We start from the raw sequence: 83,223 nt of genomic DNA, 5'->3' as shown, positions 1-83,223 counted from the left end.
CCCTGGCCTTCGGCCACCCCTGGCCCGGGCCTGCCTCCGGTCCAGCCTGCCACCCCTGTCAAGCGCCTCCCCCACACACCACGGGACCCACCAGGCACCCCCAAGGAGTGGGGACCGGGGTCGGGCGGGCGTGGATCGTTGGGCTCCGGGGCGTTGAGCAAGGTGCCCACGCGCCCGGGGATCCGAGGTGTCAGGGCGGGGTCACCGGGAGGCCCGCGGCGCGCCAGGCCTGGAAGCCGCCGACCAGGTCGGTGGCGCGGGGGAGGCCGATGCGCTGCAGTTCGGCAGCCGCGAGGCTGGAGGCGTAGCCCTCGTTGCAGATCACGACCACCGTCAGGTCGTGGCCCGTGGCCTCGGGCAGTCGGTGGCTGCCCAGCGGGTCCAGCCGCCACTCGAGTTCGTTGCGCTCGACCACCAGCGCCCCTGGGATCAGCCCGTCGCGCTCGCGCAGCGCCTGGTAGCGGATGTCGACCAGCAGCGCGCCGGTGGCGGCGGCCGCCCGGGCTTCGTGCGGGTCCAGCCGGTCGAGGCCCGCGCGGACCCGGTCGAGGTACGCGTCGATGCCCGGCGGGCGGTCGCCGCTCACTGCCAGTCCGCCGGGCGCTCGACCTGCTCAAGCCGCAGCCGGTGCCCGCTCCGCGAGTAGCGGCGGATCAGTGGCAGGGGCGGGTAGTACGCGTGCACGGAGACGGCGTGCTCGGTGGTGGAGTCGTTGGACACCTCGTGCAGGTGGTCCCGGCCGAAGGCCCGGCCGCTGCCCTCGGGCAGCGAGCGGCTGCGGTCCACGCCTTCGGCCAGCTCCAGGCTGGTCCACCCGCCGGAGGGGAGTCGGACGGCCAGGGAGCGCTCGGTGAGCCGGCCGGTGGCGGTGGCGAAGGCCCCTCGGGACTCGGCGTGGTCGTGCCAGCCGGTGCCGGTGCCGGGCGGCCAGCCGATCAGCCAGGCCTCGCTGCCGCCCGGCCCGTCGAGGCGCACCCACGTGCGGCCCTCCGGGTCGAGGGGGAGGGTGGCGACCACCTCGGGGTCGGCGGCGGTGGTCAGCGCGAAGTCGAGGAGTTCGGCGGCCGTGGGGCCGGCGGGGGTTCGGTGGTCGGTTGCGGTTCGGGTGCCGGCGGGCGAGGGCGCGCCGGTGGAAGGCGTGCGGAGGGAGGGAGACATGACCGTCCTGGGGTTCGTTCGCGTGCGGGCGCGCCGGTGCCGAGGGCGCGCGGGAGCGGGATCCGAATCAGCGGGACGGACGACACACGCAGCCCGCGTAGCGCAGCAGGTCCATGTGGACCCGCCGCCACAGGCGGACGTGAGCGGTGTCGGTCATACCGGGAGTACAGCACGGCCGCACGAAACCGGTCAATCGATCAACGCCCGGACGAGCCGGGCGTTCACACGACCGTCATGAGCCGCCCGTCACGGGCCGGCCCTCACTCCGCCGCGCCGGCCTCCGAGGCCACCGCGGCCCGGACCCCTTCGGGCGCGCCGCCGCGGACCGCGTCGGCGGCCTCGTACAGCTCGGCGGGCCGGACTCCGGCGAACGCGGCGGCCAGATGGCCGTCCGGGCGCACCAGCAGGACCGTGTGCGCGGCGGCCCCCGGGTACGCGTCGGCCACCAGCAGCTCCGCGCGCGCCGGCAGGGCGCTCACGGCGGCCGCCAGCCGGGGCATCAGCCCGGCCTGCAGCCAGTGGCGGCGGTCCCACACCCCGGTGCCGGGGGCCACCAGCACCACCAGCAGGCGGCCCGCCCCCAGCCGGTCCCGCAGCGGCACGGTGGTGCCGTCCGGTGCGGTCACCGGTACGTCCGCGGCCAGGGCGCCCGGCTCGGTAGCGGTCGGCGCCGCGCCCTCCGACGGGGCCGGGGCGAGGACGGAGCGGCCGTACGCGGGGGCCGCGCCCAGGGGACCGCGACCCAGGTGGGCGTCGGTGAGCAGGGCGGCGTGTGCCTTCCGCGATCCCGGCACGAGCACGCGCAGGCCGCCCGAGGAGCGCAGCGCCGGCATGGCCTGGTCGGCGGCGCGCAGCCGGGCCGCGACGTCGGTGCGGCGTTCGCCCTGATAGCTGTCGAGCAGGGTGCGCGAGGCCCCCTGGTGCCAGGCCTGGGCGAGCTTCCAGGCCAGGTTCTCCGCGTCCCGCAGCCCCTCCTCGACGCCCTGTGTGCCCAGGGCCCCCAGCAGGTGCGCCGCGTCCCCGGCGAGGAAGGCCCGGTCCACGCGCCAGCGGCGGGCGAGGCGGTGGTGGAGGGTGTGCACGCCGGTGTCGATGAGCTCGTACGCCGGCGTGGACCCGCCGCACCACCGCGCGAGGGTGTCGCGTACGCGGGAGACCAGCACGTCCGGGGTCACCAGGTCGCCGCGCGGGGGCAGCAGCCAGTCGAGGCGCCACACCCCGTCGGGCAGCGGGCGGGCGGTGACCTCCTCGGGCGGGTCACGGTGCAGCAGCGCCTCGTCGGGCCAGGGGAGTTCGGTGCGCAGCGCGGCCACGGCGTACCGCTCCACGGCGGTGCGGCCGGGGAACCGGATCCCGAGGAGCTTGCGGACGGTGGAGCGGGCGCCGTCGCAGCCCACCAGGTAGCTGCCGCGCCACCAGGTGGTCTCGGCGCCGCGGGTGTGGGCGGTCACGCCGTGGTCGTCCTGCTCCAGGGCGTCGAGCCGGCTCTCGGGCACCAGGTGGACGAGCGGGTGGGCGTGGGCCGCGTCGCGCAGGCCGCGGGCCAGGGCGTGCTGGGGGACGTGCAGCGGGGCGGGTCCGCCCTCGGCCCCGGCCGCCGTGGAGCCCCACGGGTCGAAGGCGATGCGCACCGGCTCCTGGCGGCGGCGCGCGGTGCGCCAGGCCGTCCAGCGGGAGCCCTCGTCGCGCAGGGTGGCGCAGCCGAGCCGGGCGGCCATCGCGGCGGTGTCGGCGTGCAGGACGACGGTACGGGCCGGCCGCGGCTCGTCCTTGCCGGGCCCGTCGTCGAGGACGACGGTGGGCACGGCCTGGCCCGCCAGGGCCAGCGCGAGGGCCAGCCCGACCGGCCCCGCGCCGACGACGATCACCGGGTCCATGATGCGGCCCCGATGGTCCGAAATGTGATCACAGAACGTATGCAACCCACTGCGCGTGCTTGCGTCAAGTGACCCCCGGACGCGGGACGCCGCACGGTGCGGCGGAGGAGGGGTTCCACCACACCGTGCGGCGCGTAGGGGGGTGCTGATCGGACGTCAGGACGACGCTCCGTCAGACGCGGGTGCGGCTCAGGCCTTCTCCGCCGGGTTGGGGCCCGCCCCCAGGTCTTCGACGTCCTCGGCGTGCACCACGGCGCCCGTGCCGCGCTTCGAGCGGCGCAGCCGCTGCTCCAGCCAGGAGGCGAAGGAGGTCAGCAGGAAGTTCACCACGATGTAGATCAGGGCGATGACGACCAGCGTCGCGATCGTGTTCGCGTAGTTGGCCGACACCGTGCGGAACGCGGCCATCAGGTCCTCGACGCCCAGGAGGGCGCCGCCCAGCGCGGTGTCCTTGAGGATCACCACGAGCTGGCTGACCAGGGCCGGCAGCATGGCGGTGACGGCCTGCGGCAGCAGGACGTACGACATGATCTGGCCCTTGCGCATGCCGAGCGCCTTGGCCGCGTCCGTCTGCCCGTACGGCAGGGAGTGCACGCCGGCCCGCACGATCTCGGCGATGACCGAGGAGTTGTACAGCACGAGGCCGGTCACCACGGCGTACAGCGGCCGGATGTCGGAGTCGACGTCGGCGTAGGACGCGTACAGCTGGTTGGCGAACAGCATCAGCATCAGGACCGGGATGGCCCGGAAGAACTCGACCACGGCGCCGACCGGAACCCGCACCCAGGCGTGGTCGGACATGCGGCCGATGCCGAGCAGGGCGCCCAGCGGGAGCGCGATGACGATCGAGAGGGCCGCCGCCTTGAGGGTCTCGCCGAGGCCGGGCAGGAGGTACGTGGTCCAGACGTTGCTGTCCGTGACGAACGGCGACCACTTGTCGGCGGCCAGCTGGCCCTTGTCGGCCATGACGGTCAGGGCCCAGGCCAGAACGCCGCAGAAGACGGCCGCGAAGCCGATCGTGTAGTAGACGTTGCGCCGCTTGGCCTTGGGGCCGGGGGTGTCGTACAGGACGGAGCTCATCGCTTCACCGCCATTCGCTTGGCCACCCAGCCCAGCAGCAGGCCCGTCGGCAGGGTGAGCACGATGAACCCGAAGGCGAACACCGCGAAGACGGCGAGGATCGCGTCGGACTCGTTCTCGAGCATGGTCTTCATCAGGGTCGCGGCCTCGGCCACGCCGATCGCGGACGCCACCGTGGTGTTCTTGGTGAGCGCGATCAGGACGTTGGCGAGCGGCGCGATCACGGCGCGGAACGCCTGCGGCAGCACGATCAGCCGGATGACCTGCGTGAAGCTCAGGCCCAGCGCGCGAGCGGCCTCGGCCTGGCCCGGCGGCACGGTGTTGATGCCGGAGCGCAGCGCCTCGCACACGAACGTGCCGGTGTACGCGATGAAGCCCAGGACCGCGAGGCGGAAGCCCTTCTGCTCGAAGGTGTCACCGCCCAGGGTGACGCCGAGCGTCGAGCCGAGGGCCAGCGAGCAGCCCACGATGATCAGCGTCAGCGGGGTGTTGCGCACCAGGTTGACGTACGCGGTGCCGAAGGACCGCATCAACGGGACGGGGCTGACCCGCATGGCGGCCAGCAGCGTGCCCCAGATCAGGGAGCCGGCAGCCGACCAGAGGGTGAGCTGCACGGTCACCCAGAAGGCGCCGAGCACGTTGTACTGCGGATTGTCTAGAAAATCGAACACGTCGTAGCCCTGCGCTCTCCCCAGGATGGCGGGCGGGGCGCGCCGCCGGTGACAGGCCGGCGGCGAGCCCCACCGCGTAACTCAGCTGCCCTCGGTGACCTGCGGGGCCGGCTCGTTCTTGTAGTTCGCCGGGCCGAAGTTCGCCTTCACGAACTTGTCCCAGGAACCGTCCTTGACCATGTCCTGGAGCGCGGCGTTGATCTTGGTCTGGAGCTCCTTGTCGCCCTTCTTCAGACCGATGCCGTAGTGCTCGTCGCTCAGCTTCAGGCCGACCAGCTTGAACTTGCCCTTGAACTGCGGCTGGGCGGCGTAGCCGGCCAGAATCGAGTCGTCCGTGGTCAGGGCGTCGACGGACTTGTTCTCCAGGCCGGTGACGCACTCGGAGTAGCCGCCGACCTGCTGGAGGTCGGCCTTCGGGGCCAGCTTCTCCTTGACGTTCTGCGCGGAGGTCGAGCCGGTGACCGAGCAGAGCTTCTTGTTGTTGAGGTCCTCGGCCTTGGTGATCGAGTTGTCGTCGGCGCGGACCAGCAGGTCCTGGTGGGCCAGCAGGTACGGGCCGGCGAAGTCGACCTTGGCCTTGCGCTTGTCGTTGATCGAGTAGCTCGCGACGATGAACTTGACGTCGCCGTTCTGGATCATCGTCTCGCGCTGGGCGCTCGGCGCCTGCTTGAACTCGACCTCGTCGTAACCGAGCTTCTTCGCGACGTAGTTGGCGACGTCCACGTCGAAGCCGGTGAACTTGCCGTCCGGGGTCTTCAGGCCGATGCCCGGCTGGTCGAACTTGATGCCGACGACGACCTTCTTGTCGCCGCCGCTGCTGCCGCTGTCCTTGTCGCTGTCGCCGCCGCACGCGGTGGCGGTCAGGGCGAGTGCGACGACGGTCGCGGCGGCCGCGCCGGCCTTGAGAACCTTCATGGTGAACTTCCCTCGGATGAGACGTTGTTGGCGTTGCGCTTGCACGCTAACGGCTGAGCGCCTGAAGCTCCCGCGGATCACCGCAGGACCGCCGCGTCGATGTCGGCGTTCGTGACGCGTCGCGTCGCGTCGGCGTCGGCGGTGGTGGCGGGCGGGTCGCGTCAGTGGTGGAGGATCTTCGAAAGGAAGTCCTTGGCGCGGTCGCTGCGCGGGTTGCTGAAGAACTGGTCGGGCGTCGCCTCCTCGACGATCCGCCCGTCGGCCATGAAGACCACCCGGTTGGCCGCGGAGCGGGCGAAGCCCATCTCGTGCGTGACGACGACCATCGTCATGCCCTCCGCGGCGAGCTGCTGCATGACCTCCAGCACCTCGTTGATCATCTCCGGGTCGAGCGCGGACGTCGGCTCGTCGAACAGCATGACCTTGGGGTCCATCGCGAGCGCGCGGGCGATCGCCACGCGCTGCTGCTGACCGCCGGACAGCTGCGCCGGGTACTTGTCCGCCTGCGTCCCGACACCCACCCGGTCCAGCAGGGTGCGGGCCTTGCGCTCGGCCGTCGCCTTGTCCGTCTTGCGGACCTTGATCTGGCCGATCATCACGTTCTCGAGCACGGTCTTGTGCGCGAAGAGGTTGAACGACTGGAAGACCATGCCCACGTCGGAGCGCAGCCTTGCGAGCTCGCGGCCCTCCGACGGCAGCTCCTTCCCGTCGATCGTGATCTTCCCGGAGTCGATCGACTCCAGTCGGTTGATCGTCCGGCACAGCGTCGACTTGCCCGAACCGGACGGGCCGATCACGACCACGACCTCGCCCGCCGCGATGCTCAGGTCGATGTCCTGGAGCACGTGCAGCGCGCCGAAGTGCTTGTTGACGCCGCTCAGTACGACCAGGCCGTCGGCGGCGGCAGCCGCGTCCTCCGTGCCCTTGGTCACCGATACTCCGCTCATCGGGCTCCTGCTCCGTCCTTCTCGGTTGCATGGACATTAATGAGCCGGTGAGCACAGCGTCATCACATCTGAGCGGAAATTGAGGATAACGATACGGCTTCACCCGGATACCCTCGGTGAGCTGTGCGGCGGCGTCCGTACCGGGTGCATAACGGAAGGCCCGTCGGGCCCGGAGGCCCTTGACGTGGGGGGATCGATCGGCGTGGATGCTTGGTGGTCATGTGCGCGCCCCTGCCCGTTTACTCAGGTACGCACACACGTCACCCGGGTAGGCACGCACGGCGACGGTCCGAGCGCCGGCGACAGCGTGTGGCCCGACCGCCGCGCGGGACGCGTCCGGTACGTTCCACGAGTTCACGACCGACCATCGTGACGAGCGTGCGGACGGACTGACTGACCGGCAGACCGACCGAATGACCGACCGACCGGCCGGCCGAGCGGCCGACCGACTGACCGAGGCCGGCCGACGTGCCGACCGAGAACGGGCCGAAAGGCCGAGAGACGACACCGGATCCGGAAGGGGGACCCTTGAGACTGCTGCTCGTGGAGGACGACGACCACGTCGCCGCCGCCCTGTCCGCGATCCTGGCGCGCCACGGCTTCCAGGTGACCCACGCCCGCAACGGCGAGGAAGCCCTGCAGGCCCTGCTGCCCGCCGGGGCCGCGCCCTTCGGCGTGGTCCTGCTCGACCTCGGTCTGCCCGACCAGGACGGCTACGAGGTCTGCGGCAAGATCCGCAAGCGCACCGACGTACCCGTGATCATGGTGACCGCGCGCTCCGACGTGCGTTCCCGCATCCACGGCCTCAACCTCGGCGCCGACGACTACGTCGTCAAGCCCTACGACACCGGCGAGCTGCTGGCCCGCATCCACGCCGTCGCCCGGCGCCGCGCCGGCGCGTCCGCCGACGACACCGCGGGCACCGGCACCCCGGGCGACGCCGACACCGTCCGCCTCGGGCCCGTCGCCGTCGAGCTGGCCACCCGCCGCGTCACCGTCGACGGTGCCGAGGTGCCGCTGACCCGCAAGGAGTTCGACCTGCTCGCGCTGCTCGCGCAGCGTCCCGGCGTCGTCTTCCGCCGCGAGCAGATCATCAGTGAGGTCTGGCGCACCAGCTGGGAGGGCACCGGCCGCACCCTCGAGGTGCACGTGGCTTCCCTGCGCTCCAAGCTGCGCATGCCCGCGCTGATCGAGACCGTCCGGGGAGTCGGCTACCGGCTGGTCGTCCCGCCCGCCGCCGCCTAGCCGGCCCGGTCCACCCGTGCGTACCCGTCTCCTCCCCCTCCTCGTCGTCCTGATGGCGGGCATCCTGGTCGCCCTCGGGCTCCCGCTCGCCGTCAGCTTCGCCGCCGCCGAGCAGCAGCGGGTCGTCGTCGACCGCATCGACGACACCGTGCGCTTCGCCTCGCTCGCCCAGTTCGTCAGCGACGCCGCGGCCTCCGGCTCCGAGGGCGCCGACGAGCGCCGCGAGACGCTCCAGACCGAGCTCGCCCGCTACCACGAGCTGTACGGCATCCGGGTGGGCATCTTCCTGCGCGACGACAACGCGATGGCCCGCGCGCCCGGCTGGTGGAACCTCCCCGACACCGGCGAGGGCCGCCGCGCCTTCGAGGAGGCGCTGGCCGGCCGGCGCAGCCACGACCCGCCCCAGGTGTGGCCCTGGCAGCCCGACGGCCGGCTCGTCGTCGCCTCGCCCGTGGTCCTCGACGGCGACGTCGTCGCGGTCGTCGTCACCGACTCGCCCACCGGTGCGATGCGCGCCCGCATCCTGCGCGGCTGGCTCGTCATCGTGGGCGGGCTCGCCGCCGCCATGCTGGTCGCGTTCGGCGCCGCCCTGCGCCTGACCAGCTGGGTGCTGCGCCCCGTACGCATCCTCGACGCGGCCACCCACGACATCGCCACCGGTCGGCTGAACTCGCGCGTCGCCGCCTCCGGCGGGCCTCCGGAGCTCAAGCGGCTGGCCCACTCGTTCAACGAGATGGCCGACCACGTCGAGGAGGTCCTCGAACAGCAGCGCGCCTTCGTGGCCGATGCCTCGCACCAGCTGCGCAACCCGCTCGCCGCGCTGCTGCTGCGCATCGAGCTGCTGGCCCTGGAACTGCCCGAGGGCAACGCCGAGATCGCCTCCGTACGGGCCGAGGGCAAGCGGCTCACCCAGGTCCTCGACGACCTGCTGAACCTCGCCCTGGCCGAGCACACCAGCGCCGAGCTGACCCTGGTCGACGTCGGCGCTCTGGCGGCCGAGCGGGTGGCCGCCTGGCGGCCGCTGGCCGAGGAGAAGGGCGTACGGCTGAGCGAGGGCGGCCGGGCCGCGGTCACCGGTTGGGCCGACCCGATCGCCTTCTCCAGCGCGCTCGACGCCGTCATCGACAACGCGCTGAAGTTCACGCCCGAGGGGGAGCGGGTCACCGTGACCGCGGAGGCCCGCGACCGGTACGCCGCCGTGGTCGTCGCCGACCGCGGGCCCGGACTCACGGAGGACGAGCTGACCCGCGTCGGCGACCGCTTCTGGCGCAGCGGACGGCACCAGAACATCAAGGGGTCGGGACTGGGCCTCGCGATCTCCCGCTCGCTGCTCACGGCCGGCGGGGGCTTCCTCGCGTACGAGAACAACCCCCCGCACGGCCTGCGCGTCACCGTCGCCGTGCCGAGGACCGCCCCGGAGCTGTGAGGCGGCGGGCGCCGTCCTCGTGTGCCGGCGGAGCGGCATCACCAGGGGAAGGCCGCGCGGGCCGGTGCCGAGCACCGGTACAGCTCGTCGACCGCGCGCACTTCCAGGCGGGCGGCCCGCTCGCCGGGGTGCCGCTCCAGCGCCGGCACGTAGAACGCCGCGCCGCAGGTGCCGCCCAGGAAGCGCCGGCCGCCGTCCGGGAACCGCCGGTGCAGCTCGTAGTGGCGCACCGGGTAGGGGGAGGGGCGCCACGAGAGCCGGAGGGCGGCCGCGCCCGCTACGCCCGCCGCCGGTCCCGCCGGGCCGGTCCCGGGCGGGTACGCGCCGTCCGCCCCCGCGTCGGAGCGCGCCGCGGCGTCCACCGTGAGGCCGGTCGGGGCGGCCGGCCGGCCGGCGTCCCCGCGGTCGCGCACCGCCAGCGCGCCCAGGCGCCACCGGACGGTGCCGGCCGGGCCCGGTCCGGGCGCCGGAGCCGTCAGGCGGACGGCCAGGCCGTGCACGGTGTGCCCCGCGAGCGCGCCCAGCCGCACCGTGTCCGTGCGCCAGCCGGCACCGGTCCGCACCGCTCGGGTCGGGCTCCCCGCCGGGAGCCAGGTGTGGGGGACCGGCGCGCCGGGCCCGGCGGGCTCGGACAGGGCCACTCCGACCTCGACCCGGAGGACGGCCGACACCTTGTGCGTCAGGTCCAGGACCGTCCCGCGCCGCACCGGCAGCCGCACCGCGTGCAGCCCGACGGCCGTCGGCGCCGTCAGCCCGCCCTCGACCAGCAGACTGCTGCCGCCCCGCCAGGCGTCGTCGAAGTCCAGGCCCACCGCCGGCCGGGCGCCCGCCGTGACCACGACCCAGCGGCGGCCGGGCAGCCGGTCCTGCAGACCGAGGTGGTTCCAGGGCGCGCTGGAGCGCACCACGCCGTCCTCGTACCAGGCCAGCCCGTGCCCGGTGTTGAAGGACGTCGCGAACGGCACCTCGGTGACGGTGGAGCGGTCGGCCACGGCGGTGGCGGGCGCCCGCCACGGATCCTCCGGGTCCGGGCGGGCGGGGTCGAGCGAACGCCCGGTCCAGAAGCGGTCGTCGGCCGCGTGGAAGGTGCGGGGCGAACGGTCGGTGAGGTGGTTCCTGGTCCACTCGGGACGGTAGAGGCCGAGGGAGAGGACGTGATCCCCCGTGCGGGGGAGGAGGGCGTCCCAGTCAGGCCGGGCCTCCCAGCCGCGGGCCTCCACGTCCACCCCGGCCCACAACTCGTACCGGCTGCGCCCCAGCCGGTCGGCCAGCACACCGGACGCCGCGAGCTTCTCGCGGGTCCAGCCGAAGTCGACGTACATCGTGTCGGACACGGGACCGCGGCGGTCCTCGAAGAACTCCTGGTTGCGGTCGTTGAGGGCGCCCTGCCAGGCCACCCGTCCGGCGGCGTCCATCGCGTCGTACCAGGTCACGCGCAGTCCCCGCGCCTCGCCGAGGGTGCGCAGCGCCCGCAGGAACCCGCGCATGCGGGTGGCGAGCTCCACGTCCCCGCCGTCCGTCTCCGCGTTGACGAACCATCCGTCGAACCCGTGCGCCTCGGCCACGCGCGCCAGTTGCGCGGCGGCCGGGAAGCCGCCGTCCGCGTCCGTGCGGACCAGGTCCCGGGTCCAGCGGAGGTCGCCGCCGTACGCCACCGGAGGGAGGAAGACGGTCCCGAGGACGGGGACGCCGTTGCGGTGCGCCGCGTCCGTCACCGGCGCGTTGGGCGCCAGGACGAGGCCCTCGCCCGCCGAGCCGCCCCAGAAGACCAGCTCGTCGAGGTACGCCCAGTGGGTGGGGGCGTAGTAGTCGGCGGTGGGCGAGCCCTGGGAGGGGTTGCCGGCGGTGCCGGCGAACGAGACGAGCGCGCTGACGCGGGCCTGGCCGGCGCGGGCCCACGGGTGTGCGGGGACCGGGGTGAAGCGGTCGGCGAGGGGGACGGTCGACGCGTTGTACGGGAGGTCCGGATCGGACTCGGGGGACCAGGAACTGAGGGAGCGCCAGACCACGCCGGGAGCCGGGTCGCCCGGGGGGAGGGAGTGGGGGAACCAGTAGGAGGCGTACGGCTGCAGCGTGCCTGGGGCGGAGCCCGGGCCGGGGGAAGCCTCAGGTGCGGGTGCGGGTGCGGGTGCGGGTGCGGGTGCGGCGCGAGGCCGGGGGCCCGGAGCCAGCGCGGCGGTGGCGACCGTGAGGACGCGCCGGCGGCTCGGGTGCGTGGCGGGGGTCGGCGCGGGGGAGTGGCCGGGCGTGGGAGTGTCCATGCGGAAGCTCCTTCGGGCGACGCCGTTGCGGGTCGCCAGTTCAGCGCGCGTCGGCGACCGTGACCACCTCGCGTATGCCCCGCGTGGCCAGATGCGTACGGTCCCCCGCCAGCTCGGCCCGGACCACCGCGGGTCGCACCCCGCGCCCGGCCAGCGCCGCCCAGGCCTCGAAGAACACGCCGCCCGGCGCGCACGCCGACCGCGACGGCGGGCGGGCCGCGTCGTCCGCGTCCAGCACCAGGGCGGTGGTGCGGGGGGCCGGCCGGCCCGGCCGCTGCCGGGCGGTGCGGGCAAGCGCCCGGCCCGCGGGCTTCACCCGGCGGTCGTTGGTCAGCAGGCCGAGCGAGTACTCCAGTTCGGGGAAGTCGGCCAGGTCGCGCGAGACGTCGTGCGAACACCACCACGTGACGCCCCACAGGTCCTCGCAGTCGAGGGCGGCCGTGAGCGTCGCCTCCGTGAACGCGGCCGCGTGCTCCGGCGGGACCAACGGGGCGGGTGCGCCCACCTCCTGGAGCCACACGGGCCGGTGCGGGTCGTCCGCCCAGGCCTTGGACAGCTCGACGAGGTACGCCGCGTGGTGGCGGGTGGCGGTCCCGGACCGGCCGTGGCGCTGCGCGGTGCCGTTGAAGACCCAGGAGTGCACCGCGGTGGCGGCCCCGAGCCGGGCCGCGTGCGCGAGGGTGAAGGGGTGCCCGTCCCGGTACCAGGCGGCGTCGTACTCGGCGTGCACGTGGAACCGCCCCGGCGCGCCCGCCTCGCAGGCCGCCAGCATCCGCTCCAGCCAGGCCCCGGCCTCGGCGGGGGTGATGCGGTCGGGGTTGGGGTGGGGGTCGTCCGAGAACTGGTCGATCTCGTTGCCGACGGTCATGCCGAGGAAGTTCGGCCGGTCCGCGAGGGCCGCGGCGAGCGTGCGCAGGTACTCCTCCTGGCCCGAGAGGACCTCGGGGTCCGTGAAGAGGTTGCGGCGGTGCCAGGTCCGGGTCCAGGCGGGGAGGAAGTCGAAGCTGGAGAGGTGGCCCTGCAGGCCGTCGACGCCGACGTCGAGGCCGCGTGCGGCGGCCGCGTCGGCGAGTCGGACGAGGTCGTACACGGCCCGCGGGCGGATGAGGGTGCGGTTCGGCTGGAAGACGGGCCAGAGCGGGAACACGCGGACGTGGTCGAGGCCGAGCGCGGCGACCGAGTCGAGGTCGGCCGCCACCTCGTCCGGATCGAAGTCGAGCCAGTGGTGGAACCAGCCGCGGCTGGGCGTGTAGTTGACGCCGAACCGCGGGGTGCGGGGTGCGGGGGCGGCGGTCGGGGTGGACATCCTTCTCCCGGGCGCGAGGTGACGGGGTGGTGGTTCGCGGGGGCAGGGGGCGTGGGTGTCGTCGGCGGTCGGCGGTCGGCCGCCGTGTGCGGGTCGGCGACCACGTTCGCGGTCGTCCTGGCGGACGGTCAACAGGGCCCCGTACGCACGGTGGACGGGACCCGGGCGCCAAGCGCGGCGTCCGGGGTGTGTGGCGGGGGCGACCGGTGGGGAGGGCGTACCGCGCATACTGGGAACCGCCGTCCTACAGGAGACCACCGTGACCAGCCCCGCCCCTGCCGTTCCGCCGTCCCGCAACGTCGGCGGGGACGCCGGTGTCACCGCCGCCATCGACATCGGCGGGACCAAGATCGCCGGGGGGCTGGTGCGCTCCGACGGGAGCCTGGCGGCCGCCGCCCGGCGGGCCACGCCGCGCGGGGTCGACGGTGACGGGGTCATGGCGGCCGTCGAGGAGGTCGTGGCCGAGCTGGCCCGGGACGAGGCATGGGCCCGGGTACGGCGCTGCGGGATCGGGAGCGCGGGGCCGGTGGACGCCTCGCGGGGCACCGTCAGCCCGGTCAACATCGGGGCCTGGCGCGACTACCCCGTGCTCGCCCGCACCGGGGCGGCACTGGCCGCCCACGGGGCGCGGGTGCCCACCGTCCTGGTGGGCGACGGGCCCGCGATGACGGCCGCCGAGCACTGGCTGGGCGCGGCCCGCGGCCACGACAACGCGCTGTGCATGGTCGTGTCCACCGGCGTCGGCGGCGGGCTGGTGCTGAACGGCCGGCTGCACCCGGGGCCGACCGGCAACGCCGGACACATCGGGCACATCTCCGTCGACGTCGACGGGGAGCCCTGCGTGTGCGGGGCGCGCGGCTGCGTCGAGGCGATCGCCTCCGGCACGTCGATCGCCCGGTGGGCGCTGGCGCAGGGCTGGCAGCCGGACGCGGGCGCGACCGCCGGGGCCGACCGCAGCGCGGCCGGGGTCGCGGTGGCCGCCCGGGGCGGGGACCCGATCGCCCTCGCGGCCTTCGACCGGGCCGGGCGCGCGCTGGCGGCAGCCGTCGCCGCCACCGCGACGCTGGTCGAGGTCGACCTCGCGGTCATCGGGGGCGGGGTCGCGGCGGCGGGCGAGACGCTGTTCGGGCCGCTGCGGGCGCACCTGTCCTCGTACGCCACGCTCTCGTTCGTCCAGGGCCTGGAGGTCGTGCCGGCGGCCCTGGGGACCGACGCCGGGGTCATCGGCGCCGCCGCCGCGGCCCTGGAGCTGCTCTAGGAGGTCACCGGTCCCCCGCCGCGGCCGCGGCGGGGGACCACGGGGCCCCGGGGCGGGCCGGACCGTCGGGTCTTCACGCTCGGGGCTCCCCGTCAGGGCTTCGCCCGGTGTCCCGCGGTCAGGGCTTGACGGACCGGTAGTAGCGGGCCGCGCCCTCGTGCAGCTGCAGCGGGTCGGTGAAGATCGCCGTGCGCAGGTCGACCAGCTGCGCGGCGTGCACCTCGCCGCCGATCCGGTCGCGGTTGGCGATCACCGTGCGGGTCATGCCCTCGGTGATCGCCGCGCCGGTGCTGTCGGTCGTGACCAGCAGGTTCGGGACCGCCAGGGTGGCGACCGCCGAGGTGTTCCGCGCCAGCCGGTACGCGTCCTGCTGGATCACCGCCGCCCGGTAGTAGGCGGCCGTCGGGCCCGTGCGCTGGAGTTCCCGGACCAGGTCCCCCAGCGGCACCAGCCGGATCTGGTAGCGCTCCGACAGCTCCTTGACCGCCGTGGTGGGCAGGCCGCCCGACCAGAAGAACGCGTCGATGCGGTGCGCCTCCAGCTCGGTCGGCATGCGGTCGATGCCTATCGAGACCGGGGTGACGTCCTGCGCCGGGTCCAGTCGCGCGGCCGAGAGCAGCCGCTCCGAGAGCAGGCGCACGCCCGAGCCCGGCTGCCCGATCGCCACCCGCTTGCCGCGCAGGTCGGCCGCCGACTGCACCGGGGAGTCCGCGGGCACGACCAGCTGCACGTAGTCGTCGTAGAGGCGGGCGCAGCCGCGCAGGTGGTCCGCCCCGGGCTTGCGGTCCATCTCGTACTTGGCCACCGCGTCCGCCGTCGCGATGGTGAAATCCGCCTCACCCGAGGCCACCCGCGCCAGGTTCTGCTGCGACCCCTCGCTGTTGACCAGCGTCACGTCGACCTTCGGCAGGTCCCGCGCCATGGCCTGCCGCAGCAGCTCGCCGTAGCGCTGGTAGACGCCCGTGCGCACGCCCGTGCTGAACGTCAGCCGACCCGACGGCTCCTGCGCCCCCAGCGGCAGCAGCCACCACAGCAGCAGGCCGAGCGCGACCAGGGCGGCCGTGCCGGCCACGAGGACGCGCCGGCTGGGGTGGGGGAGTGCGGGGGGCATGGGCGCGATCCTGCCAGCCGCCGCGGCACATGTCACGGCCGGGCCCCTTTACCCTGGACAGGTGACGAAGACGTACGAGGTGCGCACCTACGGGTGCCAGATGAATGTGCACGACTCCGAGCGGCTCTCCGGCCTGCTGGAGGACGCCGGCTACGTCCGCGCGCCCGAGGGCACCGCGGAGGGCGACGCCGACGTCGTCGTCTTCAACACGTGCGCGGTCCGCGAGAACGCCGACAACAAGCTGTACGGCAACCTCGGCCGGCTCGCGCCCATGAAGGCCAAGCGCCCCGGCATGCAGATCGCCGTCGGCGGCTGCCTGGCCCAGAAGGACCGCGAGACCATCGTCACGCGCGCGCCCTGGGTCGACGTCGTGTTCGGCACGCACAACATCGGCAAGCTGCCGGTGCTGCTGGAGCGGGCCCGCATCCAGGAGGAGGCGCAGGTCGAGATCGCGGAGTCGCTGGAGGCCTTCCCCTCGACGCTGCCGACCCGCCGCGAGTCCGCGTACGCCGCCTGGGTGTCGATCTCCGTCGGCTGCAACAACACGTGCACCTTCTGCATCGTGCCCGCTCTGCGCGGCAAGGAGGAGGACCGCCGCCCCGGCGACATCCTCGCCGAGATCGAGGCACTGGTCGCCGAGGGCGTCTCCGAGATCACGCTGCTCGGCCAGAACGTCAACGCCTACGGCTCGGACCTGGGCGACCGCGAGGCGTTCAGCAAGCTGCTGCGGGCCTGCGGCGAGATCGAGGGGCTGGAGCGCGTGCGCTTCACCTCCCCCCACCCGCGCGACTTCACCGACGACGTGATCGCGGCCATGGCCGAGACCCCGAACGTGATGCCGCAGCTGCACATGCCCCTGCAGTCCGGCTCGGACCCCGTCCTGAAGGCGATGCGCCGCTCGTACCGGCAGGAGCGCTTCCTCGGGATCATCGAGAAGGTGCGCGCCGCCATCCCGCACGCCGCCATCTCCACCGACATCATCGTGGGCTTCCCCGGCGAGACCGAGGAGGACTTCGAGCAGACCATGCACGTGGTGCGCGAGGCCCGCTTCGCGAGCGCGTTCACCTTCCAGTACTCCAAGCGGCCCGGCACCCCGGCCGCGGACATGGAGGGCCAGATCCCCAAGGAGGTCGTCCAGGAGCGCTACATGCGCCTGGTCGCCCTCCAGGAGGAGATCTCCTGGGAGGAGAACAAGAAGCAGGTCGGCCGCACCCTGGAGGTCATGGTCGCCGAGGGCGAGGGCCGCAAGGACGGCGAGACCCACCGGCTCTCCGGCCGCGCCGCCGACAACCGCCTCGTGCACTTCACGAAGCCGGAGCAGGAGGTGCGTCCGGGCGACCTGGTGACCGTCGAGATCACCTACGCCGCCCCGCACCACCTCCTCGCCGAGGGCCCGACCACGCAGGTGCGGCGCACCCGCTCCGGCGACGCCTGGGCCAAGCGGCAGGCCGCTGCCGCGGAGGCCAAGCCCGCCGGCGTGATGCTCGGGCTGCCGGCGATCGGCGTCCCGGCGCCGCTGCCGGCCGCCACCTCGGGGTGCGGCTCGTCCACCTGCTGACGGCGCGTGGGCGCGGGCGGCGGGGTGGGGCCCGCCGACCGGCTGCCGCCGCGTACGTGACGGCTACCCCCCCCACACCACGGGACCCACCGGCGGGGTCGGGGCGGTGCGCGCCGTCGCGCGCATGCGGGCCCGCCCCTCACGGTGGCAGCGATAGGCTGCCGATCATGCTGGTAGCCGCCGCCGTATGCCCTTGTCCGCCGCTGCTCGTGCCGCAGGTCGCGGCCGGGGCCGCCGCCGAACTCGCCGACGCCCGCACCGCGTGCTCCGACGCGCTCGCGGTGCTCGCCGCCGCCCGCCCCGACCGGCTGGTCGTGGTCGGCCCGGCCGGTCCCGAGGGGGGCGGCCGTCATGCCCAGGGGGCCCGCGGGTCCTTCCGGGGGGTCGGCGTCGACCTCGACGTGCGCCTCGGACCGGGGCCGGAGGCGGCGGGGGAGCTGCCCGCCTCGCTCGCCGTGGCCGCCTGGCTGCTCGAGCACACCGACTGGTCCGGCGCGCCCGTGGAAGGACTCGCGGTCGCCTCCGGGCTCGACCCGCAGGACTGCCTGGCCACGGGCCGCGAGCTGGCCGGCAGCGCCGGGCGCGTCGCGCTGCTCGTGATGGGCGACGGCAGCGCCTGCCGCACCCTGAAGGCCCCCGGTTACCTCGACGAGCGCGCCGCAGGCTTCGACGCCGCCGCCGGGCGCGCACTGGGCGCGGCCGACACCGCGGCCCTGGCCGCGCTCGACCCCGGCCTCGCGCGAGAGCTGCTGGTGGCCGGCCGGGCGCCCTGGCAGGTGCTCGCGGGGGCCGCCGAGGGCGCGGGCCTGGAGGGGCGCCTGCTGTACGAGGACGCGCCGTACGGGGTCGGGTACTTCGTGGCCGCCTGGTCCTGACCGCGCCGGCCCGGCCCCGGGCACCGGAACGGGGCCCGGGCACGGGGCACGAGCACGGGGCGCGGAGGTTCCGCGCCCCGGTGCTCGAGAACCGGCTCAGGTGGCCGCGGGCGGGGTGCCGGGCGGGCCGGCGGTCGGGCCGGCCGCCGGGCCGCCGGGCGCGGTGGACGGGCCGCCGTCGTCCTTGTGGGCCATCTTGCCCACGGCGCCCTTGGCCTTGTCCGTGCCGGTCGCGATCCGGTCGTGGTACTTGCCCTTGGTCTTGGAGTCGACGGCCCTGGCCATCTTGTCCAGGCTGTCGCCGATCTTGCCCTCGTGCTTCTGCGCGAGGCCGACCGCCTTCTCCTTGTTCCTGTGGGCGAGGTCGGCGGCCTTGTCCTTGTTCTTGTGCGCGAGGTCGACGGCCTTGTCCTTGGCAGGCCCGAGCTTGGCCTTGAGATTGTCCATCAGGCCCATGGGTCACCTTCTCTAGGCGGGGATCACGTACGGGCGCCCTCGCCGGTCCCGCTGTCCGTCGCCGCGCCGGCCGACTGCTGCCGCGGGATGTCGGCGCGACCGGGGCTCTCGCCGCCGGTCGCGCCGGACACCTCCGCGGTCGCCCCGGCCTCGGCCGCCGCCTCCGTCGTCCCGGCTCCGGCCCGCTCGGCTTCCGCCCCGGCCGGCGCCTCCGCGGCCGCCTCGACGGCCCCCGCCCGGCTCTCCGGGACAGGGGCCGAAGCCTTCCGGCGAAACCAGCTGAAAACGCCCATGTCTACTCCAATAAACGTTACTCGTGGGGACGGGGTTCCGCCGTGTCGCAGGGGGCCGAACGGGCGGACCCGCGGTCCCGGAACCCCGCCAGGGCAACGAACCCCCACACGGCCCGTCACGTAACCCGTTCGGGGAGCACTCCCGGTGTTTGCGAGACTGGTGCGGTGAGAAGTGCAGCTCCCGCACCGCGGGTCATCGCCGTCGTCGGCCCCACCGCGGCCGGTAAGTCCGATCTGGGCGTCCACCTCGCCCGGCAGTTCGGCGGCGAGGTCGTCAACGCCGACTCCATGCAGCTCTACCGCGGGATGGACATCGGCACCGCGAAGCTGACCCTCGACGAGCGCGGCGGCGTCCCGCACCACCTCCTCGACATCTGGGACGTCACCGAGACCGCCAGCGTCGCCGAGTACCAGCGGCTCGCCCGCGCCGAGATCGACCGGCTGCTCGCCGAGGGCCGCACCCCCGTCCTCGTCGGCGGCTCGGGACTCTACGTACGCGGGGCCATCGACTCCCTGGAGTTCCCCGGCACCGACCCCGAGGTCCGGGCCCGCCTGGAGCAGGAACTGACGCTGCGCGGCCCCGGCGCCCTGCACGCCCGCCTCGCCCAGTCCGACCCGGCCGCCGCCCGGGCCATCCTGCCCAGCAACGGCCGCCGGATCGTCCGCGCCCTGGAGGTCATCGAGATCACCGGGCGTCCCTTCACCGCCAACCTCCCCGGGCCCGACTCCGTCTACGACACCGTGCAGATCGGCGTCGACGTCGCCCGCCCCGAGCTCGACGAGCGGATCGCCCGCCGCGTCGACGTCATGTGGGAGGCCGGACTCGTCGACGAGGTCAAGGCCCTGGAGGCCCAGGGCCTGCGCGAGGGCGTCACCGCCTCCCGCGCGCTCGGCTACCAGCAGGTGCTCGCTGCCCTCTCGGGCGAGTGCACCGAGGACGAGGCCCGCGCCGAGACCGTCCGGGCCACCAAGCGCTTCGCCCGCCGGCAGGACTCCTGGTTCCGCCGGGACCCCCGTGTCCACTGGCTCAGCGGGGCCTCGGCGGACCGCGCGGAACTCCCCGGACTTGCGCAGTCGTTGGTCGAACGAGCGATTACAGCCTGATCACGTGATGGCATCGGGACGCCCCGCGCGCGCATCGCGGGCTCCTGGCCGTGCCATCATCAAATTCCGCAGGTTGTGTAGACCGGCGGGTGACGTCAAGCGAGCGAAGTCCAGTGGGGAGGGCGCGTGGCGATGGAGGCCGGCCCTCGTGACGCCGGGCGGGACGGTACCGGGACCGATCCGGAGGCGGTGGTGCTTCCCGACGGCCTGGGCCTTCCGGCGGACCCCGACCGGCTGAGCCCGGACGGCCCCGACCAGGACACCCCCGTACCCGAGGTCGAGGTCGAGCTGCGCCCGCAGCGCAAGCTGCGCATCTGGCAGCTCGCGCCGATCGTGATGCTGGCCGCCGCCGGCTCCCTGATGTTCGCCTTCCCCCTCGCCTTCGAGTTCGGCGACGGCGGCGCGGTCGTCGCCATGCTCGGCCTGCTCATCAGCTGCTGTGCCGGCGGCTGGGGGATGATGGCCGCCCGCCGCGTGGGCTACACCTGGCCCGGGCTGCCCGCCCGCGGCTCCGGCGAGCGCCCGGACTGGCGGATCGTGGGCCTGTACGCCGTCGTGGTCGTCACCCTGGCCTTCCTCGCCGTCTGGCGCGTGGCCCGACTGCGCTAGCGACCGGCGCCGTCCGGCCCGGCCGTGCCCCGTGCCGGCCGTCCCACTCCCTGAGCTGCCGGTACCCCCGTCACCGGTGCTTTGTACGATGGCCCGGTGACCATCGCGCAGCTCAGCTTCCTCAAGGGCCACGGGACCGAGAACGACTTCGTGATCATCCCGGACCCGGACAACGCCGTCGACCTGCCACCGGCCGCCGTCGCCGCCCTGTGCGACCGCCGCGCCGGCATCGGCGCCGACGGAGTGCTGCACGTGGTCCGCTCCGCCGAGCACCCCGAGGCCCGCGCGATGGCCGACGTCGCCGAGTGGTTCATGGACTACCGCAACGCCGACGGCTCGATCGCCGAGATGTGCGGCAACGGGGTCCGCGTCTTCGCCCGCTACCTCCAGCACGCCGGCCTCGCCGGCGCCGGCGACCTGGCCGTCGCCACCCGCGGCGGCGTCAAGCGGGTCCGCCTCGCCGAGAACGGCGACGTCACCGTCTCCATGGGCCGCGCCGTGCTCCCCGAGGGGGAGGTCACCGTCTCCGTCGGCGACCGCAGCTGGCCCGCCCGCAACGTGAACATGGGCAACCCGCACGCCGTCGCCTTCGTCGACGACCTCGCCGACGCGGGGAACCTGTACGGCCCGCCGCCGTTCAGCCCCGCCGCCGCCTACCCGGACGGCGTCAACGTCGAGTTCGTGGTCGACCGCGGCCCCCGCCACGTGGCCATGCGCGTCCACGAGCGCGGCTCGGGCGAGACCCGCTCCTGCGGCACCGGCGCCTGCGCCGTGGCCGTCGCCACCGCCCGCCGCGACGGCGCCGACCCGGCCGTCACCGGCCAGGAGGCCACGTACACCGTCGACCTGCCCGGCGGCACGCTCGTGATCACCGAGCACCCCGACGGCCTCGTCGAGATGACCGGACCCGCCGTCATCGTCGCCGAAGGCGAGATCGATCCGGCCTGGCTGAGCGAAACGGCTTTCGGGTAGAGCTTCCCTCGAATGGGTGATCCGTTTCACGCTGAGCGAGAGGCGGACTGCGCCACGTGGTGGGGTCGGTAGCATCAGACACCGGCCCTTCGGGCTCACACCATGCCCGCCCCGCCGGTCGATGCCGCCGGAGGTGCCCATGAGTGCAGAGGCCACGAACCCCGACGCCGGCGCGGAGTTCCGCTCCGGCGCAGCTCAGAGCCGCCGCCGCGGCCGCACCCGGCTCGATCTGCGCCGGCTCGGACGGGCCGCGCTGCTCGGCACCGCCCCGCGCGACCGGCTGCCCGACGCCATCGGCCACGTGGCGGAGGCGCACCGGGCCCACCACCCCGACGCCGATCTCGCCGTACTGCGCCGGGCGTACGTCCTTGCCGAATCGTCCCACCGCGGCCAGACGCGCAAGAGCGGCGAGCCGTACATCACCCATCCGCTCGCCGTCACCCTGATCCTCGCCGAACTCGGCGCCGAGACCACGACCCTGACGGCCTCCCTGCTCCACGACACCGTCGAGGACACCGACGTGACGCTCGACCAGGTGCGCGCCGAGTTCGGCGACGAGGTCCGCTTCATCGTCGACGGCGTCACCAAGCTCGAGAAGGTGGACTACGGCGCCGCCGCCGAGCCCGAGACCTTCCGCAAGATGCTCGTCGCCACCGGCAACGACGTGCGCGTCATGTCCATCAAGCTCGCCGACCGGCTGCACAACATGCGCACCCTCGGTGTGATGCGCCCCGAGAAGCAGGCCCGCATCGCCAAGGTCACCCGCGACGTACTGATCCCGCTCGCCGAACGGCTGGGCGTCCAGGCCATCAAGACCGAGCTGGAGGACCTCGTCTTCGCGATCCTCCACCCCGAGGAGTACGAGCGCACCCGCGCCCTCATCGCCGCCCACGCCGCCGAGCACGACCCGCTGCCCGGCATCGCCGAGGCCTTCCGCGCCGTGCTGCGCGAGGCCGGCATCCCCGCCGAAGTCCACATCAGACCCCGGCACTTCGTCTCCGTCCACCGCATCACACTCAAACGCGGGGAGCTGCGCGGCTCCGACTTCGGCCGGCTGCTCGTCCTGGTGGGCGAGGACGCCGACTGCTACGGCGTGCTGGGCGAACTGCACACCTGCTTCACGCCGGTGGTCTCGGAGTTCAAGGACTTCGTCGCCGCCCCCAAGTTCAACCTCTACCAGTCCCTGCACACGGCGGTCGCCACCGACGGGCACGTCGCCGAAGTCCTCATCCGCACCCGCCAGATGCACAGCGTCGCCGAGGCCGGCGTCATCGCCCTCGGCAACCCCTACGCCCCCGCTGAGGCCGGCGAGGAGCGCACCGACCGCGCCGAGGAGCGCATCGACCCCACCCGCCCCGGCTGGCTGTCGCGGCTGCTGGACTGGCAGCAGGCCGCGCCCGACCCGGACACCTTCTGGAGCTCCCTGCGCGAGGAGCTCGCCCAGGACCGGGAGATCACCGTCTTCACCGCCGACGGCGGCCGGCTCGGCCTGCCCGCCGGCGCCAGCTGCGTCGACGCCGCCTACGCCCTGCACGGCACGGCCGCCCACGGCTGCATCGGCGCCCGGGTCAACGGACGCCTCGCGGCCCTGGGGACGCGGCTGGTCGACGGCGACACCGTCCAGCCGCTGCTCGGCGGGGACAGCGCCGCCGAGCCCGCCGCGAACTGGCTGGAGCACGCCCGCACCCCGGCGGCCCGCATCGCCATCAGGGAGTGGCTGAACGCCCACCCCGACCACGCCCGGCAGCAGACCGCCGTGCCCCGCGCCCCCGGTCCGATGGTCGGCGCCCGGGCCGACGGCGGGAACGCGGTGGCCGACCTTCCCGACGCCACCGTGCGGCTGGCCGGCTGCTGCACCCCCGTGCCGCCCGACACGGTCGCCGGGTTCGTCGTGCGCGGCGGGGCCGTGACCGTCCACCGGGTGCAGTGCCCGGCCGTGGACCGGATGCGGTCGCTGGGCCGCACCCCGGTCGCCGTGCACTGGCGGGCCACCGCCGACTGCCGCGTGACCCTGGTAGCCGAATCGTTCGGCCGCCCGCACCTGCTGGCCGACCTCACCGAGGCGATCTCCCGCGAGGGCGCCGACATCGTCTCCGCCACCGTCGAACCGCCCACCGAGCAGCGGGTCCGGCACACCTACACCGTCCAGCTGCCCGACGCCGCGGTGCTGCCCCGGCTCATGCGCGCGATGCGGGACGTACCGGGCGTCTACGACGTCGGCCGCGTCTGACCCGCCGCCCGCCCCTGACCCACCGGACCCCGGGCGGGAAGCCCGCCCCCGCCCCACCGGACCCCGGGCGGGAAGCCCGCCGCGGACGGCGCTCGCAGGCGCGTCCGAGCACCGCCCCTTTCGAGTGGCGGGCGTCGCGCGCCGCCCCCGCGCGGGCGGCGGCCGCTGGTATTGCCGTGGTGCATGCAGCTCACCCCCCGCCCCGCCGCCGACCGCGTCCTGCGCCGCCTGCGCGGCCCCGCCCTGGCCGCCGCCTCCCTCGGCCTCGTCGCCGCCGTCCTGCCGCCGCCGCCCGCCCTCGGCATCGGCGACCGGCTCTTCCCGGAGCTCGGCAACCCCGGCTACGACGTCCTCGCGTACGACCTGTCCTTCCGCTACACCAGCGCCACCCAGCCCCTCGACGCGACCACCGTGATCGAGGCCCGGGCCACCGAGGACCTGGAGCGGATCAACCTCGACTTCACCCGCGGCACCGTCTCCTCCGCCGAGGTCGACGGGCTGCCCGCCGCCTTCGAGAGCGCCGGCGAGGACCTCGTCCTCACGCCCGCCCGCCCCGTCCCCGCCCACGGCCTCGTCCGCATCACCGTCCACCACACCAGCGACCCCCGCGGCGCGAAGGACGGCGGCTGGGTGACCACCGAGGACGGGCTGGCCATGGCCAACCAGGCCGACGCCGCCCACCGGGTGTTCCCCTGCAACGACCACCCGTCCGACAAGGCGATGTTCACCTTCCGGATCAACACCCCCGAGGGCCTGACGGCCGTCGCGAACGGCATCCGCACCGGTACCGCCCGCCGGGCCGCCGCCGGCCGGACCACGTGGACGTACCGCAGCCTGCACCCGATGGCCACCGAGCTGGCGCAGGTCTCCATCGGCCGCTCCGCGGTCCTCACCCGCGAGGGTCCGCACGGGCTGCCCGTCCGCGACGTGGTCCCCGAGGCCGACCGGGCCGTCCTGGAGCCCTGGCTGGCGAAGACCCCCGCCCAGCTGGAGTGGATGGAGGAGCGCGTCGGCCGCTACCCCTTCGAGAACTACGGGCTGCTGATCGCCCGCGCCAAGACCGGCTTCGAGCTGGAGACGCAGACCCTGTCCCTCTTCGAGCGCGGACTGTTCACCACCCCCGGCTACCCGTCCTGGTACGTCGAGTCCGTCATGGTCCACGAGCTCGCCCACCAGTGGTTCGGGAACACCGTCACCCCCCGGACCTGGTCCGACCTGTGGCTCAACGAGGGGCACGCCACCTGGTACGAGGCCCTCTACGCGGACGGCCTCGGCAAGTACTCCCTGGAGCGGCGCATGCGCGAGGCGTACGAGCGCTCCGACCAGTGGCGGGCCGCCGGCGGGCCGCCGGCCCGGCCCAAGGAGGCCGCCCCCGGCCAGCCGCTGAGCCTGTTCCGGCCCGTGGTGTACGACGGCTCCGCGCTGGCCCTCTTCGCGCTCCGCGAGGAGATCGGCCGGGCCGCCTTCGAGCGGGTCGAGCGGCGCTGGGTCGCCGAGCACCGGGACGCCACCGCGGGCACGGCCGACTTCGTCGCGCTCGCCTCGGACGAGGCCGGACGCGACCTGACCGGGTTCTTCCAGGACTGGCTGTACGGCGCCAGGACTCCCGCGATGCCCGGCCGGCCCGACTGGAAGGCCGCGAAAAGCGTGTGACGCCCCAGGACGGGCATGTCAGTATCGACAGGTCGGCGCGGTCCCGGGAATCTTTCGCTCCGGTCACGCGTTGCAGCCGACGCACGTTTTTCGAATCCGTAACGACGTAAGGATCCAATGACCTCCTCTTCGTACCCTTCCCAGGACGCGCGGGACGCGCGGAGCTTCAGCGAGAGCCTTCGGGCCGATGCCCTGATGGAAGAGGACGTCGCCTGGAGCCACGAGATCGACGGTGAGCGCGACGGCGAGCAGTTCGACCGTTCCGAGCGCGCGGCCCTGCGCCGCGTCGTGGGCCTCTCCACCGAGCTCGAAGACGTCACCGAGGTCGAGTACCGGCAGCTGCGACTGGAACGGGTCGTGCTGGTCGGCGTCTGGACCACCGGGACCCTGCAGGACGCGGAGAACTCCCTCGCGGAGCTCGCCGCGCTGGCCGAGACGGCCGGCGCCCTCGTCCTCGACGGTGTCTACCAGCGCCGCGACAAGCCCGACCCGGCCACCTTCATCGGTTCCGGCAAGGCCCTGGAGCTGCGCGACATCGTCCTGGAGACCGGCGCCGACACGGTCATCTGCGACGGTGAGCTCAGCCCCGGCCAGCTCATCGCCCTCGAGGACGTCGTCAAGGTCAAGGTGGTCGACCGGACCGCCCTGATCCTCGACATCTTCGCGCAGCACGCCAAGTCCCGAGAGGGCAAGGCACAGGTCGCGCTCGCGCAGATGCAGTACATGCTGCCGCGGCTGCGCGGCTGGGGTCAGTCGCTGTCCCGGCAGATGGGCGGCGGCAAGGGCGGCGGTCTCGCCACCCGTGGCCCCGGTGAGACCAAGATCGAGACGGACCGGCGCCGGATCCGCGAGAAGATGGCGAAGATGCGCCGGGAGATCGCGGAGATGAAGACCGGCCGCGACATCAAGCGGCAGGAGCGCCGGCGCAACAAGGTGCCCTCCGTCGCGATCGCCGGCTACACCAACGCCGGCAAGTCCTCCCTGCTCAACCGTCTCACCGGTGCCGGCGTGCTGGTGGAGAACGCACTGTTCGCCACCCTCGACCCGACCGTGCGCCGGGCCGAGACGCCCACCGGCCGGGTGTACACGCTCGCCGACACCGTCGGCTTCGTGCGCCACCTGCCGCACCACCTCGTCGAGGCGTTCCGCTCCACGATGGAGGAGGTCGCCGACTCCGACCTCATCGTCCACGTGGTCGACGGCTCGCACCCGGCCCCGGAGGAGCAGCTGGCGGCCGTCCGCGAGGTCATGCGCGACGTCGGCGCGGTGAACGTGCCCGAGATCGTGGTGATCAACAAGGCGGACGCGGCCGACCCGCTGGTCCTGCAGCGCCTGCTGCGCATCGAGAAGCGCTCCATGGCGGTCTCGGCGCGCACCGGCGAGGGCATCGCGGAACTGCTCGCCCTCATCGACGCCGAGCTGCCGCGCCCGGCGGTCGAGGTCGAGGTGCTCGTGCCGTACACCCGGGGCGCGCTGGTGGCCCGGGCGCACGCCGAGGGCGAGGTGATCTCCGAGGAGCACACCCCGGAGGGCACCCTGCTCAAGGCGCGGGTGCACGAGGAGCTGGCGGCGGACCTGGCACCGTACGTGCCGGCCCACGGCTGACCGGCCGCCCCGCCGCGAAGCACCGGACACGGCGAAGGCCCGCCCCCGTCAGGGGGCGGGCCTTCGCCGTTTCATGCCGGCCGCGGTGCGACCGCACCCGCTAGCGGGCGAACTTGCCGCTCACCGCGTCGAAGACGCCCTTCGCCTCGCTGCCCAGCCGCGGACCGGCCAGCCAACCCGCCGTCACCGGGCCGATGGAGGTGTTGGACACCAGCGCCCGGTTGCCGTCGCGGTCGGTGGCCACCCAGCCGCCGCCGGAGGAGCCGCCCGTCATCGTGCAGCCGATCCGGTACATCACCGGGGCGCCGTCGCGCAGCGACAGGCGGCCCGGCCGGTCCGTGCACTGGAACGCCTTCTGGCCGTCGAACGGCGCGGCCGCCGGGTAGCCCGTGGCCGTCATCCGCGCGATCTTCGGCACGGCGGGGGCGTTGAACTCCACCGGCAGCGCCGAGCCGACCGTCTCCTCCAGCGACTTGCCGGTGGCCTTCTCCGGCGTCACGTGGATCACCGCGAAGTCGTACGGCGCGCCGGCGCCGCCCGTCGGGCCGCCGCCCGCGATCCACTGGTCGGAGGTCTGCGCCCAGTCGCCCCACCACACGCCGTACGGGGCGACCTCGTCGCGGGTCGCGCCCTTGAGGCGGGCGGCGGACCGGCCCGCGTCGTTGTACGACGGCACGAACGCGATGTTGCGGTACCAGCCGCCGTCCTTGCCCGCGTGGACGCAGTGACCGGCCGTCCACACCAGGTTGGACCTGCCGGGGTGGGCCGGGTCCGTGACGACGGTGGCCGAGCAGACCATGGAGCCCTCGGGGCCGTCGAAGAAGACCTTGCCGGCCTCCGGGACGCTCTGGTGGTACGGCGCGTCGACCGCGCTCGCCGGCACGCGCGCCGGGGTCGGGTCCGTCACGCCCTGGTCCTTGCCGAGGTCGGGGTCGGCCACCGGCCGGTCGGGCTGCTTGGCCCGGCCCATCCGGTCCGGGTCCCACAGGTCCTCGATGATCGGGTTGACGAAGTCCTGGGCCTCCCGCAGCCACTTGTCGCGGTCCCAGTTCTTCCAGGCGCCGCCCCGCCACTTGTCGAGGTCGAGGCCGTGCTCCTTGAGCTTCTTCTTGATGTCGTCCGGGATCTTGATGCCTTCGGCACCACCCGCCGGAACGCTCGCGGCGGCCGTGGGCTGGCCGTCGGCCTCGTCGGACCCGGGGCCGCAGGCACCCGCGGTCAGCGCGAGGGCGGCGCACAGCCCGGTGGCCGCGAGGATCCGGGATCCGCGACGGGAGCTTCGCCCGTTCTGGGTGGCGGAGGCCGGTCGGATCGGTCGCATGTGTTCAGTCCCCCTGGTGCTTCGAGGCGTGGAGTGCAGCCCCCCACTATGCCGCTGCGTTCGGGGACGGCGTAGGCCGGGTCCGCGGTTCCCGACGGCACCGACCGTGGGGAGCAAGGAAGTTCGCCGCGACCCGTGATCCCGGGCGGTCCGCGTCGTTGGTACGTACGGGGGAACGCACGCACGGACGACCGGCGCTGCCGGACCGTGTGCCCCCGCCGTGCCAACTGCCATCCAGGCGAGAGCCGTTCACCCGGGAGGACCGACAGCCGTGGCCGTGACCGAGCAGGCCCTCCCCGAACGGACAGCCGAGCCCACCGGCCCCACCGGTCCGGCCGGCGCCGAACCCGCCGCCGGCCCCACCGGCGCCGAACCCGCCGCCGGTGCCGAGGCCCCGGGCCCCGCCGGCGCCGGAGTCCCCCGTCCCGACGGCCCCGAGGGCGTCCTGCGCCGCCAGTCCCTGCGCGAGTCCGCCGCCCGCACGTACGCCCGCTCGCTGCCCATCGTGCCGGTACGCGCCCGGGGCGTGACCATCGAGGGCGCCGACGGCCGCCGCTACCTCGACTGCCTCTCCGGAGCCGGCACCCTCGCCCTCGGCCACAACCACCCCGTGGTCCTCGAAGCCGTCCGCAAGGTGCTCGACTCCGGCGCGCCCCTGCAGGTCCTGGACATGGCCACCCCGGTCAAGGACGCCTTCACCACCGAGCTGTTCGCCAACCTGCCCCGCGAACTGGCCGACGACGCCCGGGTGCAGTTCTGCGGACCGGCCGGCACCGACGCCGTCGAGGCCGCCCTCACCCTCGTGCGCACCGCCACCGGCAACAGCGGACTGCTCGCCTTCTCCGGTGCCTACCACGGCATGACCACCGGATCCCTCGACGCCTCCGGCGGCGCCCCCCGCGGCCGGGTCACCCGGCTGCCCTACCCGCAGGACTACCGGTGCCCCTTCGGTGAGGGCGGCGAGCGCGGGGCCGACCTGTGCGCCCGCTGGGCCGAGAGCCTCCTGGCCGACCCCAAGGGCGGGGTCCCCGCCCCCGCCGGCATGCTCGTCGAACCCGTCCAGGGGAGGGCGGCGTCATCCCCGCCCCCGACGGCTGGCTGCGCCGCATGCGCCGGCTGACCGCCGCGCACGGCATCCCGCTGATCGCCGACGAGGTGCAGACCGGCGTCGGCCGCACCGGCGCCTTCTGGGGCGTCGACCACTCCGGGGTCGTCCCGGACGTCATGGTCCTGTCCAAGGCCATCGGCGGCAGCCTGCCGCTGGCCGTCGTCGTCTACCGGTCCGCGCTCGACCAGTGGCGGCCGGGCGCGCACGCCGGCACCTTCCGCGGCAACCAGCTCGCCATGGCCGCCGGCACCGCCACCCTCGCGTACGTACGGGAGAACCGCCTCGCCGACCGCGCGGCCGCTCTCGGCGCGCGCATGCTGGCCGCCCTGCGCGACCTCGCCGGCCACCACCCCCGCATCGGCGACGTCCGCGGCCGCGGCCTCATGCTCGGGATCGAGCTGGTCGACCCCGAGGCCGGGGCGGCCGCCGGCGGGCCCCCGCCCGCCGACCCGGCCCTCGGCCTCGCGGTCCAGCGGGAATGCCTGAGCCGCGGCCTGATCGTCGAACTCGGCGGCCGCCACCGCAGCGTCGTACGGCTCCTGCCCCCGCTCACCCTCACCGACGAGCAGGCCACGGCGGTCCTCGACCGGCTCGCCGACGCCGTCGCCGTCGCCTGCGCCGCCGCCGACGGCGCCCGCAACCGGTCCGGAAGCCATCCGGACCCCTCTGCCAAGGAACTCCAGTGAACTCCAGTCCCACACCCGAACCCCCCGAAGGACAGCCGTCCCAGCCGTCCCTCCCGCACCAGCAGCACGGCCAGGCCCACCCGTCCCTGGGTGGCCAGGCCCTCCCCACCGTCCAGGACGGGTCGCCCCTCCCCGGGCAACCCGCCCAGGCCGCCCCACCGGCCACCGTTCCCCGCCAGCTCGACGGGATCGCCCTGCACCGGGTCGCCGGCGCCCCGGCCGCCACCCCCGCCGGACCGGCCCCCCGGGCCGGTACCCCCGGCGACCTGCCCGACCCGCTCGACCACAAGGACCCCGCGCTCGCCGCCGAGGCCGCCGCCGTCGAGAGCCTGCTGCGCTGCTGGGTCCGCGAGACCGGCCGCACCCGACCCGACGCCGCCGTCCTGCGCATCCCGCTGCCCGCCTCCGGCACCGCCCTGCTGGTCCCCGTACGCCACTGGTCGGAGACCGGCTGGCACCGCTTCGCCCCCGCCCGGCTGGCCAGCGCCCCCGCCGACGCCCCCGCCCTCGACGCCGTCACCCTCGCCGGGCTGCTCGTCCGCGAGGGCGGCGGCCGGGGCGGGGCGGACCTCGTCGGCCGGGTCGCCGACTCGGTGCGCCGGACCGCCGACTTCATCGCCGACCGGCGCGAGCACCCCACCCCGCCCGGCCGGTACGACCCCTTCCTCGCGGCCGAGCAGTCCCTGCTGCTCGGCCACCCCCTGCACCCCACCCCCAAGAGCCGCGAGGGACTCTCCGAGGCGGAGGTCCGCACCTACTCGCCCGAGCTCTACGGCGCCTTCCCCCTCCACTGGATGGCCGTCGACCGCGCGGCCCTGGCCACCGAGTCGGCCTGGACCGAACGCGGCCGCACCGTCTCCGCCGCCACCCTCCTCGCGCGGCTCGCCCCCGGACTGCCGTGCCCGCCGGGCACCACCCCGCTGCCCCTGCACCCCTGGCAGGCCCGCGAGCTGCGGAACCGGCCCGCCGTCCGCGCGCTCCTGGACGCCGGACTGCTCCACGACCTCGGCCCGTACGGCGACCCCTGGTACCCCACCTCCTCCGTGCGCACCGTCCACCGGCCCGGCGCCCCCGCCATGCTCAAGCTCTCCCTCGGCCTCCCCATCACCAACTCCCGCCGCGAGAACCTCCGCAAGGAACTGCACCGCGGCGTCGAGGTGCACCGCCTGCTGCGCTCCGGGCTGGCCCGCGAATGGACCGCCCGGCACCCCGGCTTCGACATCGTGCGCGACCCCGCCTGGGTGGCCGTCGACACCGCCGACGGGCAGCCCGTACCCGGCCTCGACGTCCTGCTGCGCCACAACCCCTTCGGGCCCGGCGACGACGCCGTCTGCGTCGCCTCCCTCACCGCCCCGCGGCCGTGGCCCGGGCGCGACACCATGACCTCCCGGCTCGCCGAGACCGTCACCCGGCTCGCCGCACGCACGGGGCGGTCGCTCTCGGCCGTGTCCGCCGAGTGGTTCCTGCGCTACCTCGACCACGTCGTCCGGCCCGTCCTCGCCTTCGACGCGCTGGCCGGCATCGCACTGGAGTCCCACCAGCAGAACACCGTCGTCGTGCTCTCCCCGGAGGGCTGGCCCGCCGGCGGCCGCTACCGCGACAACCAGGGCTACTACTTCCGCGCGTCCCACCGCGAGGCGCTGGAGGCGCGGCTGCCCGGGATCGGCGCGCGCAGCGACACCTTCGTCTCCGACGAGGTCACCGACGAGCGGTTCGCCTACTACCTCGGCATCAACAACGTGCTCGGGCTGATCGGGGCGTTCGGCTCCCAGCGGCTGGCCGACGAGCGCGTGCTGCTCGCCGCCTTCCGCCGCTTCCTCACCCACCACGCACACCTGGGGCCGCTGCCCGCCCTGCTGCTCGACGCCCCCACCCTGCGCTGCAAGGCCAACCTGCTCACCCGCCTCAAAGGCCTCGACGAACTGGTCGGCCCGGTCGACACCCAGTCCGTCTACGTGACCGTAGCCAACCCCGTCCACGACCCCAGCTGAAGCGGAGGAGCCCAGCCCATGACGCCCACCGACGCCGGTGCCCCGGCCCTCTCCGCACCCACCGAACGGAGCGGGGAGGACACCCTCGAACTGCGGGTCCCCACCGAACTGCTCGCCCTGCTCGCCGAGGCCGACCTGCTCGACTCCCCGGCCACCTGGGGATCCGCCACCACGCCCGCCGGCCGCTTCGAACTGGCCCCCGTGCGCCTCGACCGCGACCTCGCGCTGCCCACCCGCTGGATGAACGACCCCGCCGTGGCCGCCTTCTGGCACCTGACCGGATCCCACCAGGTCACCGCCGCGCACGTGCGCGCCCAACTCGAAGGGGACGGCCGCAGCATCCCCTGCCTCGGCCTGCTCGACGGCACCCCCATGAGCTACTGGGAGGTCTACCGGGCCGACCTCGACCCGCTGGCCCGGCACTACCCCGCCCGCCCCCACGACACCGGCCTGCACCTGCTCATCGGCGAGGCCGCCGACCGCGGCCGGGGCCTGGGCGCCGTACTGCTGCGGGCCGCGGCCGACCTGGTGCTCGACAACCGGCCGCGCTGCACCCGCGTCGTCGCCGAACCCGACGTGCGCAACACCGCCTCCGTGTCCGCCTTCCTCAGCTCGGGCTTCCGGCTCTCCGCCGAGCTCGACCTGCCTGACAAGCGCGCCGCCCTGATGGTGCGGGAGCGGGCGCTGCGCACCCTGCTCTGAGCGCTCTGCGTCACCCGTCCCGCCCCCGACCGAGGAGCCCCGTGCCGACCTTCCCCACGCCCCACGAAGCGGACCGGCCCGCGACGCCCACGACCCCCCAGTGCCCGCCCGAACTCAACAGCGCCACCTGGGAGGCCGCGGGCCGCCGGATGCTGGCCAAGATGCTCGGGGAGTTCGCCTACGAGGGCCTGCTCGACCCCGTCCCGGCGCAGGGCCGGGACGCCTGGACCCTGCCGCTCGACGCGGGCTGCGGCACCCTCGGCTTCCGCGCGCGTCGGGGCGCGTACGACAGCTGGCGGGTCGACCCCCGCTCGCTGACCCACACCCCGGCGGGCGCGGGGGCGGCCCCGGTGGAGTTCTTCGACCCGCTGCGGTTCGTGGTGCTCGCCCGGGAGCTGATCGGCCTGGACGGCGCCACCCTCGGGCACCTGCTGCGCGAGCTCGGCACCACCCTGGCCGCCGACGCCCGGCTCGACCACACCGCACTGACCGCCGACGTCCTCGCCGACCTCGACTACGCCGCCCTCGAAGGTCACCAGACCGGGCACCCCTGGCTCGTACCCAACAAGGGCCGGCTCGGGTTCTCCGCCGCCGACACCGCCGCCTGGGCCCCCGAGGCCCGGCAGCGGCGCCGGCTGCCCTGGCTCGCGGCCCACACCTCGATCGCCGCCTACCGGGGCACCGGCGGCCTCGCGGAGCCCGAGCGGCTCTACGCGCGCGAGCTCGACCCCGCCACCAGGGCCGGCTTCGACCGCGAGCTGCGGGCCCGGGGGCTGGACCCGGCCGGCTACCTCTACCTGCCCGTCCACCCCTGGCAGTGGGACGAGGTGGTGCTGCCGCTGTTCGCCCCCTGGCTGGCCTCCGGGCAGCTCGTCCCGCTGCCGGCGGACCCCGACCTGCGGCTGCCCCAGCAGTCCGTCCGCACCTTCCTCAACGTCGCCCGGCCCGAGCGCCACACCGTCAAGCTGCCGCTGTCGGTGCTGAACACCCTGGTCTGGCGCGGCCTGCCCACCGAGCGGACCCTCGCCGCGCCCGCCGTGACCGCCTGGGTGCACGGGCTGCGCGACGCCGACCCCTTCCTGCGCGACGACACCCGGGTCGTGCTGCTCGGCGAGGTGGCGTCGGTCACCGTCCGGCACCCCTTCTACGACGACCTGCCCGAGGTCCCGTACCAGTACCGGGAGCTCCTCGGCGCGATCTGGCGCGAGCCCCTGACCGGCCGGCTCGACCCGGGCGAGCGGGCCCGGACGCTGGCCTCCCTGCTGCACGTCGACCCGCGCGGGCGGGCCTTCACGGAGGAGCTGGTCGCCCGCTCGGGACTGGCGCCCGCCGTCTGGCTGCGCCGGCTGTTCGGCGCGCTGCTGCCGCCCCTGCTGCACTTCCTCTACACGTACGGCACCGTCTTCTCGCCCCACGGCGAGAACGCGATCGTGGTCTTCGACGAGCACGACGTGCCGGTGCGGCTCGCGGTCAAGGACTTCGTCGACGACGTGAACGTCAGCGCCGAGCCGCTGCCGGAGCGGGCCGGGATGCCGGCGCAGGTGGCCGAGGTGCTGCTCACCGAGCCCGCGTCCTTCCTGCCGCAGTTCATCCACTCCGGACTGTTCGTCGGCGTCTTCCGCTACCTCTCGGCGCTGTGCGCGGAGCGCCTGGAGGTACCGGAGGGCGAGTTCTGGTCGCTCGTGCGGGCCGAGATCATCCGCTACCAGGAGCGGTTCCCGGAGCTCAAGGAGCGGTTCGCGCTGTTCGACCTGCTCGGGCCGCGGATCGACCGGCTGTGCCTGAACCGCAACCGGCTGCACGCCGACGGCTACCGTGACCGGCCCCGGCGGCCGCACGCGGTGGTCCACGGGACCGTGCCGAACCCGCTGCACCGGCCGTGACCAGGGCGTCCGCCCCGGCCGGAGGACGGCCGAAGACCGCCGGTGGGGAGCCGGCCGGGCCCGCGACCGTCACGGGCTGTCGGCGGCGCCGCGTAGGGTTGTCGGTGCTATGACGAAGCCCTCACTCCCCGACCTGCTGCACGCCGCCGTCACCGCCGTCGGCGGCACCGAGCGGCCCGGCCAGGTGGCCATGGCCGAAGCCGTCGGCGAAGCGATCGACGAGCAGTCGCACCGCCTCATCCAGGCGGGCACCGGCACCGGAAAGTCCCTCGGCTACCTCGTGCCGGCACTCGCCCACGGGGAGCGCGTGGTGGTGGCGACCGCGACGCTGGCGCTCCAGCGGCAGCTGGTCGAGCGCGACCTGCCGCGCACGGTGGACGCGCTGCACCCGCTGCTGCGCAGGCGCCCGGAGTTCGCGATGCTCAAGGGCCGCTCCAACTACCTGTGCCTGCACCGGCTGCACGAGGGCGCCCCCCAGGACGAGGAGGACGGCCTCTTCGACCAGTTCGAGGCCGCCGCCCCCACCAGCAAGCTCGGCAAGGACCTGCTCCGGCTGCGCGACTGGGCCGACGAGACCGAGACCGGCGACCGGGACGACATGACCCCCGGCGTCTCCGACAAGGCCTGGTCGCAGGTGTCGGTCTCCTCGCGCGAGTGCCTGGGCGCGAGCAAGTGCGCCTACGGCGCCGAGTGCTTCGCCGAGGCGGCCCGCGAGCGCGCCAAGCTGGCCGACGTGGTGGTCACCAACCACGCGCTGCTGGCCATCGACGCCATCGAGGGCGCGCCCGTCCTGCCGCAGCACGAGGTGCTGATCGTCGACGAGGCGCACGAGCTGGTGGGCCGGGTCACCGGCGTCGCCACCGGCGAGCTCACCCCGGGCCAGGTGAACCGGGCGGTCAAGCGCGCGGCGAAGCTGGTCGACGAGAAGGTCGCCGACTCCCTGCAGACCGCCTCCGAGGGCTTCGAGCGGGTCATGGAGCTGGCCCTGCCGGGCCGCCTGGAGGAGATCCCCGAGGACCTCGGGTACGCGCTGGCCGCCCTGCGGGACGCGGCGCGCACGGTGGTCTCGGCGCTGGGCACCACCCGGGACAAGTCCGTCCAGGACGAGGACGCGGTGCGCAAGCAGGCCCTCGCGTCGGTGGAGAACGTGCACGACGTCGCCGAGCGGATCCTGGTCGGCTCCGAGTGGGACGTGGTCTGGTACGAGCGGCACGACCGCTTCGGAGCGACCCTGCGCGTCGCCCCGATGTCGGTGTCGGGCCTGCTGCGCGAGAAGCTGTTCTCCGAGCGCTCGGTCGTCCTGACCTCGGCCACGCTCAAGCTGGGCGGCGACTTCAACGGGGTCGGCGCCTCACTGGGCCTGGGCCCCGAGGGGGTGGAGGGCGAGGACCTGCCCGAGTGGAAGGGACTCGACGTCGGTTCCCCGTTCGAGTACCGCAAGCAGGGCATCCTGTACGTCGCCAAGCACCTGGCCACGCCCGGCCGGGAGGGCACCCGCGGCGACATGATGGACGAGCTGGCCGAGCTGATCGGCGCGGCGGGCGGGCGCACGCTGGGGCTGTTCTCCTCGATGCGGGCCGCCCAGGCCGCGGCGGACGAGCTGCGCACGCGGCTGGACAACCCGATCCTGCTGCAGGGCGAGGAGACCCTCGGCGAGTTGATCAAGACCTTTGCCGGGGACCCCAGGACGTGCCTGTTCGGGACGCTGTCGTTGTGGCAGGGCGTGGACGTGCCGGGACCGAGCTGCCAGCTGGTGGTGATGGACCGCATCCCGTTCCCGCGGCCCGACGACCCGCTGATGAGCGCCCGGCAGAAGTCGGTGGAGGAGGCCGGGGGCAACGGCTTCATGGCCGTGGCGGCCACGCACGCGGCGCTCCTGATGGCGCAGGGCGCGGGACGGCTCGTACGGGCCTCCGGCGACCGGGGTGTGGTGGCGGTGCTGGACCCGCGGCTGGCCACGGCGCGGTACGGCGGCTTCCTGCGCTCCTCGCTGCCGGACTTCTGGTACACCACGGACCACAACCAGGTGCGGAAGTCGCTGGCGGCGATCGACGCGGCGGCGCAGGCCGACGGGAAGTAGCGGGCGGCGGACGACGGGAGCCGCCCGGCGGGAAGCGGCCGGCGGGCGGGGAAGCGGCGTGCGGGGAGCGACCCTGCGCGTCCGGGCATGACAGGACCCCGGGACCGGCGCAGTGGGTCCCGGGGTCCGGCTCAGGGAGAGCGGGTGGCGGACCCGCTCGTGAGGGGCGGGGTCAGACCCGCCGCAGGACGGCGACGACCTTGCCGAGGATGGTGGCCTCGTCGCCGGGGATGGGCTGGTAGGCCGCGTTGTGGGGGAGCAGCCACACGTGACCGTCCTCGCGCTTGAAGCGCTTCACGGTGGCCTCGCCGTCGAGCATGGCGGCGACGATGTCGCCGTTCTCCGCGACGGGCTGGCGGCGGACGGTGACCCAGTCGCCGTCGCAGATCGCGGCCTCGATCATCGAGTCGCCGACGACCTTGAGGACGAACAGCTCGCCGTCGCCGACCAGCTGGCGCGGGAGCGGGAAGACGTCCTCGACGGACTCCTCGGCCAGGATCGGGCCGCCGGCGGCGATCCGGCCGACCAGGGGCACGTACGACGCGGCGGGCTTGCCGGCGGTGTCGGTGGGCTGCGTGCTGGGCTGGTCCGAGCCGCGGACCTCGTACGCCCGCGGGCGGTGCGGGTCCCGGCGCAGGAAGCCCTTGCGCTCCAGTGCCATCAGCTGGTGGGCCACGGAGGACGTGCTGGACAGGCCGACGGCCTGGCCGATCTCGCGCATCGACGGTGGGTACCCGCGCCGCTGCACCGAGTCCCGGATGACCTCGATGACCCGCCGCTGCCGGTCCGTGAGCCCCGAACTGTCCGCGCGGATGCCGGGAGGTCGGCCGGGCAGCGAGCGTGCGGGCCGCATCGTGTCCGGGTCCGGAGTCATGGCTGCGTCATTCATGGCGTGCACCGGCTCGAGTCGGCTCTGGGAGCGGTTCTGGGCAGTGATGGTGGCACTGTCTGCGGTGGTGGTCACGTCGGCCCCTCTCGAAATGCGCTTGCTCTCCCTGGCTGGACAACGGTAGTAGCTTTCGAAAGGTTGCGCCAAACACACGTTCGAGTGAAAATTCGCAGTTCACCGGACGTGATCACATGACGAGGTGTATGGGCGATCAACACACCGAACGCCGGTTCGGTGGTGAATCCGCTCATTACGGTACCCCTCCCGGTCGGACCGCGGCCGTCGGGGGCTGGGCCCAGTGTGGCACCGGCAGTCCCGGAATCCGTGGACCGGCCCGCCTCCTTGTAGGCTCGGGAGTCGCCCCCCACCCCTCCGCGGCACTGTCCGCAGCTGTCCGGATCCGTACGGTCGCGGGCGACACGCCGTAGCGGCGATTTTCGGCCGCAACCCAAGATCTAGTGGTTGGATTGGCGCGGCCACCCAGTGGTTGTGTTCGGCCGGGCCGACAGAGTCCTCCGGATCGCATATGCTGGTGGCTGCTTCGAGAGCCCCGGCAGGGATCTGCCCGGTGGTGCTCCGAGGTGATTCAGTCGTGCCATGAGGGAGGGATCGGAGCCGTGCACTGCCCCTTCTGCCGGCACCCCGACAGCCGCGTCGTCGACAGCCGCACCACCGACGACGGCACGTCGATCCGCAGACGCCGTCAGTGCCCGGACTGCTCCCGCCGCTTCACCACGGTGGAGACCGCGTCACTCATGGTGATCAAGCGATCGGGCGTGACCGAGCCCTTCTCGCGCACCAAGGTCATCTCCGGCGTGCGCAAGGCCTGTCAGGGACGTCCGGTGACCGAGGACGCCCTGGCCCAGCTCGGCCAGCGGGTCGAGGAGGCGGTGCGGGCCACCGGGAGCGCCGAGCTGACCACGCACGACGTGGGTCTGGCCATACTCGGCCCGCTGCAGGAGCTCGACCTGGTCGCCTACCTGCGCTTCGCGTCGGTCTACCGCGCTTTCGACACCCTGGAAGACTTCGAGGCCGCCATCGCCGAACTGCGCGACCGGCGTCCTCCCCATGAAGAGGCCGCGGCCGCGGAGACCGTCCAGGTCCCCGAGCCCGCCTCCGCCGCCGACTGACCCGGCCGGCCGCAGAGCGGCCGGTTCGGTCGGGCGAAGGACACAGACCTGTCCGCGGGGCACCGTGCCGCGGGCGAACAGCTACAGCAGACACACACCGTGCCAACGGATTCGGAATTTCGCGGGCACTTTAGGGCGTTTTTGCCCGTATATGGGAGGCAGCGGCATGACAGAGACGGCGAGCGGTCCGGCACGTGGTTCCCGCGCCAAGGGAGCCAAGGCGGCGAGCAAGGGCCTGCGTATCGAGCGCATCCACACCACCCCCGGCGTGCACCCGTACGACGAGGTGGTCTGGGAGCGTCGTGACGTCGTCATGACCAACTGGCGCGACGGCTCGGTGAACTTCGAGCAGCGCGGCGTCGAGTTCCCCGACTTCTGGTCGGTGAACGCGGTCAACATCGTCACCAGCAAGTACTTCCGCGGCGCGGTCGGCACCCCGCAGCGCGAGACCGGTCTGAAGCAGCTGATCGACCGGATCGTGAAGACGTACACGAAGGCCGGCGAGGAGTACGGCTACTTCGCGACGCCCGCGGACACCGAGATCTTCGAGCACGAGCTGACCTACGCCCTCCTGCACCAGATCTTCAGCTTCAACTCGCCGGTGTGGTTCAACGTCGGCACGCCGCAGCCCCAGCAGGTCTCCGCCTGCTTCATCCTGTCCGTCGACGACTCCATGGAGTCGATCCTCGACTGGTACAAGGAAGAGGGCATGATCTTCAAGGGCGGCTCCGGCGCCGGCCTGAACCTCTCCCGCATCCGCTCCTCCAAGGAGCTCCTCTCCTCCGGCGGCAACGCCTCCGGCCCCGTCTCCTTCATGCGCGGCGCCGACGCGTCCGCAGGAACGATCAAGTCGGGCGGCGCCACCCGCCGCGCGGCCAAGATGGTCGTGCTCGACGTGGACCACCCGGACGTCGAGGACTTCATCGCCACCAAGGTGAAGGAGGAGGAGAAGATCCGCGCGCTGCGCGACGCGGGCTTCGACATGGACCTGGGCGGCGACGACATCACGTCCGTCCAGTACCAGAACGCGAACAACAGCGTCCGCGTGAACGACGAGTTCATGACGGCCGTCGAGAACGGCACCGACTTCGGCCTGCGCGCCCGCATGACCGGCGAGGTCATCGAGAAGGTCGACGCCAAGGCGCTCTTCCGCAAGCTGGCCGAGGCCGCGTGGGCCTGCGCCGACCCGGGCATCCAGTACGACGGTGTGATCAACCACTGGCACACCTGCCCCGAGTCCGGCCGCATCACCGCGTCCAACCCGTGCAGCGAGTACATGCACCTGGACAACACGTCCTGCAACCTCGCCTCGCTGAACCTGATGAAGTTCCTCAAGGACGACGGCAAGGGCAACCAGTCCTTCGAGGTCGAGCGCTTCGCCAAGGTCGTCGAGCTCGTCATCACCGCGATGGACATCTCCATCTGCTTCGCCGACTTCCCCACCCAGAAGATCGGCGAGAACACCCGCGCCTTCCGCCAGCTGGGCATCGGCTACGCCAACCTCGGCGCCCTGCTGATGGCCACCGGCCACGCGTACGACTCCGACGGCGGCCGCGCGCTCGCCGCGTCCATCACCTCCCTGATGACCGGCACCGCGTACAAGCGCTCCGCCGAGCTGGCCGGCGTCGTCGGCCCGTACGACGGCTACGCCCGCAACGCCGAGCCGCACCAGCGCGTCATGAAGCAGCACGCCGACGCCAACGCCGCCGCCCCGCGCCTGGACGACCTCGACACCCCCGTGTGGGCCGCGGCCACCGAGGCCTGGCAGGACGTCATCCGCCTCGGCGAGAAGAACGGCTTCCGCAACTCCCAGGCCTCCGTCCTCGCCCCGACCGGCACCATCGGCCTGGCGATGTCCTGCGACACCACCGGTGTCGAGCCGGACCTGGCCCTGGTCAAGTTCAAGAAGCTCGTCGGCGGCGGCTCGATGCAGATCGTCAACGGCACCGTCCCGCAGGCCCTGCGCCGCCTGGGCTACCAGGAGGAGCAGATCGAGGCGGTCGTCGCCCACATCGCCGAGCACGGCAACGTGATCGACGCCCCCGGCCTGAAGACCGAGCACTACGAGGTCTTCGACTGCGCCATGGGCGAGCGTTCCATCTCCCCGATGGGCCACGTCCGCATGATGGCCGCGATCCAGCCGTGGATCTCCGGCGCCATCTCCAAGACGGTCAACATGCCGGAGACGGCGACCGTCGAGGAGGTCGAGGAGATCTACTTCGAGGCGTGGAAGCTCGGCGTCAAGGCGCTCGCGATCTACCGCGACAACTGCAAGGTCGGCCAGCCGCTCTCCGCCAAGAAGAAGGAGGACGAGAAGGCCGAGGTGACCGCCAAGACCGAGGAGACCATCCGCGCGGCGGTCGAGAAGGTCGTCGAGTACCGCCCCGTCCGCAAGCGCCTCCCGAAGGGCCGCCCGGGGATCACCACTTCCTTCACGGTCGGCGGTGCCGAGGGCTACATGACGGCCAACTCCTACCCGGACGACGGCCTGGGTGAGGTCTTCCTCAAGATGTCGAAGCAGGGCTCGACCCTCGCGGGCATGATGGACGCCTTCTCCATCGCCGTCTCCGTGGGCCTGCAGTACGGCGTGCCGCTGGAGACCTACGTCTCGAAGTTCACCAACATGCGCTTCGAGCCGGCCGGCATGACGGACGACCCGGACGTGCGGATGGCGCAGTCGATCGTCGACTACATCTTCCGCCGCCTGGCGCTGGACTTCCTGCCCTTCGAGACCCGCTCCGCGCTCGGCATCCACTCCGCCGAGGAGCGTCAGCGCCACCTGGAGACCGGCTCGTACGAGCCGATCGAGGAGGACATCGACGTCGAGGGCCTGGCCCAGTCGGCGCCGCTGGCCGCCGTCCCGGCCGCCCCGCAGCCCGTCGCCGAGGTCCCGGCGCCGAAGCAGGCGCACACCAACGCCGAGCTCGTCGAGATGCAGCTCGGAGTGAGCGCCGACGCCCCGCTGTGCTTCTCCTGCGGTACGAAGATGCAGCGCGCCGGCTCCTGCTACATCTGCGAGGGCTGCGGCTCCACCAGCGGCTGCAGCTGATACCGGACGTCCTGACGCCGCGGGCGCCTGACCGGCGCCGGTAGCGGAGCAGGGCTCCCCAAGGGGGCCGGCCCAAAGGGCCGGTCCCCTTCGGCATGCCAGGAGCCGTGCTTATGCGGTACCAGCTGGTAACCGGCACGGGTTAGGCTCCCCCGCGCGCATCGGGCGCGCACAGCAGGGGGGAAGCACGTGGCCGAGAGCCGGGCCGGAAGAACGAAGCAGAGGGTGAATGCGGGGGCGCAGGCCGTCGCGGCCGTGGTGCTGGTCGGGGGGCTGGCGGGCGGAATCTGGCACGTCCAGGGACAGAAGCGGGAGCGGGCGGAACCGGCCCCGCCCGCCGACTGCTCCCGCTCCCAGCGCGGCACCCTCCCCAAGGGGTACGTCACCGGCGCGCAACTGTGCGAGGCGCTGAACCGCCAGGACCTGCCGGTGCTGCTCGGTACCCCGGGCGAGCGGGCGGAGAACGCGTACGGCAGCGAGGGCTGGGTGGAGATGGCGGGCGACCAGAAGCTCGCCGCCCCGGAGGCGACGGTGCAACTGGGCACGTACGCCCTCAAGATCACGGCCTCGTACGACGACATGCCGGTCGCGGAGGCGGCACAACTGCTCGGGAACGGCGCCCAGGTGCAGACCGTGCTGGGGCACCAGGCGGTCGTCTCCACCGTCCAGGCCACCGCCGTCTCGTTCGACCTCGGGGCCGGCAAGCCCGAGACCGGCCCCGGCGGCCCGGCCCGCAGCCTGCTGGTCGCCGGCAGCGCCAAGGACCGGGGCGACTCGTTCGAGCTCGTCATCTGGCGCCGCGACGGCAAGTCCCCTGACGACCCGGCCCTGTTCCGCGTCGCCGAGAAGGTGCTGCCGACGGTCCCGGGCTGGACCGCGGGCTGAGACGTTCCTGCCCCGCCCCGCCCGCCGGGTGATGATGGGGGCCACGACGACCAACGGGGGGTTGACGATGTGGAGCAGTGAAGAGCTGGACCTGGACGCGTACCTGGCGCGGATCGGGTACGCCGGCGGGCTGGCGCCCACGGAGGAGACGCTGCGCGGAGTGCACCGGGCGCACGTACTGGCCATCGCCTTCGAGAACCTCGACGTGGCGCTGGGCCGGACGCCCGCGCTCGACGTGAAGGGCCTGCAGGACAAGCTGGTCCGGCGCCGCCGGGGCGGCTACTGCTACGAGCAGAACTCGCTGCTCGCGGCCGCGCTGGAGCGGCTCGGCTTCGACGTCGCCGCGCGCGGGGCCCGCAACCGCACCCGCGGCGACGTGTTGACCCCCGTCACCCACGCCGTCCTGGTCGTCGGCGCCGGGGGCCGGTCCTGGCTGGCCGACGCCGGGTTCGGGCACCAGGGGCCGCTGGAGCCGGTGCCGTTGGACGCGACCGGCGAGGTGCGGCAGGGCCCGTGGACGTACGCCCTGGGGCGGGAGGACGGGGGCCTGCACGTGCTGCGCGTCCTGCGCGGTGACGAGGGGTGGCGGGACCTGTACGCCTTCGGGCCGCAGGCCACGTACCCGGTGGACTTCATGCTCATGAACCACTACAGCGCCACCCACCCCCGCTCCCACTTCACGGGGCAGATCGTGGTCCAGCGGGTCGCCGAGGGCGAGCGGGTGGCGCTCGTCCGGGACGAGCTGACCCGGGTGCGGCCGCCGTGGACGGCCGACCGGCGAACCGCCGCGCCCGGCGGGCTGATCGCTCTGCTGGGAAGCGAGTTCGGCATCGAGCTGTCCGAGGCCGACGGGGCGGAACTCGTGCGGACCTACTGCGCGGGAGTCTGACCGGTGGCGCGCTGATCCCCGTACGATGGCGCGGTGCTGGTCAAGTGGATTCGCTGCACGGTGGTGGACCGCCGGGGGTTCGAGCGCGGGCAGCGGAAATGGGCGGGGCTGCCGGGGGAGCCGGGCTTCCGGGGACAGGGCGGCGGTTGGAGCCGCAGCCGCCCCGGGGTGGCGCACGTCTTCGCGTTCTGGGAGAGCCGGTCCTTCTACGACTCCTTCATGGCGCGCTCCCACGACCGGCTCGCCGCCGCGCAGAACGGCACGTACAAGGACGGGCGGGTCACGCTGTTCGACCACCGCTTCGACGTGAAGACCGGTTTCGAGCCGCGCTTCACGGACGCCGACGTGCTGCGGGTGGCCCACTGCAAGGTGCGCGAGGGACGGCTCGACCACTTCGCGCTGATGCAGGAGAAGGTGTGGAACCCGGCCATGGCGGGGTCGCCCGGGATGCTGCGCGGGCTGTTCGGCGAGGCGCCGGGCCGCGAGTTCATGGTGCTGTCGATGTGGCGGTCGGCCGCCGAGCACGGCAAGTACCGCGAGGAGCGGGTGGAGCGGCTGTCGCTGCGGGCCCAGATCGAGGCCGATCTGGAGGGGATCACCGGGGACGTGGTCGACCTGGAGCCGGCCTGGACCGTCTGACGGCCACCGTCGACCGGGCGGCGGCGGGCGCGGTGCGGGGGCCGGGGAGCGTCGTTTCGACGGTGCCGCCCTGCGCCGCTTAGGGTCGGGGGATGCCACGACCGCGCAGAATCGTTCTGCTCCGGCACGGGGAGTCCGTCGGCAACATCGACGACACCGTGTACGAGCGCGAGCCCGACCACGCCCTGGCGCTGACCGCGCTCGGCCGGGCCCAGGCCGTCGAGGCCGGCGCGCGGTTGCGCGAGACCTTCGGCGACGAGGGCGTGAGCGCGTACGTGTCCCCGTACCGCCGCACGCTGGAGACCTTCCGGGGCCTGCGGCTGGACCCCGGCCGGGTGCGGGTGCGGGAGGAGCCGCGGCTGCGCGAGCAGGACTGGGGGAACTGGCAGGAACGCGAGGACGTGCGGCTGCAGAAGGCCTACCGGGACGCCTACGGGCACTTCTTCTACCGCTTCGCCCAGGGGGAGTCCGGCGCCGACGTGTACGACCGCGTCGGGGCCTTCCTGGAGAGCCTCTACCGGAGCTTCGAGGCCCCCGACCACCCGCCGAACGTGCTGCTGGTGACCCACGGGCTGACCATGCGGCTGTTCTGCATGCGCTGGTTCCACTGGTCCGTGGCCGAATTCGAGTGCTTGTCCAATCCTGACAACGGCTCGTTCCGGACCCTGGTCCTGGGTCCGGACGGGCGGTATCGGCTGGATCGGCCCTTCGAGCGGTGGACCACACCCCAGCCATATGACCTGTGGGGCTAGAGTTACGCGGGATGACCCCTGACACCTCCCCCGACCGGCGCTACGCACGCGCCCTGGCCAGCCTTCGCGGGCTGGCGGTGGGTGACGCGCTGGGCTCCCAGTACTTCGTCCCCCAGAACTACCCGCTGCTCAAGCGCCACGAGCTGCCCGACGGCGACTGGCAGTGGACCGACGACACCGAGATGGCCTGCTCGGTGGTCGCCGTCCTGGCCGCGCACGGCCGCGTCGACCAGGACGCGCTCGCGGCCTCCTTCGCCGCGCACCACGACTTCGACCGCGGCTACGGCCCGGCCGTGAACCGCATGCTGCGCCAGGTCCGCGAGGGCGCGGACTGGCGGGAGCTGGCCGCCGCGTTGTTCAACGGCCAGGGCTCGTGGGGCAACGGCGCCGCCATGCGGATCGCCCCGCTCGGCGCCTGGTACGCCGACGACCCCGAGCAGGCCACCCACCAGGCGGAGATCTCCGCGTACACCACCCACCAGCACCGCGAGGCCGTGGTGGGCGCCATGGCGGTGGCCGCGGCGGCCGCGCTGGCCGCCGCCCCGGCCGGGCCCCCGACGCCTCAGGACCTGCTCGACGGCGTGATCGCGCTGGTGCCGCGCAGTGCGGTGGGCGCCGGCCTGCGGCGGGCCCGCGACATGCTGGACTACGGCGACGCGAGCACGGTCGCGGCGGTCCTGGGCTGCGGGCGGCGGACCAGTGCGCACGACACGGTGCCCTTCGCGCTGTGGTCGGCGGCCCGCTCGCTGGGCGACTTCGAGACGGCGTTCTGGACCACCGCGAACGTGGGCGGGGACGTGGACACGACGTGCGCCATCGTGGGCGGCGTGCTCGCCGGCCGGGGCACGGACGTCCTGCCCGACGTCTGGCTGGCCCGCACCGAGGCCCTGCCGGACTGGCTGCCCGCGACCCCTGCCTGAGGTCGGCAGACCGTTCCGGCCCCGCCCGCACGGTCGGCGGCACACCCGTGCGTGCAGGTCGCGGGGGGTGGGGTGTCGCGGGCGGTATCGGGCGGCGTAACCTATCTGGCGCCATGCCGTACGAAGCACCCACCCACACCGTCGAGCGCTCCCTCCGCGCAACCACCGGAGCCAAGGTCATCGCCGGGGTCGACGAGGTCGGACGAGGGGCCTGGGCCGGTCCGGTGACCGTGTGCGCGGCGATCACGGGACTGCGCCGCCCGCCCGAGGGACTGACCGACTCCAAGCTCCTCACCCCCAGGCGACGCGACGAACTCGCGCTCGTGCTCGAGGGCTGGGTGACGGCGTACGCCCTCGGCGACGCCTCCCCCGAGGAGATCGACGCCCTGGGCATGACGGCGGCCCTCCGGCTGGCCGCCGTGCGCGCGCTCGACGCGCTGCCGGTGCGCCCGGACGCGGTGATCCTGGACGGCAAGCACGACTACCTGGGCGCGCCCTGGCAGGTCCGTACGGTCATCAAGGGCGACCGGTCGTGCGTCGCGGTGGCGGCCGCCTCGGTCATCGCCAAGGTCCGCAGGGACCGGATGATGGCCGAACTCGGCCCCGACACAGAAGACTTCGCCTTCGCGGACAACGCCGGCTATCCCTCGCCGGTGCACCGTGCGGCTCTGGAGGTGCGGGGTCCGACCCCGTACCACCGGCTGTCGTGGTCGTACCTCGACGCGCTGCCGCAGTGGCGGCACCTCAAGAAGGTACGCAAGTCCGACGAGGCGCTGGAACTGGAAAGCGGAGGCCAACTCGGCTTCGATTTCTGATCGCACGTACGTACCACCATCCGGTATGACTCGTACCGGAGTTTGACAGACATCCACTCATGCCTCCTGAGGAGCCTCAGATTCACGAGAGTGCCCAGGGTCCCGCGGCGAACCCGGCCCCGAGCCGTTCCGCGCAGACCCCTCGTCCCGTACCTGGTCCGCGTCCCGCCGCCGCTCGGCCCGGGCGCCCCGGTCCCTCCCCGGCGGCGGCGAGCCGTGCGGGTGAAGCCCCCCGGCCCGCCCCGCCGGCGCCGCGCGTCCCGCAGCAGGCGGCCAAGCCCGCACCCCGCCCGGCGGCCCCCGTTCCGGCTGCTCCCGCCGTTCCCGCTGCGGCCGGCACCGCGCCGTCCGTCTCGACGGCCGTGCCGCAGGTCCAGCTGATCCCCGCTCCGGCGCAGGGTGCCCTCGACGCCGCCGAGGAGGCCGTGGACCTGCTGCTCGACAACGGTCGTGCGCCGGGCGACATCCTGGTGCTGACCACGGGTGAGGCGCACCCGTGGGCCGCGCACGAACTCACCTTCGGCGAGGCCTCGTACTGGGCGCAGCACGACGCCCGGGACGACGTCTTCTACGCGGACGCGGCGCAGGCCGAACGGGCGGCCGTCCGCCCGGTCGTGGTCGTCGCCGCCAACGGCGGGTCCGAGGAACTGGTCGCGCGGGCGCTGCCCGTGGCGCTGGGTCGGGCCGCGACGCTGCTGATCGTGTGCGGCGATCCGCAGCAGTTCAACTCCGTGCTGGGCGCGGGCGTCTGACGCCCTGTGGTCCCGCCGCCTCCGCCGGCGGGACCGCCCGGTGGGGCACTCCTCGGCGGGGCGCCCCACGGAAGGTCGGCGTACGGCGCCGCGGCGGCGGCCCGGGCGGCGGCCGCCTCGGCGGCGGCGCCGACCGCCTAGGCGGCCCCTCGCGATGACCGTCCGAGAGGCCGCTCGGCACGGGCGCTCAGCGCGCCGCGGTGCGGCGCAGGGGCTCGATCGCCCCGGGGCCCATGCGCGGGGTCAGGCGACCCGCGTCGGGGACCGACTCGGCCAGTCGCAGCGGGCGCGAACCGGCGCTGGGCTGACGGCCGCCGCGGCCCTCACCGAGCACCTGCCAGCCGCCGCGGGTCAGCGTCACGTACGCGCCGCAGCGCAGGCCGTGCAGGGTGCAGGCGTCGCGCAGGCCCCACATCCAGGCGCCGTCCTCCTCGGTCCAACGCTCGTCGCCGTCGCGGCAGAAGAGCAGGACCGCCGTGCGCACCGGCGTTCTTCGGCGCAGGTCGTGCGGGAGCACCCGACGCAGCCGGGACAGCAGCGCGTTCCGGTAGTCCCAGCCGTCGGCGGACGCGACCGCCTGGCTGAACGAGGCGCTCGCCACGAGCCGGTCCTCCGGCCCGAGCACGGCCACCACGGCGGTGCGCGGCACGGGGCTGTGGCGGGCGTACAGACCGGCGACGACCTCGCGCGGGTTGCGCAGCAGGGGGATGCCCGCCTCGGCCCACTCGGAGGGTTCCAGCAGACGGCCGTGGCCGTGGCGGCTGGTGTTCCCCGTGGCGTCGGATATCTGCGCGGCTGCGGACGGAGCGAATCCGAAGGTCACGGTCCTCCCTTCGGCTGGCGCCCGCGGACGGGCACGGACGAGTGCTGGCACGCCGCGGCGCAGCCCGAAGAAGGGCCGACGAGCCGGTGCGGGGGCACCCCAATTCTGGCGTGGCCCGTCAGTGTGCGGCAACGAGCATTTGACGTCACCGACCGGATTCGGTCGGTATGCCGTTCATATCCTTCCCCGATACGCCCTGTACACGCCGCTGTTGACGCAACGCCTTACTGCTGAACCGCAAGGACCAGCGGAAACACCCCTTCTGCGCCTGCCTTCCTGAGCAGTCGGGCGGCTACGGCGAGTGTCCAACCGCTCTCCGCGCGGTCGTCCACGAGCAGGACCGGACCACCCGAACCGGCCACGGCGTCCGCGAGTTCTCTAGGGACCGTCAAGAGCTGGTGCAGGGCCCTGACCCGCTGGGCGCTGTTGGAGGACGGCAGCCCGAACTCCGGGGTGTCGCCCGCGTACTCCACCGTGCCGAGGAGCGGCATCCGGCCGACCTCCGCGATGCGGGCGGCCAGCGAGCCGATCAGCTGCGGTCGGGTGCGGGAGGCCATCGCCACCACGCCCACCGGCCGGGGCGGGGCGTCCGGGGCGCCCGAGGCCCAGCCGCCCGGGCCGCGCGCCCAGTCGGCCAGCACGCTGACGACCGCCTGCGCGACATCGTCCGGCACGCGCACGTCCGGTGCCTGCGGGGCGAACATCGGACGCAGGCGGTTGCCCCAGCCGATGTCGGAGAGCCGGCCCAGGGCCCGCCCGGTGCCGGCCTGCTCGCCGGCCGGGATCCGCCCCTTGAGGTCCACGCCCACCGCCGGCAGGCCCGTCGGCCACATCCGGCGAGGCTCCAGCTCCACCCCGGGGCGGCTCAGCTCGCCGCGCGCGCTGTCCAGCGCCGCCTGCGAGACGTCCGCCGTGTACCGGGCGCCGGCGCAGTTGTCGCAGCGGCCGCACGGGGCGGCCTCCTCGTCGTCCAACTGGCGGCGCAGGAACTCCATGCGGCACCGGGTCGTGGCCGCGTACTCCCGCATGGCCTGCTGCTCCGCGGCCCGCTGGCGGGCCACCCACGCGTACCGCTCCGCGTCGTACGCCCACGGCTGCCCGGTGGCGGTCCAGCCGCCCTTCACCCGGTGCACCGCGCCGTCCACGTCGAGGACCTTGAGCATCGTCTCCAGGCGGGTGCGGCGCAGGTCCACCAGCGGCTCCAGCGCGGGCAGCGACATCGGGCGGTCGGACCGCGCCAGGACGTCGAGGGTCCGGCGCACCTGCTCCTCGGGCGGGAAGGCCACCGAGGCGAAGTACTGCCAGATCGCCTCGTCGTCGCGGCCCGGCAGCAGCAGCACCTCCGCGTGCTCCACGCCGCGGCCGGCGCGGCCCACCTGCTGGTAGTAGGCGATGGGGGAGGACGGCGAGCCCAGGTGCACCACGAAGCCGAGGTCGGGCTTGTCGAAGCCCATGCCCAGGGCGGAGGTGGCCACCAGCGCCTTCACCCGGTTGGCCAGCAGGTCCTCCTCTGCCTGCATGCGGTCCGCGTTCTCCGTGCGGCCGGTGTACGAGGCCACGGCGTGCCCGCGCTGGCGGAGGTACGCCGTCACCTCCTCGGCGGCGGCCACGGTGAGGGTGTAGACGATGCCCGAGCCGGGCAACTCGTCGAGGTGGTCGGCCAGCCAGGCCAGCCGGTGCGGGTTGTCGGGCAGCTGCAGGACCGCCAGGCTCAGGCTCTCGCGGTCCAGCGGGCCGCGCAGGACCAGCGCGTCGGTGCCCGCCCCCGTGCCCAGTTGCTCGGCCACGTCGGCCGTGACCCGGGCGTTGGCCGTCGCCGTCGTCGCCAGGACCGGGACCCCGGGCGGCAGGTCGGCGAGCATCGTGCGCAGCCGGCGGTAGTCGGGGCGGAAGTCGTGTCCCCAGTCGGAGATGCAGTGCGCCTCGTCGACCACCAGCAGGCCGGTGGCCGCGGCGAGCTTGGGCAGCACCTGGTCGCGGAACTCGGGGTTGTTGAGCCGCTCCGGGCTCACCAGCAGCACGTCGACCTCGCCCGCGGCGACCTCGGCCTGGATGGTCTCCCACTCCTCCGGGTTGGCCGAGTTGATCGTGCGCGCATGGATGCCCGCGCGCGCGGCCGCGTCCACCTGGTTGCGCATCAGCGCCAGCAGCGGCGAGACGATGACCGTCGGACCGCTGCCCCGGGCCCGCAGCAGGGACGTGGCGACGAAGTACACCGCCGACTTGCCCCAGCCCGTCCGCTGCACGACCAGCGCCCGGCGCCGGTCCGCGACCAGCGCCTCGATCGCGCGCCACTGGTCCTCGCGCAGCCGGGCGGTGCCCGACCGGTCACCGACGAGGCGGGCGAGTACGGAATCGGCCTGGGCCCTGAGGTCTGCGTTCATACCTCCATGCAACCCGATGCCGCTGACATCGCGCGAATGCCGCTCGGGCCTGTGGATAACGTTATCCACAGGCCTGGCGGGGCGGGGGCGGTCCGCGGGACCGTCGGGGCATGGCGAACCACTTCGACTCCACCGGTCCCGACTCCTTCGACCCGCGCCCCTTCGACCCGCGCCCCCTCGACCCGCGCCCCCTCGACCCGCGCCCCTTCGACTCGCGCCCGTTCGACCCGCGTTCCCACGACTCCCGGCCGCCCGGCCCCCGGGCCCACGACCCCCGTCCGCACGATGCCCTCGCACACGACCCGCTCGCGGACGGGTCCGGTCCTCCCGGTTCCCGCGAGCGGGACGCCCTGGCCCGCGGCGCGTTCCCGGACGAGCAGCAGATCACCCTGCGCAGTCCGGCCGAACTGGCCGACGCCCTGCCGTACATGCTGGGCTACCACCCGGACGACTCGATCGTGATGGTCGCCGTGCACGGCAGCGGCGGACGCTTCGGAGGCCGGCTGCGGGTCGGCATCCCATCCGCACCAGAGGAATGGGAGGACCTCGCCGCCCAGGCCGCCGAAACCCTGGTCGAGGGCAGCGAGCGGCGCGGCGGCCGCCCCGACGGCATCGTCGTCTTCCTCTGCCAGGACCCGGACGAGGGCGAGACACCCGCCCAGGTCATGGCGAGGCTGCGGCCCCTGGCCCAACGACTGCGGGTGGCGAGCGGGTCGCTCGACGTCCCGGTGCTGGAGGCACTGTGCCTCTCCGGCGGCCGGTACTGGAGCTACTGCTGCCCCGACGCACGCTGCTGCCCGGACGAGGGCAGCCCGGTGGCCCTGCCGGGAACCTCGGTCATGGCCGCGGCGGCCACCTACGCCGGACTGCAGGTCCGGGGCTCCCTGAAGGAGCTGGAGGCGCGGCTCGCCCCCCTCACCGGGGCGACCGCCGACGAGCAGGTACGGGCGCTGGACCGGGCCGCCGCCGCGCTGGTCCCGAGGATCCTGGAAGGCGGCTCGCGGGACGAGGTGGCCGCCGAGACCCTCGGCCTCGCGCGCACCGTGATGCGCTGCCTGGCCCGGGCCACGCCGGAGGACGGCGGACCCAGCTCGGACGCGTGGGACGACGCCCTGGTCACCGATGACGACGCGGCCCGGCTCATCCTCGGCCTCCAGGACCGCCGGACCCGCGACGTGGCCGCCGAGTGGATGGAGGGAGAGGAGGCCGGCCCCGCGCTGCGGCTGTGGCGCGCTCTGGCCCGCCGCTGCACGGGGGAGTACGCGGAGCACGCGGCGGCCCCGCTCACCCTCGCGGGCTGGGTCGCCTGGTCCCTGGGCGACGAGCCCAGCGCCCGAGTGGCCCTCTCCCGCGCGCTGGGCGCAGACCCCGGCTACCGCTTCGCGCTGCTGCTCCACCACGCGTGCAACGCGGCGCTGGACCCCGAGACCCTGCGGCAGTGCCTGCGCGAGGAACGCGGGCGCCGCGCCTCGGAACCGCCGGACTGGGCCCGGGAGCCGCTCGCCACGACGGCGGAGGGGACCGTGGCGCCCGTCCCGGACGGCGGGCGGTCGCCGGGGGAGTGGCCGGGCCGGGACGCGTCGGCAGTGCCGCTGACCCCGGCACCCGCACCGCAAGCGCCGTCGCAGCCCGGTCTCCGGGACCGCGGGGGCCCGGACGAGCCGCGCACCGGTCGCGCGGGCGCCCGTCCCGCCGGGCCGGGACCCGCGAGGGCCGGGAGGACCGGGCCGCGGCGCACGGCGCCGACCGGGCGGGAGACGAAGGGCGCGCGGCGCGGCCGCAAGGGCGTGGCGGGAGGCTCGCCATGAGCGGGTACCACGTGTGCCGACGGCCCGTGACCCGGCCGCCCGCTGCAGCGTTCAGCTCAGTGGTGGAGGAAGCCCTGCCGCGCCGCCGCCCAGCGAAACCGTCCGGAACGCAGACAAGGCGTCGCATGGCCCACCCCGTTCCCCCCGCCCGCCGGCCGCCGTCGTCGGTGCCGCCCCCCGCCGTCCCGCCCGGCCGCGCCCCGCGCGCCCCGGCCCGGAGGCCAGCCGAGCTCCCACCCGTCCACGCCGCGCTGATCTGCGTGGCTGCGCCCTGCCTCGCCATCTCGCCCGAGCACGGCCAGCTCACCGGCCGGGGTCTGGACGGCATCTACCGCGCCGGCCGCCGGCTCCTGTCGCGCTGCCTGTTGCGGGTCGCCGGCCGCGACCCGGTGTCCGTCCAGGGCCGCAGCCTGGGCGCGGACCGGGCCGGGTTCACCGCCACCGTGCGCACCGGCGCCGACCCCGGACCGGACCCGGACATCAGCGTCGACCGGGTCCGGCACGCGGACGGCACCGAGCGCATCACCCTGCGCAGCTTCGCCGCGCGCCCGCTGCGGCTGCCCGTGGAGATCTCCCTCGGCACCGACCTGGCGGAGCTGGGGGCGGTCGCCGCCGGCCGGGCGGGGCCCGACGTGCCCGCCGGGGTGCACGCGGGGGGCCTGCGGTGGAGCACCGCCGACGCGCAGGCCGTCACCACCGCCGAACCACCGCCGGACGACGCCCTGGCATCGATGGGTCTGCTGCGCTGGGAACTCGACCTGGCTCCCGGCGAGGCCCGCACCATCGAACTGCGCACCAGCCAGGACCGCGTCCCCCGACCGCCCGTGGCCCAGCTCGCCGGCCCCCTGGCCGAGGCTCGCGCGGAGGGCGACGACGACCCCCGGATCGAGCGGTTGTTCCGGAGCAGCGTGGACGATCTGCGGGCCCTCCTCCTGAGGGACCCCGCCGAGCCGGCCGATGCCTTTGTGGCGGCCGGGGTGCCGTGGCGGTGCGGGCTCGCACCGGCCGAGTCCCTGTGGGCGGCCCGGATGGCCCTCCCGCTGGGCCCGGGGCTCGCAGCCGGCACCCTGCGCGCCCTGGCGCGCACCCAGGTGGAGGGCAGGGGCCCGGACGCCGGCTGGATCCCCGGACCGCTGCGCGCGGCCGGCCACCGGCTGCCCCCCGGGTGCACCGGCACCGAAGCCACCCTCGCCTTTCCCGCGGTCCTGGCCGAGGCCCGCCGGTGGGGGCTGCCCGACCCGGAGATCGCCGCCCTCCTGCCCGCCGCCGAACGCTGCCTGGCCTGGCTGCGCAGTGCCGTCGGGGACGACGGCTTCGTGGCGGACCCGGCCGCCGGGCCGAGCCGCTGCGAGACCCAGGCGCACGCCCACCGGGCCGCACTCCTCGGTGCCGAGCTGCTGGAGGCCCACGGCCGGTCCGGGGCCGAGGAGTGGCGGGAGTGGGCCGCCGCCCTGCGCGAGCGGTTCCGCGAGGCCTTCTGGACCGAGACGCCCGCCGGGGGCGCACCGGCGGCCGCGCTCCGCCCCGACGGCAGACCCGTGGCCCACCTCGGCGGCGCCGCGGCCCACCTGCTCGACACCGGACTGCTCGGCGGCGGTCGTCTCGCCCCCGGCCTCCTCGACCGGGTCCGGACCGAGCAGCTCGCCCGCCTGCTCGGCGCCCCCGCCATGGACTCCGGTTGGGGGCTGCGCAGCCTCGGTGCCAAGGAGCCCGGCCACAACCCCTTCGGGCACCGCTCCGGGGCGGTGCGGGCGCACGAGACCGCTGTGGCCGTCACCGGGCTGGCGGCGGCAGGGTTCGACAAGGAGGCCACCGGGCTGCTGCGGGGCCTGTTGGACGCCGCGGAGTGCTTCGGTTTCCGACTGCCCGAGATGTACGCGGCCCCGCAGCGCACCGCGGGCAGCGCCCCGCTTCCCCATCCGGCGGCCTGCCGCCCGGCGGCGGTCGCGGCTGCCGCGGGGATCCACGTCCTGACCGCGCTCGCCGGCATCCGCCCCGACGCACCGGCGGGCGCGGTGGCGCTGGATCCCGTCAGCAGCGCCCCGCTCGGGGCGCTGAGGCTCTCCGGGCTGCGCGTGGCGGGGGAGCCCTTCGCGGTCCGGATCAGCCGCCTCGGGCTGGGCATGGTCGAGGAGGCCGCCGATGCGCTGCAACTGGGTGTCTGAAGCGGCTGCACTCCTGGTGCGGATGGTGAAGGAGATCGAGAAAGGACTGTTTATCGTCAGGCAGACGACTATGATCGCGGCATGTCGCCCTACGACCCGTCGGCCTTCCCGCCCTTCGCAGTCACCGTCGACCTGGTCGTGCTCACCGTACGGCGCCACGCGCTCTGCGCGCTGGTCGTCCGCCGGGGTGAGCAGCCGTTCCAGGGGCGCTGGGCGCTGCCCGGCGGCTTCGTCCGGGGAGACGAGGACCTGTCGGCCGCCGCGGCCCGCGAGCTCTCCGAGGAGACGGGCCTGTGCGTCCACGACCCGGCCGAGCCCGGAGCCGGCGACGGGGCGCACGCGCACCTGGAGCAGCTCGCCACGTACGGGGATCCCAAGCGGGACCCCCGCATGCGGGTCGTCAGCGTCGCCCACCTCGTCCTCGCACCCGACCTGCCCGCCCCCCGGGCCGGCGGCGACGCCAACAGCGCCCGCTGGGCGCCGGTCGACGAACTCCTCGACGTCGAGGGCGGCTTCGTACGGGAGGGTGAGGTCGGGCAGCTCGCGTTCGACCATGCGAGGATCCTCGCCGACGGCGTGGAGCGCGCCCGCTCCAAGATCGAGTACTCCTCGCTCGCCACCGCCTTCTGTCCGCCGGAGTTCACCGTCGGCGAGCTCCGCCGGGTGTACGAGGCGGTGTGGGGCGTCGCACTCGACCCGCGCAACTTCCACCGCAAGGTCACCGGCACGCCGGGCTTCCTGGTGCCGGCCGGTGGGACCACGACCCGCCAGGGCGGCCGGCCGGCCCAGCTGTTCCGCGCCGGCGGCGCCACCCTCCTGAACCCGCCGATGCTCCGGCCGGAGATCTGACGGGGCGTCCGTCCGTCCGTACGTCCGGCTCGGCCGCGTCGGCGGACCGGCGGGCTCCGTCGACTCGGTCGCGCCCACGGTCCGCCGTGAGCCCCGCCGAGGGGTCGCGCGGTTCCGGGGGATGGCGCACGGGTCCCGCGTGACCACGCCCCGCGCTCCCGCGCGCCCGCCGCGCGTGTGCGCGACCGTCCGTGGGCGAGGGGGCGGAGTGCGAGACCGTCGGGGCCGGGTGGTCCTGTCGTGCGTGGTCGGGCGGCGTGTGCGGGTGCGGCCGGAGGCCTGACGGGGTGGGGCGGCGCGGGCCAAGTTACAGCAAAAATCGGACATATCGCGTTATCTTCCCGTGGTACCCCCCACCGTGCCGCAGAGCGGTCTCACCTCCCGCGAGAGAAGCGCGATGCTCCAGGCCATCGGAATCACCAGTGCCCCCCGCAAGAACCTCCCGCCCGCCGTGGACGACCTCACGTTCGAAGCCCATCCCGGCAGGGTGACCGCCCTGCTCGGGGAGCCGGGCGCGGGCAAGACCACGGCGCTCCGGCTGATGCTCCAGCTGGAACCGGGCCGTGGCGTCACGTACTTCCGCGGGCGCCCGCTGCACCGGATCCCGCATCCGGCCCGCGAGGTCGGCGTACTGCTCGGCGACGTACCGGGTCACCCGGCCCGCACGGTGCGCGGCCAGCTGCGCATGCTCTGCGCCGCCGTGGGGGTGCCGGCCGACCGCGCCGACACCCTCCTCGACGTGGTCGGCATCGCCGGGCTGCGCGACGAACGCCTCGGCTCGCTGTCCCTCGGCATGGACCGCCGGGTCGGAATCGCGGCCGCGCTGCTCGCCGATCCCTGCACGCTGCTGCTCGACGAGCCCTCCGACGGCCTCTCGCCGCGCGACCGGACCTGGCTGCACGGCCTGCTGCGCGGGCACGCCACGCTCGGTGGCGCCGTCCTGTTCACCACCTCCGACCCGAAGGAGGCCGCGCGCAGCGCCGACCGGGTCGTGTGCATCGAGGGCGGCCGGCTGGTCGCCGACCAGGAGGCGACCGAGTTCGCGCGCACCCGGCTGCGCCCCCGTGTCGCCGTGCGCACGCCGTACGCCGCTCGGCTCGCCACCCTGCTCGGCCGCGAGGCCCGGGCCGCGCGGCGCTCCGTCGAGGTGGTCGAGGAGAGCGGCAGCCGGCTGTCGGTCTACGGCAGCAGCTGCGCCGAGATCGGTGAGGCCGCCTACCGCCACGGCGTGCTGCTCCACCAACTCGCGGACGAGACCGTGGACTCCGCCCTGCACTCCGCCGTTCCCCACCCCGCCCCCGGCGCGCCGGAACCCCCCACCGCCGGACCTTCACCGTCCCCGGCCCCGGTCGCCCCCTCGGATCCGGCTTCCGCGGCATGGACGGACCCGGACCCGGCGGCCCCGGCGTCGTCGGACGCGACCTCGGCGGCATGGACGGACCCGGACCCGGCGGCCCCGGCGTCGTCGGACGCGACCTCGGCGGCCTGGACGGTCTCGGGTCCGGCGGCCCCGGCGCCCTGGGACCCGGCTGCTCGGACGGCGATGGTCGCCGGGCGGGCTCCCGCGGCCTCGGCGCCGTCCGGGACGGCTTCCCCGGCTGCGAGCGAGCCGTCGCCGGGCGCCCCCTCCGCCTACGGCATGGCCGACGCGGTACCGGGGGGCGCGGGCTGGGCGGTTCTGGAGTCGGTGGCGGACGGCGCGGAGGGCTCCCGCGGTACGGGGGGCGAGGCGACCAGGCCGCGCTCCCCGATCGGCACCAAGGGGGCCGTGCTGCCCCCGTGGACCGGGCCCGGGCTGCTGGTGCCGGGACCCGCCTCCGGCGGCACGCCGGCGGCCTACGGCCCCGGCTCGTCCGGAGGGAGGCCGGGAGCCTCCGGAACCGGCGCGGCGGCCGGGGCGGTCGGCTCCGACGCGGCGCCCGCCGACGGTGCGGGCGCGGCCGACCACGACCGGTCGGGGAACCGGAGCGCGCTGGGCGCGGTCCGGGCGCGCAGGGAGGCCGGTGAGTGGGGCGGTGCCGGCCACGGTGAGCGGAGCGGCCTGCTGCACGGCGACGGTCCGGCGGACTCCGGACCCCACGACGGCCGGGGCCCCGATCCCTCGGCGCCCGCCGGGACGTCCGGCACGGCCGACGGACCGGCCCGCCCGGTGGCGCACGGCGCGGGCTCGACGCCCGGCACCGCCGCGCCCCGGCCCTACCCACCGTCCGACGACCGCGCGCCGGTGTCGTCGGCGACGGGACACCCCGCCGCGCCGCGGCCCGCCGCGGCGTCCGGCGACGGCGTGGTCGTGCGGCCCCCCGCGGAGGGCGGCGGCGAGGCCGGGGTGTGGTCGATCGCGGAGTACGGCGATGACCCCGGCACGGCGTCCGCCGGGCCGGCGGTCGGCCGCGTGGAAACGGGGCCGACGGCCGGGTACGGCGACCGGGCCGAGGCCTGGCGGGCCGCGGGGGTGTCGGACGGCCCCCGCAGGGCGGCCGGCGGGCCGCTCCCCGACACCGTCGCGTTGCGAACGTCCGGGTGCGACGAAACCACCGGCGTGCGGCCCCGTGGGGCCGGTGACGGGTCGTCCGGGGGAGCGTCCGACGGCCCGGGGCCGGTGCGGGGCGGCGAGGGGCGGCGGGGCCGGCACGCGCGGGCGTTGCCGCCGATCGCGCCGCCCCTGACGGTGCGGCGCATCGGCGGACCGCTGCGGCCGCTGCGCTACGAGCTGCGGCGCGCCTTCGGGACGCGGACCGCGACCGTCGTCGTCCTGGCCGCGACCGTCCTGTCGACGCTCTTCGCGGTGCTGCTCGCCCGCGGCGGCCAGGTCCCGCAGCCGCGGCTGCTCGCGGCCTGGCCGGGGTACCTCCCGCTGCCCCCCGCCGCGCTGGCCGCGGGCCTGCTCGGCGCGCTCTCCTTCGGCGAGGAGTACCGGTACCCCGCCCTGGCCGCGGACCGCGGCACCGTGCCGCGGCGCCTGGGGCTGCTGCTCGCGAAACTCGGCGTCTCCGCCGCCCTCGCCCTCCTGATCGGCGCCCTCGCCGTGGCCGCCGACGCCGGCGCCCTGCGCCTCGTCTACGACGCCGACCTCGTCGACGTCCCGGCGAACCGGATCGGCCCGGCCGCCAGTTGGGCGGGGCTGCTGGTGGGCTGCGCCTGGGCCGGCGTACTCGCCTCCGGCGTCTTCCGCGCCACCACCGCCGGAGTGGCCGCGGTCCTCGCCGTCCCCGTGGCCGTCGTGCCCCTCGTGCGCAAGGTCCTCGACGGGCCCGCCGCCCACACCACCGCGGGGATCGCGGCCCGGCTGCGGCACCTGGCGTGGGCGCAGGTCCCGCCGGAGGCCGACCGGGTCGTCATGGGGGCCTTGCGGGTGATGGCCCAACCCGTCGGCAGCGCACTCGTGTTGTCTTTGGTGGTCCTCATGTGTGCGTACGGGTTCACAGGACTGCGAAGCCGGGTGCACTGGTGATCGTTTGAGATCGTGAAGAGCCGGATTCAGTTCGTGGGGACCGCAACTCCCCCGAAATGGCCCGGTTCTTTACGATAACGCGTCAATTGCGCAGGTGGCACCGATCACCCTTTCGTGTGCTTTTCACCAAAGACCTCAAGGGCCGTGGAACCGGAGCCGACAAAGGAGTCGTGAGTACCCTTGCGCATTCCATGATGTCCGCCGCCCGCCATGCCGACTCCGGCCTCGCCGGCCCGGGCGAACTCGGCCGCTACCCCTACGCGGACGCCCCCGGCGCCGACCGCGTCGGAGCGCCCCACTGGGACGGCCCCGACGTCGAGTTGAGCCGGGTCGGCCGGCGGGCGGCGGGCAGCCGCGGCCGCGGGCTCCACGGCCAACTCGTACAGCAGCTCGGACAGATGATCGTCTCCGGCGACCTGGGCGCGGACCGTCCGCTGGTCCCGGAGGAGATCGGGCAGCGCTTCGAGGTCTCCCGCACCGTCGTCCGCGAGTCCCTGCGCGTCCTGGAGGCCAAGGGCCTCGTCAGCGCCCGCCCCAACGTCGGCACCCGGGTCCGTCCCGTCAGCGACTGGAACCTGCTCGACCCCGACATCATCGAGTGGCGGGCCTTCGGCCCCCAGCGAGAGGACCAGCGCCGCGAGCTCAACGAGCTCCGCTGGACCATCGAACCGCTGGCCGCCCGCCTCGCCGCCGGGCACGGCCGCCAGGACGTCCAGCAGCGCCTCTCCGACATGGTCGAGATCATGGGCCACGCCCTCGGCCAGGGCGACGCGATCACCTTCGCGCGCGCCGACAACGAGTTCCACGCCCTGCTCATCCAGGTCGCCGGCAACCGCATGCTGGAGCACCTCTCCGGCATCGTCGCCGCCGCCCTCCAGGTCTCCGGCAGCCCCGCCACCGCCTGTGACCGCCCCAGCGAGACCTCGGTCGCGCACCACGCCCGGATGGTCGAGGCCCTCGCGGCCGGCGACTCCCAGGCCGCCGAGTCCGCCATGCGCCAGCTGCTGACGGTGCACCCGGAGGTGGAGCGCGTCGTCCCCGCCCCGCGCGAGCACTGAGCCGCCCCCGTCGCCGGACCTCGAGGGGTCCGGCGACACCGCTGTGAGCGGGGCCGGCGACCGCTCGTACGACGCCCCGGACCTGCTCCTGACGGGTCCGGGCGGGCTGCTGGTACGAGCGTATGAACGGGTTTCGCCGCAATAGGGGTGTGACTCGGGCCACGAAGATTGGGCGTAACGCTCCGCGAGGTTGCGCGATGACCTAAGAGGTGATGGCCGACGGAGGGAAACAGCTGCCTCTCAGGGCGCTGTGCAGCTCCCCGGTCCCAGCCCGCGCCGCCGGCCCATTCCCCGCCGGTGGTCGTCGGCTCCGGTCCAGCACCAGGACGGGGGCCGGATGCCGTTCCCATCGTTCCGAGAGGTTGTTCGTGTCGGCCAGCACATCCCGTACGCTCCCCCCGGAGATCTCCGAGTCCGAGTCTGTCATGGCGCTCATCGAGCGGGGAAAGGCTGAGGGTCAGATCGCCGGCGATGACGTGCGTCGGGCCTTCGAGGCTGACCAGATTCCGCCAACCCAGTGGAAGAATGTTCTGCGCAGCCTCAATCAGATCCTCGAGGAAGAGGGTGTGACGCTGATGGTCAGTGCCGCGGAGTCGCCCAAGCGCACCCCCCGCAAGAGCGTCGCAGCGAAAACCCCCGTCAAGCGCACGGCCACGAAGACGGTGGCGGCCAAGCAGACCGCCGCCAAGGCCACGGCCCCCGCCGAGCCGGCGGCCGGAACGGTGGACCCGGACGCCCCTGCCGACGACGCCGAGGCGGAGACCGCGCCCGCGAAGAAGGCCGCGCCGGCCAAGAAGGCCGCGGCGAAGAAGGCCGCCCCGGCCAAGAAGGCGGCGGCCAAGAAGACCGCCGCGAAGAAGACCGCCGGGAAGAAGGACTCCGACGAGGGCTCCGAGGAGGAGCCGCTCGAGGAGGGCCCCGGCAAGGGCGGACCGGAGGAAGAGGAAGAGACCGGCGGCGAGGCCAAGGGCTTCGTCCTGTCCGACGACGACGAGGACGACGCGCCCGCCCAGCAGGTCGCGGTGGCCGGCGCCACCGCCGACCCCGTCAAGGACTACCTCAAGCAGATCGGCAAGGTCCCCCTGCTCAACGCGGAGCAGGAGGTCGAGCTCGCCAAGCGAACCACCTGCTGGAGGCCAACCTCCGCCTCGTGGTCTCGCTCGCCAAGCGCTACACCGGCCGCGGCATGCTCTTCCTGGACCTGATCCAGGAGGGCAACCTGGGTCTGATCCGCGCGGTCGAGAAGTTCGACTACACCAAGGGCTACAAGTTCTCCACGTACGCGACCTGGTGGATCCGGCAGGCGATCACCCGCGCCATGGCCGACCAGGCCCGCACCATCCGCATCCCCGTGCACATGGTCGAGGTCATCAACAAGCTCGCCCGCGTGCAGCGCCAGATGCTCCAGGACCTGGGCCGCGAGCCCACCCCGGAGGAGCTCGCCAAGGAGCTCGACATGACCCCCGAGAAGGTCATCGAGGTCCAGAAGTACGGCCGCGAGCCGATCTCCCTGCACACCCCGCTCGGCGAGGACGGCGACAGCGAGTTCGGTGACCTCATCGAGGACTCCGAGGCGGTCGTGCCGGCCGACGCCGTCTCCTTCACGCTGCTGCAGGAACAGCTCCACTCGGTGCTCGACACCCTCAGCGAGCGCGAGGCCGGCGTGGTCTCGATGCGGTTCGGCCTCACCGACGGCCAGCCCAAGACCCTCGACGAGATCGGCAAGGTCTACGGCGTCACGCGCGAGCGGATCCGGCAGATCGAGTCCAAGACCATGTCCAAGCTGCGCCACCCGTCCCGCTCCCAGGTGCTGCGCGACTACCTGGACTAGGGGCTGCCCGAAGCAGGCCCGCAGGACACCCCTTAGCCCGACCGGCGGTACGTACGCAGGCCCGGACCCCGCGTGGGGCCGGGCCTTCGCCGTGCGCGCCCCGACCGGCCGTCCCACTCTGGGTGGAGTCACGTACACCCAGAGTCAGGAGGCCCCATGCGTCGTCCCATTGCCCGCGCCCTGGCCGGAGCACTGACCCTGCTGGCGGGGGCGGCCGCGGGACCGCTGGCCGCGGCCCCTCCCGTCGCGGCCGACAGCGGGGTGATCGGCGGACGGCAGGTGCGTGCGGCGGAGAACCCCTGGGTGGTGGCGCTGGCCAGTCGTGACCGGTTCGGGCGTACGCGGGCGGGCCAGTTCTGCGGGGGAGTGGTGATCGCGCCCCGGGCGGTGCTCACCGCGGCGCACTGCCTGGCCCGCCAGGTGCTCGGCGGGTCCGTGGCGGCGACCCGGGACCTGCGGGTGATCGCGGGGCGCAGCGACCTGCTCGGGGTCGGCGGCCGGGAGATCGCGGTGCACGGGGCCTGGACGAACCCGGAGTACGACGCCTACACGAACGCCGGGGACTTCGCGGTGCTGACCCTGGCCGAGGAGGTGCCGGCCCGGTACGTCCTGCCGCTGGCCGGTCCGGGCGACTCCCGGTACGGGGCGGGGTCCGGGGCGACGGTGTACGGCTGGGGGGACACGACGGGCCTCGGTGACTACGCGTACGCGCTGCGGGCGGCACCGGTGACGGTGTTGGCGGACGAGGTGTGCGAGGAGGCCTACCCCGGGGACGTCACGGGTCGGTTCCAGCGGGCGTCCATGGTGTGCGCGGGGCACCGCGAGGGGGGCCGGGACGCCTGCCAGGGCGACAGCGGAGGTCCCCTGGTGGCCCAGGGCAGGCTCATCGGGCTGGTGTCCTGGGGGCGCGGCTGCGGCCGCGCGGACAGCCCCGGGGTGTACACGAGGATCGCGCCGGTGGCCGAGGTGATCGCGCGCCGGGCCGGGGCGGACGCGACGCCGGGCAGCGGCGAGGGCGCGGCCGGGCCGGCGGGCCGGAAGGCCGACGCCTCACGGGCGCCCGCGCAGGGGCTCCGGGGGTGAGCGGCGGGCCCGGACACGAGGACGGGCGGCTCCCCTGGGTCGCAGGGGAGCCGCCCGGCGGCCGGTCCTGGACCGGCACTGGCTCGTCGGGATGCGAGGTCAGCGTTCCTCGGTGTCGGCCGTGGCCGGAGCGGCGGTCAGCCGCTCGGTCTCATCCTGTATTTCCGCGGCGATCTTCTTGAGTTCCGGCTCGAACTTGCGACCGTGGTGGGCGCAGAAGAGCAGTTCTCCGCCGCTCATCAGGACGACGCGCAGATATGCCTGGGCGCCGCAACGGTCGCATCGGTCGGCGGCCGTCAGCGGGGTCGCGGGGGTCAGAACAGTAGTCACGTCGCCTCTTCTCTAGCTCGACGAGCTGTCGTACCAGGGTCAACATCCAACCAGGCCGTAAACGTTCCCGCTCGCGGCTCTTCCTCGAAACATTCCTTCCCGAAGCTGGTCGGCTGCTGCCGGTTGGCGGCGAATGAGCCGTATTGCGTGGCGTGCGTTGCTTTACGGTTTCGCGTTGTCGGTAGGTGCTTGTCGCGGTTGTCGTCCTCCCCGGCGTGTGTGCCGGTTGTTCATGAGGACGTGCCCGAACCCTAAATGGTTCATGCCTGGAAGGGAACGTGATGTTTGCTTCACTCCATCGAGCGATCGAACATCCATGCGACTCTGCACTAGGCTGAAGAAGCGCGAGGGTGGCGTTGCATCGGCTCTACCAGGCCTCGGTACCCTCAGACCGGCTAACGAGCCAGCCTGCGCACGATCGGGCAAGACCAGAAATTCAGCGAGGAGCGAACTGCGTGACCGCCGACACGTCCGTGCCTTCCAGCGCGCTGCTGACCGGAGCAGACCGGGACGGCTCCAACTACACCGCGCGGCACCTGCTCGTCCTTGAGGGGCTCGAGGCCGTCCGCAAGCGTCCCGGCATGTACATCGGGTCCACCGACAGCCGTGGCCTGATGCACTGCCTCTGGGAGATCATCGACAACTCCGTCGACGAGGCCCTGGGCGGCTACTGCGACCACATCGAGGTCGTCCTGTACGAGGACGGCTCCGTCGAGGTCAAGGACAACGGCCGCGGCATCCCCGTCGACGTCGAGCCCAAGACCGGCCTGTCCGGCGTCGAGGTCGTCATGACCAAGCTGCACGCGGGCGGCAAGTTCGGCGGCGGCTCGTACGCGGCCTCCGGCGGCCTGCACGGCGTGGGCGCCTCCGTGGTGAACGCGCTCTCCGCCCGCCTCGACGTCGAGGTGGACCGGAACGGGTCCACCCACGCCATCAGCTTCCGGCGCGGCGTGCCGGGCCTCTTCACCGAGCAGGGCCCCGACGCCCCCTTCGACCCGGCGAACGGCCTGGTCAAGGCCAAGCGCGTGCCCAAGACCCGCACCGGCACCCGCATCCGGTACTGGGCCGACCGCCAGATCTTCCTCAAGGACGCCCGGCTCGCGCTGGAGAACCTCTACCAGCGCGCCCGCCAGACCGCCTTCCTCGTGCCGGGGCTGACCATCGTGGTCCGCGACGAGCGGGCCATCGACGGCGCCGGCAAGACCGAGGAGGTCTTCCGCTTCGACGGCGGCATCAGTGAGTTCTGCGAGTTCCTCACCCAGGACAAGCCCGTCTCCGACGTGCTGCGACTGACCGGCCAGGGCACCTTCAAGGAGACCGTCCCGGTCCTCGACGAGCGCGGCCACATGACCCCCACGGAGGTCACCCGCGAGCTCGGCGTGGACATCGCCCTGCGCTGGGGCACCGGGTACGACGCCACGGTCCGGTCCTTCGTCAACATCATCGCCACGCCCAAGGGCGGCACCCACGTCTCCGGCTTCGAGCGCGCCATCACCAAGACGGTCAACGAGGTCCTGCGCGCCACCAAGCTGCTGCGCGTCGCCGAGGACGACGTCGTCAAGGACGACGCCATGGAGGGCCTGACCGCGGTCGTGACCGTCCGGCTGGCCGAGCCGCAGTTCGAGGGCCAGACCAAGGAGGTGCTCGGCACCTCCGCCGCCGCCCGGATCGTGGCCGCCGTGGTCGCCAAGGAGCTCAAGGCCTTCCTGACCTCGACCAAGCGCGACGACAAGCAGCAGGCCCGCGCGGTGCTGGAGAAGGTCGTCGCGGCCGCCCGCACCCGCATCGCCGCCCGCCAGCACAAGGAGGCCCAGCGCCGCAAGACGGCGCTGGAGTCCTCCTCGCTGCCCGCCAAGCTGGCCGACTGCCGCAGCGACGACGTCGACCGGAGCGAGCTGTTCATCGTGGAGGGCGACTCCGCGCTCGGCACCGCGAAGCTGGCCCGCAACTCCGAGTTCCAGGCGCTCCTGCCCATCCGCGGCAAGATCCTCAACGTTCAGAAGTCGTCCGTCTCGGACATGCTGAAGAACGCCGAGTGCGGCGCGATCATCCAGGTCATAGGGGCCGGCTCGGGCCGCACCTTCGACATCGACGCGGCACGCTACGGCAAGGTCATCATGATGACCGACGCCGACGTCGACGGCTCGCACATCCGCACCCTGCTGCTGACCCTCTTCCAGCGCTACATGCGCCCGATGGTCGAGGCGGGCCGGGTCTTCGCCGCCGTACCGCCGCTGCACCGGATCGAGCTGGTCCAGCCCAAGAAGGGCCAGGACAAGTACGTGTACACGTATTCGGACAACGAGCTGCGCCAGACCCTGCTCGAGTACCAGCGCAAGGGCATCCGCTACAAGGACTCGATCCAGCGGTACAAGGGCCTCGGCGAGATGGACGCCGACCAGCTCGCGGAGACCACCATGGACCCGCGGCACCGCACCCTGCGCCGGATCAACATCGGCGACCTGGACGCCGCCGAGCAGGTCTTCGACCTGCTGATGGGCAACGAGGTCGCCCCGCGCAAGGAGTTCATCACCAGCTCCGCGGCCACGCTGGACCGCTCGCGCATCGACGCCTGACGCCGACCCGACCGGTGTCCCGGCCCTGCTCACCCGTCACCTGATGGGGTGAACAGGTCCGGGACACCAGTCCGGAAAGCACCCCCTCCGCACATCCTTGTGGGCACGCGGCCAAGGCCGCCGCGGACAAGGAGAGTTCGGTGGACAAGCACGACCGCCGCGATGCCGGAACGATCCGGCTCGACGACCCCTGGTACGACGCGCTGGCCGCCGGCTGGGGGGAGGCCGAGGACCCGGGCGCGGGCGTCGACCCCGTACCCGGCGCCGACGGTCCCGCCGGGACCCCGGCCCGGCCCGCCTCGGCGGCCGAGATCTACCGCGAGGTCCAGGCCAGCGCGGCCTTCCAGGAGGTGCGCGGCCGCTACCGCCGCTTCGTCGTCCCCGGCGCCGCCGGGTTCCTCACCTGGTACGTGGCCTACGTCGTGGCCGCGACCGCGGCACCGGACCTCATGGCCCGGCCGGTGGTCGGGGCGGTGAACGTGGCGCTGCTGGCCGGCCTCGGCCAGTTCCTCTCCACCTTCCTGCTGACCTGGGCGTACGCCCGGCACGCCCGGCTGCGCCGGGACAGTGCGGCGCTCGACCTGCGATGGACGGTGTTCGAGCAGGCCCGCACCGGCGAGCACGCGGCCCGCACCGGCGGTCCGTCGGCGCGCGCCGCGGAGCACGGCGGTCACCCTCCGCACCACGGGCACGGCGAGGCCCGCGGCGGAGCCGAGGGGGCCGGCCGGTGAGCGACCAGACCCTCGCCCTCGTCCTCTTCAGTCTCTTCGTCGCGGCCACCCTCGCGATCACCACCTGGGTCAGCCGCAACCGGCACGGCTCCGCCGAGGAGTTCTACGCCGGCGGCCGGCTCTTCTCACCGCTGGAGAACGGTTTCGCCATCGCGGGCGACTACATGTCGGCCGCGTCCTTCCTCGGTATCTCCGGCCTGATCGCCCTCTTCGGCTACGACGGCCTGCTCTACTCGGTCGGCTTCCTCGTGGCCTGGCTCGTGGTGCTGTTCCTCGTCGCCGAACTGGTCCGCAACTGCGGCCGGTTCACCCTCGCCGACGTGGTCGCCGCCCGGATGCGCGAACGCCCCGTCCGCATCGCCGCCGGCACCTCGTCCGTCGCCGTGTCCGTGCTCTACCTGGTGGCCCAGATGGTCGGCGCGGGCAGCCTCGTCGCCCTGCTGCTCGGCGGCACCAGCGGCGCCGCCCGCGCCTGGACCGTGATCGGCGTCGGGGCCCTGATGGTGGTCTACGTGTCCTTCGGCGGCATGCGCGCCACCACGTGGATCCAGATCGTCAAGGCCGTCCTCCTGATGGGCGGGGCGGTCGCGCTCACCGTGCTCGTCCTCGTCCGCTTCCACGGCAACGTCAACGAGCTCCTGCTCACCGCGGCCGACCGCAGCGGGCACGGCCGCGCCTTCCTCGGCCCCGGCCTGAAGTACGGCAGCGGCTGGACCGCCCGCCTCGACTTCATCAGCCTCGGCCTCGCACTCGTCCTCGGCACCGGAGGCCTGCCGCACATCCTGTGCCGCTTCTACACCGTGCCCACCGCCCGGGCCGCCCGCCGCTCCGTCGTCTGGGCCATCGCCCTGATCGGCGGTTTCTACCTGATGACCATCGTGCTGGGCTTCGGCGCGGCCGCACTCGTCGGACCCGAGAGCGTCAAGGCCTCCAACGCCTCCGGCAACACGGCCGTACCGCTGCTCGCCAAGTTCCTCGGGGGCGAGGGCATGGGCGGGACGCTGCTGTTCTCCTTCGTCGCCGCCGTCGCCTTCGCCACCATCCTCGCCGTGGTCGCCGGCATCACCCTGGCCTCCTCGGCGTCCGTGGCGCACGACCTGTACGCCTCGCTCAAGCGGCGCCGGGCCAAGCAGCGCAGCGAGGTGACGGTGGCCCGGACCGCGGCCGTCGGCATCGGCGTGGTCGCCATCGGCCTCGGGTTGATCGCCCAGGACCTCAACGTGGCGTTCCTGGTCGGCCTGGCCTTCGCCGTCGCCGCCTCCGCCAACCTCCCGGTGCTGCTGTACTCGCTGTTCTGGCGCGGGTTCACCACGCGGGGCGCGGTCTGGTCGGTGTACGGCGGACTGGTTCCGGCCGTCGTCCTGGTGGTCCTCTCGCCGGTGGTGTCGGGCAGCCCCGACTCGCTCTTCCCCTGGCTGGACCTGCAGTACTTCCCGCTCCAGAACCCCGGCATCGTCTCGATCCCGCTCGGCTTCCTGGCCGGCTGGCTGGGCACGGTCACCTCGCCGGACAGCGCGGACGACGACGCGTACGCCGAGACCGAGGTCCGCTCGCTGACGGGGGCGGGGGCCGTGTGACGCCGTGCGGGGGCGGGGGTGGGGCTGGTTGAGCGTGCGCCGTGGCGGTGTGGCTCAGCCGCTCCCGGTCGCGGCGGGCACCCACGCGTAGCGGTGTTCCGGCCGGCCGGTCTCGCCGTACCGCAGGCTCAGCCGGACCCGCCCGCCGCGCTCCAGCAGCTTCAGGTAGCGCTGGGCGGTCTGGCGGCTCAGTCCGGCGCGCTCAGCGACCTCCTGCGCCGACAGGGCCCCGCCGTCCGCCATCAGGACCCGGCGGACCAGCTCGACGGTCGCGGGGGAGTGCCCCTTGGGCAGGTCGACCGGGGCCGCCGCGGCGGCCAGGGCGCCGAAGATCCGGTCCACCTCGGCCTGTTCGGCCTCGCCGCCCGCCGCGAGCGTACGGCGCAGCCCGGCGTACGCCTCCAGCTTCGAGCGCAGCCCCGCGAAGGTGAACGGCTTCACCAGGTACTGCAGGGCCCCCAGCCGCATCGCCGACTGCACCGTGGCCAGGTCCCGGGCCGCCGTGACCATGATCACGTCGGTGTGGTGGCCCCGCTCGCGCAGCCGCCGCACCAGGTCGAGGCCGTTCTCGTCGGGCAGGTAGTGGTCGAGCAGGACCAGGTCCACGGCGTGGGCCCGGACGAACTCCAGCGCGGCCGCCGCCGTCGGTGCCTGCCCGACGACCCGGAAGCCGGGGACCTTGGCCACGTACGCGGCGTTGACGCGGGCCACCCGCGGGTCGTCGTCGACGACCAGGACGTCCACCGGGGTGGGGTCGGGGGCGGGGGAGGGGGAGGAAGGGGACGGTGTGGGGGAGCAGGGCACCGGTGCGGGCCCGCGGTCGGGGTCGGGGACAGGGCCGGTCATCGCAGCGCCTCCGGGAGCAGGACCGAGAACTCCGCGCCGCCGTCCGGGGCCCCGGCCACCCGGGCCGTGCCGCCCTGCCGCTGCGCGAGCCGCCGTACGAGCGCCAGCCCGAGCCCGCGCGGAGCCCCGTGCGGTGCGGCCTCCTTGGTCGACCAGCCCTCCGTGAAGACCTCCTCGCGCCGGTCGGCGGGAACGCCGGGGCCGGTGTCGCGGACGGCCACCTCCACCGCGCGCCCCCGGACCCGCAGGTCCACCTCGACCCGGGCCGCGGACCGGCCGGCGACCGCGTCGAGGGCGTTGTCCACCAGGTTCCCCACGATGGTCACGAGTCCGCCCGGGTCCACCAAGCGGTCCGGGAGGGAGGCGGCGGGGGAGAGGGTCAGGGCCGCGCCGCGCTCGGCCGCGACCGCCGCCTTGCCCACCAGCAGGGCGGCGAGGAGCGGGTCGTGGACCTTCTCGGTGATCTGCTCGGCGGTGGTCCGGTGCACACCGGCGGCCTCGGTGATGAACGCCGACGCCTCGTCGTGCAGACCGAGCTCCAGCAGGCCGAGGAGCGTGTGCAGGTGGTTGGCGTGCTCGTGGTCCTGCGCGCGCAGGGCGTCGATCAGGCCGCGGGTGGAGTCGAGTTCGCGGCCCAGCCGGTCCAGCTCCGTGCGGTCCCGCAGGGTGGCGACGGCCCCGCCGTCCTCCGTGGGCATGCGGTTGGCGACCAGGACCCGAGACCCCTGGACGGTGAGCAGGTCGGTGCCGGTGACGCGGCCGGCCAGTACGTCGGTGGTGCGGCCCGCGCCCAGCACCTCGTCGAGCGGGCGCTCGGTGTCCGCGTCGGTGAGGCCGAGGAGGCGCTGCGCCTCGTCGTTGACCAGCCGGATCCGGCCCTCCGCGTCCAGTGCCACCACCCCCTCGCGGATGGAGTGCAGCATCGCCTCGCGCTCGGCCAGCAGCGCGGCGATGTCGGAGAAGCCGAGGTCCCGGGTGCGGCGCTGGATCCGGCGGGAGATCAGGTACGCGGCGAGCGCGCCGGCCGCCAGCGCCCCGCCGGCGTACGCGAGCAGGCCCGGGATCGCGCCGAGCAGCCGGTCGCGGACGCTGTCGTACGCGATGCCGACGGAGACCGCGCCGACGATGGCGCCGCGCGCGTCGCGCAGCGGGACCTTGCCCCGGGCGGAGCGGCCGAGGGTGCCGTCGTCGATCTCCATCACCTCGTGGCCGGCGAGGGCCTCGGCGGGGTCGGTGGAGACGTGTCGGCCGATCCGGGCACGGCTGGGGTGCGAGCGGCGGATCCCGTTGCGGTCGAGGACGACGACGTACTCGGCGCCGGTGGCCCTGCGGATCCGCTCGGCGGTCTCCTGGACGGGGCCGTCGGGGGTGGCGGGGGTGGTCAGCAGGTCGGCGGCCAGGCGGGGGTCGGCGGCGGCGCCCTGGGCGATCGCCAGGGCGCGGCGCATGGCCTGGTCGTCGAGCTGGTGGCCGAGCGGGGCGAGGAACAGGCCGGTGGCGAGGACGGTGACGCCGGTGGCGACGGCGAGCTGGATCAGGAGCACCTGGGAGAAGACGCGTCGCGGCAGCCGGGGCCGGGGCCTCCGGCGGCGGGGGGCGGTGCTGCCCGCCGGGCCGGTTCGCTGTGTGGTGCTCATGACGTGCCACGGTAGGTCGGCTCAGGGGGATCCGGTACGCCTGGTCGGTCACGGTTCGGGGTGGGCGCGGGTGACGTCAGGGCAGCGGCTGGGGTGGGCGGGGGCCCACGTACTGGCCGCTGGGGCGCATGCGGAGGGGGCGTTCGCCGTACTCCTCCAGGACGTGGGCGATCCACCCGGCGGTGCGGGCCACCGCGAAGACGGTCTCGCCGGCCTCCACCGGCATGCCGTGGGACACCGTGAGCACCGACAGCGCCAGGTCCACGTTGGCGTGCAGTCCGCGTCCCTGCCGGGCGGTCACCGCCACCACGTCGCGGGCCGCGGCCAGCGCCGGCCCCGCCTGCGGGAGGTCCGCCAGGCGCGCGAAGAGGGCGGTCGCGCGCGGGTCCTCGCCCGCGTAGAGCCGGTGCCCCAGTCCCGGCATGCGGCGCCCCGAGCGCAGGTGGTCGGCCACCACGGGGGCGGCTCCGCCGCGTTCCATGACCTCCGTCAGCATGCGGTGGGCCAACGGGCCGGCCGCGCCGTGCAGGGGCCCGTCGAGGGCGCCGAGGCCCGCGGACACGCAGGCGTACGGGTGGGCGTGGGCCGAGGCGGCGACGCGGACGGCCAGCGTCGAGGCGGCCAGGTCGTGGTCGGTCAGCAGGGCGAGCGCGAGGTCGAGGGCGCCGACCGCGTCGGTGGTCGGCGGTAGCGCGGTCAGCCGCGTCCACAGGCGCCAGGCCAGCCGGCCCTCGCCCCGGTGCTCCTGCCCGGCTGTGGGCAGGGCCTCGACCAGCGTCGGGATGAGCGAGCGGGCCGTGCCCAGCACCGCCTCCGGAGACAGGTCGAAACGCAGGGGGTCGGCCGCCGCGGCGGCGGCCGTGGCCACCCGCAGCCGGTCCACGGGCCCGCTGTGCTCGGGGAGCGCGGCCACCGCCCGGCGGGCGGCCGCCAGGAGTTCCGGCGGGGCGGTGAACCGCGCCCCGCGCGGGAGCCGGCCGGTCCACAGCCACTCGGCCACCTCCTCGTACCGGTGTCGCGAGGCCAGGGCGACCGCGTCCACGCCGCGGAACCAGTACCGGTCCGCCTCGATGAGCGTCAGGCCCGTCCGTACGGTCAGCTCGCCGGGCGGGGTCGCCGCCTCGCGCCGGGTGCGCCGGGCCAGCGCGGAGACCTCGGCGGCGTCGAACGTGCTGCCCCGGCCGGTGGGTTCGCGGCGGGAGGCCAGCAGGCCGCGGCTGACGTACGCGTACACGGTCGCGGGCTTCACGCCGAGCAGTTCGGCGGCCTGGCGGGTGGTGAGCCGGCCCTCCGGGGCCGCCGCGGGATCGGTCATGCAGCCACCCTACCGACCTCTGTATATATTGATTCAATCAACATTGACATGCATGCAGTCAAGCATGGATGGTCGAGTCATGGACAACACCGCAACCACCACCACGAGCGTCGAGGTGCCCCGCGGACTCGCCGGCGTCGTCGTGACCGACACCGCCCTGGGTGACGTCCGGGGCCGCGAGGGCTTCTACCACTACCGCCAGTACTCCGCCGTCGAGCTCGCCGAACGGCGCTCGTTCGAGGACGTCTGGTACCTGATGTTCCGCGGCGCACTCCCGGACCGGGAGCGCAGCGCCGCGTTCGCCGCAGAGATCGCCCCGCTCCGGCACCTGCCCGCAGAGGTCCGCGACGCCCTGCCCGCCCTGGCCCGGGCCACCGCGCTCTCCGGCCCGCTCGCCGGGCTGCGCACCGCCCTGTCGCTGCTGGGCGCGGCGGCCGGCTTCCGGCCCGTGTACGACCTCGGGCCCGAGCGCCGGGCGGCCGACGCGCTGGCCGCGTGTGCCGCCGTACCCACCCTGCTCACGGCGCTGCACCGGCTCGGGCAGGGCCTCGAACCGGTCGAGCCGCGCGACGACCTGCCCTACGCGGCGAACTACCTGTACATGTTGACCGGGCAGGAGGCCGGGCCGGCCGAGGTGCGGGCGGTCGAGCGGTACCTGATCTCGACCATCGACCACGGCTTCAACGCCTCCACCTTCACCGGCCGGGTCATCGCCTCCACCGGCGCGGACGTCGTCGCCTGCCTGACCGGGGCGATCGGCGCGCTCTCCGGGCCGCTGCACGGCGGTGCGCCCAGCCGTGCGCTGGACACGCTCGACGCCATCGGGAGCACCGACCGCATCGACGGCTGGATCCGGGAGCGCGTGCTCGCGGGGGACCGGATCATGGGCTTCGGCCATCCCGTCTACCGCACGGAGGACCCGCGCTCGCGGATGCTGCGGGGGATCGCCCGGGAGTTCGGGGGACCGCTCGTCGACTTCGCCGTGGAGGTGGAGGCGCGGGTGGAGGCGATCCTGGCGGAACTCAAGCCGGGGCGGGAGCTGCACACGAACGTGGAGTTCTACGCGGGCGTGGTCATGGAGCTGTGCGGGCTGCCGCGGGAGATGTTCACGCCGACGTTCTGCGTGGCTCGGGTGGTCGGGTGGAGCGCGAACGTGCTGGAGCAGGCCGCGGACTCGAAGATCATCCGGCCGGCGGCGCGGTACTCGGGGCCCACTCCGCCGCAGGTGGTGCCGGTGATGGGGTGAGGGGGGTGGGTGTTGGCTTGGTGGGGCCCACACCCCACGGGACGGCCGGCGGGGCTTCGAGACCTTCGCCAGTCGTGCCCGGGCCGGGCACCGGGACGGGACGGTGGGGTGCGGGCTGACTACCATCGGTCGGCGTGAGCAGCAGCCAGCCCATTCCCGTCGTCCTCCTCACCGGCTTCCTCGGGTCCGGTAAGACCACCCTCCTCAACCACCTGCTCCGGAGCAGCCGCGGCACCAGGATCGCGGTCGTGGTCAACGACTTCGGCTCGATCGAGATCGACAGCATGTCGGTGGCCGGGCAGGTGGGGGACTCGATGGTCTCCCTCGGCGGGGGCTGCCTGTGCTGTGCGGTGGACGGCAGCGAGCTCGACGCGTACCTGGAGAAGCTGTCCCGGCCCGAGCACGGCATCGACGTCATCGTGATCGAGGCGAGCGGGCTGGCGGAGCCGCAGGAGCTGGTCCGCATGCTGCTGGCCAGCGAGAACCCGGCGGTCCGGTACGGCGGCACGGTCGAGGTCGTCGACGCGGCCGAGTTCGACGCCACCCGCGCCCGGCACCCGGAGACCGACCGGCACCTGGCCGTGGCCGACCTCGTGGTGCTCAACAAGGCCGACCGGGTCGGGGAGGCGGAACTGGCGCGCGTCGAGGCCGTGCTGGCCGGGCTGTGCCCGGGGGTGCCGGTGGTGGCGGCCGATCACGGGCGGATCGATCCGGAGCTGCTCTTCGACCGCGTGGAGTGGAGCGAGACGTGCGGCCAGCTCTCGTTCGAGGACCTGCTCGCCGAGGCGGCCGAGCACCATGACGCGTGCGGCGGGGCGCACGGGGGACACCTGCACGCCGCCTACGACAGCGTCGGCTTCGTCTCGGAGCAGGCCCTCAGCCCGCGCCGCTTCATGGACTTCCTCGACGGCAGGCCGGCGGGGCTGTACCGCATCAAGGGCTTCGTCTACTTCGGCGTACCCGGGCACCGGGAGAAGTACGAGATCCACGCCGTGGGGCGCTACCTGCGGTTCGCCCGGCATCCCTGGGGCCGTGACGAGCCCCGGGTCACCCGGCTCGTCCTGATCGGCTCGGGTACGGACGGAGAGGCCGTCGCACGTGCTCTGGAGGCCTGCCGGGAGCCCGCCCCGCAGGAGGCGGGGCCGGAGAGCATGTGGGGGGTCCTGCGGTACGTGCCCGAGCTCGCCGCGGCCGCCGCGGCCGGCGCCGGGCGGGACGACTCCGACGAGCTGGAGTAGCCCGTGCGACCGGCCCGTCCCGACCGTGGCACCCCCGAGGCGGCCTCGGCACCCCCTATGCGGCCTCGATGCCGAAGTCGGCCAGCAGCTCCGCCAGACCGCCGCGGTAGCCCTTGCCGCCGATGACGAAGTCCCAGTCGTCGTGGCCGCGGTGCCGGAAGGAGCCCAGCACCAGGGCGGTCTCGCCCGGGCGGCCGTCGGAGACGTCCAGCCGGCCCTGTTCCGCGCCCGCGGCGTCCAGCAGCCGGATGTGGGCGTCCGTGAACCCGGCGAGGTCGGTGGAGCGGGGGTCGTCGGGATCCACCGCGGCGACGAGCACGACCCGGTCGGCGCGGCTCGGCAGCGCCTCGAAGGCCACTTCCAGGGCCGCCTTGTCCGGCGCCGGGACGGTCCGCGTGCGCACGGAGCCGTCGGGGGTCCGGTCGTTGTTGAAGAAGACGAACCAGTCGTCCCCGAGGGCCCGGTTCCCGGTGCAGACGAGCGCGCAGACGTCGAGCCGGACGGCCCCGGACCAGTTCATGGCCAGGATGTTGTGGGTGGGCGGGGCTCCGGCGGCCGCCGGCGGGGCCGCCGGGTCGCCCAGCCGGCCGCGCAGGCCGTGGCGGTGCAGGAGCTCGACGAGATCCGCGCCGGACACCAGCTCCAGGGGCTTGCCCTCCGCGAACGCGTGGGAGCTCGGCCCGAACCGGGACGTGGTCACCAGCACGCCCTTGTTCGCCCCGCAGCTCTGCACCGTGCCGTAGAGGTCGCGCACCGCCGAGGGGTTCACCGTGTTCCGGTAGCGCTTGACCTGCACGACGATGCGGCCGCCGCGGATGGGGGCCGGGTCGACGGCCTCGACGTCGACCCCGCCGTCGTTCGACCGCTGGGTGGTCACCGCCTCCATCCCCATGGCCCGGAAGAGGGCGGCCACCAGGTGCTCGAACTCGATCGGATCCATCGCGTGCAGGTCGGGTTCCGGGCCACCGCTGTCGGGGCCGTGCGCGACCACTCCGGCGCCTACCGCCTCCGGCGTCCGGCCCGGACGTACGGCGGCGAGTTGCTCGGGCTTCGTGGACAGCTGCCCGCGCAGGCCCTCCACCAGGCAGTCCACCGGACTGACCTGGGCCAGGTGGAGGCCCGCGAAGGTGGACCGGGAGGTCGTGACCGTGGCCACCACCACCTCCGACCGCCGTCCCGTCACCGGGTCGTGGTCGTCCACGAACCCGTTGACGACCACGGAGTCCAGGACGCCGTACTCGTCCGCCGCGAAGAGCGCGTGCGGCACCAGCAGCACGCACTGCGCCAGCGTGCCGCGGTACAGGGCCCGGCGCTGGGTGACCGGCCGGGCGGTCTCCCTCTCCTGGTCCACCGACGGCAGGTACTTGACCAGCCTGGCCTCGGGCACCACGTCGTAACGGGGCAGCTCCCAGGAGACGACGAGCTGGCGGGCGGCGCAGTCGTAGGCCGCCGTGAGGCGCCGGGGCAGCTCGGCGGGCCAGGCCGTGGAGGCGTACAGGGCCGCGGAGAAGTACTCCACCACCGCGTCGGGGTCGCCGGCGCGCAGGGCGGCCACCGTCTCGGCGAGGCCGTCGTTGTGCCGCCTGATCTCGGCCAGCTGGGACGCCGCCCACTGGTCGTACTGCGCGCGGTAGTCCGCCAGCCGGCGCTGCCGGTCGGCCTCGGCGGCCTGCGCGGCGTGCCAGGCCTGCGTGTAGCGGGCGTGCGCCTCCTCCTGGGCCCGGCGCCCGCCGCCCGGTGACCACCCGCCGGACGGGGCCCGGAAGGCCTGCGGGTCGGGCATCGGTATCGGTCGGGCCAGCGCGCCGGGCGCGAAGGGCTCCACCTGCTCGGGCCGCCGCATGGCGGACATCCGGAACGCGGGCGCGCGGCATCCGGCGGCCAGCAGGCCCTCCAGTGCGGCGACCTTCGCGTCGAGCTCCTCCGTGCGGCGCCGCGCCTCGGCCTCGCGGTACTGCCGGTGCGCCGCCTGCTGCTCCCGGCGGCTGCGGGCCAGGTCCCGCTCGTGGGCCCGCTGACGCCGCTCCGCCTCGCGCTGCTGCACCAACTGGGCCTGATGGAGTTGGTGCTGTGCCTCGGCCCAGGTTGCGAAGACCCCGTTGCCCCGACGGCTCATACGCTGCGCCTTTCCCCCCGCATTCAGTTCTTCCCCGACTTTAGTTGAGGCTCGGACGGGGTTGGCCCGATTCGGGGCATCCCCTCCGGGTGCCCGGCCGGGCCGTCCGCCGGGTGCGCCGACGCCCCCGGCCGGGGTGGCCGGGGGCGTCGGGGCGAGCGCGCGGCGGGGTTACAGCGGGGCGCCCGCGATCGCGGCGACCGGGCTGTCCAGGGGCGTGCCCGAGCCGTCGCGGCGCGGGTCCGGGTCCGGAAGGGCGACCGGGCCGCCGTTGGCGGAGGCGGCGCGGAGCGGGGCCGAACCGGCCCACGCGAAGACCAGCTTGTCCTCGCCCTTGAGGAAGCGCTGGCAGCGCACGCCGCCGGTGGCCCGGCCCTTGCGCGGGTACTGGTCGAACGGCGTCAGCTTGGCCGTCGAACCCGAGTCGTCGAGCGTGCCCTGCGAGCCGGCCACCGTGAAGACGTACGCGTCCGCCGCCGGGTCCACCGCCGAGAAGTGGATCACCCGGGCGCCGTCGGCCAGCTTGATGCCGGCCATGCCGCCCGCCGGGCGGCCCTGCGGGCGGACCTGCCCCGCCGGGTAGCGCAGCAGCTGTGCGTCGTCGGTGAGGAAGACCAGGTCCTCCTCGCCGGTGCGCAGCTCCACCGCGCCCACGATCCGGTCGCCCTCCTTGAGGGTGATGACCTCCAGCTCCTCCTTGTTCGCCGGGTAGTCCGGCACGACGCGCTTGACCACGCCCTGCTCGGTGCCCAGCGCCAGGCCGGCCGAGGCCTCGTCCAGCGTCGTCAGGCACACCACCTGCTCGTCCCCCTCGAGGGAGAGGAACTCCGACAGCGGTGCGCCGCCGGCCAGGGTCGGTGCCGCGTGCGTGTCCGGCAGCTGCGGCAGGTCGATCACCGAGACGCGCAGGAGGCGGCCCGCCGAGGTGACGGCACCGACCTCGGCGCGGGCCGTGGCCAGCACCGACGAGACGATCGCGTCGTGCTTGGCGCGCTTCCCGTCGCCCTCCGGCAGCGGGTCCCCGGTGACCGTACGGGCCAGCAGGCCGGTCGAGGACAGCAGCACCCGGCACGGGTCGTCCGCGACCTCGAGCGGGACCGCCGACACGGGGGCGCCCGCCGACTCCAGCAGGACCGTGCGCCGGTCCGTGCCGAACTTCTTGGCCACCGCGCCCAGTTCGGCGGAGACCAGCTTGCGCAGCTCCGCGTCCGACTCGAGGATCTTCGTCAGCTCCTCGATCTCGGCCTTCAGCCGGTCGCGCTCCGACTCCAGCTCCAGGCGGTCGAACTTGGTGAGCCGGCGCAGCGGGGTGTCGAGGATGTACTGCGTCTGCACCTCGCTCAGCGAGAAGCGCTCCATCAGGCGCTCCTTCGCCTGCGCGGAGTTCTCGCTGGAGCGGATCAGCCGGATGACCTCGTCGATGTCGATCAGGGCCACCAGCAGGCCCTCGACCAGGTGCAGGCGGTCGCGGCGCTTGCCGCGCCGGAACTCGCTGCGCCGGCGGACCACGTCGAAGCGGTGGTCGAGGTAGACCTCCAGCAGCTCCTTGAGGCCCAGCGTGAGCGGCTGGCCGTCGACCAGCGCCACGTTGTTGATGCCGAAGGACTCCTCCATCGGCGTGAGCTTGTACAGCTGCTCCAGGACGGCCTCGGGGTGGAAGCCGTTCTTGATCTCGATGACCAGGCGCAGTCCGTGCGCGCGGTCGGTGAGGTCCTTGACGTCCGCGATGCCCTGCAGCTTCTTCGAGCCGACCAGGTCCTTGATCTTCGCGATGACCTTCTCGGGGCCGACCGTGAACGGCAGCTCCGTGACGACCAGGCCCTTGCGGCGGGCCGTGACGTCCTCGACCGTCACCGTGGCGCGGATCTTGAAGGTGCCGCGGCCGGACTCGTACGCGTCCTTGATGCCCTGGAGGCCCACGATGCGGCCGCCGGTCGGCAGGTCGGGACCCGGGACGAAGCGCATCAGCGCCTCCAGGTCCGCGTTCGGGTAACGGATCAGGTGGCGGGCGGCCGCGACGACCTCGCCCAGGTTGTGCGGCGGCATGTTGGTGGCCATGCCCACCGCGATTCCCGAGGCGCCGTTGACCAGCAGGTTCGGGTACGCCGCCGGCAGCGCGACGGGCTCGCGCTCCTGGCCGTCGTAGTTCGGCGTGAAGTCGACCGTGTCCTCGTCGATCGACTCGGTCATCAGGCTCGTGGCGTCGGCCATGCGGCACTCGGTGTAGCGCATCGCGGCCGGCGGGTCGTCGTTGCCGAGCGAGCCGAAGTTGCCGTGGCCGTCGACCAGCGGCAGGCGCATCGAGAAGGGCTGGGCCATGCGGACCAGGGCGTCGTAGATGGACGCGTCTCCGTGCGGGTGGAGCTTGCCCATGACCTCGCCGACGACGCGGGCGCACTTGACGTACCCGCGGTCGGGGCGCAGGCCCATCTCGTTCATCTGGTAGACGATCCGGCGGTGCACCGGCTTCAGGCCGTCGCGCGCGTCCGGCAGGGCCCGCGAGTAGATCACCGAGTAGGCGTACTCAAGGAAGGAGCCCTGCATTTCGTCGACGACGTCGATGTCGAGGATCCTCTCCTCGAAATCCTCCGGCGGCGGGGTCTTCGTGCTGCGGCGGGCCATCGCGCTGCGGCTCCTCGTGATCCGGGATGGGGGTCTGACGGCGTCCATTGTGGACCGATGCACTGACAACCCTGACGCCGACCCGGGTCAGGCGGGAACTTCTCCGCCCGGTCCCGCGCTTGCATACAGTGGCAGGACTCTCTCTCTTGCGATCGAAGGGATCACATGCCCATGGGTCACACGGCCACCGCGCAGGCCGCTTCCGGCGGCCTGACAGCGACCGAGCACCGGCTGGCCAACGGCCTCCGCGTGGTGCTGTCCGAGGACCACCTGACCCCGGTCGCCGCGGTCTGCCTGTGGTACGACGTCGGTTCGCGCCACGAGGTCAAGGGGCGTACCGGCCTGGCTCACCTCTTCGAGCACCTGATGTTCCAGGGCTCGGCGAACGTCCCGGGCAACGGCCACTTCGAACTGGTGCAGGGGGCCGGCGGCTCGCTCAACGGCACCACCAGCTTCGAGCGCACCAACTACTTCGAGACCATGCCGACCCACCAGCTGGAGCTCGCCCTCTGGCTGGAGGCGGACCGGATGGGCTCCCTGCTGGAAGCCCTGGACGACGAGTCCATGGAGAACCAGCGGGACGTCGTGAAGAACGAGCGCCGCCAGCGCTACGACAACGTCCCGTACGGAACCGCCTTCGAGCGCCTCGTGGCCCTGGCCTACCCCGAGGGCCACCCGTACCACCACACCCCGATCGGCTCGATGGCCGACCTGGACGCCGCCTCCCTCGAGGACGCCCGGGCGTTCTTCCGCACGTACTACGCGCCGAACAACGCCGTCCTGTCGGTCGTCGGCGACATCGACCCCGAGCAGACCCTCGCGTGGATCGAGAAGTACTTCGGGACCATCCCCGCGCACGACGGGAAGCAGCCGCCGCGCGACGGCACGCTGCCGGACGTCATGGGCGGCCAGCAGCGCGTGGAGATCACCGAGGAGGTGCCGGCCCGCGCCCTGATGGCGGCCTACCGCCTCCCGCACGACGGTGGTCGCGAGTGCGACGCGGCCGACCTCGCCCTGACCATCCTCGGCGGCGGCGAGTCCTCCCGCCTGCACAACCGCCTGGTCCGCCGCGACCAGACGGCGGTCGCCGCGGGCTTCGGCCTGCTGCGGCTGGCCGGCGCGCCGTCCCTCGGCTGGCTGGACGTGAAGACCTCCGGCGGCGTCGAGGTGCCGGCCATCGAGGCCGCCGTCGACGAGGAGCTCGCCCGCTTCGCCGCCGAGGGCCCGACCTCGGAGGAGATGGAGCGCGCCCAGGCCCAGCTGGAGCGCGAGTGGCTGGACCGGCTGGGCACGGTGGCCGGCCGCGCCGACGAACTGTGCCGGTACGCCGTCCTGTTCGGCGACCCGCAGCTCGCCCTGACCGCCGTCGGCCGCGTCCTGGACATCACGCCGGAGGAGGTGCAGGCCGTGGCCGCCGCCCGGCTGCGCCCGGACAACCGCGCGGTCCTCGTGTACGAGCCGCTGACCGCCGCGGCCGCCGATGAAGACGGTGCCGTCGCCGCGGACGGTGCCGAGAACGATGCCGAAGGGGCAGACCAGTGAGCGCCGACGTCGCCTCCGCGATGACCTTCCACCCGCAGCCCCGGCCGGGCGAGGCCCGACCGTGGGCGTTCCCCGCCCCCGAGCGCGGCACCCTGGACAACGGGCTGACCGTGCTGCGCTGCCACCGCCCCGGCCAGCAGGTGGTGGCCGTCGAGATCATCCTCGACGCCCCGCTGGAGGCCGAGCCCGCGGGCCTGGACGGCGTGGCCACGATCATGGCCCGGGCGCTGTCGGAGGGCACCGACAAGCACTCGGCCGAGGAGTTCGCCGCCGAGCTGGAGCGCTGCGGCGCCACTCTGGACGCGCACGCCGACCACCCGGCCGTCCGCGTGTCGCTGGAGGTGCCGGTCTCCCGCCTGGGCAAGGCCCTCGGCCTGCTGGCCGAGGCCCTGCGCGCCCCCGCCTTCGCCGACAGCGAGGTGGACCGCCTGGTGCGCAACCGGCTCGACGAGATCCCGCACGAGCAGGCCAACCCGCAGCGCCGGGCCGCCAAGGAGCTCTCCAAGCAGCTCTTCCCGGCCTCCCTGCGTGCCTCCCGCCCGCGCCAGGGCACCGAGGAGACCGTGGCCCGGATCGACTCCGCGGCCGTACGCGCCTTCTACGAGGCCCACGTACGCCCCTCCACGGCCACCGTGGTCGTGGTGGGCGACCTGGCCGGCACCGACCTCGACGCGGTCCTGGCCGACACCCTGGGCGGCTGGACCGGCAGCGCGGCCGTGGCGCACCCGATGACCCCGATCACCGCGGACGACACCGGGCGGGTCGTCATCGTCGACCGTCCCGGTGCCGTGCAGACGCAGCTGCTGATCGGCCGGATCGGCCCCGACCGGCACGACCGCGTCTGGCCCGCCCAGGTGCTCGGCACGTACTGCCTCGGCGGCACCCTGACGTCCCGGCTGGACCGCGTCCTGCGCGAGGAGAAGGGCTACACGTACGGCGTGCGGTCCTTCGGCCAGGTGCTGCGGTCCACGGCCGCCGGCACCGGCGCCGCGATGCTCGCCATCAGCGGCTCGGTCGACACCCCGAACACCGGGCCGGCGCTGGACGACCTCTGGAAGGTGCTGCGCACCCTCGCCGAGGGCGGTCTGACCGACGCCGAGCGCGACGTCGCCGTGCAGAACCTGGTGGGCGTGGCCCCGTTGAAGTTCGAGACCGCGGCGGCCGTGGCCGGGACCCTGGCCGACCAGGTCGAGCAGGAGCTTCCGGACGACTTCCAGGCGCAGTTGTACGCCCGGCTCGCCGAAACCGGCACCGTGGAGGCCACGTCGGCCGTCGTGAGCGCCTTCCCGGTGGACCGCCTGGTGACCGTGCTCGTGGGCGACGCGTCCCAGATCGCCGAGCCGGTGCGGGCGTTGGGCATCGGCGAGGTGACGGTGGTCACCAACTGACGTCTCGACCCGGGCGAGTTGGAAGCCCGGCCTCGCAGGGCCCTGGCGGTTCGTCCGCCAGGGCCCTTCTTGTTGCGTCTTGTCCGTTTCTGATGGGGTGGCGGACGTAATGCCCCGTGGCGTAGGCCACAAAAGGCCGTGACCATTTGGTGATTGTCTGAAGATCCGCCTAGCGTCAGTCCCGCTGTCCGTCAGCTGCAAGCGCCGCAAACCGCGGCACCGGACAGCGATCGCCGAGTCCCCGTCAGGCGCGAGCCTGGGGAGCCGGGGACCCACACGTCCCCTGGGGTGAATCGGACCGCCTCGTCAGAGGTGGCCCGTAGGAGACCTTCCTGCTCCGAACCCGTCAGCTAACCCGGTAGGCGAGAGGGAAGGAAAGGAACAGCCTTTTCATGGCGTTCGGCAGTCGTGGCACCGGCAAGCACCGCGGTCCCAGCCGCATGACCCGCAAGAGCGCGAACGTGGCCGGCATAGCCGCCCTCGCGACCACCGGCGTCGTCGGCTCGCTGGCCGGTCCGGCCTTCGCGGCCACGGACACCCACTCCCAGGGCCCCGAGGACACCGGCCTGAACGCCGTCGTCGTCGCCGACGAGGTCTCCGGCCAGATCGAGGCCCAGGCCGAGGCCCAGCAGGCCGCCGCCGAGATCGCCGCCGCCAAGGCCAAGGCCGAGGCCGACGCGCAGGCCCGTGCCGCCGAGGCCAAGGCGAAGGCCGAGGCCCGCGCCAAGGCCGAGCGCGAGGCGAAGGAGCGCGCCGCCCGCGAGGCCGAGCGCAAGCGCCTGAACACGTACGTCGCCCCCGTCTCGCACTCGTACGTCAGCACCCAGTACATGTCCGGTGGCGGCATGTGGTCCTCCGGCCACCACACCGGCATCGACTTCCACGCCGCCTCCGGCACCTCGGTGCACGCGGTGGGCGTCGGCGTCGTCGTCGAGGCCGGCTGGGGCGGCGCGTACGGCAACAACATCGTCATCAAGATGCACGACGGCACGTACACCCAGTACGGCCACCTCTCCTCGATCCAGGTCCACGTCGGCCAGACGGTCGTCCCCGGCCAGCAGATCGGCCTCTCCGGCTCGACCGGCAACTCCAGCGGCCCGCACCTGCACTTCGAGGCCCGTACGTCGCCCGAGTACGGCTCGGACATCGACCCGGTCGCGTACCTGCGCTCGCACGGCGTCAGCCTCTGAGGCTCCGCCCCGCCCGAACGCTTCCGAAGGCCCCGGCTCCCCGAGCCGGGGCCTTCGTGCGTCCGGGGCCCGGGCGCCCGGGCCGGGCCGCTCGACGGCCCGTCACCGCCCGGCCCACCCGCTACTCCGGCCCACCCGCTGCTCCGGCCGCCCACTACCCGGGTGGCCCTCTACCTGGTCCGCCCCATCATCCGGTCCGCCCCGTGGTGTGTGGGGAAGCCTCTTGAGGCGTCATGGCAGGCTGGTCCGGAGGCAGGCCCGGGCCTGGGGTGGCCGCAGGCCAGGGGCGAAGCCCCCTTGCCCCAGGGGTGGGCCT

General features: G+C 74.1%; 61 protein-coding genes, 2 pseudogenes and 1 riboswitch. Of the genes and pseudogenes, 40 read left to right on the top strand and 23 right to left on the bottom strand.

The genetic code is table 11. The features are described 5' to 3' along the window. Positions 1 to 190: 190 nt before the first annotated feature. The 8 genes from IF43_RS0124700 to IF43_RS0124670 form a co-directional block, all read right to left on the bottom strand. Complete coding sequence (locus IF43_RS0124700) at positions 191 to 586, bottom strand: rhodanese-like domain-containing protein (protein ID WP_030204564.1); 396 nt, start codon at positions 584 to 586, stop codon at positions 191 to 193. Beyond that, on the bottom strand, positions 583 to 1,158 hold the full coding sequence (locus tag IF43_RS0124695; RefSeq protein WP_030204562.1) for a cysteine dioxygenase: 576 nt from the start codon (positions 1,156 to 1,158) through the stop codon (positions 583 to 585). Before IF43_RS0124695 ends, IF43_RS0124700 begins: the two co-directional genes overlap by 4 nt. Positions 1,159 to 1,225: 67 nt before the next feature. Then, positions 1,226 to 1,315 (bottom strand): putative leader peptide, encoded by a 90-nt coding sequence (locus IF43_RS43745; protein WP_324605124.1) that lies wholly within the window; start codon positions 1,313 to 1,315, stop codon positions 1,226 to 1,228. Between the two features lie 103 nt (positions 1,316 to 1,418). Beyond that, a complete protein-coding gene (locus IF43_RS0124690; protein WP_030204550.1) occupies positions 1,419 to 3,035 on the bottom strand; it encodes an FAD-dependent monooxygenase in 1,617 nt (538 codons plus the stop codon). 189 nt (positions 3,036 to 3,224) lie between these two features. Continuing rightward, positions 3,225 to 4,115, bottom strand: coding sequence for an amino acid ABC transporter permease (locus tag IF43_RS0124685; protein WP_030204549.1), 891 nt, complete (start codon positions 4,113 to 4,115; stop codon positions 3,225 to 3,227). Continuing rightward, the gene (locus IF43_RS0124680; RefSeq protein WP_030204548.1) at positions 4,112 to 4,786 is read right to left on the bottom strand and encodes an amino acid ABC transporter permease; all 675 of its coding nucleotides are present in this window, start codon (positions 4,784 to 4,786) and stop codon (positions 4,112 to 4,114) included. Before IF43_RS0124680 ends, IF43_RS0124685 begins: the two co-directional genes overlap by 4 nt. A gap of 81 nt (positions 4,787 to 4,867) precedes the next feature. After that, positions 4,868 to 5,701 carry a glutamate ABC transporter substrate-binding protein gene (locus IF43_RS0124675; protein WP_030204547.1) on the bottom strand — a complete coding sequence of 278 codons (834 nt, stop codon included), beginning with the start codon at positions 5,699 to 5,701 and terminating at the stop codon, positions 4,868 to 4,870. 161 nt (positions 5,702 to 5,862) lie between these two features. Beyond that, positions 5,863 to 6,648 carry an amino acid ABC transporter ATP-binding protein gene (locus tag IF43_RS0124670; RefSeq protein WP_030204544.1) on the bottom strand — a complete coding sequence of 262 codons (786 nt, stop codon included), beginning with the start codon at positions 6,646 to 6,648 and terminating at the stop codon, positions 5,863 to 5,865. Between the two features lie 528 nt (positions 6,649 to 7,176). Here IF43_RS0124670 and IF43_RS0124665 point away from each other — a divergent pair. Together IF43_RS0124665 and IF43_RS0124660 are read left to right on the top strand one after the other, a co-directional pair. After that, entirely contained in the window at positions 7,177 to 7,893 is a 717-nt protein-coding gene (locus IF43_RS0124665) for a response regulator transcription factor (protein ID WP_030204541.1), read from the top strand. A gap of 16 nt (positions 7,894 to 7,909) precedes the next feature. After that, positions 7,910 to 9,319 (top strand): HAMP domain-containing sensor histidine kinase, encoded by a 1,410-nt coding sequence (locus IF43_RS0124660; protein ID WP_030204539.1) that lies wholly within the window; start codon positions 7,910 to 7,912, stop codon positions 9,317 to 9,319. 38 nt (positions 9,320 to 9,357) lie between these two features. Here IF43_RS0124660 and IF43_RS0124655 read toward each other — a convergent pair whose 3' ends face one another. Together IF43_RS0124655 and IF43_RS0124650 are read right to left on the bottom strand one after the other, a co-directional pair. Then, on the bottom strand, positions 9,358 to 11,580 hold the full coding sequence (locus IF43_RS0124655; RefSeq protein ID WP_051796022.1) for an endo-beta-N-acetylglucosaminidase: 2,223 nt from the start codon (positions 11,578 to 11,580) through the stop codon (positions 9,358 to 9,360). A 40-nt stretch (positions 11,581 to 11,620) separates the two neighbouring features. After that, entirely contained in the window at positions 11,621 to 12,886 is a 1,266-nt protein-coding gene (locus IF43_RS0124650; RefSeq protein ID WP_030204533.1) for a hypothetical protein, read from the bottom strand. Positions 12,887 to 13,145: 259 nt separating this feature from the next. Between IF43_RS0124650 and IF43_RS0124645 the strand changes: the two genes are divergently transcribed. Then, positions 13,146 to 14,144 (top strand): ROK family protein, encoded by a 999-nt coding sequence (locus IF43_RS0124645; RefSeq protein ID WP_051796019.1) that lies wholly within the window; start codon positions 13,146 to 13,148, stop codon positions 14,142 to 14,144. Between the two features lie 118 nt (positions 14,145 to 14,262). Here the strand turns inward: IF43_RS0124645 and IF43_RS0124640 are convergent, their stop codons facing one another. Beyond that, a complete protein-coding gene (locus IF43_RS0124640; RefSeq protein ID WP_030204529.1) occupies positions 14,263 to 15,255 on the bottom strand; it encodes a TAXI family TRAP transporter solute-binding subunit in 993 nt (330 codons plus the stop codon). On the opposite strand from IF43_RS0124640, the gene miaB reads away from it, so the two are divergent. Together miaB and IF43_RS0124630 are read left to right on the top strand one after the other, a co-directional pair. Next, positions 15,254 to 16,813 carry a tRNA (N6-isopentenyl adenosine(37)-C2)-methylthiotransferase MiaB gene (miaB, locus tag IF43_RS0124635; RefSeq protein WP_267884801.1) on the top strand — a complete coding sequence of 520 codons (1,560 nt, stop codon included), beginning with the start codon at positions 15,254 to 15,256 and terminating at the stop codon, positions 16,811 to 16,813. The two genes, IF43_RS0124640 and miaB, sit on opposite strands and share 2 nt — an antisense overlap. 167 nt (positions 16,814 to 16,980) lie before the next feature. Beyond that, positions 16,981 to 17,688: a class III extradiol dioxygenase subunit B-like domain-containing protein gene (locus tag IF43_RS0124630; protein ID WP_030204522.1), complete on the top strand. Its 708-nt coding sequence runs from the start codon at positions 16,981 to 16,983 to the stop codon at positions 17,686 to 17,688. A 96-nt stretch (positions 17,689 to 17,784) separates the two neighbouring features. Here IF43_RS0124630 and IF43_RS0124625 read toward each other — a convergent pair whose 3' ends face one another. Beyond that, positions 17,785 to 18,144, bottom strand: a complete 360-nt coding sequence (locus tag IF43_RS0124625; RefSeq protein ID WP_030204521.1) for an antitoxin — start codon at positions 18,142 to 18,144, stop codon at positions 17,785 to 17,787. A 23-nt stretch (positions 18,145 to 18,167) separates the two neighbouring features. Further along, positions 18,168 to 18,437, bottom strand: a complete 270-nt coding sequence (locus tag IF43_RS0124620) for a hypothetical protein (protein ID WP_051796016.1) — start codon at positions 18,435 to 18,437, stop codon at positions 18,168 to 18,170. Positions 18,438 to 18,602: 165 nt separating this feature from the next. On the opposite strand from IF43_RS0124620, the gene miaA reads away from it, so the two are divergent. The 6 genes from miaA (at position 18,603) to hflX (ending at position 26,610) form a co-directional block, all read left to right on the top strand. Next, on the top strand, positions 18,603 to 19,541 hold the full coding sequence (gene miaA, locus IF43_RS0124615; RefSeq protein ID WP_030204518.1) for a tRNA (adenosine(37)-N6)-dimethylallyltransferase MiaA: 939 nt from the start codon (positions 18,603 to 18,605) through the stop codon (positions 19,539 to 19,541). 132 nt (positions 19,542 to 19,673) lie between these two features. After that, positions 19,674 to 20,150 (top strand): hypothetical protein, encoded by a 477-nt coding sequence (locus IF43_RS0124610; RefSeq protein WP_030204515.1) that lies wholly within the window; start codon positions 19,674 to 19,676, stop codon positions 20,148 to 20,150. 96 nt (positions 20,151 to 20,246) lie between these two features. Beyond that, the gene (gene dapF, locus IF43_RS0124605; RefSeq protein WP_030204512.1) at positions 20,247 to 21,122 is read left to right on the top strand and encodes a diaminopimelate epimerase; all 876 of its coding nucleotides are present in this window, start codon (positions 20,247 to 20,249) and stop codon (positions 21,120 to 21,122) included. A gap of 139 nt (positions 21,123 to 21,261) precedes the next feature. Next, a complete protein-coding gene (locus tag IF43_RS0124600; protein ID WP_030204509.1) occupies positions 21,262 to 23,352 on the top strand; it encodes a bifunctional (p)ppGpp synthetase/guanosine-3',5'-bis(diphosphate) 3'-pyrophosphohydrolase in 2,091 nt (696 codons plus the stop codon). 183 nt (positions 23,353 to 23,535) lie between these two features. Further along, positions 23,536 to 25,005: a M1 family metallopeptidase gene (locus IF43_RS0124595; RefSeq protein WP_030204508.1), complete on the top strand. Its 1,470-nt coding sequence runs from the start codon at positions 23,536 to 23,538 to the stop codon at positions 25,003 to 25,005. Positions 25,006 to 25,122: 117 nt separating this feature from the next. Beyond that, positions 25,123 to 26,610: a GTPase HflX gene (hflX, locus tag IF43_RS0124590; protein ID WP_030204505.1), complete on the top strand. Its 1,488-nt coding sequence runs from the start codon at positions 25,123 to 25,125 to the stop codon at positions 26,608 to 26,610. 100 nt (positions 26,611 to 26,710) lie between these two features. Here the strand turns inward: hflX and IF43_RS0124585 are convergent, their stop codons facing one another. Beyond that, on the bottom strand, positions 26,711 to 27,931 hold the full coding sequence (locus IF43_RS0124585; RefSeq protein WP_030204503.1) for a serine protease: 1,221 nt from the start codon (positions 27,929 to 27,931) through the stop codon (positions 26,711 to 26,713). Positions 27,932 to 28,151: 220 nt separating this feature from the next. On the opposite strand from IF43_RS0124585, the pseudogene IF43_RS36860 reads away from it, so the two are divergent. From IF43_RS36860 to IF43_RS0124560, 5 genes and pseudogenes are all read left to right on the top strand, one after another. Next, a pseudogene (locus IF43_RS36860) lies at positions 28,152 to 29,725 on the top strand (diaminobutyrate--2-oxoglutarate transaminase family protein). Beyond that, a complete protein-coding gene (locus IF43_RS0124575; protein ID WP_234332519.1) occupies positions 29,722 to 31,716 on the top strand; it encodes an IucA/IucC family siderophore biosynthesis protein in 1,995 nt (664 codons plus the stop codon). Before IF43_RS36860 ends, IF43_RS0124575 begins: the two are co-directional and overlap by 4 nt. 18 nt (positions 31,717 to 31,734) lie before the next feature. Next, positions 31,735 to 32,418, top strand: coding sequence for a GNAT family N-acetyltransferase (locus IF43_RS0124570; RefSeq protein ID WP_030204499.1), 684 nt, complete (start codon positions 31,735 to 31,737; stop codon positions 32,416 to 32,418). Between the two features lie 41 nt (positions 32,419 to 32,459). Beyond that, complete coding sequence (locus IF43_RS0124565) at positions 32,460 to 34,301, top strand: IucA/IucC family siderophore biosynthesis protein (RefSeq protein ID WP_030204498.1); 1,842 nt, start codon at positions 32,460 to 32,462, stop codon at positions 34,299 to 34,301. A 109-nt stretch (positions 34,302 to 34,410) separates the two neighbouring features. Next, positions 34,411 to 36,381 carry an ATP-dependent DNA helicase gene (locus IF43_RS0124560; protein WP_030204496.1) on the top strand — a complete coding sequence of 657 codons (1,971 nt, stop codon included), beginning with the start codon at positions 34,411 to 34,413 and terminating at the stop codon, positions 36,379 to 36,381. Between the two features lie 172 nt (positions 36,382 to 36,553). Here IF43_RS0124560 and lexA read toward each other — a convergent pair whose 3' ends face one another. After that, positions 36,554 to 37,345 carry a transcriptional repressor LexA gene (lexA, locus tag IF43_RS0124555; protein WP_030204489.1) on the bottom strand — a complete coding sequence of 264 codons (792 nt, stop codon included), beginning with the start codon at positions 37,343 to 37,345 and terminating at the stop codon, positions 36,554 to 36,556. A 542-nt stretch (positions 37,346 to 37,887) separates the two neighbouring features. Between lexA and nrdR the strand changes: the two genes are divergently transcribed. The 9 genes from nrdR to IF43_RS39815 all read left to right on the top strand — a co-directional run bounded on the left by nrdR (position 37,888) and on the right by IF43_RS39815 (position 47,101). After that, positions 37,888 to 38,400 carry a transcriptional regulator NrdR gene (gene nrdR / locus IF43_RS0124550; protein ID WP_030204484.1) on the top strand — a complete coding sequence of 171 codons (513 nt, stop codon included), beginning with the start codon at positions 37,888 to 37,890 and terminating at the stop codon, positions 38,398 to 38,400. A 166-nt stretch (positions 38,401 to 38,566) separates the two neighbouring features. Continuing rightward, entirely contained in the window at positions 38,567 to 41,449 is a 2,883-nt protein-coding gene (locus IF43_RS0124545) for a vitamin B12-dependent ribonucleotide reductase (protein WP_030204482.1), read from the top strand. A 189-nt stretch (positions 41,450 to 41,638) separates the two neighbouring features. Then, positions 41,639 to 42,334 (top strand): DUF6215 domain-containing protein, encoded by a 696-nt coding sequence (locus IF43_RS0124540; RefSeq protein ID WP_051796013.1) that lies wholly within the window; start codon positions 41,639 to 41,641, stop codon positions 42,332 to 42,334. Between the two features lie 67 nt (positions 42,335 to 42,401). Next, on the top strand, positions 42,402 to 43,223 hold the full coding sequence (locus IF43_RS0124535; protein ID WP_078910416.1) for an arylamine N-acetyltransferase: 822 nt from the start codon (positions 42,402 to 42,404) through the stop codon (positions 43,221 to 43,223). A gap of 33 nt (positions 43,224 to 43,256) precedes the next feature. Next, positions 43,257 to 43,862, top strand: a complete 606-nt coding sequence (locus IF43_RS0124530) for a YdbC family protein (RefSeq protein WP_030204474.1) — start codon at positions 43,257 to 43,259, stop codon at positions 43,860 to 43,862. Between the two features lie 92 nt (positions 43,863 to 43,954). Continuing rightward, positions 43,955 to 44,614: a histidine phosphatase family protein gene (locus IF43_RS0124525; protein WP_030204473.1), complete on the top strand. Its 660-nt coding sequence runs from the start codon at positions 43,955 to 43,957 to the stop codon at positions 44,612 to 44,614. 11 nt (positions 44,615 to 44,625) lie between these two features. Beyond that, a complete protein-coding gene (locus IF43_RS0124520; RefSeq protein WP_030204471.1) occupies positions 44,626 to 45,534 on the top strand; it encodes an ADP-ribosylglycohydrolase family protein in 909 nt (302 codons plus the stop codon). A 113-nt stretch (positions 45,535 to 45,647) separates the two neighbouring features. Further along, the gene (locus tag IF43_RS0124515) at positions 45,648 to 46,349 is read left to right on the top strand and encodes a ribonuclease HII (protein ID WP_030204469.1); all 702 of its coding nucleotides are present in this window, start codon (positions 45,648 to 45,650) and stop codon (positions 46,347 to 46,349) included. A gap of 59 nt (positions 46,350 to 46,408) precedes the next feature. Further along, positions 46,409 to 47,101, top strand: coding sequence for a hypothetical protein (locus IF43_RS39815; protein ID WP_030204468.1), 693 nt, complete (start codon positions 46,409 to 46,411; stop codon positions 47,099 to 47,101). Between the two features lie 187 nt (positions 47,102 to 47,288). Here IF43_RS39815 and IF43_RS0124505 read toward each other — a convergent pair whose 3' ends face one another. Further along, positions 47,289 to 47,924, bottom strand: coding sequence for a hypothetical protein (locus tag IF43_RS0124505; protein ID WP_030204466.1), 636 nt, complete (start codon positions 47,922 to 47,924; stop codon positions 47,289 to 47,291). Positions 47,925 to 48,148: 224 nt separating this feature from the next. Then, on the bottom strand, positions 48,149 to 50,308 hold the full coding sequence (locus IF43_RS0124500) for an ATP-dependent DNA helicase RecQ (RefSeq protein ID WP_030204463.1): 2,160 nt from the start codon (positions 50,306 to 50,308) through the stop codon (positions 48,149 to 48,151). Between the two features lie 110 nt (positions 50,309 to 50,418). Here IF43_RS0124500 and IF43_RS36855 point away from each other — a divergent pair, with 110 nt between their 5' ends. From IF43_RS36855 to IF43_RS0124460, 7 genes and pseudogenes are all read left to right on the top strand, one after another. Further along, the gene (locus IF43_RS36855) at positions 50,419 to 52,116 is read left to right on the top strand and encodes a DUF4192 domain-containing protein (RefSeq protein WP_234332518.1); all 1,698 of its coding nucleotides are present in this window, start codon (positions 50,419 to 50,421) and stop codon (positions 52,114 to 52,116) included. A gap of 125 nt (positions 52,117 to 52,241) precedes the next feature. Next, positions 52,242 to 54,281: a glycogen debranching N-terminal domain-containing protein gene (locus IF43_RS0124490; RefSeq protein ID WP_078910415.1), complete on the top strand. Its 2,040-nt coding sequence runs from the start codon at positions 52,242 to 52,244 to the stop codon at positions 54,279 to 54,281. Positions 54,282 to 54,362: 81 nt separating this feature from the next. Beyond that, complete coding sequence (locus IF43_RS0124485; protein ID WP_030204456.1) at positions 54,363 to 55,130, top strand: NUDIX domain-containing protein; 768 nt, start codon at positions 54,363 to 54,365, stop codon at positions 55,128 to 55,130. 397 nt (positions 55,131 to 55,527) lie between these two features. Continuing rightward, the gene (locus IF43_RS43020) at positions 55,528 to 58,581 is read left to right on the top strand and encodes an ATP-binding cassette domain-containing protein (RefSeq protein ID WP_037889879.1); all 3,054 of its coding nucleotides are present in this window, start codon (positions 55,528 to 55,530) and stop codon (positions 58,579 to 58,581) included. A gap of 116 nt (positions 58,582 to 58,697) precedes the next feature. Next, positions 58,698 to 59,639 (top strand): FadR/GntR family transcriptional regulator, encoded by a 942-nt coding sequence (locus IF43_RS0124470; protein WP_078910414.1) that lies wholly within the window; start codon positions 58,698 to 58,700, stop codon positions 59,637 to 59,639. A gap of 368 nt (positions 59,640 to 60,007) precedes the next feature. Beyond that, positions 60,008 to 61,470 (top strand): annotated as a pseudogene (locus IF43_RS36845) (RNA polymerase sigma factor). A gap of 156 nt (positions 61,471 to 61,626) precedes the next feature. After that, on the top strand, positions 61,627 to 62,553 hold the full coding sequence (locus tag IF43_RS0124460; RefSeq protein WP_063753389.1) for a serine protease: 927 nt from the start codon (positions 61,627 to 61,629) through the stop codon (positions 62,551 to 62,553). A 99-nt stretch (positions 62,554 to 62,652) separates the two neighbouring features. Here IF43_RS0124460 and IF43_RS0124455 read toward each other — a convergent pair whose 3' ends face one another. Further along, a complete protein-coding gene (locus IF43_RS0124455; protein WP_030204450.1) occupies positions 62,653 to 62,883 on the bottom strand; it encodes a hypothetical protein in 231 nt (76 codons plus the stop codon). 455 nt (positions 62,884 to 63,338) lie between these two features. Between IF43_RS0124455 and IF43_RS0124450 the strand changes: the two genes are divergently transcribed. The 3 genes from IF43_RS0124450 (at position 63,339) to IF43_RS0124440 (ending at position 67,767) form a co-directional block, all read left to right on the top strand. Continuing rightward, entirely contained in the window at positions 63,339 to 65,459 is a 2,121-nt protein-coding gene (locus IF43_RS0124450) for a type IIA DNA topoisomerase subunit B (RefSeq protein ID WP_030204449.1), read from the top strand. A gap of 140 nt (positions 65,460 to 65,599) precedes the next feature. After that, entirely contained in the window at positions 65,600 to 66,190 is a 591-nt protein-coding gene (locus tag IF43_RS0124445; RefSeq protein WP_078910413.1) for a DUF485 domain-containing protein, read from the top strand. Beyond that, on the top strand, positions 66,187 to 67,767 hold the full coding sequence (locus tag IF43_RS0124440) for a cation acetate symporter (RefSeq protein WP_030204441.1): 1,581 nt from the start codon (positions 66,187 to 66,189) through the stop codon (positions 67,765 to 67,767). Before IF43_RS0124445 ends, IF43_RS0124440 begins: the two co-directional genes overlap by 4 nt. Positions 67,768 to 67,821: 54 nt before the next feature. Here the strand turns inward: IF43_RS0124440 and IF43_RS0124435 are convergent, their stop codons facing one another. From IF43_RS0124435 to IF43_RS0124425, 3 genes are all read right to left on the bottom strand, one after another. Next, the gene (locus IF43_RS0124435) at positions 67,822 to 68,613 is read right to left on the bottom strand and encodes a response regulator (RefSeq protein WP_078910411.1); all 792 of its coding nucleotides are present in this window, start codon (positions 68,611 to 68,613) and stop codon (positions 67,822 to 67,824) included. Beyond that, entirely contained in the window at positions 68,610 to 70,250 is a 1,641-nt protein-coding gene (locus tag IF43_RS0124430) for an ATP-binding protein (protein WP_030204436.1), read from the bottom strand. Before IF43_RS0124430 ends, IF43_RS0124435 begins: the two co-directional genes overlap by 4 nt. Positions 70,251 to 70,326: 76 nt before the next feature. Further along, positions 70,327 to 71,565, bottom strand: coding sequence for a citrate synthase (locus IF43_RS0124425; RefSeq protein WP_030204432.1), 1,239 nt, complete (start codon positions 71,563 to 71,565; stop codon positions 70,327 to 70,329). 79 nt (positions 71,566 to 71,644) lie between these two features. Between IF43_RS0124425 and IF43_RS0124420 the strand changes: the two genes are divergently transcribed. Together IF43_RS0124420 and IF43_RS0124415 are read left to right on the top strand one after the other, a co-directional pair. After that, on the top strand, positions 71,645 to 72,811 hold the full coding sequence (locus tag IF43_RS0124420; protein ID WP_030204428.1) for a citrate synthase/methylcitrate synthase: 1,167 nt from the start codon (positions 71,645 to 71,647) through the stop codon (positions 72,809 to 72,811). 134 nt (positions 72,812 to 72,945) lie between these two features. After that, positions 72,946 to 74,049, top strand: a complete 1,104-nt coding sequence (locus IF43_RS0124415) for a GTP-binding protein (protein ID WP_051796007.1) — start codon at positions 72,946 to 72,948, stop codon at positions 74,047 to 74,049. A gap of 55 nt (positions 74,050 to 74,104) precedes the next feature. Here the strand turns inward: IF43_RS0124415 and IF43_RS0124410 are convergent, their stop codons facing one another. Together IF43_RS0124410 and IF43_RS0124405 are read right to left on the bottom strand one after the other, a co-directional pair. Further along, positions 74,105 to 76,165, bottom strand: coding sequence for a restriction endonuclease (locus IF43_RS0124410; RefSeq protein ID WP_030204423.1), 2,061 nt, complete (start codon positions 76,163 to 76,165; stop codon positions 74,105 to 74,107). 171 nt (positions 76,166 to 76,336) lie between these two features. Further along, the gene (locus IF43_RS0124405) at positions 76,337 to 78,787 is read right to left on the bottom strand and encodes a DNA topoisomerase (ATP-hydrolyzing) subunit A (protein WP_030204418.1); all 2,451 of its coding nucleotides are present in this window, start codon (positions 78,785 to 78,787) and stop codon (positions 76,337 to 76,339) included. Positions 78,788 to 78,958: 171 nt separating this feature from the next. Here IF43_RS0124405 and IF43_RS0124400 point away from each other — a divergent pair, with 171 nt between their 5' ends. The 3 genes from IF43_RS0124400 (at position 78,959) to IF43_RS0124390 (ending at position 82,907) form a co-directional block, all read left to right on the top strand. Then, positions 78,959 to 80,329, top strand: a complete 1,371-nt coding sequence (locus tag IF43_RS0124400) for a pitrilysin family protein (RefSeq protein ID WP_030204417.1) — start codon at positions 78,959 to 78,961, stop codon at positions 80,327 to 80,329. A 20-nt stretch (positions 80,330 to 80,349) separates the two neighbouring features. Then, a complete protein-coding gene (locus IF43_RS0124395) occupies positions 80,350 to 81,717 on the top strand; it encodes a pitrilysin family protein (protein WP_030204416.1) in 1,368 nt (455 codons plus the stop codon). Between the two features lie 221 nt (positions 81,718 to 81,938). After that, a riboswitch (cyclic di-AMP (ydaO/yuaA leader) is annotated at positions 81,939 to 82,097 on the top strand. A gap of 12 nt (positions 82,098 to 82,109) precedes the next feature. Beyond that, positions 82,110 to 82,907, top strand: a complete 798-nt coding sequence (locus IF43_RS0124390; RefSeq protein WP_030204409.1) for a M23 family metallopeptidase — start codon at positions 82,110 to 82,112, stop codon at positions 82,905 to 82,907. Positions 82,908 to 83,223 lie beyond the last annotated feature (316 nt).

This window comes from Streptomyces sp. NRRL S-87, from assembly GCF_000719335.1.
Taxonomy (GTDB): domain Bacteria; phylum Actinomycetota; class Actinomycetes; order Streptomycetales; family Streptomycetaceae; genus Streptomyces.
Note: the sequence above shows the minus strand (reverse complement) of the source record. Positions and strands in the feature narration are given on the sequence as shown.

What these genes read in the sequence shown, in the direction of transcription:
- IF43_RS43745 (WP_324605124.1), bottom strand. Translation starts at nt 1,315, where the DNA reads ATGACCGACACCGCTCACGTCCGCCTGTGGCGGCGGGTCCACATGGAC.
- IF43_RS0124595 (WP_030204508.1), top strand. Translation starts at nt 23,536, where the DNA reads ATGCAGCTCACCCCCCGCCCCGCCGCCGACCGCGTCCTGCGCCGCCTG.
- IF43_RS0124395 (WP_030204416.1), top strand. Translation starts at nt 80,350, where the DNA reads ATGACCTTCCACCCGCAGCCCCGGCCGGGCGAGGCCCGACCGTGGGCG.
- IF43_RS0124485 (WP_030204456.1), top strand. Translation starts at nt 54,363, where the DNA reads ATGTCGCCCTACGACCCGTCGGCCTTCCCGCCCTTCGCAGTCACCGTC.
- IF43_RS0124585 (WP_030204503.1), bottom strand. Translation starts at nt 27,931, where the DNA reads ATGCGACCGATCCGACCGGCCTCCGCCACCCAGAACGGGCGAAGCTCC.
- IF43_RS39815 (WP_030204468.1), top strand. Translation starts at nt 46,409, where the DNA reads ATGCCTCCTGAGGAGCCTCAGATTCACGAGAGTGCCCAGGGTCCCGCG.
- IF43_RS0124425 (WP_030204432.1), bottom strand. Translation starts at nt 71,565, where the DNA reads ATGACCGATCCCGCGGCGGCCCCGGAGGGCCGGCTCACCACCCGCCAG.
- IF43_RS0124390 (WP_030204409.1), top strand. Translation starts at nt 82,110, where the DNA reads ATGGCGTTCGGCAGTCGTGGCACCGGCAAGCACCGCGGTCCCAGCCGC.
- IF43_RS0124525 (WP_030204473.1), top strand. Translation starts at nt 43,955, where the DNA reads ATGCCACGACCGCGCAGAATCGTTCTGCTCCGGCACGGGGAGTCCGTC.
- IF43_RS0124490 (WP_078910415.1), top strand. Translation starts at nt 52,242, where the DNA reads ATGGCCCACCCCGTTCCCCCCGCCCGCCGGCCGCCGTCGTCGGTGCCG.
- IF43_RS0124430 (WP_030204436.1), bottom strand. Translation starts at nt 70,250, where the DNA reads ATGAGCACCACACAGCGAACCGGCCCGGCGGGCAGCACCGCCCCCCGC.
- IF43_RS0124625 (WP_030204521.1), bottom strand. Translation starts at nt 18,144, where the DNA reads ATGGGCCTGATGGACAATCTCAAGGCCAAGCTCGGGCCTGCCAAGGAC.
- IF43_RS0124545 (WP_030204482.1), top strand. Translation starts at nt 38,567, where the DNA reads ATGACAGAGACGGCGAGCGGTCCGGCACGTGGTTCCCGCGCCAAGGGA.
- hflX (WP_030204505.1), top strand. Translation starts at nt 25,123, where the DNA reads ATGACCTCCTCTTCGTACCCTTCCCAGGACGCGCGGGACGCGCGGAGC.
- IF43_RS0124410 (WP_030204423.1), bottom strand. Translation starts at nt 76,165, where the DNA reads ATGAGCCGTCGGGGCAACGGGGTCTTCGCAACCTGGGCCGAGGCACAG.
- IF43_RS0124695 (WP_030204562.1), bottom strand. Translation starts at nt 1,158, where the DNA reads ATGTCTCCCTCCCTCCGCACGCCTTCCACCGGCGCGCCCTCGCCCGCC.
- IF43_RS0124620 (WP_051796016.1), bottom strand. Translation starts at nt 18,437, where the DNA reads ATGGGCGTTTTCAGCTGGTTTCGCCGGAAGGCTTCGGCCCCTGTCCCG.
- IF43_RS0124400 (WP_030204417.1), top strand. Translation starts at nt 78,959, where the DNA reads ATGGGTCACACGGCCACCGCGCAGGCCGCTTCCGGCGGCCTGACAGCG.
- IF43_RS0124675 (WP_030204547.1), bottom strand. Translation starts at nt 5,701, where the DNA reads ATGAAGGTTCTCAAGGCCGGCGCGGCCGCCGCGACCGTCGTCGCACTC.
- IF43_RS0124560 (WP_030204496.1), top strand. Translation starts at nt 34,411, where the DNA reads ATGACGAAGCCCTCACTCCCCGACCTGCTGCACGCCGCCGTCACCGCC.
- IF43_RS36855 (WP_234332518.1), top strand. Translation starts at nt 50,419, where the DNA reads ATGGCGAACCACTTCGACTCCACCGGTCCCGACTCCTTCGACCCGCGC.
- IF43_RS0124535 (WP_078910416.1), top strand. Translation starts at nt 42,402, where the DNA reads ATGTGGAGCAGTGAAGAGCTGGACCTGGACGCGTACCTGGCGCGGATC.
- IF43_RS0124685 (WP_030204549.1), bottom strand. Translation starts at nt 4,115, where the DNA reads ATGAGCTCCGTCCTGTACGACACCCCCGGCCCCAAGGCCAAGCGGCGC.
- IF43_RS0124600 (WP_030204509.1), top strand. Translation starts at nt 21,262, where the DNA reads ATGAGTGCAGAGGCCACGAACCCCGACGCCGGCGCGGAGTTCCGCTCC.
- IF43_RS0124670 (WP_030204544.1), bottom strand. Translation starts at nt 6,648, where the DNA reads ATGAGCGGAGTATCGGTGACCAAGGGCACGGAGGACGCGGCTGCCGCC.
- IF43_RS0124420 (WP_030204428.1), top strand. Translation starts at nt 71,645, where the DNA reads ATGGACAACACCGCAACCACCACCACGAGCGTCGAGGTGCCCCGCGGA.
- IF43_RS0124460 (WP_063753389.1), top strand. Translation starts at nt 61,627, where the DNA reads ATGCGTCGTCCCATTGCCCGCGCCCTGGCCGGAGCACTGACCCTGCTG.
- IF43_RS0124570 (WP_030204499.1), top strand. Translation starts at nt 31,735, where the DNA reads ATGACGCCCACCGACGCCGGTGCCCCGGCCCTCTCCGCACCCACCGAA.
- miaB (WP_267884801.1), top strand. Translation starts at nt 15,254, where the DNA reads ATGGGCGCGATCCTGCCAGCCGCCGCGGCACATGTCACGGCCGGGCCC.
- IF43_RS0124610 (WP_030204515.1), top strand. Translation starts at nt 19,674, where the DNA reads ATGGAGGCCGGCCCTCGTGACGCCGGGCGGGACGGTACCGGGACCGAT.
- IF43_RS0124435 (WP_078910411.1), bottom strand. Translation starts at nt 68,613, where the DNA reads ATGACCGGCCCTGTCCCCGACCCCGACCGCGGGCCCGCACCGGTGCCC.
- IF43_RS0124640 (WP_030204529.1), bottom strand. Translation starts at nt 15,255, where the DNA reads ATGCCCCCCGCACTCCCCCACCCCAGCCGGCGCGTCCTCGTGGCCGGC.
- IF43_RS43020 (WP_037889879.1), top strand. Translation starts at nt 55,528, where the DNA reads ATGCTCCAGGCCATCGGAATCACCAGTGCCCCCCGCAAGAACCTCCCG.
- IF43_RS0124650 (WP_030204533.1), bottom strand. Translation starts at nt 12,886, where the DNA reads ATGTCCACCCCGACCGCCGCCCCCGCACCCCGCACCCCGCGGTTCGGC.
- IF43_RS0124500 (WP_030204463.1), bottom strand. Translation starts at nt 50,308, where the DNA reads ATGAACGCAGACCTCAGGGCCCAGGCCGATTCCGTACTCGCCCGCCTC.
- IF43_RS0124405 (WP_030204418.1), bottom strand. Translation starts at nt 78,787, where the DNA reads ATGGCCCGCCGCAGCACGAAGACCCCGCCGCCGGAGGATTTCGAGGAG.
- IF43_RS0124690 (WP_030204550.1), bottom strand. Translation starts at nt 3,035, where the DNA reads ATGGACCCGGTGATCGTCGTCGGCGCGGGGCCGGTCGGGCTGGCCCTC.
- IF43_RS0124520 (WP_030204471.1), top strand. Translation starts at nt 44,626, where the DNA reads ATGACCCCTGACACCTCCCCCGACCGGCGCTACGCACGCGCCCTGGCC.
- IF43_RS0124655 (WP_051796022.1), bottom strand. Translation starts at nt 11,580, where the DNA reads ATGGACACTCCCACGCCCGGCCACTCCCCCGCGCCGACCCCCGCCACG.
- IF43_RS0124515 (WP_030204469.1), top strand. Translation starts at nt 45,648, where the DNA reads ATGCCGTACGAAGCACCCACCCACACCGTCGAGCGCTCCCTCCGCGCA.
- IF43_RS0124630 (WP_030204522.1), top strand. Translation starts at nt 16,981, where the DNA reads ATGCTGGTAGCCGCCGCCGTATGCCCTTGTCCGCCGCTGCTCGTGCCG.